This window comes from Pseudodesulfovibrio nedwellii, assembly GCF_027923765.1.
Lineage (GTDB): Bacteria > Desulfobacterota > Desulfovibrionia > Desulfovibrionales > Desulfovibrionaceae > Pseudodesulfovibrio > Pseudodesulfovibrio nedwellii.
Window position 1 is genome coordinate 3,142,844 of record NZ_AP026709.1, and the last position, 115,343, is coordinate 3,258,186.

Annotated in this window: 98 protein-coding genes, 4 tRNA genes and 1 pseudogene (2 of these 103 running past the window's edge); 46 read left to right on the forward strand and 57 right to left on the reverse strand. The window is 49.4% G+C overall.

From position 1 onward, the window contains the following. On the reverse strand, positions 1 to 451 hold the start of the coding sequence (locus SYK_RS14690) for a hypothetical protein (RefSeq protein ID WP_281761021.1). The gene continues 665 nt to the left of window position 1, outside the view; only the first 451 of its 1,116 coding nucleotides appear in the window; it begins with the start codon at positions 449 to 451; the stop codon falls past the left edge of the window. 379 nt (positions 452 to 830) lie between these two features. On the opposite strand from SYK_RS14690, the gene SYK_RS14695 reads away from it, so the two are divergent. Further along, on the forward strand, positions 831 to 1,742 hold the full coding sequence (locus SYK_RS14695) for a hypothetical protein (RefSeq protein ID WP_281761022.1): 912 nt from the start codon (positions 831 to 833) through the stop codon (positions 1,740 to 1,742). Positions 1,743 to 1,923: 181 nt separating this feature from the next. On the opposite strand, the gene SYK_RS14700 is transcribed toward SYK_RS14695, so the two are convergent. Beyond that, positions 1,924 to 2,727, reverse strand: coding sequence for an MlaA family lipoprotein (locus tag SYK_RS14700; RefSeq protein WP_281761023.1), 804 nt, complete (start codon positions 2,725 to 2,727; stop codon positions 1,924 to 1,926). Then, the gene (locus SYK_RS14705) at positions 2,724 to 3,992 is read right to left on the reverse strand and encodes an alpha/beta hydrolase (RefSeq protein WP_281761024.1); all 1,269 of its coding nucleotides are present in this window, start codon (positions 3,990 to 3,992) and stop codon (positions 2,724 to 2,726) included. The genes SYK_RS14700 and SYK_RS14705 overlap by 4 nt, the downstream gene beginning before the upstream one ends. 221 nt (positions 3,993 to 4,213) lie before the next feature. Between SYK_RS14705 and SYK_RS14710 the strand changes: the two genes are divergently transcribed. The 4 genes from SYK_RS14710 (at position 4,214) to SYK_RS14725 (ending at position 9,403) form a co-directional block, all read left to right on the forward strand. After that, positions 4,214 to 5,503 (forward strand): DHH family phosphoesterase, encoded by a 1,290-nt coding sequence (locus SYK_RS14710; protein WP_281761025.1) that lies wholly within the window; start codon positions 4,214 to 4,216, stop codon positions 5,501 to 5,503. Positions 5,504 to 5,639: 136 nt separating this feature from the next. Then, the gene (locus SYK_RS14715) at positions 5,640 to 5,978 is read left to right on the forward strand and encodes a zinc ribbon domain-containing protein YjdM (protein WP_281761026.1); all 339 of its coding nucleotides are present in this window, start codon (positions 5,640 to 5,642) and stop codon (positions 5,976 to 5,978) included. 321 nt (positions 5,979 to 6,299) lie between these two features. Next, positions 6,300 to 6,785, forward strand: a complete 486-nt coding sequence (locus SYK_RS14720) for a bacteriohemerythrin (protein ID WP_281761027.1) — start codon at positions 6,300 to 6,302, stop codon at positions 6,783 to 6,785. 17 nt (positions 6,786 to 6,802) lie between these two features. Next, complete coding sequence (locus SYK_RS14725; RefSeq protein ID WP_281761028.1) at positions 6,803 to 9,403, forward strand: PAS domain-containing sensor histidine kinase; 2,601 nt, start codon at positions 6,803 to 6,805, stop codon at positions 9,401 to 9,403. Here SYK_RS14725 and SYK_RS14730 read toward each other — a convergent pair. Genes SYK_RS14730 through SYK_RS14750 form a run of 5 tightly spaced genes read right to left on the reverse strand, consistent with a single transcriptional unit; the run spans position 9,400 to position 16,076 of the window. Next, positions 9,400 to 10,407 (reverse strand): HD domain-containing phosphohydrolase, encoded by a 1,008-nt coding sequence (locus SYK_RS14730; RefSeq protein ID WP_281761029.1) that lies wholly within the window; start codon positions 10,405 to 10,407, stop codon positions 9,400 to 9,402. The two genes, SYK_RS14725 and SYK_RS14730, sit on opposite strands and share 4 nt — an antisense overlap. Further along, on the reverse strand, positions 10,408 to 11,556 hold the full coding sequence (locus tag SYK_RS14735) for an HD domain-containing phosphohydrolase (protein WP_281761030.1): 1,149 nt from the start codon (positions 11,554 to 11,556) through the stop codon (positions 10,408 to 10,410). It abuts the gene before it with no gap. A gap of 9 nt (positions 11,557 to 11,565) precedes the next feature. Beyond that, positions 11,566 to 12,819 (reverse strand): response regulator, encoded by a 1,254-nt coding sequence (locus SYK_RS14740; RefSeq protein WP_281761031.1) that lies wholly within the window; start codon positions 12,817 to 12,819, stop codon positions 11,566 to 11,568. After that, positions 12,812 to 14,965 carry an ATP-binding protein gene (locus SYK_RS14745; RefSeq protein WP_281761032.1) on the reverse strand — a complete coding sequence of 718 codons (2,154 nt, stop codon included), beginning with the start codon at positions 14,963 to 14,965 and terminating at the stop codon, positions 12,812 to 12,814. Before SYK_RS14745 ends, SYK_RS14740 begins: the two co-directional genes overlap by 8 nt. Before the next feature lies 1 nt (position 14,966). Further along, on the reverse strand, positions 14,967 to 16,076 hold the full coding sequence (locus SYK_RS14750) for an ABC transporter substrate-binding protein (RefSeq protein ID WP_281761033.1): 1,110 nt from the start codon (positions 16,074 to 16,076) through the stop codon (positions 14,967 to 14,969). A 468-nt stretch (positions 16,077 to 16,544) separates the two neighbouring features. Between SYK_RS14750 and SYK_RS14755 the strand changes: the two genes are divergently transcribed. The 6 genes from SYK_RS14755 (at position 16,545) to SYK_RS14780 (ending at position 24,368) form a co-directional block, all read left to right on the forward strand. After that, entirely contained in the window at positions 16,545 to 18,209 is a 1,665-nt protein-coding gene (locus SYK_RS14755; RefSeq protein ID WP_281761034.1) for an FmdE family protein, read from the forward strand. A 3-nt stretch (positions 18,210 to 18,212) separates the two neighbouring features. After that, a complete protein-coding gene (locus tag SYK_RS14760; RefSeq protein ID WP_281761035.1) occupies positions 18,213 to 18,632 on the forward strand; it encodes a winged helix-turn-helix domain-containing protein in 420 nt (139 codons plus the stop codon). A 146-nt stretch (positions 18,633 to 18,778) separates the two neighbouring features. Next, on the forward strand, positions 18,779 to 21,820 hold the full coding sequence (gene fdnG, locus SYK_RS14765; protein ID WP_281761036.1) for a formate dehydrogenase-N subunit alpha: 3,042 nt from the start codon (positions 18,779 to 18,781) through the stop codon (positions 21,818 to 21,820). Positions 21,821 to 21,831: 11 nt separating this feature from the next. After that, the gene (locus SYK_RS14770; protein WP_281761037.1) at positions 21,832 to 22,566 is read left to right on the forward strand and encodes a 4Fe-4S dicluster domain-containing protein; all 735 of its coding nucleotides are present in this window, start codon (positions 21,832 to 21,834) and stop codon (positions 22,564 to 22,566) included. An 84-nt stretch (positions 22,567 to 22,650) separates the two neighbouring features. Beyond that, positions 22,651 to 23,565: a formate dehydrogenase accessory protein FdhE gene (locus tag SYK_RS14775; protein ID WP_281761038.1), complete on the forward strand. Its 915-nt coding sequence runs from the start codon at positions 22,651 to 22,653 to the stop codon at positions 23,563 to 23,565. 17 nt (positions 23,566 to 23,582) lie between these two features. Continuing rightward, complete coding sequence (locus SYK_RS14780; RefSeq protein ID WP_281761039.1) at positions 23,583 to 24,368, forward strand: formate dehydrogenase accessory sulfurtransferase FdhD; 786 nt, start codon at positions 23,583 to 23,585, stop codon at positions 24,366 to 24,368. 222 nt (positions 24,369 to 24,590) lie between these two features. Here the strand turns inward: SYK_RS14780 and SYK_RS14785 are convergent, their stop codons facing one another. The 3 genes from SYK_RS14785 to glnH form a co-directional block, all read right to left on the reverse strand. Then, complete coding sequence (locus SYK_RS14785; RefSeq protein WP_281761040.1) at positions 24,591 to 25,322, reverse strand: amino acid ABC transporter ATP-binding protein; 732 nt, start codon at positions 25,320 to 25,322, stop codon at positions 24,591 to 24,593. Between the two features lie 9 nt (positions 25,323 to 25,331). Further along, positions 25,332 to 26,000, reverse strand: coding sequence for an amino acid ABC transporter permease (locus SYK_RS14790; RefSeq protein ID WP_281761041.1), 669 nt, complete (start codon positions 25,998 to 26,000; stop codon positions 25,332 to 25,334). A gap of 76 nt (positions 26,001 to 26,076) precedes the next feature. After that, the gene (gene glnH, locus SYK_RS14795; RefSeq protein ID WP_281761042.1) at positions 26,077 to 26,823 is read right to left on the reverse strand and encodes a glutamine ABC transporter substrate-binding protein GlnH; all 747 of its coding nucleotides are present in this window, start codon (positions 26,821 to 26,823) and stop codon (positions 26,077 to 26,079) included. Between the two features lie 675 nt (positions 26,824 to 27,498). On the opposite strand from glnH, the gene torT reads away from it, so the two are divergent. Both torT and SYK_RS14805 read left to right on the forward strand, forming a co-directional pair. Continuing rightward, entirely contained in the window at positions 27,499 to 28,662 is a 1,164-nt protein-coding gene (gene torT, locus SYK_RS14800) for a TMAO reductase system periplasmic protein TorT (RefSeq protein ID WP_281761043.1), read from the forward strand. A gap of 15 nt (positions 28,663 to 28,677) precedes the next feature. Further along, on the forward strand, positions 28,678 to 30,612 hold the full coding sequence (locus SYK_RS14805) for a cache domain-containing protein (protein WP_281761044.1): 1,935 nt from the start codon (positions 28,678 to 28,680) through the stop codon (positions 30,610 to 30,612). A 19-nt stretch (positions 30,613 to 30,631) separates the two neighbouring features. On the opposite strand, the gene SYK_RS14810 is transcribed toward SYK_RS14805, so the two are convergent. From SYK_RS14810 to SYK_RS14830, 5 genes are all read right to left on the reverse strand, one after another. Continuing rightward, positions 30,632 to 31,807 carry an ATP-binding response regulator gene (locus SYK_RS14810; RefSeq protein WP_281761045.1) on the reverse strand — a complete coding sequence of 392 codons (1,176 nt, stop codon included), beginning with the start codon at positions 31,805 to 31,807 and terminating at the stop codon, positions 30,632 to 30,634. Between the two features lie 86 nt (positions 31,808 to 31,893). After that, the gene (locus SYK_RS14815; RefSeq protein WP_281761046.1) at positions 31,894 to 32,877 is read right to left on the reverse strand and encodes an ABC transporter permease; all 984 of its coding nucleotides are present in this window, start codon (positions 32,875 to 32,877) and stop codon (positions 31,894 to 31,896) included. Continuing rightward, positions 32,878 to 33,918: an ABC transporter permease gene (locus SYK_RS14820; protein WP_281761047.1), complete on the reverse strand. Its 1,041-nt coding sequence runs from the start codon at positions 33,916 to 33,918 to the stop codon at positions 32,878 to 32,880. Then, positions 33,915 to 35,393, reverse strand: a complete 1,479-nt coding sequence (locus SYK_RS14825; RefSeq protein ID WP_281761048.1) for an ATP-binding cassette domain-containing protein — start codon at positions 35,391 to 35,393, stop codon at positions 33,915 to 33,917. Before SYK_RS14825 ends, SYK_RS14820 begins: the two co-directional genes overlap by 4 nt. Before the next feature lie 24 nt (positions 35,394 to 35,417). Further along, positions 35,418 to 36,593: a BMP family lipoprotein gene (locus SYK_RS14830; protein ID WP_281761049.1), complete on the reverse strand. Its 1,176-nt coding sequence runs from the start codon at positions 36,591 to 36,593 to the stop codon at positions 35,418 to 35,420. A 403-nt stretch (positions 36,594 to 36,996) separates the two neighbouring features. Between SYK_RS14830 and greA the strand changes: the two genes are divergently transcribed. The 6 genes from greA to SYK_RS14860 all read left to right on the forward strand — a co-directional run bounded on the left by greA (position 36,997) and on the right by SYK_RS14860 (position 46,179). Then, the gene (gene greA, locus SYK_RS14835) at positions 36,997 to 37,488 is read left to right on the forward strand and encodes a transcription elongation factor GreA (protein WP_281761050.1); all 492 of its coding nucleotides are present in this window, start codon (positions 36,997 to 36,999) and stop codon (positions 37,486 to 37,488) included. Between the two features lie 103 nt (positions 37,489 to 37,591). Then, complete coding sequence (locus tag SYK_RS14840) at positions 37,592 to 38,374, forward strand: hypothetical protein (RefSeq protein WP_281761051.1); 783 nt, start codon at positions 37,592 to 37,594, stop codon at positions 38,372 to 38,374. After that, positions 38,374 to 39,018, forward strand: a complete 645-nt coding sequence (locus tag SYK_RS14845) for an RluA family pseudouridine synthase (RefSeq protein ID WP_281761052.1) — start codon at positions 38,374 to 38,376, stop codon at positions 39,016 to 39,018. The genes SYK_RS14840 and SYK_RS14845 overlap by 1 nt, the downstream gene beginning before the upstream one ends. A 335-nt stretch (positions 39,019 to 39,353) precedes the next feature. Beyond that, a complete protein-coding gene (locus SYK_RS14850) occupies positions 39,354 to 41,537 on the forward strand; it encodes a glutamine synthetase III family protein (RefSeq protein WP_281761053.1) in 2,184 nt (727 codons plus the stop codon). A gap of 407 nt (positions 41,538 to 41,944) precedes the next feature. Further along, positions 41,945 to 43,672: a bifunctional metallophosphatase/5'-nucleotidase gene (locus SYK_RS14855; RefSeq protein ID WP_281761054.1), complete on the forward strand. Its 1,728-nt coding sequence runs from the start codon at positions 41,945 to 41,947 to the stop codon at positions 43,670 to 43,672. 215 nt (positions 43,673 to 43,887) lie between these two features. Then, positions 43,888 to 46,179 carry a PAS domain-containing hybrid sensor histidine kinase/response regulator gene (locus SYK_RS14860; RefSeq protein ID WP_281761055.1) on the forward strand — a complete coding sequence of 764 codons (2,292 nt, stop codon included), beginning with the start codon at positions 43,888 to 43,890 and terminating at the stop codon, positions 46,177 to 46,179. Positions 46,180 to 46,183: 4 nt separating this feature from the next. On the opposite strand, the gene SYK_RS14865 is transcribed toward SYK_RS14860, so the two are convergent. Further along, positions 46,184 to 47,185, reverse strand: a complete 1,002-nt coding sequence (locus SYK_RS14865; RefSeq protein ID WP_281761056.1) for a Gfo/Idh/MocA family protein — start codon at positions 47,183 to 47,185, stop codon at positions 46,184 to 46,186. A 316-nt stretch (positions 47,186 to 47,501) separates the two neighbouring features. On the opposite strand from SYK_RS14865, the gene SYK_RS14870 reads away from it, so the two are divergent. The 9 genes from SYK_RS14870 (at position 47,502) to SYK_RS14910 (ending at position 57,483) form a co-directional block, all read left to right on the forward strand. Beyond that, entirely contained in the window at positions 47,502 to 48,221 is a 720-nt protein-coding gene (locus SYK_RS14870; protein ID WP_431194115.1) for a substrate-binding periplasmic protein, read from the forward strand. Between the two features lie 281 nt (positions 48,222 to 48,502). Continuing rightward, positions 48,503 to 49,612 (forward strand): UDP-glucose--hexose-1-phosphate uridylyltransferase, encoded by a 1,110-nt coding sequence (locus tag SYK_RS14875; RefSeq protein ID WP_281761058.1) that lies wholly within the window; start codon positions 48,503 to 48,505, stop codon positions 49,610 to 49,612. Beyond that, positions 49,612 to 50,922 (forward strand): galactokinase, encoded by a 1,311-nt coding sequence (locus SYK_RS14880; protein ID WP_281761059.1) that lies wholly within the window; start codon positions 49,612 to 49,614, stop codon positions 50,920 to 50,922. The genes SYK_RS14875 and SYK_RS14880 overlap by 1 nt, the downstream gene beginning before the upstream one ends. After that, entirely contained in the window at positions 50,919 to 51,941 is a 1,023-nt protein-coding gene (locus SYK_RS14885; RefSeq protein ID WP_281761060.1) for a LacI family DNA-binding transcriptional regulator, read from the forward strand. The genes SYK_RS14880 and SYK_RS14885 overlap by 4 nt, the downstream gene beginning before the upstream one ends. Then, a complete protein-coding gene (locus SYK_RS14890; RefSeq protein WP_281761061.1) occupies positions 51,938 to 52,981 on the forward strand; it encodes an aldose epimerase family protein in 1,044 nt (347 codons plus the stop codon). Before SYK_RS14885 ends, SYK_RS14890 begins: the two co-directional genes overlap by 4 nt. Before the next feature lie 35 nt (positions 52,982 to 53,016). After that, positions 53,017 to 54,114 carry an ABC transporter ATP-binding protein gene (locus SYK_RS14895; protein WP_281761062.1) on the forward strand — a complete coding sequence of 366 codons (1,098 nt, stop codon included), beginning with the start codon at positions 53,017 to 53,019 and terminating at the stop codon, positions 54,112 to 54,114. A gap of 76 nt (positions 54,115 to 54,190) precedes the next feature. After that, on the forward strand, positions 54,191 to 55,444 hold the full coding sequence (locus SYK_RS14900; RefSeq protein ID WP_281761063.1) for an ABC transporter substrate-binding protein: 1,254 nt from the start codon (positions 54,191 to 54,193) through the stop codon (positions 55,442 to 55,444). Positions 55,445 to 55,535: 91 nt separating this feature from the next. Beyond that, positions 55,536 to 56,654 (forward strand): carbohydrate ABC transporter permease, encoded by a 1,119-nt coding sequence (locus SYK_RS14905; RefSeq protein ID WP_281761064.1) that lies wholly within the window; start codon positions 55,536 to 55,538, stop codon positions 56,652 to 56,654. 1 nt (position 56,655) lies between these two features. After that, positions 56,656 to 57,483 (forward strand): carbohydrate ABC transporter permease, encoded by an 828-nt coding sequence (locus SYK_RS14910; protein ID WP_281761065.1) that lies wholly within the window; start codon positions 56,656 to 56,658, stop codon positions 57,481 to 57,483. 78 nt (positions 57,484 to 57,561) lie between these two features. Here the strand turns inward: SYK_RS14910 and SYK_RS14915 are convergent, their stop codons facing one another. The 4 genes from SYK_RS14915 to SYK_RS14930 form a co-directional block, all read right to left on the reverse strand. Next, entirely contained in the window at positions 57,562 to 58,305 is a 744-nt protein-coding gene (locus SYK_RS14915; RefSeq protein WP_281761066.1) for a tetratricopeptide repeat protein, read from the reverse strand. Positions 58,306 to 58,467: 162 nt separating this feature from the next. Further along, positions 58,468 to 58,935: a TadE/TadG family type IV pilus assembly protein gene (locus SYK_RS14920; protein ID WP_281761067.1), complete on the reverse strand. Its 468-nt coding sequence runs from the start codon at positions 58,933 to 58,935 to the stop codon at positions 58,468 to 58,470. 13 nt (positions 58,936 to 58,948) lie between these two features. Beyond that, positions 58,949 to 60,226 carry a vWA domain-containing protein gene (locus SYK_RS14925; RefSeq protein WP_281761068.1) on the reverse strand — a complete coding sequence of 426 codons (1,278 nt, stop codon included), beginning with the start codon at positions 60,224 to 60,226 and terminating at the stop codon, positions 58,949 to 58,951. Further along, positions 60,177 to 60,572 carry a TadE/TadG family type IV pilus assembly protein gene (locus SYK_RS14930; protein WP_281761069.1) on the reverse strand — a complete coding sequence of 132 codons (396 nt, stop codon included), beginning with the start codon at positions 60,570 to 60,572 and terminating at the stop codon, positions 60,177 to 60,179. The genes SYK_RS14925 and SYK_RS14930 overlap by 50 nt, the downstream gene beginning before the upstream one ends. Before the next feature lie 258 nt (positions 60,573 to 60,830). Between SYK_RS14930 and SYK_RS14935 the strand changes: the two genes are divergently transcribed. From SYK_RS14935 to SYK_RS14990, 12 genes are all read left to right on the forward strand, one after another. Next, a complete protein-coding gene (locus tag SYK_RS14935; protein ID WP_281761070.1) occupies positions 60,831 to 62,216 on the forward strand; it encodes a sigma-54-dependent transcriptional regulator in 1,386 nt (461 codons plus the stop codon). A 464-nt stretch (positions 62,217 to 62,680) separates the two neighbouring features. Continuing rightward, positions 62,681 to 62,860 (forward strand): Flp family type IVb pilin, encoded by a 180-nt coding sequence (locus tag SYK_RS14940; RefSeq protein ID WP_281761071.1) that lies wholly within the window; start codon positions 62,681 to 62,683, stop codon positions 62,858 to 62,860. Between the two features lie 144 nt (positions 62,861 to 63,004). Continuing rightward, the gene (locus SYK_RS14945) at positions 63,005 to 63,553 is read left to right on the forward strand and encodes an A24 family peptidase (protein ID WP_281761072.1); all 549 of its coding nucleotides are present in this window, start codon (positions 63,005 to 63,007) and stop codon (positions 63,551 to 63,553) included. A 12-nt stretch (positions 63,554 to 63,565) separates the two neighbouring features. Then, positions 63,566 to 64,384, forward strand: a complete 819-nt coding sequence (gene cpaB, locus SYK_RS14950; protein ID WP_281761073.1) for a Flp pilus assembly protein CpaB — start codon at positions 63,566 to 63,568, stop codon at positions 64,382 to 64,384. 9 nt (positions 64,385 to 64,393) lie between these two features. Beyond that, a complete protein-coding gene (locus SYK_RS14955; protein ID WP_281761074.1) occupies positions 64,394 to 65,806 on the forward strand; it encodes a type II and III secretion system protein family protein in 1,413 nt (470 codons plus the stop codon). An 18-nt stretch (positions 65,807 to 65,824) separates the two neighbouring features. Then, complete coding sequence (locus SYK_RS14960) at positions 65,825 to 66,106, forward strand: hypothetical protein (RefSeq protein ID WP_281761075.1); 282 nt, start codon at positions 65,825 to 65,827, stop codon at positions 66,104 to 66,106. Positions 66,107 to 66,283: 177 nt separating this feature from the next. Next, positions 66,284 to 67,468, forward strand: a complete 1,185-nt coding sequence (locus SYK_RS14965; RefSeq protein WP_281761076.1) for a CpaE/TadZ family protein — start codon at positions 66,284 to 66,286, stop codon at positions 67,466 to 67,468. Then, a complete protein-coding gene (locus tag SYK_RS14970; RefSeq protein WP_281761077.1) occupies positions 67,465 to 68,868 on the forward strand; it encodes a TadA family conjugal transfer-associated ATPase in 1,404 nt (467 codons plus the stop codon). Before SYK_RS14965 ends, SYK_RS14970 begins: the two co-directional genes overlap by 4 nt. A 3-nt stretch (positions 68,869 to 68,871) precedes the next feature. Beyond that, the gene (locus SYK_RS14975) at positions 68,872 to 69,843 is read left to right on the forward strand and encodes a type II secretion system F family protein (RefSeq protein WP_281761078.1); all 972 of its coding nucleotides are present in this window, start codon (positions 68,872 to 68,874) and stop codon (positions 69,841 to 69,843) included. A gap of 9 nt (positions 69,844 to 69,852) precedes the next feature. Next, positions 69,853 to 70,809, forward strand: coding sequence for a type II secretion system F family protein (locus tag SYK_RS14980; protein ID WP_281761079.1), 957 nt, complete (start codon positions 69,853 to 69,855; stop codon positions 70,807 to 70,809). Positions 70,810 to 70,834: 25 nt separating this feature from the next. Beyond that, a complete protein-coding gene (locus SYK_RS14985; protein WP_281761080.1) occupies positions 70,835 to 72,187 on the forward strand; it encodes an SPOR domain-containing protein in 1,353 nt (450 codons plus the stop codon). A gap of 167 nt (positions 72,188 to 72,354) precedes the next feature. Then, positions 72,355 to 74,544, forward strand: coding sequence for a hybrid sensor histidine kinase/response regulator (locus SYK_RS14990; protein ID WP_281761081.1), 2,190 nt, complete (start codon positions 72,355 to 72,357; stop codon positions 74,542 to 74,544). An 872-nt stretch (positions 74,545 to 75,416) separates the two neighbouring features. Here SYK_RS14990 and SYK_RS14995 read toward each other — a convergent pair. The 18 genes and pseudogenes from SYK_RS14995 to SYK_RS15080 form a co-directional block, all read right to left on the reverse strand. Then, on the reverse strand, positions 75,417 to 76,730 hold the full coding sequence (locus SYK_RS14995) for a TRAP transporter large permease (RefSeq protein WP_281761082.1): 1,314 nt from the start codon (positions 76,728 to 76,730) through the stop codon (positions 75,417 to 75,419). A 2-nt stretch (positions 76,731 to 76,732) separates the two neighbouring features. After that, the gene (locus SYK_RS15000; RefSeq protein WP_281761083.1) at positions 76,733 to 77,218 is read right to left on the reverse strand and encodes a TRAP transporter small permease; all 486 of its coding nucleotides are present in this window, start codon (positions 77,216 to 77,218) and stop codon (positions 76,733 to 76,735) included. A gap of 67 nt (positions 77,219 to 77,285) precedes the next feature. Next, complete coding sequence (locus SYK_RS15005) at positions 77,286 to 78,284, reverse strand: TRAP transporter substrate-binding protein (protein ID WP_281761084.1); 999 nt, start codon at positions 78,282 to 78,284, stop codon at positions 77,286 to 77,288. A 102-nt stretch (positions 78,285 to 78,386) separates the two neighbouring features. After that, complete coding sequence (locus SYK_RS15010; protein WP_281761085.1) at positions 78,387 to 79,394, reverse strand: TRAP transporter substrate-binding protein; 1,008 nt, start codon at positions 79,392 to 79,394, stop codon at positions 78,387 to 78,389. A gap of 42 nt (positions 79,395 to 79,436) precedes the next feature. Then, complete coding sequence (locus SYK_RS15015) at positions 79,437 to 80,039, reverse strand: TetR/AcrR family transcriptional regulator (RefSeq protein WP_281761086.1); 603 nt, start codon at positions 80,037 to 80,039, stop codon at positions 79,437 to 79,439. A 194-nt stretch (positions 80,040 to 80,233) separates the two neighbouring features. Continuing rightward, positions 80,234 to 81,157, reverse strand: a complete 924-nt coding sequence (locus SYK_RS15020) for an ArsA family ATPase (RefSeq protein WP_281761087.1) — start codon at positions 81,155 to 81,157, stop codon at positions 80,234 to 80,236. Between the two features lie 12 nt (positions 81,158 to 81,169). Continuing rightward, entirely contained in the window at positions 81,170 to 81,460 is a 291-nt protein-coding gene (locus SYK_RS15025; RefSeq protein ID WP_281761088.1) for a DUF7990 family protein, read from the reverse strand. Between the two features lie 7 nt (positions 81,461 to 81,467). Further along, positions 81,468 to 81,935: a hypothetical protein gene (locus SYK_RS15030; RefSeq protein WP_281761089.1), complete on the reverse strand. Its 468-nt coding sequence runs from the start codon at positions 81,933 to 81,935 to the stop codon at positions 81,468 to 81,470. A 56-nt stretch (positions 81,936 to 81,991) separates the two neighbouring features. Beyond that, positions 81,992 to 83,728, reverse strand: coding sequence for a carbon starvation CstA family protein (locus tag SYK_RS15035; protein ID WP_281761090.1), 1,737 nt, complete (start codon positions 83,726 to 83,728; stop codon positions 81,992 to 81,994). A 192-nt stretch (positions 83,729 to 83,920) separates the two neighbouring features. Then, a complete protein-coding gene (locus SYK_RS15040; protein ID WP_281761091.1) occupies positions 83,921 to 85,639 on the reverse strand; it encodes a LytS/YhcK type 5TM receptor domain-containing protein in 1,719 nt (572 codons plus the stop codon). Positions 85,640 to 85,660: 21 nt separating this feature from the next. Further along, a complete protein-coding gene (locus SYK_RS15045) occupies positions 85,661 to 86,434 on the reverse strand; it encodes a LytR/AlgR family response regulator transcription factor (protein WP_281761092.1) in 774 nt (257 codons plus the stop codon). A gap of 98 nt (positions 86,435 to 86,532) precedes the next feature. Then, positions 86,533 to 87,567 (reverse strand): NAD(P)/FAD-dependent oxidoreductase, encoded by a 1,035-nt coding sequence (locus tag SYK_RS15050; protein WP_353618307.1) that lies wholly within the window; start codon positions 87,565 to 87,567, stop codon positions 86,533 to 86,535. Positions 87,568 to 87,573: 6 nt separating this feature from the next. Then, positions 87,574 to 87,756: pseudogene (locus tag SYK_RS15055) on the reverse strand (thioredoxin family protein); the annotation flags it as partial. Positions 87,757 to 87,768: 12 nt separating this feature from the next. After that, positions 87,769 to 88,221 carry a hypothetical protein gene (locus SYK_RS15060; RefSeq protein ID WP_281761093.1) on the reverse strand — a complete coding sequence of 151 codons (453 nt, stop codon included), beginning with the start codon at positions 88,219 to 88,221 and terminating at the stop codon, positions 87,769 to 87,771. A gap of 97 nt (positions 88,222 to 88,318) precedes the next feature. Continuing rightward, positions 88,319 to 90,664, reverse strand: coding sequence for a diguanylate cyclase (locus SYK_RS15065; protein WP_281761094.1), 2,346 nt, complete (start codon positions 90,662 to 90,664; stop codon positions 88,319 to 88,321). A gap of 185 nt (positions 90,665 to 90,849) precedes the next feature. Next, complete coding sequence (locus tag SYK_RS15070) at positions 90,850 to 91,842, reverse strand: sensor histidine kinase (RefSeq protein ID WP_281761095.1); 993 nt, start codon at positions 91,840 to 91,842, stop codon at positions 90,850 to 90,852. A 177-nt stretch (positions 91,843 to 92,019) separates the two neighbouring features. Further along, entirely contained in the window at positions 92,020 to 93,405 is a 1,386-nt protein-coding gene (locus SYK_RS15075; protein WP_281761096.1) for a multiheme c-type cytochrome, read from the reverse strand. 13 nt (positions 93,406 to 93,418) lie between these two features. Then, positions 93,419 to 93,991, reverse strand: coding sequence for a NapC/NirT family cytochrome c (locus SYK_RS15080; RefSeq protein ID WP_281761097.1), 573 nt, complete (start codon positions 93,989 to 93,991; stop codon positions 93,419 to 93,421). 390 nt (positions 93,992 to 94,381) lie between these two features. Between SYK_RS15080 and SYK_RS15085 the strand changes: the two genes are divergently transcribed. Further along, on the forward strand, positions 94,382 to 96,406 hold the full coding sequence (locus tag SYK_RS15085; protein ID WP_281761098.1) for a methyl-accepting chemotaxis protein: 2,025 nt from the start codon (positions 94,382 to 94,384) through the stop codon (positions 96,404 to 96,406). 158 nt (positions 96,407 to 96,564) lie between these two features. Then, positions 96,565 to 97,296, forward strand: coding sequence for a substrate-binding periplasmic protein (locus tag SYK_RS15090; RefSeq protein ID WP_281761099.1), 732 nt, complete (start codon positions 96,565 to 96,567; stop codon positions 97,294 to 97,296). A 75-nt stretch (positions 97,297 to 97,371) separates the two neighbouring features. On the opposite strand, the gene SYK_RS15095 is transcribed toward SYK_RS15090, so the two are convergent. Continuing rightward, positions 97,372 to 99,000: a glutamate synthase-related protein gene (locus tag SYK_RS15095; protein WP_281761100.1), complete on the reverse strand. Its 1,629-nt coding sequence runs from the start codon at positions 98,998 to 99,000 to the stop codon at positions 97,372 to 97,374. 515 nt (positions 99,001 to 99,515) lie between these two features. Then, complete coding sequence (locus SYK_RS15100; RefSeq protein WP_281761101.1) at positions 99,516 to 99,857, reverse strand: winged helix-turn-helix transcriptional regulator; 342 nt, start codon at positions 99,855 to 99,857, stop codon at positions 99,516 to 99,518. A 145-nt stretch (positions 99,858 to 100,002) separates the two neighbouring features. Between SYK_RS15100 and SYK_RS15105 the strand changes: the two genes are divergently transcribed. Beyond that, complete coding sequence (locus SYK_RS15105) at positions 100,003 to 100,500, forward strand: lactoylglutathione lyase family protein (protein ID WP_281761102.1); 498 nt, start codon at positions 100,003 to 100,005, stop codon at positions 100,498 to 100,500. Positions 100,501 to 100,667: 167 nt separating this feature from the next. Here SYK_RS15105 and SYK_RS15110 read toward each other — a convergent pair. The 5 genes from SYK_RS15110 to SYK_RS15130 all read right to left on the reverse strand — a co-directional run bounded on the left by SYK_RS15110 (position 100,668) and on the right by SYK_RS15130 (position 103,267). Continuing rightward, positions 100,668 to 100,761, reverse strand: a tRNA-Sec gene (locus SYK_RS15110). Positions 100,762 to 100,889: 128 nt separating this feature from the next. Beyond that, complete coding sequence (locus tag SYK_RS15115) at positions 100,890 to 101,702, reverse strand: DUF169 domain-containing protein (RefSeq protein WP_281761103.1); 813 nt, start codon at positions 101,700 to 101,702, stop codon at positions 100,890 to 100,892. A gap of 250 nt (positions 101,703 to 101,952) precedes the next feature. Continuing rightward, positions 101,953 to 102,369 (reverse strand): hypothetical protein, encoded by a 417-nt coding sequence (locus tag SYK_RS15120; RefSeq protein ID WP_281761104.1) that lies wholly within the window; start codon positions 102,367 to 102,369, stop codon positions 101,953 to 101,955. A gap of 9 nt (positions 102,370 to 102,378) precedes the next feature. Beyond that, on the reverse strand, positions 102,379 to 102,678 hold the full coding sequence (locus SYK_RS15125; RefSeq protein ID WP_281761105.1) for a hypothetical protein: 300 nt from the start codon (positions 102,676 to 102,678) through the stop codon (positions 102,379 to 102,381). Beyond that, positions 102,668 to 103,267, reverse strand: coding sequence for an RNA polymerase sigma factor (locus SYK_RS15130; RefSeq protein ID WP_281761106.1), 600 nt, complete (start codon positions 103,265 to 103,267; stop codon positions 102,668 to 102,670). Before SYK_RS15130 ends, SYK_RS15125 begins: the two co-directional genes overlap by 11 nt. Before the next feature lie 331 nt (positions 103,268 to 103,598). On the opposite strand from SYK_RS15130, the gene SYK_RS15135 reads away from it, so the two are divergent. Next, positions 103,599 to 103,898 (forward strand): putative quinol monooxygenase, encoded by a 300-nt coding sequence (locus SYK_RS15135; protein ID WP_281761107.1) that lies wholly within the window; start codon positions 103,599 to 103,601, stop codon positions 103,896 to 103,898. A gap of 162 nt (positions 103,899 to 104,060) precedes the next feature. Here SYK_RS15135 and SYK_RS15140 read toward each other — a convergent pair whose 3' ends face one another. Both SYK_RS15140 and SYK_RS15145 read right to left on the reverse strand, forming a co-directional pair. Then, complete coding sequence (locus SYK_RS15140) at positions 104,061 to 104,999, reverse strand: carbon-nitrogen hydrolase family protein (protein WP_281761108.1); 939 nt, start codon at positions 104,997 to 104,999, stop codon at positions 104,061 to 104,063. A 124-nt stretch (positions 105,000 to 105,123) separates the two neighbouring features. Beyond that, a tRNA-Glu gene (locus SYK_RS15145) sits at positions 105,124 to 105,201 on the reverse strand. 209 nt (positions 105,202 to 105,410) lie between these two features. On the opposite strand from SYK_RS15145, the gene SYK_RS15150 reads away from it, so the two are divergent. Further along, positions 105,411 to 106,400 (forward strand): HAD family hydrolase, encoded by a 990-nt coding sequence (locus SYK_RS15150; protein ID WP_281761109.1) that lies wholly within the window; start codon positions 105,411 to 105,413, stop codon positions 106,398 to 106,400. A 70-nt stretch (positions 106,401 to 106,470) separates the two neighbouring features. On the opposite strand, the gene SYK_RS15155 is transcribed toward SYK_RS15150, so the two are convergent. The 9 genes from SYK_RS15155 to SYK_RS15195 all read right to left on the reverse strand — a co-directional run bounded on the left by SYK_RS15155 (position 106,471) and on the right by SYK_RS15195 (position 114,375). Further along, positions 106,471 to 108,792 carry a tetratricopeptide repeat protein gene (locus tag SYK_RS15155; protein ID WP_281761110.1) on the reverse strand — a complete coding sequence of 774 codons (2,322 nt, stop codon included), beginning with the start codon at positions 108,790 to 108,792 and terminating at the stop codon, positions 106,471 to 106,473. Positions 108,793 to 108,882: 90 nt separating this feature from the next. Next, positions 108,883 to 110,577, reverse strand: a complete 1,695-nt coding sequence (locus SYK_RS15160) for an arylsulfatase (RefSeq protein ID WP_281761111.1) — start codon at positions 110,575 to 110,577, stop codon at positions 108,883 to 108,885. A gap of 260 nt (positions 110,578 to 110,837) precedes the next feature. Then, a tRNA-Glu gene (locus SYK_RS15165) sits at positions 110,838 to 110,915 on the reverse strand. An 11-nt stretch (positions 110,916 to 110,926) separates the two neighbouring features. Further along, positions 110,927 to 111,001, reverse strand: a tRNA-Gln gene (locus tag SYK_RS15170). 60 nt (positions 111,002 to 111,061) lie between these two features. Beyond that, entirely contained in the window at positions 111,062 to 111,412 is a 351-nt protein-coding gene (locus tag SYK_RS15175) for a hypothetical protein (RefSeq protein WP_281761112.1), read from the reverse strand. Positions 111,413 to 111,445: 33 nt separating this feature from the next. Further along, the gene (locus SYK_RS15180) at positions 111,446 to 111,949 is read right to left on the reverse strand and encodes a DciA family protein (RefSeq protein ID WP_281761113.1); all 504 of its coding nucleotides are present in this window, start codon (positions 111,947 to 111,949) and stop codon (positions 111,446 to 111,448) included. A 148-nt stretch (positions 111,950 to 112,097) separates the two neighbouring features. Then, the gene (locus SYK_RS15185; protein WP_281761114.1) at positions 112,098 to 112,502 is read right to left on the reverse strand and encodes a PEGA domain-containing protein; all 405 of its coding nucleotides are present in this window, start codon (positions 112,500 to 112,502) and stop codon (positions 112,098 to 112,100) included. 13 nt (positions 112,503 to 112,515) lie between these two features. Beyond that, the gene (locus tag SYK_RS15190; RefSeq protein ID WP_281761115.1) at positions 112,516 to 113,406 is read right to left on the reverse strand and encodes a universal stress protein; all 891 of its coding nucleotides are present in this window, start codon (positions 113,404 to 113,406) and stop codon (positions 112,516 to 112,518) included. A gap of 195 nt (positions 113,407 to 113,601) precedes the next feature. Next, complete coding sequence (locus SYK_RS15195; RefSeq protein ID WP_281761116.1) at positions 113,602 to 114,375, reverse strand: PEGA domain-containing protein; 774 nt, start codon at positions 114,373 to 114,375, stop codon at positions 113,602 to 113,604. A 151-nt stretch (positions 114,376 to 114,526) separates the two neighbouring features. Between SYK_RS15195 and SYK_RS15200 the strand changes: the two genes are divergently transcribed. After that, positions 114,527 to 115,343 carry the 5' portion of an ArsR/SmtB family transcription factor gene (locus SYK_RS15200; RefSeq protein ID WP_281761117.1) on the forward strand. The gene runs 95 nt beyond the window's last position, so the window shows 817 of its 912 coding nt (coding positions 1-817); the start codon lies at positions 114,527 to 114,529; the stop codon falls past the right edge of the window.

Sequence of the window (115,343 nt, forward strand, 5' to 3'; positions counted from 1 at the left end):
TAATTGCGGTAGAAGCTGCTTCTGCGTACATGCAGCGATTTCGTAAGGCACCCGCCATGGTGATAGTTCCGTAATTGTATCCAGTTGACGCCACCTTCATGTGCATCCCATCTGCTTCCTCACCATAAATATTAATGCTGCCTCTATTGGTGAGTACGGAATTCGTATGGAGCGCGGCCATACCAGTTTGCAAAACACCTTTCGACTTAATATAGCCCTCAGCTGTATTGACTAAATCTTGCCCTACCCCATCAGTATACATGGCCCCCGGTACCGTAACGGCCCTCAGTATGATATTTCCAGAGTTGATCCAATTGCCGACGAGTGGAGTTACCGTAGTGCCCGTGTGTTCAGCGGCTCTTGCTGGTGATGGGATCAGATAGAGAGTGCACAGAATCACTGCTGCAAAACACAAGAATGCAAGTGAACGATGGGGTTTCAGACATTTCATGGAAAACTCCTCTCGAGGGTAAAGTAGCGGGGGCGGCTGCAATGCAACAGGTCTAGATTTACGGTCATAGATGGTCTGATTGTTTATTAAAAACTCAAACCATTGTTTCGTTATCCTATTTCGAGGAATGTGTGTGGCTTTGCAAAAAAAGAGAGTTAATTGTGTTTTTGTGCACCAGAAAACACAGTTTTATATCAAGTATGTATAGAATTATTAAGAAATGCAGAGAGGCAGGAGCTACCAAGAGGCCTGCGAGTGGTTTACTTGGAAGAGAATTTCAATTAAATAGTTCAAAATTTCATCGTTGTAGACGGATTATTTGTGTCGTTTGACTGTTGTTTATAAGAAGAAAAGACCGTTGTCGCAGGGCCTAGTATTTATGAAAGAAAATTTACGTTTTGGTAGGCCTCCAGTCAATCGTAATACTGTAGCTGGTGACCATTTACGATTTGCCTTGAAGGCACTTGGCAAAAAATGGCGCAGAGATATTGAAGACAGTAACCATGTGCTTAATTGGGATAACTGGGTTACCAATGATTTGCCGCGAAGTGCAACGACCATAGACAAGGATATGCATTTAGGCATCCCGGAGGCCCGCCTTTCTGCGTATGCTCATTGTTTGAGGATATCGCCCGAAGCCTTTGTTTCGCCTCTTACGGATATGGTCAAGGTGTTGGCTGACTCCGTATCCGAATCTAACGCTCAAATTCCTTCGGTGGTCATGGGATACAAGGATTTTTTCCCTAAACGGTACGTGGAGCACAACAGAGATTCATACATGCAGGAGCTTTTTTCGCTCATGCAGGGAGTTTATCGGATGTCCTACGTATTGCAGGGCATAGAAATACTTCATCGATGTACGGTGTGGGCATATGGCGTTGAGTCGTTCCGTTTATTGATGCGTGGCAGGTTCAACATGTTCGGGAACGAAAATGAGTTTGATGCCAATATCTTTCGTTGGCATAACAACCTGCACGTCCACTATCTGTGTCAAAATGGCATGGAGTTGGGGTATACTATGACAGTGGACCCTCTTCGCCATAATCTGGTAAGGCAGCGCACCCCTTTCTGGCTTAAAGGACAGGGTCTTACAGATCGCGGTCTGGCTGATAATGTCCCTATTACGTTTACCTATCGTATGGAAAAGCTTTCGCTGCCAGCGGACATGCAGTACGAAGAGCTCTGGGAACAAGAATGCGGCGAAGTCATCAATCGACCTTTTATCGCCCCCGGAGAACCCGAATACGAATCCTTATACACAGAAGTCTTGGCTCCAGAGGAGATGGTGTAGTTCAAAAGAGCTGATTAAATAGAGGGTTGAGAGCTTTCAATGCTTTTATAGTTTTTGAGCCTGCGAGCTTTGAACCTTATAAAATTTGAGTCTCTGCGGCTCCGCCACGAATAAAGAAGTCTTTACATTAAAGCGTAAGAGCTTGTTTTTTTATATCTCATTATGTTGAATAATGGGGCTATCAGTGCTGGATATCCAGCTCGCGTTTCTTAGTGTAAATAAAACGGATCATTTCATATTCGAAGGGCGAGCCTGTTTCGTGGTAGCGGAAAGCCGTGTTTGATCGTCTGTTCAAAGCGCGAATAGCGAGTTCTGCATATCCGACGGTTTGGGGGTTGTTCACCCCGAGCAGTCTATACATATGTTTCATCTGTATCAGTACGAGCATGAAATCTCCGCCGAAACCGACTGTGTCACGCACGTTGGACGGGCCGAATATCGGCATGACGAAATATGGTCCGTCACCGAAGCCCCATACACCAAGTGTTTGCCCGAAATCTTCTTTTTGCAGCGCGTAATTCGGGTTCTCAGAGGCCAGGTCCATGATTCCGGCGATACCGAGTGTCGAGTTGATGAGGAATCGTGACGAGGTGATGGCGCTTTTTTCGATTTTACCTTGCAACATGCAGTTCACAAGCGTTGGCAATTCATTCACATTCTGTATGAAGTTGGAAACACCTGAACGGACGGGAGAAGGCAATACGGCTTCGTACCCGGAGGTGACAGGGAGCATGAAATGCTCATCGAACCCTGCGTTGAAATTGTAGAGATGGCGGTTCATGGGTTCCCATGGATCGTATACCTCCATGAATTTCAGATCGTGTTGACGGGCTTCCGGCCAATGGTTGGCAGTTGTTTGGAATTTCGAAACGGGAAGATCGAGAGCCGGTTCAATATGAGTTGTCGTGGCTGCGCCACATGCGCCGAGAAACGACAGCAAGGCGAATACGAGGATGCATTGAAGGACTGCTGTGGGTCGCATCATGACTTCACCATCTCAAGCATGGACTCGACAAACGGACCAAACATTATGTTGCCGCAATGTCCGCCACTATAAAATAATTTCGCGCGGTTGCCGAAGACATTTTTGATGAAAGAGAGATCTTGCTCATTAAGTATGACGTCGTCACGATTGCCGATAAGGACGATTTTGTCCGTTTCTTTGAGATAGGTACGGATGTCATACAGGCTGCATTTCTTGAGCATGTCGTAGCGATCCATCGTTGGATATAAATACTGCAAATAGGGCAGAAGAAATTCTGTCATGTACTCTTCAAAGCTGATGTCGAAGGCTTCTTCGGCATACGGCATGAGCGATGTGCCTGTTGCGAGAGGGTAGGCATTGGGGGGAACTATATATCCGGCCTGCAAGCAGACATCGGAAGAAAATATCATGGATGATGACGAGACCCGGAAGTCCACGGCGATCAGCGCACGCAAATCTTCGTCTTTCAGGTCTACATGCGTAATCATTTCATACATGAAATCGTCGTCGAGGTCAGTGACGTCCGCACGTTCATAGTAGTTGGAGAAAATATTGACGAGTCGTTCGATCTCTTCGTGTTCCGTCCTGTCTCCAAGATTTTCGGGGGTGAGCCATGAATCAAGTCGGCCAACGGAGTGATAGAGGCTGACGGGCGGGTTGATCATGAGTGCTTTTCGGAAATTGAAGTCGCCGAGTTCTGAATCCTTGTGGGTAAGAAAGGCTGCATGCATTGCGCCGAGACTGTACCCCGTGATGAAATAGTCGGTTACTTCCCTCTCCTCTTCAATCTCTTTCTTGATCCAGAGCATTACCCTGTAAAGATCGTCCACATCGTGAGGCACATAACCCGGTGCGGCGAATTCAGAAATACTGACAATGAAATTCATATGCGTTGGCGAAGAAAGGGCCACGACATGGTACCCGGCCTGATAAAAGGCTTGAGTCAGAAATTTCATTTTCGAGGAATTGTGCTCGGCGCCTGTGCCCGCGATGATGAAAATAAGCGGAGCCTCGTCGTCTTGCAAAGCGGTACTGTAGTACATCTCATCGCTGTAGGAGAAGACGCTCGGCACTTGTCTATTCTTGATACGGAGCGAACGCAGTTTTGGTTTAACGGGGTCTTTTATTGCGTGGATAAGTTCCGGCGGAGTACCATACACGGTGGCCTGAAAGGGGTCGTCATAAGGGTACGCAACGCCGTCCGCAGCCAGAAGGTTTGCGGGAAATGTTAAGAGAGCAATAAACAGAAGTACAATTGTGCGCATAGAGGTATAAAATTAAAGTTATCAATAAAAGCCAGTTATTCATCATAGCGATATATTGATTATAATTTTTAAGCAAATGATGAGTATGTTTGTGCTGTGGTTTTTTCTGCGGTTTTGGATTTCCTTACTCTGGGGTGGATTGCAGTGTCCGGCAACTGTGCTACATGGTGGGGGCGAAATACAATAACGTCCATGATGCGTACCTCTGGAGAGTCAACACGATGCAATTTGTCACCACACATACTCGGACTGATTTTGATGCTTTGGCTTCAGTTGTGGCCTGTACATTTCTTTATCCGGGCGCCGTTGGAGTGCTCCCCAGTATGGTCAATCCAGAAGTGAAGCAGTTCTTGGCAATTCATCAAAATATTTTGAGAATTGTCCCCAGAAAAGGGTTTGATCTTGATGAAGTGACTTCTCTTATTGTGGTCGATGCAAACAACTGGAAGCGTTTGGACAAAATGGATTCTCTTGCTGAAAGAGAGGATCTTGAAGTCATTTGTTGGGATCATCACATGGAAGGCGTGACCATTGACAGCAGTGAAACCCATCGTGAAGAAGTCGGCGCAGCAGTGACCCTGCTTCTGGAAAAGATGCAAGAACGCGACACTCCGATGTCCCCCATGCATGCAACACTTTTTCTTCTCGGTATTTACTCCGATACAGGGTGCCTTCGCTATCCTTGTGTAACGGGCAGGGATGCGGCCATGGTGAGTTATCTCATCGAAAATGGTGCCGACCTCAACGTGGTATCAGCCTACTTGGATGACGCTATGGACGATGCTCACACCGAACTTTTTGGGAGAATTCTCGAAGAGTCGGAAATCATCAATGTTGGTACCGTGAGCGTGGGTATTTGTGCTTTGACAATTAATAATGGTATGACATCTCTCTCCTCGCTTGTTAATAAGTTCAGAGAATTCAGAGGGGTAGATGCCGCCTTTGGCATATTCCAGTCAGACTCGCAAAAGTGCATGATTATTGGACGGGGTAAGCCTCAGTTCATCGACATCGGACAAGTAATGCGGACATTGGGAGGAGGCGGCCATCCGGGTGCCGGTTCTGCAATCATCAAAGATGCCAGTCCGGCAGAAGCTGCCATGCAGGTTCAATCTCTTATAGATCGTGCTTGTAATAATGCAACCGAGGTCCGTGCGGTTATGTCCGATCCAGCCAAATTTATCGTGGAAGCCGACGCAACCATGGCTCAGGCTTCCGAAAAGCTTTCTGTTAAAAAGATTTCAGGGCTTATGATTTGCGAAAAGACGACTCTGATTGGCGGGTTGTCGGTGGTGGATTGCGCAAAAGCGGAAAAAAGCGGTCGGGCCGATGTGCCGGTCAAGGGATACGCCAGACGCAATATTTCGAAACTTGCCCCAAGTACTTGCTGTCGAGAGGCCGTGCTTCTTATGACCAAGGCAAAGGAAGGATTACTCGCTGTGGTTGACGGGGACGAGTTAGTCGGAGTTGTCACGCAAACAGATTTACTTTTGCAGGTATACGATTTCTAAGTGATATAGCGTAATAAATTTGGTGGATCTATATACGCCAAGGCTGTCAGCCGTTTTTTAGGATTTGATGAGCATCCCCTTTTAATGTATTGCGCCCCTTTAAGAAAAATGGATAACAACAACCAGTTGGGAAATTATGGAAAATATACCGAATTGTCCGAAGTGTCAGTGTGAGTATGTGTATTTCGACGGCAGCATTCTTGTTTGCCCGGAATGCAGTTTTGAGTTTCAAGCTGAAGACGTTGCAGAAAAAGTCTACAAAGATGCCAATGGCAATGTTCTGGTCGATGGGGACACTGTTGTCGTTATTCAGACTTTAAAGATTAAAGGCGCATCCTCTGATATTAAGAAGGGGACAAAGGTTAAGAATATCAGATTAGTAGAGCCAGATGATGGCGTTCATGATATTTCCTGTAAAATCCCGGGATTCGGCTCAATGATGCTCAAGACATCAGTCGTTAAAAAAAGTTCATGACTCTGAGGCGGTGAATAGAGCCGCTGGAAGACTGACGGAATTAGGCAGTTTATCGCTATTGAAAAAGCCCTTACATAATGTGTAAGGGCTTTTTCAATAGCCTTCTTTACAGGGCTTCTGGGATACAGCCATCTTATTGATTTTTTTTCTGGGGTGGATATGTGTTTTCGTTTTCTTTACACAACCACTTGGGGTTTGTGTCTTTAAGTGATCTTGATCAGTTAAGGAACAGAAGGCTCCATCGAAAAAATTGTCTTTTTGAGTCGTTTTACGTATTGTATAAATAGTGGAAAAAATTTCAAGCAGGGCATGGGAAATCAAGTGAATAAACTGGAATGGAGTCCTGAATTGAGTGTGGGGCAGAAGGATGTTGATGAACAACACAAAGAGCTTATCAGAATCGCGAATGGCCTGATTAATGCCGTGTCTATTGGGCGTGGAAAACGAACGATTCAGAATGTCGTGCAGAAGCTGCGGGAGTATACTGTTTTTCATTTCTCGAACGAAGAAGGAATGATGGAACAGATGCGGTTTCCTGAACGCGGGCAGCATGCGGCCGAACATTTGCGACTGAAACTTTTGGTGAAAAATTATCAGCGAAAATTGTATAAAAATGAAAATGTGAATGCTGAAGAAGTTCTCGATTTCATGAAAGACTGGTTGCTAGGTCATATCCTTACTTTTGATCGAGGTTTTGCAACGTATATTGTCGCTTTCAATGAAGCAGAGAAAGCCAAGGAATTTGATGCGCCAGAAGTTGTTGATGACGTGGACGGAAGTTCTTCCGATTTGTCTGAAGATGAATAACCAAGTGTGAGGGCTGGATGTTGAGAAGAAAAAAACGGTTCCTGCTGCTTGCCGCTTTGATGGTGTTGCTTGTGGGAGTGGTTTCCGTTTTTAGTTCTTATTCTCTTTATATGACTTCATTGCGAGAGCAGCGAATTCGACTTTATGAGCAGGTGACCAGCCAAGCCAGTCTAGCTACAGAATTGGGGTGGGTTGCACTCCGTCTTCAAGCAGAAGGAGGCGGGGCGACAGCAAGAGATGTCTTGTTGGAACATTTAAGCCGTGCCCACAAGAATGTTAAGGTCGAAAGTAGTTCTGGGGAATTCACGCTCGGCAAAAGAACAAAAGACCATCTCGAATTTCTTGTTGTGAACGGCCAGATTGTGGAAGAGGGCGCTTCTATAAAACAGCTTCCGATGCGTACTGCGTATGCTGAACCAATGAAAAGGGCTCTTGAAGGAGAGTCGGGTACGATTATCGGTTTGGACTATTCGGGTGTGGAAGTCTTGGCTGCATATACACCTCTCTCATTGCAATTTGGCATTATCGGTATGGTTATCAAAATTGATATCGAGGAAATTCGGGCTCCATTTATACGGGCTAACTTCATCGTTTTTGGAGTCGGCCTTGCTTTAACGATTGTTTTTCTTTTTATCTTTTTTAGATTGAGTGAACCTCTCATCAAGGAAATCGAGCAAAGCGAGAAGTCCTATCGAGATGTGGTTGAGGGTGCTCGCAATCTTATCCTCAGAGTCCGGGAAGACGGAATCGTCACTTTTGCCAACAATTATGCGAATGTGATGTTTCTTCAAGGCCAGGAGAGTCTCGTCGATCAAGATTTTTTACAATATATAGTTAAAGATGTTTCTGTGAGGGGGCAGGATGTTTTGATGGGGATGGTGAAGAGTCAAAAATTTCAATATGAAACGGAAGTTCGTCTTTCTGATGGAACTCAGAAATGGATATCCTGGGGGGCTCGTATTATTTCCGAAGCGGGGCAACCTGTCGAGTTTCTCTGCATAGGCAACGATAGTACCTCCGAACATCTCGCCAATGATGCCCGGAGAGAAGTGGAAGAGCGTTTCAGGGGGATTGCCAAAGCGTCGCCTGTCGGAATTGTTATTACAAACATGGAAGGGCATTTGCTCTATGCCAATGAACAAATGCATCGGTTGACGGGGGCGAGTTCTGTTGAATTGGCTGGACGGGGATGGATACAACGTATTCATCCTGATGAGCGTATCTCTATTCTTGATAGTTGGTTTTCTTCGTCGCGGGTGAGCAAACGGCGAAGAGAATTGAGGATGCTTTCAAACAAGAGGGATATATTTTGGGTTCTCGGTCAAATTGTCGAATTGAAAAATTCTAATAATGATATCGTCGGCAATGTTCTTACCTTTACTGACATAACGCAGATCAAAGAGGCCGAGCTTGCCAAAAGTCGTTTGTCCGCAGCGATTGAACAGGCCGGCGAAATGGTCATCATCACTGATTTAAGAGCGAATATAACGTATGTAAATCCAGCTTTTGAAGAAATGACAGGGTACAAACGTGAAGAGGTCGTCGGTAAAAATCCTCGAATTTTGAACAGTGGAGAACAGGACGCCGCCTTTTATGAAGATTTATGGGAAACTGTGACAAGTGGGAATGTTTGGAGTGGGCGCTCTTTGAATCTTAAGAAGAATGGGCAAAGGTATACGCAGGAGTTTAGCATTGGGCCTATTCGGGATGACCAGGGCAGTATTATCGGTTACGTCGGTGTTGCCAGGGATATTTCTGATCAACTTATTATAGAAGCGCAGTTGAGACAGTCGCAAAAACTGGAATCCATCGGTGAACTTGCTGCCGGAATAGCGCATGAAATCAATACGCCAACACAGTATGTTTCCAGTAATATACAATTTCTCAAGGATTCATTCGTCACATATGAAAAAATGCTCGATCATTGTCGAAAGCTTATCGAAAAAGTCTTGACGATGGAGGACGGGGCTTCGTGTGCGCTTCTTCATGATTTTGCGGAGAATCTTCTTGATGAAAAAGAACTGCAATATCTCAAAGAAGATATCCCTCAAGCGCTCAGCGAATCGGAATCAGGGCTCAAGCGGGTTGCGGAAATTGTTCGGTCTGTGAAGCAGTTGGCGCATCCGGGAGAGATGAATAAAAGTTATCATCGTTTAAATGAGATCGCCAAGGATGCGGTGACGGTTTCCGCCAATGAATGGAAGTATGTAGCTGAGATCAGTGCCGAATATGACGAGGATCTTCCTGCTGTTTATTGTCTCAAAGGAGAAGTGGGACAGGTCGTCCTCAATCTTATTATTAATGGCGCACATGCCATCGAGAAAAAGAAGGAAACCAGTGAGGAACAGGGCGTAATCTCCATAAAAACCTATCAATCTGGAAATATGGCTGTTTTGGAAGTCTCAGATACGGGAATTGGCATTCCTCAGGATGTCATTGATAAGATCTTTGATCCGTTTTTTACCACGAAGGAAGTTGGTAAAGGAACGGGGCAGGGGTTGGCTATCGCGCATAATGTCGTGGTTAATATGCATGGCGGCAATATCGATGTGCTGACGGAGCCGGGTGAGGGTACTACCTTTGTTGTCCGTTTGCCGTTTGGCCCAGAAGAAAACTAACTGTCCAGAACCCAGTCGTTTTCAAGCATGTCGACAGCAATTGTAACCACTTCTGGTGCGAATTCTACACCGCTGTTTTTTTTGAGAAAATCGATTGCCTTTTGACGGCCAAGGCTTTGCCGATATGGCCTGTGTGTCGTGATTGCATCAACGACATCGGCTACAGACAGAATCATTGATTCCAGCAACATTTGATCACCGAGCAGCCCATTCGGATACCCCGATCCATCAATGCGTTCGTGATGTTCGAGTATGATCCTCGATATGGGCCAATCCGTATCGAGTGTTTCAAAAATTTCCGCTCCAACCAGAGGATGTGCCTTTATCAAGGCGAATTCTGCATCATTGAGCTCTCCCGGTTTGTTTAGTATCCCGGCTGGGACGGCAATTTTGCCAATGTCGTGGACGAGGGAGGCAAGCCTGATAGCTTCGACTCGATCCCTTTCAAGCTCCAGGCGTTTGGCAATATTCGTTGCAATTTTGGCGACTCTGTCCATGTGCCCGGCTGTATATGGGTCCCTGAATTCAACCAGTCGAGTGAAAGCCCGTAAGGTCCCTTCAAGGCCTTTTTGGAGACGTTTGACCACAGCATATTCCTGGGTCGTTTTTGTCATATGGAATTGCTTGGCCCCTTCGGAAATGGCGGCAATGAGATCGTCTTTGCCACAAGGTTTGGTCATGAATCGAAATATGTCACCACGGTTGACTGCATTGATGGCGAGTTCAAGGTTAGCATATCCCGTCAGGACTATCCTGATGGTATCCGGGTATTTTTCTCGCACGATTGAAAGGAGCTCGACACCTGTCATGGACGGCATTTTGATGTCGGAAACGATAACCGCGAATGGACCTTCGTTTTCAAGGATTTCCAGAGCGGCCTTTCCCCCCGAGGCCGTGTGAATTTGAAAGTGTGTTCTGAGCGACCGACGATGGCTTTGCAGGATGTTCTCTTCATCATCAACCAACAATATTTTCATATGACTGTAATCTTTTTCTGTCTGCATTTATGCTCCAAGCTCTGGGACAAGGACTGTAATGGTTGTATTGATGCCTACTTCCTTTGCAAACATGTGTATTCGATCAATTTTCCCTTTGTCGAGTTCTAGGCTCTTTCGTAACAGCATGGCGCCTTGAGTTGAAATGATATCCTCGTGCAGGATCATACCGGGGCGTAATTCGTTGAAAGGCACTGTTTGAATTTCATATCGCGCTTCCACGCCGAGCATGCTTTCCAGATAATAAAGGAGTTCCGGGTCATAGACATCGACATTTTTTTCAAGCTGAAGAAAGGCTTTTTGCGAGTTCTCTGCACTTTGCAAGGCGAGGTCGTAATCAAGCGAAAGTCGGAGTATGCGTCCTCCAAGCGGAATATCTTCACCTTTCACAGGATCACGCGGCGTTCCTGATCCGTCAAATCCCTTAAGCTGGTACGCAATCATATCACCAATAGATTTGAGCCTTGGCAGTTTGGTGATCAGATTTTGGGCGATGACCGGGTGCATTTCAAACAGCTGCACCTGTTCTGGCGAGAGTTCTTTACCCTCACAGAGGGCTTCGATGGTCCCCGGAGGCAGAATGAGCGTGCCGAGTTGAGACAACATGGTTGCGATGTCATATCGCCAATTATCCTTAACACCCTTTTGTTTCGTCAAATAACGGACATACCGTCTGACTCGGTTGATACGTTCTCCGGCTTCTGGGTTAACCAGTGCTGTTATTTCGCTCAGCAATTCGACGCTGCCTTTGAGCGTTCGTTCAAGCAGCACTTTTTTTGCTGTGACCAGTTCATATTGTTTTACAGCATCTTTGACGTTGTTAACGAATGTATCGTTGTCACAGGGTTTTGTTAGAAACCTGAACACATTGCCGTCATTGACAGCTCTGATGGCGTTTTCTAAATCCGCATATCCCGTCAACATGAGGCGGGTTGTGTCTGGACTTTCTTTTTTGAATTCATTTAGGAATTCAATGCCGTTCATTTTGGGCATTCTGAAGTCGGAAACAACGGCTGCAAACGGTTTCTTCTTGTTGATATTAAGGAGGGCCATGGTCGGGTCGGTTTCCACCTCAATTTCATAGAGATCGCGCAGTTGGCGACGTAAGGCAGACAGGACGTTTGGCTCGTCATCCACGAGAAGGATTCGTACTGGCATTCTTGACTCCTATGCGATCAGTTCGTTGAGAATTTCAGGAGAAAAAGCGATGAGAGGAGGTTCACCTGGCCAATTGTCGTTGATGTGGGGCACCCATAAGGCCAATTTGTTTTGATCCAGAATTATAGGGGCAAGTTCTTTTTCAAATTTAATGCGTTCATACTGGTCGTTGAAGACGACGAAGTTGTGGTCAATGGTGTTTGCAATTGAGAGATACATGGCGACACTGTTGTCGACTTTGTTGAAGCCGTGATGATGCCCGATGGCATGCACCACGTTGCTGGACATACCCCAGAGTCCCATTAGGTACGCCCCTACTTCGGCGTGGGTTGTTCCGAAGATTTCTTTTTCTGCTGAGTAGATAGACAGGCCGTCGGGGACTGAAACGCGTGCAAGAACTTCTGAATATTTTTCAGGGAAAGAGTTGACCATAACCAATTTGCCAACGTCGTGGAGGAGACCTGCCATACGGCATTGAATGATGATGTTTTGGGGGGCCTCTTCATAGCCGGCAATGAGCCGAGCGATATTGGAGACTCTGAAGCTGTGCTCCCAAAGCAGGGAGAGCGAAAAGGCTGGGAGTGTCTTCTTTTCATACATGGTGAACAAGTGTGTCGAGAGAATGAGTGCTCGTATGGTGTCGAGCCCCAGCATGGTGATGGCTTTCTCGACTGAGTCAACTTGAGTGGGTAGCCCGAAGTATGGAGAGTTGATCAGTTTGATAATCTTGGTCACAAGTCCGACATCCTGCGTGATGTGCCCGGCGATGATGTCTATGGACGGTTCTTTTTTTCGTAGCTCAGCTTCGGTATTTTGGAAAACTTCAGGGATTACCGGCAAGGCGTCGACTTCAGTAACCAGTTGTAACATGCGTTCATCGGTCAATACTGCTTGAGAATGGAGTGCCCCTTCTATTCTGTTGATCAGGTAATCTGCTTCACAGGGTTTTGAAATATATTGGTGTACGGCTCTGATGCTTTGCATCACTTCATTCATATCGACTTGTCCTGAGAGCGCTATCCTGATCGTTTTTGGCGATAGATCCTTTACTCGATTCAGTAACTCTCCTCCATCGATTCCAGGCATGCGAATGTCCGAAACGATTATGTCGAATGTCTGCTGGTTCATGAGCGAGAGAGCGTCGGCGCCGTTCTCTACAAAGTGCATATCCCATTCTTTGTGTTTGTTTCTGAGCATGCGTTTGAGCGCGGCGAGAACATTGGGTTCATCGTCCACGAAGAGTATGCGAATCCGGTCATCCATCGGAGTCTCCTTGTGCTTTTATCGGTAATCGAAGGGTGAATTTGGTACCTATGCCCTCGTCGCTGTCGACGGTAATTGTTCCGTCGTGTCCTTCTTTGATGATGGAATAACTGATAGCCAATCCTTGTCCTGTTCCCGTGCCCACCTCTTTGGTGGTGAAAAATGGATCAAAGATTCGATCAAGAAGAGGAGCGGGTATTCCCGTTCCAGTGTCCTTGACGGCTATGATGACATCATCGTTTTCTTGTAAAGTCGTCAGTGTTATCGTGCCTTTTCCTTTAGTCCCCTTGAGTTTTGTAGAGACAGCGTGTGCCGCATTGACAATGAGATTGAGAAATACCTGGTTGATGTCATTAATTCTGCATTCAACCATAGGCAGAGTTTCATCAAGATCATAGACCAGTTCTGCATGATATTTCCACTCGTTTCGGCACACTATGCTGGTTTTTTTGAGAGATTCGTTGATATCAGCCATCATTTTTTTACGGTTGCCTGGGTGGGCAAAGCGTTTCATGGCTTGGACGATGTCTGTGATGTTTTGGATTCCTTCAAGAGATTGAGACAAGGCTTGAGGGACTTCTTCAAGGAGATAGTCCATGTCGGTGTTTTCCCCGTGTCTTTTGAGCTGTTCGACTATTTCAGCGTGTGCCAAGTCTCCTTCTTTCAGGCTGAATCGTTGAAATATATCGTAAAAGTGTCTTAAAGAGTTCATTGCAGTATTGATGAACCTGAGGTTTTCAGAAATGTATTGTGAAGGCGTATTGATTTCATGTGCGATACCCGCAGCCAAGTTGCCGACACTCTCAAGTTTTTGCGCCTGTACAAGTTGTCGTTCGACGGTTTTTCTCCGAGTGATGTCGAATATTATGGCAATATAATGAGGTCGGTCATTTATTTGGGCGTTGAGTACGGTCTTCATTATGGGGATGATCGTGTGGTTTCTCTTTTGTAGCGTGAATTCGGTGTGCAATGTCTTTTTGTCACCTGCAGGGCACTCATGCTCCTGTTTGCTTTTTTCGCAATGGCAGATGTATTTATAACATTTTTCGCCGACTATTTCTTCTGCGGGGATTCCGAGAAGTTCATTGCTCATGGAATTTGCCCATGTGATCGTGTGTGTTTTTTTATCGACGAATATGACAAGGGCTTCGATGCCGGTGAGAATGCTCTGAAGAAGTTTTTCATTTTTTACGAGAGCTGAGGCGTTCGCTTCTCGGATGGTGATGTTTCTAACAAGAATGAAGAACACAGCAGCGATCAAAATTAAGGCAAAGGCTCCTACACCAATCCATATGCGTAGTTGTAAGACTGGTTGGAAAAGAGTGTTGTAATCAAGGTAAAGGAGCAGAACCTTGTCGAATTTTTCTGAGGACAAATGAGAATGAGGCAGGGCGATGATTAATTCCTTGATCCCGTTGGCATTTGTTCGAACGAACGTCCGTTCTCCTCGTAATATCTTTTCCAATAACAGACGGTCCGGGAACTGCATAAATGGAGTGTGCAATGCCGTTGAATAAAGCATTGTTCCATTTTGGGTGAGGAGGTCGATTTGTCGAGCGTTCATGTTTTTGAGGTTCATGCCACCTCCCCTGACAAGGGATGCTACAGAACATACGGCCTGTATGACACCGACAACATCTTTGTGCGCGTTGCGAATTTTGATGGCAAGGCTCAGTTTTTGTTGCCCGTTGATATTTTGCATAAGGGTGAGGCCGGTTTCTTCATCAATCTTTTCTTGCAACTTGATTTTCTGAGATATGCCGTCGGTCGTTTCATCTGTGGAAACAATGACATTTCCCATGTTGTCGAAGATCGTAACTTTTTCGTAGAGGCGGTATCCGTATTCCGTTTCGAAAAATTGGATGAAACGACGCGTGAGAAGACTTTTGGTGAAGATCTCTTTCAATGGTTGAGAATACATGGGCGTATCCTTTATCGTAGAGATCAAAAAGAGCTTCAGGTCTTCTTCAATGAACGTGAAGTTGTTATGAATGTTGTTTGATATGAAATTTGCCACCAGCATCCCGTCATGCTCGACACGGTCTTTGAGAGTTTTATGGCTTTGCTGGTAAACCATGGCAGTTAGGCTGAACAGCATGAGGACAAAAACGACAATTCCTGTGATAAATCGGGTGGACAGGTACATACTAACGCCTTTGGTATTTCAGCTTTTGATTTTTTATTTTTGCTGGGATGAGCTGGTACGTCATATGATGCGACCCTTGGGCATTGACCACATCACCGAAGAGTCCAGGGAAAACAAATCCCGCTTCAAAGGTGTTCTTGATGGCGTCAGGAGACGCTCCATTTTTGCCGATAATCTGTGTGAGCAATGTGATAATATCGTAGCCGATGGCAGAGTATTGGCTCAGAGGGAGTCCGTATGTTTCTTCAAATCTTGTTCCAACATTTCCGAGGTAGGGAGAGGCTGGGTTATAGACGAGTGGCGCTGCAACATAGATCCCGTCAAAAATGGGATTTTTGAGATAGTGAGAGCTTGAAATACTGTTTGGACCGATAAGGGGCATATTGGGGTACTCTTCACGTATGGCCTTGGCCAACGGTTCAATATCACTTGGGAAGCACGTGAAACTGATGGCGTCGCAGTCGACAAAGGCTTTAAGCCGTTCGTGTAATGAAGGATTTATTTTGTTGTAGACAATCTTTTGTGTTGTCACTTCTTTTGTGGTCAGCAGCCTTGAGAGTTCGTTTGAAACAGAGTTTCCATATGCATTGTCGATGTTGATTAGTCCGAGTTTTCGGACCCTGAGTTTATCGACCAGAGGTAAAATGGCCCGGCCTTCATCCGAAGATTGAGGCCAATATCTGAATGAGTACGGTGCATTGTCCGTGATGCCTTCGCCTGTTGCCATGGTTGCTAATTGAATGGTTTTTAATTCTGTGGCGAGAGGAACAAGGGCTGCGGTTATATGAGTGTATATGGTGATGACAGCAGCGGGAGATTGCGCAGCGATTTCTCGAAATTGTTTTTTGGCCAGTTCCGGGTCCCCTTGGCAATCTTTATGTATCAATTCAATTTTTGTACCGAGGATACCCCCTTCTTCATTGATTTCTTTAATTGCCATCTGCATGCCGTTGAGCATTTCTACTTCTACTGAAAGCCGTTCGCCATTTTGATCTGTCAGGATCAAAATGGTACCAATTCGGAGAGATTCGGGTTGCGAACATCCTGTGATATTCAGGCCGAAGAATGCGGCCAGTAGTATTGTACATATAAATATCATGGACCGATTCATTCTGTTTCTCCTGTCTGACGTTCTTGTCAGAATGGCACAGGAGAGTCGGTTCGCAATTATTATTTCACTATAAACAACGGGCAATTCTATTTTGTGTTTGAAGAACCGTTGTGGCTGTCGTTTTCTTTGGGAAAATATTTTTTTCTTTTGCAAAACCGCAGTGGCCTGAATAAAAATATGAAGGCTTTTTCGGACTTAGCAACGGTTTGGCACCATTATTTTTCTTTTGTGTCCTTTTTCTCTCTGGGTGAATAATGCACTGATATTATGAGATTATTTTATTTGACCGCAAAAGTATGATGTTAATAGGCGGGGGGTTTGCTGCTCTCTATAGCCCACAAATATAAAGTTTTTTTGTGCTTTTTTGTGCCATACCTTGAGTAAGTCCGTGCGTGTTGTGTCTACTCTCATATTACCTCTAGGGGGTAATTGTGCCCATGTGGGCATAATAACATCTGTGGGAGAATGATGCATACTCAAATGACTGAGACAACGCCCCCAGCACTGTCTGCCGGACAGGCTTTTACCTTTGACGGGTTTGTGGAACTCGCAACTTGGTTTCATAATTATCCTGCCCCTGGGTTATTACTGGGCGGGTATATGGTTGAAGAGGCCAAGCGACATATCCCTGAAGGTGTGTTGTTTGATGCCATTTCCGAAACTTCCTGGTGTTTGCCGGATGCCGTGCAGTTGTTGACACCCTGTACCATCGGCAACGGCTGGCTGCGGGTTCGGAATACCGGCGTGTATGCAGTTTCATTATTTGATAAGTTCACTGGCGAAGGCGTTAGGGTACGACTTGACCCGAGTAAGCTGACATGTTTCCCACACACCTTGTGCTGGTTGATGAAAACCAAGCCCAAGCAGGACCAGAATTCCAAGGAATTGCGGCGGGAAATTCGTGATCATGGTCTAGAGATGTTGTCGGTCGAAAACGTGTTGATCAAGCCGGACGTTGTTGCCAAACGGAGCAAGGGTACCATTGTCCTTTGTCCGATTTGTGGTGATGCCTATCCTGAATTTCATGGTGCGATTTGTCGTTCCTGCTCCGGGGATTCTCCGTATGTTGGTGACAGAAGTCTGCCGGTTGCCACTGACATCGAAACAGCCATTCCTTCAACTCCGCTTGAAGAAAGCGTTGGCAAGACTATCGCGCACGATATGACGCGCATTGTCCCCGGCGAATCCAAGGGTGTTGAATTTTCCCGTGGCCATGTGGTCACTGCTGGGGATGTCTGCCGGTTGCAGCAGATGGGGCGTTTTAATTTGTATGTGGATCAGGAGGCGCCGACAGGTTTTATTCATGAAGATGATGCGGCCAGGGCCTTTGCAAAGGCAATGTGCGGCGATGGTGTCGTGGCCGAAGGTGATCCCCGTGAAGGGCGGGTGAACCTGCTGGCTAAACGGGACGGAATGCTCGTGGTGAACGAACCCTTGCTGACAGCTTTCAATTCGTTGGGCAGTGTTATGGCCGCCAGTCGTCACGGTTACAGTTTGGTCCGCAAGGGCAGAAGGGCTGCCGCCACCAGAGCTATCCCTCTTTTTCTCGAACAATCGATTTTTGGGCGGGCACTCGCCATCCTTAATGATGCTCCGCTGTTTTCTGTTGCCCCGTTGAAGAAAACCAAGGTCGGTTTACTCGTTACCGGTAACGAAATTTTCAAGGGATTGATCAAAGATCGGTTCGCCGAGGTCCTGGAAGCCAAGGTCGTCAATCTTGGTGGTTCTATTATCGAGACATTGATTCGGCCTGATGACGCCAGTGAAATAGCTGGCGCGGTCCGTGGTTTGGAAAGGCTCGGATGTGATTTGATTATCACCACCGCCGGTCTGTCCGTGGACCCGGATGATGTTACACGACAGGGACTGATTGCTGCCGGATTGACAGACATGGTGCACGGAATGCCGGTTTTGCCTGGTGCCATGACCTTGGTCGGGAGTATCGGCAATGCCCGTGTGCTTGGCGTTCCGGCCTGCGCCCTTTTCCACAAGACAACCAGTCTGGACATATTGTTGCCCAGGCTTATGGCTGATTTGCCCATCGCTCGTGCTGATTTCGCGAAGTTGGGCAACGGAGGAATGTGTATGGAGTGTACCGCCTGCACGTTCCCCAAATGTCCTTTTGGGAGGTAAGCTATGCTGAAATCCGAAATGATCGAATCCGCCAGTGCCGCTACAGGCGTTGGTCCAACTATCGCTCCCACGCTCGGTCCCATCATGCGGATGCATTTGTGGGTCGAAACTAAAGAAGGTGTTTTGTTCGGCCTTGGACGTTTGCAATTGCTTCGTCAGGTCGAACGTTGCGGGTCCCTCAAAGCCGCCGCCGAATCTTTGGGAATGTCCTATCGTGGAGCTTGGGGAAAGATCAAAACCACCGAAGAATTGATCGGTCGAAAACTTATTGAAAGGGCCACGAGCAGACGGGCCGGATACCACCTTACGCAGTTCGGATGTGGTATCGCGAAGGAGTTCGATAAATGGTACCAGGATGTCGAATCTTATGCCCTCTCCAAGGGGCAGGAATGTTTTCCTTTTTCTCTTGAAAAGTATGAGTGAAAAATGTCCTGCGTCTTTTAATATGTTAAATATAACATATTGATTTAATTGAATTTTGTGCTACGGTAATTGCACTTGAACATCCCGTTTGAGAACAACACTGCCGAGCGCAACGGAGCGCGGCAATTATCAAGGAGGCCATAGGTATGAAACTCGACCGCCGAAGCTTTATTAAGCTCGCAGGAACCAGCGCGGCGTGTCTCACCCTCGGGCAGCTCGGAGTGAGTCTCACTCCGGTCAAGGCCTACGCCGGAACGTTAAAAATTTCGGGTGCTAAAGAGGTTGTGACTGTTTGTCCGTTCTGTTCGGTGAGTTGTCACGTTATCGGGCATGTCAAGAATGGCAAGCTCGTCAACGCGGAAGGTGATCCGGATTATCCGATCAATGAAGGCGCACTCTGTGCCAAGGGCGCGGCCATGTTCAGCATGACCACCAGCCATCATCGTCTGCAAAAGCCCCTGTATCGCGCTCCTTATAGCGACAAATGGGAAGAGAAGAGCTGGGACTGGATGCTGGACCGCATTGCGCGCCGCATCAAGGACACTCGTGACAAGGATTTGATTTTAAAGAACAAGAAGGGTGACACCGTCAACCGACTTGAATCCATGTTCCTGCTGGGCACGTCCCATGCGGGTAACGAAGAATGTGCACTTGCCCATCAGGCAATGCGCGGCCTGGGTGTTGTCCACATGGACCACCAGGCAAGGATCTGACACAGCGCAACTGTTGCGGCTCTGGGAGAGTCGTTCGGACGCGGTGCGATGACCAACCACTGGATCGACATCAAGAATGCCGATTCAATCCTTATAATGGGCAGTAATGCTGCCGAACATCATCCGATCTCATTCAAATGGGTGTTACAAGCCAAGGACAAGGGCGCCACTGTTATGCATGTGGACCCGAAATTCTCGCGCACATCTGCCAGATCGGATTTCCATGTTCCCTTGCGGTCCGGTACGGACATCGCTTTCCTCGGGGGCATGATCAAGTACATTGTCGAGAACAAGAAATTCTTCCATGAATACATCACCGAATACACCAACGCGTCATTGATCGTTGGCAAGGATTTCGGTTTTGAGAACGGCTTATTCACCGGTTACGATGAAAAGACCCGTACGTATGACAAGTCCAAATGGGGCTTTGAGATGGATGCTAATGGTGTTCCCAAGCGCGACAAGAGCTTGAAGAATCCCCGTTGCGTATTCCAATTGCTCAAGAAGCATTACTCTCGTTATGACGTCAAGACGGTTTCCGAGACCACCGGTGTGTCGGCTGACGACCTGATGAAGGTTTATGAGAACTTTGCTGCGACCGGTCGCCCGGACAAGGCCGGTACCGTCATGTACGCTTTGGGTTGGACCCAGCATACTGTCGGCGTGCAGAACATTCGTTCCGCAGGTATCATCCAGCTTCTGCTCGGTAACATCGGCGTTGCTGGCGGCGGTATCAACGCTCTGCGCGGCGAACCCAATGTTCAGGGTTCCACTGACCACACCCTGCTGTATCACATCATTCCCGGTTATATGGCCATGCCGCACAACGGCTGGCAGACCTATGATGAATACATCAAGGGCAACACGCCTGTGTCCAATGATCCGCAGTCTGCCAACTGGTGGCAGCACAAGCCCAAGTACTTTGCCAGCCTGCTCAAGGCTTGGTACGGCGATAACGCCACCAAGGAAAACGGCTTCTGTTATGAGTATTTGCCCAAGATCGAGAAGGGTGAAGATTACTCGTACATGTATCTGTTTGATCGCATGTATCACAACAAGATTCGTGGCGGTATCATCATTGGTTTGAACCCCATGAACAGTGTGCCTAATACCAATAAGGTCAGAAAAGCACTGGACAATCTCGACTGGCTTGTGACTTCCGAGTTGCACCATTCCGAGACCACGGATAACTGGAAGCGTCCCGGCGTTGATCCTAAGAAGGTCAAGACCGAAGTCTTCCTGTTGCCTTCCGCTCACAGGTTGGAGAAAGACGGTTCTGTCACCAACTCGGGTCGTTGGTTGCTCTGGCATTACGCCGCAACCAAGCCCGCGTTTGAAGCCAAGCCTTTCGGGGACATGTTCTGTGGCATTATGAAACGTGTGCAGAAGCTTTACGGGAAAGAAGGCGGCAAGCTGCCTGAAGCCCTGACCAAGCTCGATTATCCTGAAAAGTATGATCCTGAAGAGCTGTGTGCACGCATCAATGGTCGTTTTACTCGCGATGTTGAGTTCAAGGGAACGAAGTACAAGAAGGGCCAACAGGTTCCGACTTTTACTGCTCTGGCCGACGATGGTTCCACCAGCAGTTTGAACTGGTTGTACGCTGGCAGTTACACTGAAAAAGATGGCAATAAGGCCAAACGTCGCAGCACTGAACAGACCGCTATGCAGAAGAACATTGGTCTGTTCCCCAAATGGGCATGGTGTTGGCCGGTTAATCGTCGCATCCTATACAACCGTGCTTCTGTCGATCTTAACGGCAAGCCTTACAACAAGGCCAAGGCTGTTATCGAATGGAAAGATGGCAAGTGGATCGGTGATGTGCCTGATGGCGGCTGGCCGCCGATGGCTACCGGCAAGGGCAAGAATCCGTTCATTATGTCCAAGCATGGTTTTGGTCAGATATTCGGTCCCGGCCGTATGGACGGTCCGTTCTCCGAACACTACGAACCGGTTGAAACACCTGTGAAGACGAATATGTTCTCCAAGCAGCTCAGCAGTCCGGTTTACAAGTTCGTTGACTCCGAGATGGATAAACTGGCTGCTCCGGCAGATCCCAAGTATCCCGTCGTGCTGACGACTTACAGCGTAACCGAACATTGGTGTGGTGGCGGTGAAACCCGTAACATTCCGAATCTGCTTGAAGCCGAGCCGCAGCTCTACGTTGAGATGAGCCCGGAACTGGCGCAGGAAAAGGGCATCAAGAATGGTGATGGTGTGATCGTCGAGTCCATTCGCGGTCGTGTCGAGGCTTTTGCCATGGTCACGATCCGCATGCGGCCTCTCAAGATTCATGGACGGACTATCCATGAAATCGGCATGCCGTTCTGCTTTGGCTGGACGACCCCGGGAACCGGTGATTCCACGAACAGGTTGACACCGTTTGTTGGTGATCCGAATACGACCATTCCCGAATTCAAAGCCTGCTGCGTAAACATTCGCAAGGCCAACAAGCTCACCGAGCTGGCAACCTAAAGGAGTACGCCATGCCCAAGACGATATTAGTCGATACGTCCCGCTGCACAGCGTGCCGCGGTTGTCAAATAGCCTGCAAGGAGTGGCATGAGCTGCCTGCCAACAAGACCACGCAGTATAAGTGGGGCAGCCATCAGAATCCGCAGGATCTGAATGCCAATAACTATAAGCTCGTTCGTTTCAACGAGCACCTCGAAGATGGTAAGGTCCGGTGGAACTTTTTCCCTGACCAGTGCCGCCATTGTGACCTGGCTCCCTGCAAGGAAATGGGTGACATGTATATTGAGGAAGCCATCGTCAAGGATGAGGAGACCGGAGCGGTCATCTTTACCGATAAGACCAAGGGCTTCACCAAGGAACAGTACGAGGAAATCAAGGAAGCCTGTCCGTACAACATTCCGCGTCGCAATGAAAAGACCGGGGTCATGGCAAAATGTACCATGTGTAATGACAGGATTCATAACGGAATGCCGCCGGCATGCGTCAAGGTGTGTCCCACCGGCGCTATGCAGTTCGGAGAGCGGAGCGATATGCTCAAGCTCGCGAATGCCCGGTTGGCAACATTGAAAAAGGAATACCCCAAGGCGCGCCTTGCTGATCCTGACGAAGTGAACGTCATCTACCTGCTTATTGACGACCCCGAGAACTATCATGAGTTCTCCGTTGCTCAGGCAAAGGTCGGTCCCATGAGCAAGAAGCAGTTCCTCGCAACATTGGCCAGACCCTTCAGGGCGATGAAAGCGTAACAATTAATCCTCTCCACTTGATGGGGCGGGATGCCGATGCACGGAGCATTCCGCCCCTATCAGGTAGGGTGCATGGAGCACTTCATGAGCAATGTATCTGCCAGCAAGGCGGTTGAAACGACCCTTGAGTCCATTCGTAAACGTACTCCGGCCTATGGTCAGCTCGCTGATCGGTTTGGGCAGGTTTTTCTAGCTGTCGCCGGATTGCGTGACGACCTGATGAAAAAAGGGGTAAGTGTACCTGACATCGATCCTGGCAGGATTGCTGCCGGGGCGCCTGTTTTGGCGGGAATAGATATGACCAAGTGGGGCGTGAATTTGACCGATTCGGCCAAGGTCTTGCTTCCCATCTTGTCAGAAGTGCTTGAACTGGATGAAAAAACGCAGAAATCTCTGACGGGCCATCTGGCAACCCCCGATATTGTTTCGGGACTTGCCCAGGCTCGAATTGAGGGCGATTGGAAGCACTTTGAGAACACCTCCGTATGTCCAGAAATCGTGTCGTCTGACACGCTCTTGTATATTTCAGAGATTGTTTCCGCACCTGTCCTTTGTGCTATAGTCGAAACTCTGGGTGAGTCCCTTTCTTCCCTGACTTGGGAGCACGGGCATTGTCCCGTGTGCGGTTCCTCGCCTTCCATTTCTCACCTTTCCCCTAAAGAGGTCACAGATCTTGATCAGTTGGTGGGGGGTGGCGGCAAGAAGTTCCTTCATTGCTCCTTATGTGGTCATGACTGGCGTTTTCAGCGGAATGCGTGTCCATCTTGCGGCAATGATGACAATGAAACCCGTGAAGTTTTTTATGTTGATAACACGAAATATGAACGCATCGAAGCGTGTCATAAATGTGGCAAGTACCTGTTGAATATTGATCTGCGCGAATGTGAACCGCGTCCGAATTTGGATGCCATTCAACTGGGACTTATCCATCTTGATATCTATGCCCATGAGAACAAATTGAGTCCTATTACTTCGACTTTGTGGAATACGCTTGAATAACGGATCGGAGACAGGTCATGCCGCATGTTAAATTGTATGCATTGAAGAATGAAGCCGAAGACTGGCGGCAAGAGGATATTGAGCCTGTCCAATCGGTACAATTGGCCTGCCCGGTTACTCTTCAGCAATTTGCCGGTGGCAAGCTCTCCTTCAAGGAGGGGCTTGTCGCCGTGGAGTCGGATATCAGTGTCGTCGTGAATGGCCGGGAGTTTGGTCTGCTGACACGGACCCCGGGCGATGATTTGCCTTTGATCGTGGGGCACCTCTTTACGTGTTCCATGATTCGAGAAAGTGCGGACGTGCTGGATTGTTCTTTCCATTATAGGTCTTCTTCCCGTGCGGAAGTAACGCTTAAAACCTCTGATGGTATTCATCGTATATTCCCGTCGCCGAGGCCTGCGCATATCACGCCAGAACGGCTTTTTGATCTGAAGCAAACTTTTGAGCGACGGCAGAATTTGTACAAGAATACCCGTTCGACCCATGCCGCAGCGTTGTTTTCCATAGATGGCGAGTTGATTGCTTTTGGTGAAGACGTGGGGCGTCACAACGCTTTTGATAAGGCTATCGGGCGGGCTATTCTGGAAGGGACTCTGGATCGGGTGAATATTGCCATGTTGTCATCACGGCTGGCACTTGAGTTGACCCTTAAGGCTGCAACTGCCAATATTCCCATTCTTTGTGGATTTTCTGCGGCGACCAGCTCTTCCATCAATTACGCTGAACGGAATAATATCACTTTGGCCGGACGTATTAGAAAGGATACATTTGACGTGTATTCCAATGGTTGGCGTTTTCAATAGTTTTTTTGAGTAGTTGAGGTGCCTGATAAATGTCCCAAAAGCCTGTACACGGCTTCACTGCCTGACAGGATTGCCGGTGATATAGATTCGGTCGGGCACGTTACGCCACGCTGGACAGGCTCTAAAGTCCGTTCTCAATGACTCTCGCCGAAGGCGCACCTTTCCAATAAAAAGGGCCGTCCCAAGACGGCCCTTCCTTCTTTAATCAAAAGCAATAAAAAACTAAATATGCGACACAACCTTCCCCAGAAAGTCTTTGAGGCGAGGGTTGTCAGAATGAGCAAAAAATGTCTCCGGGTCTGTATCAACCTGGACTTTACCCTCATCAATAAAGATAACACGATCAGCCACTTCTTTGGCAAAACCCATCTCATGCGTTACAACTATCATGGTCATACCTTCGCGTGCCAGTTGTTTCATGACCTCAAGCACCTCTCCAACCAATTCCGGGTCAAGAGCAGAAGTCGGTTCGTCAAACAGGATCGCTTTGGGCTGAAGAGCAAGAGAACGAGCGATGGCGACACGTTGTTTCTGTCCGCCGGAGAGCTGTTCCGGGTAGTTCCCGGCTTTGTCTCCCAATCCGACTTTTTTCAGAAGGTCCATGCCGAGCCTCATGGCATCAGTTTTGGACATGCCACGGACCTTGATCGGTCCGAGTGTAACATTGTCTAATACGGACATGTGCGGGAACAGGTTGAACTGCTGGAAAACCATGGTGGCTTCCGTTCGGACCATGTTGATATCTGTTTTGGGGTCCATGATGTCGAACCCATCCACGATGATGGTGCCGGAAGTCGGTTCTTCCAACTTGTTGATGCAGCGAAGTACTGTGGATTTACCGGAACCGGATGGACCGATAATGACCACGACCTGTCCTGCTTCAACGTTTATGTCCACGCCTTTAAGGACTTTGAGATCGCCAAAACTTTTGTGAAGATTTTTTATTTGGATCATATGATTTCTCTATTTGCCCACGGCTGCCAAACGATTTTCAACAATTCTAAGTGCTTTGGCAATACTCATGGTCATGACAAGATAGACTAGGCCGCAGGTGAGGTAGACCTCAAATGAACGGAAGTTGACGGCCACGATTTCGTCTCCGGTGCGAAGCAGTTCGCCTACACCGATGATCATCAGCAGGGAGGTGTCCTTGAGGCTGATGATGAACTGGTTGCCAAGGGGCGGGATCATGCGGCGGAGGGCCTGGGGCCAAATTACGTAGCGCATGGTCTGGAAGCGATTCAAGCCGATGGAACGACCTGCTTCACCTTGCCCCGGATTGATAGATTGGACCGCGCCTCGCACAATTTCAGCAATGTATGCGCCGGAGTTGATGGCGATGATGATAATGCCCGCAACAACAGCCGGTATGCGTATACCCAGAGCCATGGGGATACCGAAGTAGAGAAACATTGCCTGAACGAGCATGGGAGTGCCACGTATGGTTTCGACATAAATGCCGGCCAGTTTACGCACAAAAATATTTCGGGATAGTTTCATCATGCCAGCTGCGACACCGAGGATGAAACCGAAAAACAGACCGCCCACGGTCAGGATAACGGTCATCTTCGCGCCCCCCATGAGCAGGGGCAGAGATTCTATCATTACGGACGGTTCGAATTCAAAAGCCATAATATCACCCTGTGTAAGAAAAAACAGTGGGGGCGGCTTATGCCGCCCCCAGGGATAAAACAAGTATTGTTAGAGACTAACGGGGATCAACACCAAACCATTTCTTGTAAAGAGTGCCGTATGTGCCGTTGGCCTTGAGTGTTTTCAAAGCAGCGTTAACCTTGGCAACCAGTTCGGACCCCTTGGGGAAGCCGATGCCGTAAGGCTGACCTGCGTACAGATCGCCGACGATTTTGACTTCGTCCTTGCCGCGTTTGGATACGAAAGATTCGACAACAGGCTTGTCAAACATGACTGCATCCACGCCGCCAGTCAGCAGTTCCATGAACATGGCATTGTCATTGGGGAACAGTTTTACTTCTTTGGGGTTGGCGTTTTCCTTGAGGAACTCAACACTGGTGGTTCCCTGCTTGGTTGCGACAACTTTACCATCCAGGGTCTTGATGTCCTTGATGGTTTCATCGTCGGACTTCACGAGAAGGAGGAGACCTGAATCATAGTAACCGTCAGAAAAATCGATGACTTCTTTGCGTTTGTCGGTGATTGACATACCGGCAATACCAGCGTCGAGCTGTGCGGATTGCAGGCCGGGAACGATACCTTTGAAAGCCATGGGCTGCAGATCATATTGTACGCCGATTTCCTTGGCAATGGCAGCCCAGATTTCAACGTCGAAGCCGGTGTGTTCGCCGGTTTTGGGGTCTTTGAATTCAAACGGGGGGAAGTTGGTGTCTGTGGCAACAGTGAGATTGCCTGCAAAAGCTGTGGTGATCATGGACAGGGCGATCGCCAAAGCAATGAAGAGAGTCATAGTCCGTTTCATAATTTCCTCCTAAATGGGTATGTCCGTCCGACATGATCTGTCGGGCGAGAGAGTCCGGAATGGGCATAGACCCAATCTTGGATTGAGCAGAGTCCTTGTGCCCTGAATATCGGAAAAAATCAAGTAAACGTTGTTTTGAAGTGCTTTTTGGGCGCAGTTTATTCCGAGGAAAAATGCAAAATATGAATATTCATCGGAACGTTTTTGACTAAAAGTTCCATTGAAAAACAGAAAAAAGTTGTTTTCTTTGTGAAACAAACTGAAATATTTGATCCAATTAGAATGAATATCCGGTTACCCCGTAGCAGGAAATAAGCCACAGACAGACGATTCTTCTCCCTTGATTGCGCGTTATCCCTTTTGTGTCAGAGTTTGGTATACTTGTAACTTTTCTACCAAAACACTTTTTCAAATGGAGTTTTTTTTCGAGGATGGAGGGAAATATGACGACATCACGAGCTTTGATAGAGTAATTCATCGTTTTGGGTGAAATTGATTTATTATATCGGCAAGATACATTCTTGGCTATGTAGTTGGTGGACAAGATACGACTCAAAGAGATGCTGATTTCTAAAGGGATTGTTCTTTTGCCATTTCATTTGTTAATATTCTTTATTCGTGGCGTGTCCCTTTTTTATATTTATAAAACGAAAGTGCGTGTTCATGCTCAGTGCCTTGAAGCGATCAAACCATGTAGTAGCAATCTTCACAGCCTTTGTGAGTGTCCTTTTTTGGATGTTTGCGAGCTTTCCTGCCATGGCAAGTGGCGAAGAAATTCCATGGTGGCCCATTCAGGTTAAGAGTTTTTATGGTGCGTATGATGTTACTGCAAAGAAAGCCGGACGGGCCTCGACAAGTCTTAACCGTCCTAAACTTGAAGAGTGGCTTTCTCCAGCCCTAGCCGATTCTCCTTACGTCATTGGCGTTTGTCTTCCTCATTTTAAAGACCATTATTGGACTGCCGTAAGTTACGGCATCATCGACGAAGCTAAAAGGCTTGGTGTTTCCATTAGACTGGTGGAAGCTGGGGGGTATGGAGAACTAGAGAGACAGCAATCCCAGATGCGGAAATTTGTCAAAGAGCATGTCGATGGCATTGTCTTGGGAGCCATCAGCTACACCGGGAATGACTGTGATATTGCGCAGGCTAGAAACGCTGGTGTGCCTGTCGTGGAAGTGGTCAATGATGTCCATTCGGCAGATGTCTCGGCCAAGGCATTGGTTTCATTTTATGAAATGGGCTATTTTGCGGGTGAGTATGTCGCTGAACATGCAGAAAACGCTGGGTTGGATACCGTCTCAATTGCTTTTTTCCCCGGCCCCAAAAAATCAGGATGGGCGCCTGAAACCTTAGCCGGTTTTGAGGATGCTTTACGGTATTATCCTGGGAAAGTGGATATACTGGATGTGCGTTATGGAGATACGGGCCATGATGAACAACGTGCTTTGATTGAGGCGAGTCTCAAAGCTGTCGGTCCCGCCCATTACCTTGTAGGTAATGCCGTGGCTGCCGAAGTGGCCCCAGAAGTCTTTGCGCGGTTAAAAATGGGACAAGAGACGACTGTCGTCGGGACATATCTGACCCAGGATCTTTATGAGCAGATTCGTCAGGGTGACGTGGCTGGCGCTCCTTCTGACCTGATGGTGTTTCAGGGACGTATGGCCGTGGATATGATGATTCGTTTGCTCAATGGTGAGAAAGCCGGCCAAGATTTTCCATTTCGATCCGGGCCGTTTATTCCCATGGTGACGTCGGCCAATATCGACAATTTCCCTTTTGAAGGGTTGTTTGGTCCGCGTGGTTTTACCCCCGCTCTTTCTCTGGAAAAAGGGCAGTGACGCATGATTCGAAACATGAAGATTCGTAATAAGATGTTTGTAGCGTATGCCTGCGCTTTTTTGCTCATTTTCAGTGTGGTCGGAATTGTTATTTATGCCTTGGTGACCAATATTATTCAGGAGTCCATTGAGAGTGAGTTGAGTCGTACTACCGAGATGATCCAGAACATGGTGCATACGACAGCCGATGTTTCCATCAAAAATTATATGCGGGCGGTGGCTGAAAAAAATCTCGAAGAGGCGAAACAACTTTACCGCCAAGTGCGGCGTGGGCGGATAACCGAGCAAGAGGCAAAACAGCGTGCCCGAGAAAGTTTTTTGAGTCAGACCATTGGCACGACCGGTCGGATCTACTGCCTCGACAGTGATGGCATTATGGTTGTTCATCACAAACACAGTCTTCTTGACGTGGATTTGTCGGGTCTGCCTTTTGTCAAAGAACAGATACGGCGCAAAACTGGATATATTGAATATGACTGGAAGGAACCTTTTGAAAAAAAGGTGAGGCCCAAAGCTGTGTTTATGGCTTATTTCGAACCGTGGGACTGGATTATCTCAGTGTCGAGTTATCGTGATGAGTTCATTCAGCTGATTAATGTTGAAGATTTGAATAAAAGATTGTTTTCGTTAGGTTTTGGCAAGTCTGGGTACCCTTTTGTTCTTGATTATGACGGTAAAATGCTTCTTCATCCCTATTTGGAAGGGAAGCATTATGGAGAATACGGCGACCCAAAGTTGAGCGCTATAGCCCGTCGTATAGTTGAAGAAAAAAATGGTCATTTTGACTACCTTTGGAAAAATCCGGGTGATACAGAACTCAAGGAAAAAGTTGTGTATTTCATGGATATCCCGGAAATGGGATGGGTTGTTGCCTCGTCGAGTTACTATGAGGATTTTCAGGCTCCGCTTGAAGCCGTCAAATTCATCTTCATCGGTGCACTGCTGGTGGGGTTGTTGTTCATGGTGCCTATTTCCATGGGCATCGGTTCATTGATTACCCGCCCCTTGAATGAGCTGCAGATTGATCTGGCTCGGGCAGCTGATGGTGATTTTTCCGTACGTATGCGTCAATTTTCCAATGATGAACTTGGCATTCTGGTTCAGTATTTCAATACGTTTATGGAAAAACTCGAAGAGTATAGCAGTTCGCGTGAGAAAGAAATTGCGGTTCGTAGAGATGCAGAACAGAAACTCATTGCCATGGATAGGGCGAAAACGTTGTTTTTGGCTTCGGCTTCCCACGAACTGAGAACGCCACTGACATCAATACTCGGTTTTCTTAAGCTTATGGAAAAGAGTTTTCAAAAACAGTTTCGTTCTCATATTGAAACTTTGGCGAATGGCGAAGTGCAGGCAGAGAGGTTTGCTAGGAATTTGTCTATCGTTCGTATTGAAGCGGAGCGACTTGGGCGACTCGTCAATGATTTGCTTGATATGAGCAAGATAGAAGCCGGGAAGATGGAGTGGCGCGATCAGACTTTGTTGGTTCAGGATATCATTGTTCGCGCGGCAGAGTCGGTCGCTGGAAGGGCTGAGGCAACTCCGAAGGTGGATTTTGTCGTCAGAACTCCTGAGAGTGATGCGGCTGTAAATGTGGATGCCGACAGACTTCATCAAGTATTAATCAATCTTCTGGATAATGCCTTTAAATATACAGAATTAGGCAGTGTTACGCTGTCTGCAGTTGAGGCCGAAGGTGTTAGCCATTTTTCTGTGTGCGACACAGGTCGAGGAATTTCCGAAGATGATCGGGAAAAAATCTTTGATATTTTTTATCAGGCGCACGATGTAAATAAGCGTTCAAGCCAAGTTCTTGGAACCGGTCTCGGGCTGGCTATCTGTCAGCAGATCGTGGAACATTATGGCGGGAAGTTGAAAATGATACCCGCTGAGAGTGGTGGGAGCTGTTTTATCTTTTCAATACCGCTTTCAGACAAGGAAATCGTGTAACCTGCGTTGGTTTTGGCAATCAATCCATGAGCGTGAACGGGATGGAAATGGTGAAGGTGCTTCCTTCTCCTTCGGTGCTTTCGACACGAATTAATCCCCCCAGTTTTTCGGTGAGATATTTGGAGATGGTCAGGCCAACGCCGGAGCCACTCAGTCGTTTTGTCATGACACGTTCGCCAATTTCAAAGGATTTAAAAATGCTTTGTAGCCGGTCTGCCGGAATACCTACCCCTGTGTCTGAAATTGTGAACCTGAGCATGATTTTATTCGATGCTGTCCCGGCGAAGTTTTCCGGGTCGATGCGAACATCTAAAGAAATCTTCCCTTTTTCCGTGTATCGAAAGGCGTTGAGCAGTACGTTGCTGAGAGCCTGAGCGGTCTCAATGGGGGCGCCATGAATCGTTTTTGGGATATCTGCATGAATCGTGAATTCAAATTCAAGATTCTTTTTTTTGGCGTACGAGGAAAAAATAGCAGCCTGCTGGGAAAGAGCCTTTTTTATGTCGAATGTCTTGAAGGTGATGTCGACAGCATCTGACTCAAGCGTAGTTAGATTCAAAAGTTGATCGAAGAGATCGGTCAAGTGGACTGCGCCGTCGTTGATAGGTCCGAGCAGTTCCAGATGTTCCGGGTCCTCGTCCATTTCCAGCAGGAGACTGGACAATCCCATGATGTGGTTGAGAGGTGTACGCAGTTCGTGGCTGATATTTGCCAGGAATGCAGATTTTGCTTTGCTTGCTTCGTCCGCCTTTTCTTTGCTGAACTTTAATTCCTTGGTGCGTTGGCGGACCTTGTCTTCGAGTTCCCGATTTTGATTATATAAAGCGAGATGTGTTTTTATCCTGGCCTGAACAATGGCCGGATTCACTGGTTTGGTGATATAATCTACAGCCCCAAGAGCCAGTCCGTTTGCTTCATCTTCCGTCTGTGTCTTAGCTGTAATGAAAATGATGGGAATTCTGGCTGTACGTTCATCGCTCTTGAGTCTTTTGCAGACCTCATAACCGTCCATTTCCGGCATCATGATATCCAGAAGAATGATGTCCGGCAGGGCATCCTGAATAAGTTCTAGCGCAGTGATTCCGTTGAGCGCGACAAGCAATTTGTAGTCGTCTTCAAGAATGTCGACCAATAGGTCGATATTGAGTCTGTTGTCGTCGACAATCAGGACTGTCGGTTGGTCTGCTGTACTCATTGTCCCCTCGGCAAAGTTTATATTCACTTACTAGATAGTTAGCTAATTTTGTGCTTATGGGCAACAGGTTCAGTGAATTGATTGCTCTACAAACCCTTTTTGGGGTCAAAATCTTGTCCGAGAGCGGCAGGAGCATCGATGGACCAGCCTTTGGAAAAGGTTTTGAGGAATGGATGGCGACGGACGATGTCCTGCATCCACCCCATGCGACCGATGTTTACGGCCAGCAAGGTGAGGATCATCATGGGGAACGGGGCGACCTGAAATACCGGGGCCGGAATTGACGGAAAGACTTCTTGCAAATAGATACCGGACACCTGCAATCCTGCGAAGAAGAATGCGCCAAGCGCGGCTCGAACAGGATGCCAGCCACCAAAGATGACGATGGCAAGGGCAATCCAGCCCGCACCTTCGCATCCTTGGGGACGACCCCATCCTGGTTTGACGGCCAGTGAGTATGCCGCACCGGCCATGCCGACAAGTGCGCCACCCGCCAGACAGTAATAGAGTCTGACCAGACGAACACGAATGCCGCGTCCGAAAGCTGCACGCGGAGATTCCCCGACAGCCCGAAGGCGCATGCCGCCTTCGGTTCTATACATCCACCACCAACAGACAAAAATTGCCACCAGGCCGAGGTAGACTACCGGAGATTGGGTGCTGAATATCGGGCCAATTAACGGAATGTTGCCGATCCCGGGAATAGACCACAGGCCGAGGTCTGGTCCGGGTTGGCGGGAGTAATTGTGTCCGAGGAAATATGCCAAATCGCGGCAGAGCAGGGTCAGAATGAACCCGATGGCGAGTTGTGATTGACCGAGGTAGATGCCGACGACACCGAGGACACCTGCTATGGCTGCACCCACGGCCATGCCTGCCAACAAGCCGAGCCATGGGTTGTCGAATGTTACGGATACAACGAAGGCGGCCATGGCGGACAGCAGAATGGAACCGTCCAGCGACAGGTTGATGATGCCTGCTTTTTCAGTGAGCGTTTCTCCGAGTGTCGCGAGAACAAGCGGTGCGCCAGCTACTAGAATTGCGGCAAGAGTCAGTCCAAAAGTTTCCATTTAATCTGCCTCCTTCCTTTGTCTAAGCCAGAGTCTCAACCCTTGGACAATGAATAGGGAGAGGACCATGACGCCCTGAATGACGCCAGACAGGGAAGAGTCAAGTCCCAACTGGAGTGGTAACTGGATTGAGCCGACGTTCAGGATGGCAAAGAACAGGCAGATGAACGGGACCAGTGGCAGTCGGAATGAAGCCATCATTCCGACCAACAGAGCTGTATACCCGTAGTTGGAGGAAATGGCGGGGAGCAGTCGATGGTAGACGCCGAGGACCTGAGTGGCTCCGGCCAGTCCGGCCAAGGCTCCGCAGATCATGAAGGCCTGAAGCAACCGGCGGCGTGGTCCCAGCGAGAACAAGGTGGCAGCCTTGGGATTTTCGCCCACGGCGCGCATTTTGAGTCCCCATTTGGTGCGGTAAAGCAGGATATAGACAAAAATGGTGGCGGCAATAGCCAAGGCCAGTCCAACCCAGCTTACTGAAAGTTTGCCAAGCCGTGGCAGCCACAGGGACATGTCCAACGGTTGGGTGCCGGACATTGACGCTACGCCCGGACGTTTCCATGGGCCGAAGATGAGCCAGAGCGTGACGCCTAGAGCCACGAAGTTCAGTCCGAGGCCGGAGAATATTTCATGGACTCTGCCAAAGACGCGCAAACACCCTGCAAGGAGTGCCCAGAGTGCGCCGCCGAGCATGGCCGCGCCAATGGCGAGGGCTATCTGAAGAGCGCCGCCGTCGTCGAAAGGACGCAGAGCCGCAGTACAGAAGATGGCTCCCATGATGACCTGTCCTTCAACGCCGATGTTCCACAGTCGTGCTGTGAATGGGACGAGCAATCCTACGGCGCACAGCGTGAGTGGTACCCAACCAGCCAGAACCCGGCCAATCTTGGACATGGAACTGACGCCGCCTTTGAACAGGACATAAATGGTTTCAAAAGGCGGTGCACCAGCAGGCCACGCCACGAGGATGGTCAGGAATAACGCCAGACCGAAGGCCGCGCAGATCCACCCGAATTGAGTTAGGAGAGAATCACGGTTCATGAGTTGCTCTCCTTGATATCTTCCATGCTTTTACCGGCCATGAGCGCACCGATTACTTCCATGGAGATGTCGTCACCTTCCACCACAGCGGCAATAGCTCTGTCATAGAAAACAATGACCCGGTGGCTGTGTTCCAGCACCTCGTCGAGGTCTGGTGAAAAGAAAATTAGTGTGGAGCCGTTGGCACAACGGGTTTTGAGGTGGTTCCACACCTGTCGTGCAGAACCGGCATCAAGGCCGCGTGTGGGATGCTCCATGAGCAACAGCTTGGTGTTATTGGGGATGAGTGAAAGCAGGAGCCGTTGCTGGTTGCCGCCGGACAGTTCGTTGGCTTGAGTTTCGGGGTGGGCACGGAGGTTGAATCCGTCAACACATTGGGATTGATAGAAATCTGTCAGGTCGCCTTTTTTGTCCGGGAAAGCGAGGGTGATGTGTTCCATGAGATTCAGCGCCGGGAACAGAGCCATTTGCAACCGGTCCGCAGGAACAAATTGGACTCCAGCCTTGCGCAATGTTGCAAAGTCGTTGGACCGGTATGTGGAGTTGTCCAGATCAAAAGCGCCGTCAGGCATACGGTCCAAACCGCACAGGCCGCGCAGGAAGAGTTCCTGCCCTGATCCGTCCAAACCCGCCAGCCCGATACATTCACCGGGACGGGCCGTAAAATTTAAGTTGCCCATGGAATATTTGGGACCCGCGAACAAGGTGTCACGCATTGTAAGCCGAGGGGTCGTGTCTTTAGACGGAAGTTCGGGCAAAGCCTCAACTTCACCGTCAGCGGCGTCGCCAAACATGAGGTGAACAAGTTCTTTTTCATCGTAGGGCGGTTCAAGGGTCGACACTAATGCCCCTTGGCGCATGATGAAGATGGAGTCCGCCATCTCGAAAGCCTCGGAAAGCTTGTGCGTCACCAGAATAATGGTGTGCCCCTCTTCCCGAGCAAGTTTCATCAGCAGATCGAAAAGGTCCTGTTTCTGTTCCGGGGTGATGCCGGTGGTCGGTTCGTCCAGAATCAGAGTGGTCGCTCCGAGGTCGAGCAAGCGCAGAAGCTCCAATAACTGCCGTTCGCCCACAGTCAGAGACGAGACAGGCTCGTCCGGCAGGAAACAGGCGTCCAGTCGGTAAGACAGCTCGCCGATGACATCGACCACTTCCTGCTTGGAACGCTTGGGCGCACCGAGTTGGAAGTTCTCCCATACAGGCATGGCCGGGAAATCGAGCGGGTCCTGATAGAGCATGCCGACGCCCTTTTTGCGTGCCAGTGTAGGGGTGAGGTGGGAGATGGTCTCCTCGCCGATTTCCAGCGTACCGGATGTGGGGCGGGTATGTCCTGCCAACACGCGCATGAGCGTGGACTTTCCAGCCCCATTCTCACCCACGAGGGCGTAAATGCGGCCGGGTTCGAGGGTCAGGCTTATGCCGTCGTTGGCCCGAACCCGGCCGTAGTGTTTGTGTATGTCGTTGAGGACTATCATTGTGTCCAGAGCCGTTTGGAACGGCTATTTGGCGGAGGAGATTCCTTCCATACCTTGGAGCAACTGGTGCATGTACCAGATTTGCTTGTCAGAACCCTTTTCGCCAGCTTTCAGGAAGGGAGTGCCGTCCTGATAGTTGAGCGGGCCAGTGAAGAGTTCGAGCTTGCCGGAGCCGAGTTCGGCGACAAATGCGTCCAGAGCCTTTTGGGTGTCGGCGGACATGCCTTCACCGGGCATGAAGCCAACCGGGGATTTGTCGTGATTGTTGATGTCAGCCCAGTAGGGGGATTCCCATACGAAGCCGGGTTTGTATGTGCCTTCAGCAACCTCTTTGGAAACGCGCAGGAAGCCGGGGCCCCAGTTGAAATAGGGAACGCCGAGACAGATGTCGCCCTGTCCTTCGCAGCCCTTTTCGTAGTCGTAAGGCAATGCCCAGACGTTTTTGCCTGCGGCTTTGCGTTGTTTGGCAACAGTGACGACTTCGGGAGTGTCGATGCCGGAAATGAGAACGTCATAGCCAGCGTCGAACAGGGAGCCTGCTACCTGAGTCGGGTCAGAGGTGACGCCGGGAATGTTGAACCAGAAACCGATCCATTTGACGTTGAAGGAAAGGTCTTTCAGGTCTTTACCACGGACTTTGGTCCATGCGTAGGTAGCGCCAAGGTAGGCTGAAGACATGAGGCGGCGGGTTTCTTCGTTGACCAGCGGGCCAACTACACCGATTTTTCCGGTCTGGGTGGTCATGGCGGCAGTGAAGCCGGCCATCATCTTGGAATATTCCATCTTGCTGAACAGGTTGCCGAGATTCTCGGGAGCCTTGCCGTCCCAAGCGGAGTCGCCGGAAACATGGAGGAAAGTTTTGTCGGGATGCATGGAGGCGGCTTCAAGAATACCGTCTTTCATGTCGTCGGAACCGGCGATGATCAGGTCTGCGCCTTTTTCGACGAGGTCATCAACGATTTGCGGGATGGTCAGACCGGGGCGATCTGCCGGATTGACTTTGTCGAGATAGATTAATTTTGCGCCGTCCATGTGGGCTTCGACGTATTTGCCGCCTTCATATTGAGCCTGGCTGTACCCTTTATCATTATAAGGACCGACCAGAATCATTCCGATGGTGAAATCTTTTGCAAAGGCCTGCCCGGGCATGATAGTCAATGCCAAAAGGGCCGCACATAGCAGCAGGGTAAATCGTTTCATCCTCTCCTCCATGTTCAATGTCTGCCGGTCGAGATGCGATGACATGCGCGGCAGGCGGTTCTGTTATTTGAGGCGTTCCTCTCCAACCCAATAGGGAATCGCAGGAGTGGCCGTATGGCCAATCCCGTAAAAAAATATTCTTGAACCGGAAAACGGGGTTGTGTCAACAGATTCGTGTTGTCTGAGAATGATAATTCCCTTGCGTGAGAAGAGAGGAGGCTGCACTGAAGTTCATGAAAAAGTATACACTTCGCCCCTTGACCGCAGCTTCATGATGTTTTAACGAGAGGATTGTCAGGAGTAAATGACGTTTTTGCAGGGGCGCGATTCTATTTTTAGGGAAACCGCGCGATCTGCATCTTTTTTTTATATATTGACGTTTGAATTGAGAGAGGTTTCAAAAATGGATCGTATTCCCATTTCAAAAGAAGGGCACGAGAAGATTACCCAGGAGTTGGCCGATTTGAAGGCTCAGCGTCCGGCCATTATTCAGGCCATCAAGGAAGCGCGCGAAGAGGGAGACCTCAGCGAAAACGCCGGTTATGATGCCGCGCGTGAACGCCAGGGCATGCTTGAAGCTCGCATCATGTACATCAACTCACGCATGCCGTTGTTTGATGCACTTGACCTGAATACTCTTGGTGGAGATCGTGCCATCTTCGGTTCTACTGTGGAAATTGAAGATATCGATACCGAAGAAGTGCGTACCTTTACTTTGCTTGGGCCGGACGATGCGGATCATAAAAATGGTTCCATTTCCGTGCTGTCCCCCATGGGGCAGGCTATCCTCGGCAAGGAAGTGGGGGATGAAGCCATCGTTGACGCTCCTCGTGGTCGTATCGAGTACGAGATTTTGTCTGTTAAGTTTCTTGGCTCCGCTGGATTGGTCAAGTAACGGGCATACCCCTTTGTCTTCGGACAAAGACCGTGTACATTCGCCCCATCGCACACGCGGTGGGGCTTTTTCTGTGAGATGAATAATTCAGCGATACTCTTATATGATACTGGAACCAATCAAACTGACGGGTGAGCACGACCATTTGACTTCATGCCGAGGCATGTGTGTTCGGTGTGGGCGAGAGCATCTGTTGCCTGTCGGCCCTTCTCATAGTCCTGCCTTGTCTCTTTTCCGTCGTCTGGAACAGGAAGGGCGTCTTGATTTCAACGTACCGGATAACGAAATCGATCCGCGACTGTCCACTGAATATCTTTATGGTCCCGCTCGGGGGCAGATGTTTGGTGTGTTGGTTGTGCGAGATCAGGCTGGGGATACATTTGTACTCAAGGCTTTTTCCGGTCAGTATAATTCCATCTGGCAGGTGGACGGTTGGGTTGATCCTTTGCTGGATGTGCTACGATTCAAGCGAGATACGTTTGAAGAAGAGAGGCACATCAAACAGATGGGGCGTGAGATAGCTGGACTTCCAAGTGATTCTCCAGCTCGGCAACAGCTTATCCATAAACGGAAGAAAGCATCACAGGTGTTGATGCAGGAAATTCACGCAATGTTCAGGGTGTCCAATTTCCGTGGGGAATGTGTGCCGTTGCCTCTGGCGGTTTTTGGCAAGGAAGGTATTCCCACTGGAACCGGAGACTGTTGTGCACCCAAGCTGCTTGGTTATGCTGCCGCAAATGGTCTGACGCCGTTGGGGCTGACTGAGTTCTATTTTGGAAAAACCAATCGGTCCGAGACCAAACAGCATGGCGAATTTTATCCGTCCTGCCTGCACAAATGTGGCCGCATTCTTGGATATATGCTGTGCGGTCTGGAGGAACAATAATGGCGATTGAATTTGGTTTGGAAGTTTTGCATGCAGATAAACATATCGTGGTGGTGAACAAAGCGAGTGGGCTGCTGTCCGTCCCAGGCAAGGGCGAGGCTAATCAGGATTGTGTTGTTTCACGTGTGCGAGAGATGTATCCTGGCTGTATTGAACAGCCGTCCGTCCATCGACTTGATCAAGACACTTCTGGTTTGCTTGTTCTGGCTCTTACTGCCGATGCCCACCGGACGCTTTCCAAACAGTTTATGGACCGACTGGTGGGCAAGCGATACATTGCGCTTCTTGATGGTGTGGTGGAAGAACAGGGTGGGGTCATTGAATTGAAATTTCGTTTGGATCCCGATAATCGACCGTATCAGGTTTATGATCCCGTGAATGGTAAAAATGGTATTACGCGTTGGCGTAAAATTGGTGTGGAAGACGGGCGAACTCGTGTAGAGTTCAAGCCGCATACCGGGCGCACCCATCAGTTACGCCTCCATTCCTCTCATGAAAAAGGACTGGGATTACCGATTGTGGGAGATCGCCTTTACGGTACAGGAACCGGGCCGGGACAACTTAAGCTTCACGCATCCACCCTGCGTTTTAGACATCCGGTCAGTAAAAAGCCCATGGAGTTTATCACTGTCGCGCCTTTCTGATCTCTGGTTTTTCTGGGTTTTCTTAAAAACAGCTTTTCCGTATCTATTCATGATGGTATCTCGTGTCCGCGAAATACCAATATGGAAATATGATTTTTGTATTTTCAAAATTGTTATATAGCTTGCTTTGAAATGGCGTAAAAACTACAATTTTGTATTATCTTTTTGAGGCAAAATTAAAGATAAAAAGCTATCATATTGTTTATTAAGTACTTTTACGAGTTGGCATGATCCTTGTTAGGAGGAGCCACGAAGAGAAATATTTGAGGGGCAGGCGCCCTTATGTCCGACCTGAGTTGGAAAACCCATATTTATTTGCCTGAAGGAGAATTGAGATGAGCGGATACCAGACCCGTCAAAATGCTATAGCCGCAGTGACCAACTATACTCCCACTGTTGAGCCATTGAATTTTTCCGAAACCTCTCCAACCGAGGTTTTCGGTTCCAACGTCTTCAATGATAAGGTCATGAAGAACATGTTGCCTAAGGATATCTATAAGTCCTTGATGGCGACCAAGCAGAGCGGTGAAGAGATGGATCCGGCCATTGCCGGTCCGATTGCTGCCGCAATGAAAGAGTGGGCTATCTCCAAGGGTGCAACTCATTACACTCATGTTTTTTACCCGCTGACCGGTTTGACCGCAGAGAAGCATGATGGCTTCCTGTCTCCAGACGGTGAGGGTGGAGCTTTTGCCGAGTTTGACGCCAAGCTGCTCATTCAGGGTGAACCTGATGCCTCTTCGTTTCCTTCCGGTGGATTGCGTGCCACTTTTGAAGCGCGTGGCTACACTGCCTGGGACGTAACCAACCCGGCATACATTCTGGAAAATCCCAACGGTACTTTCCTGTGTATCCCTACTGCGTTCATTTCCTGGAAAGGACACGCGTTGGACAAGAAAACGCCGTTGCTTCGTGCAAACCAGGCTATTAATAAAGCCGGTCGTCGTTTTCTTGGTCTGTTTGGTAATGACGATGGTGAAATGGTCGTATCCAATGCTGGTCCCGAGCAGGAATATTTCCTTCTGGATCGTAATTTTTATTTTGCTCGTCCTGACCTGATGGTGTGCGGACGCACATTGTTCGGTGCCAAACCCGCCAAGGGGCAGGAGCTGGACGATCACTATTTCGGCGCTATTCCACGCCGCGTACTTGCTTTTATGCTGGAAGTTGAGCGTGAGCTGTACAAGCTCGGTGTGCCGGTCAAGACCCGTCATAACGAGGTGGCTCCCGGTCAGTTCGAAATTGCTCCGGTCTTTGAGCAGGCCAACCTTGCCACGGATCATAACCAGATGATCATGACCACCCTGAAAGCCGTTGGCAAGCGATACGGCATGGCCTGCCTGCTACACGAAAAGCCGTTCGCAGGCATCAACGGTTCGGGTAAGCATTTGAACTATTCGTTGTCTACGCCGACGCAAGGTTCTCTGTATTCTCCAGGTGCCACTCCGCACGAGAATATGCAGTTCCTGGCTATCACCGCAGCGACAATTCGCGCTGTTGAAAAATTTGGCAAACTTTTGCGTGCTACCGTTGCCACAGCTGGCAATGACCATCGCCTCGGTGCTAACGAAGCTCCGCCTGCTATCATTTCCATTTTCTTGGGCGGTGAACTAGCCGAAATCTTCAACCAGATTGAAATGGGTGATCTCAAAGGAACCAAAGCCAAAGGCAAGCTGCGTGTTGGCGTTGACACTTTGCCTCCGCTGCCCATGGATTCCGGGGATCGTAACCGTACGTCTCCATTTGCCTTTACCGGCAATCGTTTTGAGTTCCGTGCTGTTGGTTCCAATCAGTCCATCGCTGGTTCTCAGGTTGCTTTGAATACCATTATGTCTGAGTCTCTGGACTTCATGTGCGACGAGATCGAAAAGATCACCAAGGGTGATCCCAAGAAGCTCAGTTCCGCTTGTCAGAAAGTTATCAAAGGCATTATGGAAAAGCACGGACACGTTATCTTCAACGGTGACGGGTATGCCGATGCATGGCAGAAAGAAGCCGAAAAACGTGGTCTGCCTAACTTGAAGACTACTGTAGATGCTCTGCCGAATCTCATTGATGAAGAAGTCGTCAAGGTGTTCAGTGACTACGGAGTATTGTCCAAGGACGAGATGTACTCGCGTCATGAAATATTCTTTGAGCAGTACAATCAGCATGTCCAGACCGAGTCTGCTCTGGTCGTCAAGATTGCCAAGACCATTATCCTGCCTTCGGCCATCCGGTATCAGGGTGAACTGGCTGCCACCGCTGCCAGTCTTAAGGCTGCGGGTATCGAGCCGACGCTTGGTACTTTGAGTGAACTTACCGACAAGCTGCGTCAATTGCAGAAGACCACCGAGGCCTTGGAAGAGTTGATGGCGCAGAATTCCTTTAAATCTGTCGAGGAAGAAGCCAAGTTCAAGACCGATAAGATTTTGCCTGCCATGCTTGACGTTCGTGAAGTCGCGGACGCACTTGAAGGTATGGTCGCCGATGACCTCTGGCCGCTTCCCAGCTACCAGGAAATGCTCTTTATTAAGTAGTCCGAATCCAATCCATAAAAAAAGGGTCCTGCGCTGTGGCGCGGGACCCTTTTTTTATGGATTGGATTCGGAGACACGGCTTGTGAGAGCTGCGCATCTGCACATTTTATGGGCTTCGTTTCATCCTCACCGTAGCGCTGCTACGCCTCCGGTGAAACTGCGCCCGAGAAAATGTACATCTGCATCACTCTCACAAGCCTCACGTGGTCGGGGATGGAGAGCCGCTGTTGGAGTGCTTTGCACCCCACGGTACTCCATATGGAGAGGAAATAATTTGGTGAATAAGGGATGGAGAGACGTTGTTGGGGGTGCTTTGCGCCTTAAGGTACTTCATTTGAAGAAAGAGGAGTGCGGTTTTCTTTTCAAGGAGGGCTTGGTATTGAGTGGAGATAGTGAGGAGATTTAGAATGGTGAGAAAATGGAGTTTTGTGGCTGTTCTTATGGCCGTGATAGCGTGTGCCGGCACTGCGTGGAGTTTTGATCTGACAGTGCTGCACGTCAATGATTCCCATTCGTATCTGGATGCGACCAAGGATACATTGAAGCCGGAGGGGAAGTCTACATCTGTCAAAATAGGAGCTTGGGCGCGGTTGCAGACTGCTGTTTCTCGTGTGCGTGGTCAGGCGCAGAATGTAGCCTTGCTGCATGCCGGAGATGCGGTGCAGGGCGATCTCTATTTTATGAAATATGGCGGCAGGCCGGAAATGGAGTTTTTGAACAGGCTTGATTTTACGGCCATGACTTTAGGAAATCATGAGTTTGACAAGGGGCCTGACTTTTTGGCGGGGTTCCTCAAATATACAAAGGTTCCCGTGGTCAGTGCGAATATTGATGCTTCGGCTATTCCGATTTTGGCGAGTAAAATTATGCCATATTTCATCACTTCGTACGGAGGGGAGAAGGTTGGCATTATCGGGTTGACCACCAAGGAGACGGCAATCATCTCCAGCCCAGGCAACATTGTTTTTGCTGATGAAGCCGAAACCGCTCGGCAGTATATCAAGGAGTTGGAGGCGCAGGGGATTAACAAGATTATTTTGCTGACACACGTTGGACTGGATGCGGACAAGCGGCTTGCGGCCACGGTGTCGGGGGTGGATATCATTGTTGGAGGTCATTCCCATTCGTTGCTGGGTGATTCCGTTGCCATGGAAGAGTTGGGTGAGGAACCCGATGGTACGTATCCGGTGGTCGTCAAAGGCGTTGATGGAAATGATGTCTATGTTGTCACGGCCTGGAAGTGGGGGCGTGTTCTTGGCCGTCTGGATGTGACTTTTGACGATATCGGACGGGTGACAGCAGTGAAAGGCAATCCCGTGATGCTGCTGGCGGATACTTTCAAGCGTAAGAATAAAGACAAGAAAAAAGTGGAGCTTGAAGGAGTTGAGCGAGAAGAAATGTTGGCGCTTGTTAAAAAGAGTCCAGTCGCAAGAGTGGTTTCTAAAGACAATGCGTCGGAAGCGTTTCTTGAGCCGTTCAGAGAAGGCGTCAATGCAATGCGTACTGATGTTATCGGTATTGCGGCTCAAACTTTGTCGCACATTAGAGTGCCGGGGGTTGATGAATCTGGGCTTTCTTTGCCTCACGGCAGTTTGATCGCTCCGATAGTCTGCCAGAGTATGCTCGCCAAGATGGCTTCTACTGGTGAAGATGTGGACATTGCCTTGCTGAATGGCGGCGGAGTGCGTGATTCCATTCCTCGGGGTAACATAACCGTGGGCACGGCTTATACGCTTATGCCGTTCAGCAATACTCTCAACGTCATGGATATGACTGGTGCTCAAGTGAAAAGAGCGCTGGAAATCGGCGTGACCCGTGGTGCCGGAGCTTTTCCGTATGTGGGAGGTGCTCGATATACCGCAGATATGAACAAGTCCGAAGGTAATCGTATCACGAGACTGGAGGTCAAGGGGGGGGGTGATCAATGGAAACTGCTTGATGTCGAACGTACATATCGAGTGGTTACAAATTCTTATCTCGCAGGTGGTGGCGATGGTTATGTTGTCATGAAGGACGTTTTAAAAAGATATGACACTGGCTTTGTTGATGCTGTGGCGTTCATTGAATACGTTAAAGCCATGAAGACCCTTTTGCCCATTGAATCTGCGGACGTGAATTTTATTCCGACAAAATAGACGAAATAGAGAGAAGCCTTTCGACAAGACCTCCCTGGCACTGTTGAGTGTCGGGGAGGTCTTGTTTGTGGGCAGGCGTTCGGTCTGGATTTTATGGAGTGATTTTTCTTTTCAGCTTCAACTAAAACTTGCGATTTATTGGTGATAGCGTATCGTGATATGAGTGAAATTTGTTTCTGAAAAACCATCAATCATGTGGCACTGAGAGGCTCGTAATGGACTTTCGCGGGGTGCAGGAAGTATTTGATCAACTCCATGATGTCATCGGCTTCGTTGATAAAGAATTATACTACGTTGCGGTGAATCGGGAATATTGTCGTTATTGGGCTATTTCTCAAGAGGATGTCATAGGGATACATGTTTCGTGTGTGATAGGAGAAGAGGTCTTTAATTCGACCATAAAGGCGTATCTTGAGCAATGTCTTGCGGGCGAAGATGTTCATTTCGAAGGGTGGATCGATTTTCCTGGTATGGGCGGGCGCCATATGGATGTCAGGTATACCCCGTGTCGTGGAGAGGATGGGCAGATACTTGGTGTCTATCTCATTGGTCGGGATATCACTGAAGTGAAGAACATGTATTCAAGGGCCGTGATCGAGCGGGATCGGTTTGATAGTATCCTTAATTCACTCAATGTCGGGTTGGTGTTGTGTTATCCGGATTTGACCGTTGCATGGCACAACAGGCAGATGCAGGACCTTTTTCCTGATGTCGATATTCGGGGGATGAAATGTCATCAGATTATTGAAAGGGACAGTGGGGAATGTAAAGATTGTCCGGCCTTGAAAACTTTGCGAACCGGTCGGTCTCATAGTGAAGAATTTTTTCATGGGGCGACTGGGCGTTGGTATGTCATGACCACGGTATTGACGCAGGATAGGGGGAGGGATCAGGTTTTGATTCTGGGGCGTCTTGAGGATGTTACGGATCAGAAGCTTGCTCGGGAGGCTGTTCTGGAAAGTGAACAGCGTTTCAGGGAAATATTTGAGAATGTGAACATGATCGCGGTGCAGGGGTATGACCATGATCGTCGGGTTATGTATTGGAATCCCGCCAGTGAGCAATTGTATGGGTACAGTCGGGAAGAAGCCATGGGGGAGTTGCTGGAAGATCTGATTATTCCTGATTCCATGCATGAGACGTTGAAGGCGGGACATAAGATGTGGTTGTCCGATGGTGTGCCGATTCCGGCGGGAGAATTGGAATTGGTTCACAAGGATGGCAGTTTCGTGCCGGTATATTCTTCGCACGTTATGCAGCAAACCACCTTGGGCGAGAAATTTATGTATTGTCTGGATGTAGGTCTGGCCGAGATCAAGCGTATTCATACTCAATTGATTGAGGCCAAGGAACAGGCAGAGGCTGCCAATGAGACAAAATCCGAATTTTTGGCAAACATGAGCCATGAGATTCGGACTCCGCTCAATGGTATTCAGGGGATGCTGTCGCTTTTGCTGGGTACTGAACTTGGTGATGAGCAAAATGAATATGCTCAGGCGGGATTGGATTCCGCCGTAAGGCTCAACCGGTTGCTTTCCGACATTCTTGATCTGTCTCGCGTGGAAGCCGGGATGATGGAAGTGGAAAAAGCCCCGTTCAACCTTTCTGATTTAATAAAACAGGTTCTCGATCTGTTTCATCTTTCATTTAATGCGGACAGCGTCGAACTGCGTTGTATTGTGGGTGATGACGTGCCGCACTTTGTGGTCGGTGATGGCGCGCGTCTTCAACAGGTGCTTATCAACCTCGTGGGAAACGCCCTCAAGTATACTGATGTCGGGGAAGTCTGTGTAGAGGTCGCAGCCCTTTCCCCCGTAAGGCCGGGAGAGCATCGAGTGTATTTTTCTGTCGCGGACACTGGCATTGGTATAAGTAAGGATAAAATTGATTCCCTTTTCGAACCATTTGTTCAAGGGAGTCAAGGTTTTACTCGAAAGTATCAAGGGGCTGGGCTTGGGCTGTCCATTTGTAGGCGTTTGGTGACTCTTATGGGTGGTAATATGTCCGTGGAAAGTGAAGTAGGCGCGGGGAGTGCTATCCATTTGGTGCTGCCGTTCGGGGAATCTTCATCACAGGAGCCGATAAAGTCTGTTGAACTGGTGGGGGAGGCTGGTGAAAAGTTTGGACTTAATATCCTGTTGGCCGAAGATGATCGTGTTAATAGTATTGTCGGCAAGCGTTTTCTGCAAGAGACTGGATGTACGGTACAGGTTGTTCCCAACGGGTTGAAAGCTGTTGAGATGCTGCGTGAACAAAAGTTCGACGCGGTTTTTATGGATGTGCAAATGCCGGTTATGGATGGCGTTGCGGCCACCAAGAGTATCAGAAAGGGAGAGGCCGGCGAGTCGCGGCGTAATGTTCCTATTTATGCTTTGACAGCCTTTACCATGGCTGGAGATCGGGAAAAACTTCTTGATGCGGGGATGGATGGATACATCCCCAAACCCATTGAAACGGAAGACCTCCTGAAATCATTACGCCATGCCGTTCAGAAAAAAGAGAAGTAGACGTTTAGCTTCGTTCCCATTGACCTGTTTGTGCGCTTTTTATCAGAGCGTCGATGACGTGCATGTTATCGAATGCGTCCATGAGTGTGGTCGGCAGTCGCGTGTCATCAAGAATGGCCTTGGCAAAAGCATCGCCTTGCAGGGTATATTGATCGCAAGGATCAAAGGAAAGGGGCTGCACCGTTATTTCCTTTTGGGTTCCCTGCTGGAGCATTATTGTGCATGGCTCATCCGGTGGGGCATTGAACGGAATGAGTATTTCGATCCGTCCCGTTGTGCCCAGGATGTTGACCCGTTGGTAGTCGGCCATTTGAGTGGAGCATGTGAATGTCGAAATTCTTCCGTTGAAATCCAGCATGCCTGAGAAGACTCGATCCGTGCCGAATTCGGGGTCTTGATTCATGAAGCTCATAGCTCGACGAGGTTGAGCGTTGAAGATGAATCGGGACAGGGACACGGGGTAGCATCCGATGTCCATGAGGGCTCCACCGCCGAGGTCCGCTTTGTTTCGGATGTTGTTTGGGTCTGCATTGAAGTAGGAAAAAAAGGATTGGATGGTAACCAAATCACCGATCAGTCCTTCGTCTACCAGTCGTTTTGCTTCAATCCATTGCGGGTGAAATTGATACATGAATCCTTCCATCACCTTGGCATCCGGGGCTGTAACCGTGGCATTGATAAGTCTGTTGACTTCGCCACTAGTTAGTCCCATGGGTTTTTCACACAGGACGTGTTTCCCTTTGTCCATGGCCTTGAGAGTCCACTCGACATGGAAATGGTTTGGCAGGGGGATGTAAACAGCATCAATCTGTTTGTCGGCCAGCAATTTTTCGTAGCTTCCATACGCTTTGGCAATCCCTAGTTCCTCGGCGACTTTTTGTGCGTTTTCCAGCGAACGTGAGGCTATGGCCGTGACTTCTGTGTGTTTTCCCTTTTGCATGGCGGGAATGACTTTTGTCCGGGCTATTTTGGCTGTTGAAAGGATGCCGAAACGTATTTTTTTCATGAAGAGCCTCTTCATCGGTTTGACGGTGAACGGTTGGCCTCAATATATCGCGAATGGTGTGATCTGCAAGCGGGAAGTTGCTTTTTTATCTTGTGAGGTCCAAGTCATCGCCGGCAGTTTGACTGCAAAACATTTTTCATCTTTTTGGGCCACATGTTTTGTAGTTGAAACGGTTTACTTATAATCGCCAAGCTGGTTTTGTGATGGTATCTTTATAGTAAGCCTCCCTTCTCTTGATCCGTTAATTGATTATAAAGGAGTCTTTAGGTTGAAGTGTCGTATTCAATTTGCGGTTTGTTTTATACTGTTTTTCATGATGGTTGCCATACCTTCTTTGGCTGCCGAGACAGTGGTTTTGACGTATGGGGAATGGCCTCCCTATCATTCTTCAAAGCTTCCGGGAAAAGGAGTGGCTTCAATTGTATATGAAGAAGCCTTTGGCTTTTCGGGTGTTAAGGTCGTGTATGAGTGCCTGCCGTGGAAACGAGCATATGAGAAGGCCCGTCATGGCGAGGCAACCGGATCTGTCGGGTGGTTGAAGAGTGGTGAAAGGGAAAAGTTTTTTTTCTACAGTGACCCAGTTATGGAGTCAGAAACAGTCTTTTTCTATAATCGATACAATGGATTTGAATGGAATGAGGTAGAGGACGCTAAGGATATGCGTATAGCTATTCCATTGGGTGACCTTGCGCAGGAGACGTTTACCACTGTGGTCAAGAGCGGTTCGGGAGAAATCCACACGACAAGAGGATATGTGCAAGGCATGAGAATGCTTGTGGCTGGGAGGGTCGACCTGTTCGTTTGCAACAGGGAAGTCGGCCTGCATATTTTGAAAAATCGGTTTCCTGACGCGACGCATGTTGTTGTGCACCCACGTCCAATACGGAAGGGGGCTTCTCATCTTATTATTTCTAGGCGAATACCATTCGGGCTTGAACTGGTGAAGAAGTTTAATAAAGGTCTTCATTGGCTGAAGGAAAGTGGACGGTATCAGCAAATTTTGACGGAATATTTTGAGGAAAAATCCGGGCTGTAAATTTTGAATGTTGTGACTGACTTTGCCATGGAGAAAGTTCTTTTGACTATCGGGGAATGGCCTTCATATTGTTCATTTTTATACGGTCTGGTCGTAGGGACAGTTCTCTCTTAATATTCTGTTATTCCAGTTTAAATAAAAAACAATTGAGTTGCAGTATCTTTGCTGGGTTGGCTGAAAAGTCAGGCCGGTATATTGACAATGTGACGATTTCATGTTTTTTTTCTAATGTTCTGCAAACGTTTGCGGTAACGTTTGCGAAAAGTCTTTGAAGATATGAGATGTTGGTTAATTCTGGCTTTTCGACAGATGCGTTGGATATTCTGGTTGCGGGGAAAATAATGAATTTTGAAGACAATCCGCACAGGCGGCTGAATCAGCTTACAGGTGAATGGGTGCTTGTTTCACCCCATAGAACCAAACGTCCTTGGCAGGGACAGCAGGAGGAACCTGATCTGGCCATTCTGCCTGAGTACGAGGACAATTGTTACCTGTGCCCCGGCAATGTCCGAGCGGGTGGCGCGGTCAACCCTGTCTACGAAGAAACCTTTGTCTTCACGAATGATTTTGCAGCTCTTTTGCCGGATATGCCAGAAGATGCCGAAGTTTTTTCCGATAATGATCCCCTTTTGGTTGCTGAATCAGAGACAGGCGTGTGCCGTGTTCTCTGTTACTCTCCTCGCCATGATTTGACGTTGGCACGACTTGGCGCTGCTCAGGCTCGAAAGGTTGTGGATATCTGGTGTGATGAATTTCAAACATTGGGTGCCCGTGATGATATCGGGTATGTTCAGATATTTGAGAATCGTGGGTCTGTCATGGGCTGCTCCAACCCGCATCCTCATGGTCAGATATGGGCCACCCGGAATGTGCCTATGTACCCGGCGACAGAAGGACTACGGCAGTCTGCGTATTTTCAGGAGCACAATTCCTGCCTGTTGTGTTCATATCTTGAGACAGAATTGAAACGGGGCGAGCGGATCATTTTTGAGAATGATTCTTTTGTCGTTCTGGTGCCGTTTTGGGCGACTTGGCCCTTTGAGACAATGATTCTACCCAAGAAGCACATGACGTCTATCCTTGAAATGGATGCATCCATTCGGGATGATCTGGCCGATGCCATGGTCAGGTTGAATATTCGCTACGATAATCTTTTTCAGACATCATTTCCTTATTCCATGGGCATTCATCAGGCTCCATCAGACGGTAGCGATCATTCCCCTTGGCATTTCCATATCCATTATTATCCACCTCTCTTGCGGTCCAAATTGGTCAAGAAGTTCATGGTTGGATACGAGATGATGGCCATGCCCCAGCGAGACCTGACAGCCGAAGCCGCTGCCATCCGTATTCGGGAGCAGGCTGAAGTGCATTATTTGGAGACGCAGTAATGGATTCAATTCGTACCTATTTGCATGCGCTCGATGCTGGCGCGTTGAATGCGACATTAATTGAGTTGTATGGAGGATCAGCTTTGTCGGTCCAACGTCAACGGTATAACAACCTATTGTCTCGGTTAGAAAAATGGAGTGGATGCAGCAAGGCTGTTTTGGTGATTGCGCCGGGACGAACCGAACTTGGTGGCAATCATACGGATCATAATAACGGCGTGGTTTTGGCTGCAGGCGTGCATTCCGATTGTTTAGCCGTGGCGTGTCCTGTGGACGAGGCTGTCATCCGCGTGCGTTCAGAAGGATTTCCCGACAGTATTGAGGTGGACTGTACAGACCTTGCTCCTCGTGTTGAAGAAGAAGGGACATCTATTGCTTTGGTTCGTGGTGTTGTCGCTGGGTTCGTGAGCCGTGGTTGGGCTGTTGGCGGTTTTGATGCCTGTATTTCCGGTGATGTCCCAGTGGGAGCCGGGCTGAGTTCTTCGGCTGCTTTTGAAGTTTGTATAGGCCAGATTCTTAACCAGTTGTACTGTGAGGGCAAACGGACATCGCTGGAATTGGCCACGGTAGGTCGTGAGGCCGAGAATACATATTTTGGCAAACCGTGCGGCTTCATGGATCAATTGGCCTGTGCGACTCAGGGAATTTTGTCTATTGACTTCATGACTCCGGAAACCCCGGGAGTTATGGAAATAGATTTTGATTTTGAGGCTACCGGTTATCAGCTTGTAGTGGTGGATACCGGTGGGAGCCACGCTGATTTGACCCCTGAATACGCAGCTATTCCTGAGGAAATGGGGCGTGCGGCTCGTGTTATGGGGCAGGATGTGGCTCGTGGTCTGACTGTGCAACAGGTGCTGGACAACGTGGTTGCGATCCGTAAGGGAGCCGGTGACAGAGGCGTACTTCGTCTGATCCATTTTATTGAGGAAAGCGAAAGAGCGCAACAGCAGGTGGTTGCGTTACAGACAAACGATATGGATGGTTTTCTCCGGCTGGTGAATCAGTCTGGTGATTCGTCATGGCGATTGCTTCAAAATTGTATCAGTACGACCAACGCGTTGGAACAGGGCATACCTCTGGCTTTGACGTTGACCGAACGCTTTCTTGGTGACAAAGGCGCGTGGCGTATTCAGGGCGGCGGTTTCGCTGGAACCATACAGGCGTATGTGCCCAATGAACTGGTGCAGCAATACAGTAATTTTATGAATGGAGTGTTCAAGCCCGGAGCGGTTTTGCCGTTGAGAATTCGGAAGCCGGGTATGGATTGTATCCGGTTGAAGGAACTTCGTGGAGTGTCCTCGTCATGAGTTCTTTTACTATTAAGGATCTTGCCAAGAAGCTCGGAGTTTCTCCGTCAACGGTATCTCGTGCCTTGCGAGATCACCCGGATATTAGCTTGGCTACCAAGCGCAAGGTGACTGAGGCCGCTGAGAAATATCACTATCAGCCAAACCAGCTTGCCCAGTCCCTACAAAAAAAGCGGAGCAATACCATTGGCGTTATTGTTCCCGAGATTCGTCATGATTTTTTTTCTAGTGTCATCAGCGGTATAGAAGAGGTCGCCTACGAGCACGGCTATATCATTATGGTCTGTCAGAGTAACGAAACTTTAGCCCGTGAAATGATTAATACCCAAGCTTTGGTCGCCAATCAGGTCGCAGGATTGCTTATCGCCATTTCTTCGGAAACCACGAATTATGAACACCTTTCCGGTGTCATTCGTCAGAATGTACCGTTGGTTCAGTTCGATAGGGTTGTGGAAGGATTGGATACGAGCAAGGTCGTGGTGGATGACTATCGCGCGGCGTATGGTGCCGTGATTCATCTTATAGAATCCGGTTATCGCCGTATCGGACATCTTGCCGGACAGGACGGTATCGCCTTGAACCAACATCGGTTTGAGGGATATCGTGATGCTATGCATGACAATGATCTGGTCGTGGAAGATAAATTCCATTTGCATGGCGGGTACAGGGAAGAGGACGGCAGAGCCGGTGCTGAAAAGTATCTCGCCATGGACGAAATGCCCGAGGCTATTCTCGCCATCAATGATCCTGTGGCCGTTGGATTGTTTACACGATTCAAGGAAGCGGGGGTGCGAATTCCTGATGACGTGGCCCTTGTCGGTTTTTCTGATACACCGGCTGCGGCGCTCATCGAACCTGCATTGACCACTGTTTTTCAGCCCGCATTCGAGATAGGTCGTATGGCTGTGACGTTGTTGCTCAAACAGTTTGAAGCTGGTGAAGATTTTGTGCCTGAGACCGTGACCTTGGAAACCCAATTGTTGGTCCGTGGTTCGTCTTCGGCGAGGGGGCGGTCATGAGTATTCAACGCACACGATGGGGTACTTTGGACGATGGAACCCCGGTGGATTTGTTTACCCTGACCAATTCTGGTGGCATGGAGGCATCTATTGCCACATATGGCGGTATCCTCACTCGACTGACTGCGCCGGATCGGGATGGGAATTTGGCGGACGTGACACTCGGTTTTGATTCGCTGGAAGAATACGTTGCAGACCCTTGGTATTTCGGCAGTCTGATCGGACGGGTTGCCAACCGGGTAAGTCATGCCTGTTTCGCATTGAATGGGAAGTTCTTCGAACTTGAGGAAAATTGTGGTGAGCATCACCTGCATGGTGGCAGCGGTGGTTTTCACAAGCAGGTTTGGGATGGTGAGTCGGTGGAGACTGACGATGGTCCCGGTGTGCTTTTGCGATACGTCAGCCCGGATCAGGAGATGGGATACCCTGGCAGGCTGGAATGTTCGGCGATGTATGTTTTGACTGCGGATGGACTGCGTCTTGATTTTAAGGCCACAACAGATAATCCCACCGTAGTGAACTCGACTCTTCATAGTTATTTCAATCTGTCTGCCAACCCGGATGAGAATTGCCTGGGACATGAATTGTGTATCCCGGCCAGTCGTATTTTGGAGACGGATGCCTCATTGATTCCCACTGGACGGATCACGGATGTGGCCAGCACACCGTTTGATTTTATGCATCCGGCGACTATTGGCAGTCGGATCGCTAATAACAACGATGGTCGAGGGTACGATCATTATTTCGTGTTGGATAACTCCGCGACGACATTGCGACCGGCAGCCACTGTGTTTGAGCCGGTTTCAGGACGGGGGATGGAGGTTTGGACGACCAGTCCCGGAGTGCAGTTTTATTCGGGGGATTACATCCCGGATTTATTGCCGGGCAAAGGTCGTTTGGTGTATGGTTCTCATTCCGGTTTTTGTCTGGAAGCACAAGGGTTCGTGGATGCTCCTAACCAGCCAGGATTCCCGGAAGTGTCCCTTGAAACGGGGCAGGAGTTTGTCCAGACAATATTGTTCAAGTTTTTTGTGAAATAGCTTATTGCATCAGGAAACCTAAAGAGACGGCAGATATGGCAAATGTTGAGTTGAAAAAAGTGGTCAAGCGGTACGGCGACGTGGAAGTGGTTCACGGCATCGACCTTGATATCAAGGACAATGAATTTATCGTCCTTGTCGGGCCTTCCGGTTGTGGCAAATCTACTGTTTTGCGTATGGTCGCTGGACTGGAAGCCATATCCGGTGGTGAAGTCCTCATTGGCGATCGTGTGGTCAATCAGGTGTCTCCCAAGGACCGTAACGTGGCCATGGTTTTTCAGAATTATGCATTGTATCCGCATATGTCCGTGCGTGATAATATGGGTTTTTCCCTGAAGATGCGTAACAAGTCCAAGGCGGATGTCGAAGCCAAGGTTAATGAGGCCGCTCAAGTCCTTGAACTCGGTCCTTACCTTGATCGTAAACCCTCAGAACTTTCCGGTGGGCAGCGTCAGCGTGTCGCCATGGGCCGCGCCATGGTTCGTAAGCCAGATGTCTTCTTGTTCGACGAACCTCTTTCTAATCTTGACGCTCAGCTCAGAACCCAGATGCGTATGGAACTTCGCAAGATGCACCTGCGCATGGCAACGACCACAATTTACGTTACCCACGACCAAATTGAGGCCATGACACTGGCCGACCGAATCGTTATTTTGAAGGATGGGGACATCCAGCAGATCGGGACGCCCATCGAAGTTTTTGAAGACCCGGATAATGTTTTTGTTGCGCAATTCATTGGCAATCCGCCCATGAATATTTTGTCTGGAACCTGCCGTATAGAGGAAGGGAAACGACAGGTGATCGTTGGTAATTCCATCTTCCCCGTGGTTGATGGCAAAGCTGAATCTTTGCAGGACGGTGCTCCGGTGAAAGTCGGTCTGCGTCCTGACTCCATCAAGATGGGAGACAATATCGAAAAACTCCCCAAGGAATGGTGGTGCCAGGGAGAGGTTGTGGTTTCCGAGATTCTCGGCGGCCAGTCTCATCTTGAAATTGTTATTGACGGCGAAAATGAACTTCTTGCTGAAGTGGAAGGCCGTGTGGTGGCCCATCCCGGCGAGGTGGTTCCCATTGGTTTTGAATTTGATCGCATGGTGCTTTTTGACCCGGAGACAACCAACGCACTTCGTTGATTTTATATCTATTGAAGTGGTTGTTTTAATAGTTAATTGATTGGTTATGGATATTTCGACAACCTTAGGAGGTATTATGAAGGGTTTTGCTAAATTGCTCCTCGTTTTTGCCGCTGTCCTGCTGCTTGGTGCACCGCAGGTCTCACAGGCAAAAGACCTGACCGGCGATCTGGAGATCTTCTCCTGGTGGGCTGGTGATGAAGGCCCGGCTCTGGCCGCTCTGATTGAAATTTACAAGAAACAGAATCCCAATGTGAACGTAATTAATGCTACGGTTACTGGTGGCTCCGGCGTTAACGCCAAGGCCGTTCTCAAAACCCGTATGCTCGGTGGTGAGCCGCCGGATTCTTTCCAGGTTCACGCAGGCCAGGAATTGATCGGTACCTGGGTCAAGGCTGACCGCATGGAAGACCTCACTCCGCTGTTCAAGGAACAGGGTTGGATGGACGTTTTCCCCGAAGGGTTGATCAAACTCATCGGTACTGACAAGGGTATCTGGTCCGTGCCTGTGAATATCCATCGCTCCAACGTGATGTGGTATGTGCCTGCCAATTTGAAGAAATGGGGCATCGAAGCTCCCAAGACCTGGGATGAGTTTTTCGCCGCAGCTGAAAAGCTGAAGGCCGCAGGCGTCACTCCTTTGGCTCTGGCTCAGAACTGGACCGCCAACCATCTGTGGGAATCCGTTGCTCTGGCCTCTCTGGGCGCTGACAACTGGGATGCTCTGTGGTCCGGCAAGCTCGCTTTTGATTCTCCCGAAGGCATCAAGGCATGGGAATTGTTTGGTCGCGTTCTGGAATACACCAATGCAGACGCTTCTTCCCTGTCCTGGCAGCAGGCAACCGACATGGTCATCGACGGCCGTGCCGCTTTCAACATCATGGGTGACTGGGCTGCCGGTTACATGACCACCACCAAGAAATTGGCTCCGGGCACTGGATACGGCTGGGCCGCTTCCCCCGGTACCGGTGGCGAATTCATGTTCCTGGCTGACTCCTTTTGTCTGCCCATGGGCTCTCCTCATCGTGATAACGCCATTGCATGGCTCAAGATCCTTGGTTCCAAGGAAGGCAGTGACACTTTCAACCCGCTCAAGGGTTCCATCTCTGCCCGTACTGACTCTGATTTGAGCAAGTATAACGACTACCTCAAGTCCGCTGCTGCCGATTTCGGCAAGGACCGCGTGGTTGGTTCCCTGGCTCACGGCGTTGCAGCCAATGAGACTTTCATGGGTGGATTCGCGTCCGTCATGGAAATGTTCCTCAAGTCCAAGAATGCAACAGCCGCTGGCAAGGCTTGCCAGCAGCTCGCCAAGAAGTCCGGCATATAAACGAATAAACGGGTATGTTTGTGTGCCGGGAGCACTGTCGCTCTCGGCACACCCCACCCTTTCTTAGATTTTTACGTATTTCGAGTTACGCATGCGAGAAGCATCACTGGATAGATTGAAAGCGTTTTTGACGTTGTTGCCGTCGATGATCCTTATCGGAGTGTTCGTCTACGGATTCATTGGCAACACCATCTGGACCTCCATGACTGACTGGGGTGGGTCAGGGGCTCTTGCACTGGAACCTGAGAAAAATTTTGTTGGTTTGGCGAATTATATCGACCTATTTACTGGATTCCTTGGCGGTGGATTTCGTCAGGATTTGGTGAATGCTGTCTATTATTCCATCATGCTGCTGGTGGGAGCAGTGGGACTCGGCATGTTCATTGCCATTCTGCTCGATCAGAAGCCTAAGGGTGAAGACCTCTTGAGGACAATCTTCCTCTATCCCATGTCTTTGTCATTCATCGTATCCGGTACTATCTGGCGGTGGTTGCTTGCTCCTCAGGGTGGCGTGAATATCCTGCCTACCTATGTAGGCATGGAACCCATGACCTTTGGTTGGCTTTCCAGTCAGGCGGCGATTCTTGTCTTTAACTGGCAGGATATCCTTCGAATTTTGTTATATCTTGTGTCTTTCGTTCTCATTCTCGTCGGTCTTTTCGCGATGCGGAAGGATACCAGCCGCGCCATGAAACGGTGGCTCATTCCGGGTATCATTCTTGGGGCGTTTGTTTGGCTGTTCGGCGGACTTATCCCTGATGCCTACATGATGGAAGAAGAGCATGGCTTTAACCTTGCCACGCTCGGTATCATTATGGCGACTATCTGGCAGTATTCCGGCTATACCATGGCTCTGTATCTTGCCGGTTTCAACGGTATTTCGCAGGATTTGCGCGATGCGGCCATGCTCGATGGCGCTTCGGAAGTCGGGTATTATCGCTACATCGCCATCCCCATGCTTAAGCCGATTACTATCTCAGCGGTTATCATCCTGTCGCATATATCTCTTAAGATGTTTGACCTTGTGTTCGCCATGACCGGCCCGGATAATGCCGAAACAGGCCACCCTGCCTTGAACATGTATTTGACCACCTTCCGTGCCAATGACTTTGCGCAAGGCGCGGCTATTGCCCTTGTCCTTTTCCTGATCGCGGCCATGTTCATCGTGCCCTATTTGGTCAGTCAATATCGCCAGAGAGGGAGACGCTAATATGTCCACCAAGAAAATTACACCGGGTTCTGTTTTCCTTTATGGGACATTGACCGTTCTGGCTTTATTCTTTCTGATGCCTGCCTATATGGCGGCTGTGACCGCGTTGAAAATGCCTGCGGATATCAGCCTTCCGTCGTCGTGGGAGCTTCCGCCTACCTTCAATTGGGGCAGTTTTTCTGAGGCCATCGATCTGCTTAAGCCGAACTTTGTGAATTCCATGATCCTCACCATTTGTGCCACCATTGGCTCCACGGTGCTCGGGTCTCTCAATGGGTATGTGTTTTCCAAGTGGAAGTTCAAGGGTTCAGAAATTGTGTTTACCCTGTTTCTGTTCGGAATGTTCATACCGTATCAAGTTATTTTGATTCCGTTGTTCCAGACTCTCAGGGCTATGAATCTTTATGGCGGTTTGCCCGGTCTTATTCTGGCGCATATCGTTTACGGTTTGCCCATCACATCGCTTATTTTCCGTAATTTTTATTCGCAGATTCCTACGGCACTCATTGAGTCCGGGCGACTGGACGGAGCAGGGTTCTTTTCAATCTACCTGCGCATCGTGTTTCCTTTGTCTATTCCCGGATTTGTAGTCACGTCATTGTGGCAGTTCACACAGATTTGGAATGAGTTTCTTTGGGGTATTTGTCTGACTAGACATGCGGACAACCCCATTACAGTTGGGCTGGCGAATCTCGCCGGGGGGCAGGCTGTCAGTTGGAACTTGCCCATGGCCGGGTCTATCATGGCTGCGGTACCCGTGTTGTGTATCTATATATTCCTTGGTCGGTACTTTATTCGAGGTTTGCTGGCTGGATCGGTCAAGGAATAGACTTCAACCGTAATTGTAATAAGAAAGCCCGAACGTGAGTTCGGGCTTTCTTATCGATGAAGAGACGAAGAGGAAAGGCTATGCCTTTTTTTTCTGTTTTTTACAGTAGTTGAGAAATTTTTGTGCTTCAATGAAGTCAGGATTTATAGCCAAAGCCTGTTCGAGACTGGAGATACAGCGGTCATTGAGTCCTTTTTCAAAAAAGACACGAGCCAGATTGAAATAGACGTTTTCGTCGCTTTCGACGATTTCCAGAGATTTCTCGTAGTAGCGGATTGATTCGTCGTAATGGCCATTTTTACGAAGTGAAATGCCGAATTTATTGAATTTTTGTCGGTGTTCGTATGTGAAGGCCTCGTCCAGTTCAAGCAGGGTATTTAGTATTTTTTTGAGTTTCTCAAATTCTTTTTTTTCGGAATAGACTTCTCCCAAACCATAGTTGGCATCGATGTTTTTGTCATCGATCATAAGCGCCTTGATGAACTGCTGCTCTGCTTCGTCCAGATTGCCATCGGCAAAAGCCTGCTCACCCATTTTGATTTTTTTGACCAGAGTATCGAGTGCAGGGACTGTATGAATTTTGTAGTAATTTGGCTCGGGGGTATACTGTTTGAGGAAGTCCAGTTCCTTCATGGTGCTGCGTACTCCGGACGGTACGTGGTGCGCATTGAGGGGCTGTATTTCAAATTCTTTGTCTGAAAGTTGGCGGGCGTACCAGTATGTGACGTTGTCATGTGCCACGCTGGTTCCGCCGGTGCCTATTTCTGCGTCAATCTGAAGAGAATAGACACCGAGTACTTCTGGGTATTCGCTCAAGGTCATGGGCTCCCTGTCTTTTGTCTGAAAAAACATTGCACGTAATTTGTGATTATAAAATATACCCCACGTGAGGGTGGAAATCAATAAATCTTCACACTTTCTGTATTCGTCTTTCATAAAAAAAGCCCCATGAGGGGCTTTTTTTAGGGGGAATGTGCAGGTGCATCAATCACATGGTTTCCATGGTTCGTTTACTTTTCGGTCATATCCATACAGCGGGATTGAATCCGGTAATATTGCGCCAACTATCGGAGTAAAAGGCTTATAAGTATACAAAACAGACACCTCGGCAAGTTGACATGGGGCACCGGGATCGTTGTCGATGCCATCGCCTGAGGCTCCGAGATCCGGCCACGAGCGTACGTTGATCTCGTAGGATTCACTCTCCAGCGTCGTCAGAGCGGCTTCTGTTGCAGTGATGATCTGGGAAAGACGCGTGCCTTCCTCGTCTCCCCGGCCGGTGGAGGCGAATCGAGCACCAATTTGGGCGGCCTTTTGTACGGTCAACCAAGAGTATGCGGCGTTGCCGCCTTCGACAACGCCCATTATCAGCATGAACAGGATAGGAAGGACGAGGGCCATTTCAACGGCAGCTATTCCTCTGTTGCGGGAGTTGTTTGTGTGTTTGCGCATAACCTTTATCTCCCTACAGCAGGCGCCAGCCGAGCTGCTTGCCTATTTGCTTGAATATCTCGGGGATGTCGTACACGGACGGTGCATCGAAGTAGTGGTCGTTTGTTCCAGGTTTGCTGGATGCGATTTCTTTCATGAGCGCAATGTCCGTATAGTCTGAACTGCCAAATCGGATGGCGAATATTTCTACACCCGCATCCTTGGCCAATTGAGCCTCGGAGAGCATGTCATCATTAAGGACGCCGCTGTTTTCGCAGTGCGCGTCATCCCGTCCGCTGCCAAAATAGGCATTGGTCCAGTAGTTATTGGGCCGATAAGAAGCCCGGTAGCCGCCGCCGCATTCGCCGTCTTCCGTATCGCCGTCAGTGAGTACGATCATGATTTTTCGGAAATCTTCTTTATCACCAGCCTGAGTGTATGGGGCTTCCGGTGTCAGGATGTGACGTGCCCACTTGATGCCTTCGGGGATGACAGTGCCGGACCATGCGCCCGTAGCGGTCTGGGTGTTGATGGAGTTGATGACGAGATCCTTGTTTTTGCTCAGGGGTAATGCCTTGGGCAGATCAGAGCATGTATCAAGGGTAACTTTTCGTCTGTAATAAGAGGAGAGACGCCAGTAGTCGTCCATGAAATCTTCGTGGATGCCTTCGTTGAGACTTCCATCAGCATTGTAGCAACCGGCATCAAGCCCGGATTCTTCGCCTATGCGGACTTTCCCTCTGAATGGAACAAGGCCAACCTTGGTGTCCGGTGTTGCACCATCAGGAATCAGGAGTTCGGTTAATTCAATAGAGGCCTGCTTGACCATATTGATTGGTGTACCTTTCATTGAACCGGAATTGTCGATGACAAAGACGACTTCCAGCTTGTTGAATCCAGCTGTTGCCCGTGCTTCAACCGTGGAGTCGGACATGCCGAGGACAGACATGAGCAGGAGGTTGACTTCCGCTTGTGCCATTACTTCAACGCTTCGAATTTCGGTCCCGGCAACAACGGACTTCACTTCAGCACTTTCCATGTTTTTGTCCACCATTGACTCAACAGCTTGTTGCACGATGCCTTTGGAAAGGTCTGGGTCGTAAGGAAGTTCGAGGCTTCCGGCCAAAGCACCCGCGTCCACCGCGGCTTGAAGCCGTGTGTGCGTCATGTACGTGTTCCCCATATCGATGGCGATGCCCGTAACTCCCAGAAGAAAGGGGAGCAGCATGGCAATCATGGCCGTTGTTGATCCCTTGCGGGATTTAGGGCATCGGCATGGTTGTCTGCGCGACGAACTGGAATGAATTGTCATTGCTTTCCCCTATAGGTGTGGTGCTGCTGGCATTGCCGAACAGTTCATATTGATACGACACTTCGACGGTGACCGTTTGGCTCACCGTGTCTGTTGTCACGTTGGTATTGAGGTCGGCACTGTCGATGTCTGTAACCAGTGCAGCGACAAGGGCTTCTACGTCAGCATCACTTCCTTCCAGAAGCACATGCCGTGCGCCTTCACGGCTGGCTTCGATCAACGAGGAATATGTGTGTATGGCATTGGCCCCTTCAACCAAAAGCATGAGCAGAAGGGCTAGCACGGGAAGCATCAAGGCGAGTTCGACCGCTGCGAGTCCTTGGCGTTTAGTGTCTTTATTTTTCATCCCCGTTCTCCTTGGGTTCCATTTTTATGCTTTGGTGTTGTCTATGGGAATATATACGCAATGGCTGTGCCAACCAGAATGAAGGTTGGCAATGGTGTGATATATGATCTTGGATTTATATAATAAAAAAAATTGTGACCAAAGAGCTTTAGGATTCGTATTGATAAGTAACGGTGCGAATATCTATTTTTTGTGGATAAGATTTTACGTTTCATGTAAAATCCAAATGTGGGTAGAAAGACATTCAGGAGTAAGCCTGTGGCAGAACGAATATTGATTGTAGATGATGACCGAGCTTTTCAGGGAATGCTTGTCGAAGCATTGATCGACAAGGGATATGACGTGGATACCGCTTCGACAGCCGAAGATGGTATTAAAAAAGCTGTGGCTGGAAAATTTGATCTTATTCTTCACGATATAAAGCTTCCCGGTATGTCCGGGCTGGATGCTTTGCCACATTTGGCAGAGGCCGCACCTGGCGTGGATATCATTGTCATGACCGGTTATTCGTCCAAGGATTCTGGCGTAAAAGCCATGCAGCGCGGTGCGTATGACTATTTCACCAAGCCGTTTTCATTGGGAGAGATGGAAGTGGTGGTCCGCCGTGCATTGGAAAAGCGGCGGATGCAGAAAGAGCTATCCGAACTGAAACGGAAGGGCGGCACCAGCCCGTTGCATTCCATCATCGGTCAATCAGCTCCCATGATGGCGGTCAAGGAGCGGATTGCGCGTGTGGCTGAACTCAATGCCGATGTTTTGGTTATGGGTGAAACCGGCACAGGTAAGGAACTTGTTTCAGATGTTATTCATGCCTTGAGTGCACGGGCTAAAGAGCCATTTGTCAAGATCAACTGTGCTGCCATTCCTGAAAATCTTATAGAATCCGAATTGTTTGGACATGAGAAGGGGGCTTTTACCGGCGCGACTTCCATGAAGCAGGGTAAGTTTGAGCAGGCCAAGGGTGGCTCCCTTCTGCTTGATGAAATTGGTGATATGCCACTGCATCTGCAACCCAAACTGCTGCGGGCGGTGGAGCAAAAACAGGCTGAACGCGTGGGGGGCTCCAAATCCGTTATCTATGATGTGCGTATCATCGCGGCAACTAATCAGGAGTTGGAGCAGCGTGTTGAAGAGGGTAAATTCCGTAGTGATCTCTATTATAGATTGAATGTGGCAACGCTCGTGTTGCCTCCGTTGAGAGATCGCAAGTCGGATCTTCCTCAATTAGCTGAATTCTTTTTGGATAGAGCGAACCGAAGACTTGGTACAGACATCAGTTCCGTATCCAGTGCGGCCATGGAGATATTCTTCAATTACGATTGGCCGGGTAATGTGCGCCAGTTCGCCAATGCTGTGGAACGTGCTGCCATTTTTTGCAAATCCACGACTATTACTCCCGCTGAGGTTGATCAGGCCTTTACCAATACATCCCCTGTGGCAGATGTCGGCATGCATTTGCCCGTGAGCGAAGGAATTCCTTTGAAGCAAGCACTTATCGGTTATGAAAAAGTGCTTATTGAGAATGCCCTGCGTGCGTGCGGGGGAACCCAGACAGAAGCGGCAAGTGTACTCGGTGTGTCTGCGAAGAATCTTTGGAATAAATTGAAAAAGCACGATATTAACCCGATATTATTCAGAAATTAGTCACAGATCTTTCCTTTCCCCTTCCTTTCTCCTGCCTTTTTGTCCGACATCTGAGTCGGTGTATCCATCTTTTGTGGTTATTCTGGACTAATAAACTCAAGATTTGGGTGTGAAAGTACCTAATTCTTGAGTTTGGAGTCTTGAATGTGAATTTTTATACGTGAGTCCATTTTTTATGGACACTGTTAATCTTATGAAATTTAAGCGGATTTTATGAGAATAGAGGAGAATATGTTTTTATTTGAATCTATAAAAAATAGATCCGTCTAAAAGGGGGGTGCAGTTAAAACAGATGTTTACGAATGGAATATTTTTTTTTCTCCTTATATTTTAAACTCTTGAGTTTTAAAAAATAAAGTTTTTTTTTGTATGGCACACGGGTTGCTTTATCGAAATCGTGGCTGGTGCTTAACAGCAAAAAAACAAATTTCGATTTTTCACGAAACAAACCAAGGAGAATGACAATGACCAAGCTTATGAACCTTATCCTCGACGAAGAAGGCGCAACCGCTATTGAATACGGCCTTATCGCCGCCCTTATCGCTGCCGGTATCGTTGGTGCAACTACTTCTCTCGGTGGCCAGGTCGTTTCGACTTTCCAGTACATCACCGGGCAGATGAGTGCAGCTACCGCAACTCCCTAGTATTTAGTCGAAACAGCTAACCGTTTAACGGAAGCAGCCAGAGCAGCCGAACCGGGGCTAGCGGGAAAGGCCCGCCAGCCCCGGTTTTGTCTTTGAGGGAAAGCGAAGACAACCAGATCGGCTCAGAAGACCATCGGGGGAACCATGAATTTACTTATCAGTATAGTGCTCGCAGTGGCACTGCTCATTGCAACCATCACCGACATCAAAAACCAGCGTATATATAACTGGCTCACCTTTCCGGTCATTCTGGCCGGGTTCGCCACACATACCGTGTTCGGCGGGGTCGAAGGGCTGCAGTTCGCCGCAGGCGGATTCGCTCTCGGATTTATCGCCATGGCGTTTCCATATTTTTTAGGTGTGATGGGTGCGGGTGATGTGAAGTTGATGGCTGGAGTTGGAGCATGGCTCGGTTTCTCCAGCACCTTGACTGCTTTTTTATTCACCTGCATTGCTGGCGGCATTTATGGCCTCGGCGTGCTTGCCTTTGACAGAAAGGCCTTCAAGGCCGTCATGGGCAATCTTGTGAATACCTTCTCTGTCTTCGTGGCGACCCGAAAGTTCAATTTTGCCCTTACCAATACAGAAAAGGTCCTGCCTCGGCTTTGCTACGGCGTGGCCATTGCCGTGGGCACCGCAACTGCCATGATTTTACATGCATGGCAGACCGGTGCTGTCCATGGCAGTTATTAAAGGAGGGACGTCATGAGTAAGTCCAAGAGAGCCCTGATACAAATTACCTTGTCATTGATTCTGGCAATCGTAGCCGGTGTGCTGATCTTTCAGTGGTCTAGCAATGTGACTCGAAAAGGACCTGTTCAGCAGGTTGCCGAAACGGTTCCTGTGGTCGTGGCCAAGGTGGATATTAATCGCGGTCTCAAGCTGACCGAAGAAATGATGGAAGTTCGCAAGTACACCAAGGATTCTCGTCCTTCAGGTGCATTTTCAGATCCCGGCCAGCTTCTTGGTCGTGTAGTCAATCAATCAGTTGGTGCTAATGAAGCCGTAACAACCATGCGGTTGGCTGATGAATCCGTTATTGGCGGTGGTGTCAGTGCCCTTATTGAACCTGGCATGCGTGCCATGGGCGTCAAGGGTAACGAGGTTATGGGGTTGTCCGGGTTCGTTCGTCCCGGCGATAAAGTGGACGTCATCGTCACGTTGGTCGTCGGTCGAGAAGAAATTCCTGTCACCAAGCTCGTGCTTGAAAATATCAAGGTTATCGCCACCGGCATACAACTGACTCCGCCTGACGAAGAAGGTAAGGCCGCGAGTGTGGATGTCTACACTTTGGAATTGAGCCCGCCGCAAAGCGAACGTCTGGCATTGGCTGCAACTCAAGGCACCTTGAATTTCGCTCTTCGTAATGAGCAGGATGAAAAGATGGTTCGAACGACCGGTTCCAATATTCCCAAGACTCTTGCAGCTCTGCGTCCCAGTGCGCCAACTCGCCATATTAAACGAAAGAAGACCGACAAGGTCGAAGTCATTACCGGCGCCATGCGCTCGTCGGTTAAGTTTTAGGGGGACGTCATGATACGTATCCAATCTATACGAAACCTCTTGGTCGTATTGGCCTATGTTATGGTGTTGTTTATTCCTTCACCGATGCATGCCAAGACAACTGACGTGATTAAGTTAACGCTTGGCAAGTCCCTTGTCATCGACACCGATTTTAAGGTGAGTCGGGTCTCACTGGCTTCCGATACTCTGGTTTCCATAGTGGTCCTTTCCCCTCGGCAGATATATCTGACCGGTAATGAACTTGGTTCTACGACTCTGACATTGTGGTCCAACGGCAATGTAGCGGATGTGTTCGACGTTACAGTGACCCCGAACATGACACATCTCAAGCGGATGATTCATGAGGTTATGCCCAATGAAAAGAATATCAAGGTCCTGACTTCGGGCGAATCCGTTACTTTGGCCGGACATGTGTCCAATACTTCGAATTTGTCGTCCGTCCTTGCTTTGGCCGAAGCTGCGGCTCCTGACAAGGTTGTTAATCTACTGACTGTGGACGGTATCCAACAGGTTATGTTGGAAGTTCGTGTGGCCGAAATGTCCCGTTCCGTGACCAAACGTCTGGGCGTGAATTTTGCGGCTATCGGTTCCAATTTTTCCATCTATTCCATTATTAATAATCTGACGAAGTTCAACGCTGAAGATAGCGTCTTCGAATTGACTGACAATATCACATTCGACGGAGCATACCGCACCGGGAGCACAACCATTTTTGGCATGATCGACGCTCTTAAGGCCAATGGTTTGGTCCGAATGCTGGCTGAGCCGAATTTGACCTGTGTGTCGGGCGAGTCTGCTGAATTTTTGGTTGGCGGCGAAGTCCCTATTCCCATGCCCGGACCTTTGGGCAATGTCGCCATTGATTACAAACCGTTTGGTATTGGTCTCAAGTTTACGGCTACGGTCATGAGCTCCGGTTTGATTAATTTACAAGTCAACCCGGAAGTCTCTGAACTGGATTATTCCAAGAGCGTTTCCGTGTCTGGATATGAAATCCCGACAATATCCACTCGTCGCGCCAATACCGTGGTGGAATTGGGAGACGGCCAATCCTTTGTTATCGCTGGTTTGATTAGCGATTCCCTTAAGGAAAATTCAAATAAGTTCCCTGGGCTGGGTGAAGTCCCGGTGCTTGGCATGCTGTTCAGTTCCAAGGATTTCACGAGCAACAAAACCGAGTTGGTGGTTCTGGTAACAGCCCATTTGGCAAAGCCGGTGGACATGGCCTCTCAGACCCTTCCCACGGATGGGTTCAAGGAGCCGAGCGATAGTGAATTTTATCTTTTCGGTCTCATGGAAGGAATGGGCGGGTCAGACACGACCAAGGTTGCAGGAGCCAGTTCTGGTGCTGCGGAGCCTGGAACAGTCGTCCGGCCTGAAAGTGGATTTGACGGTGAGTTCGGCCACGCTTGGCCGCAATAGGAACGTGCGGAGGATATCATGCAGAATTTTCTGATTTATCTAGCCATCGTGGGAATCATGCTCCAAGCCGGCTGCGGTTCAATGTATGAAGTGGACCACACCACGCCGCCTTTTGGCAGTTCTGTCCACATGGCTCTGAAGAGCCAGACCGCCAACCCTGAAGCTGGCTCCGACGCACCGGTCGTTGGAATCGACGGCAAGTATGCTGCCAAAGCTGCTGAAAAGTATCAGGCTGGTCCCAAGGAAAAGAAGGAGCGGGCATCTGGTTCGACTTTTGGCGTCGTCGAGGTCCAGAACTGATGCGTGGTTCAGGACACTTCGAGTATTGGCCCGAGCTTGTTCTCCTTGTGCTGATGTTGAGTGTTCTTATCCTGAATTTTACAGTGTTTGAAAATTAGTGGTTGTACGGGGAAGACGGCGGGCGGCTTGCTCAGACCGTTGTACAGCCTAAAGAGGACTTTAGGGAGAGGGGGAACCATGAATAGCAGAATTATACCGATCTCGTTGGCAATCAGCGACAAGGAACAGCGTAAGCTCTTTGAGCAGATGATCGCTGGCAATCCCATGGTTCGCCTTGTTGAAGACGACGCCGAAGAAATGGGAGTTCTCATTTACGAACCCGGTGACTCTGTTGAAGAAGACATGCCGCATGTCATTCAGGCTCTTGAAACCGGACAGGCCGAGGACGTTTATCTGGTCGGTAACAATGCTGACCCAGAGATCCTTATCCGCGCCATGCGGAGTGGTATTCGTGAATTCATAAAGTACCCGGTGGATGAAAATGATTTTCGCGCTGCCATCATTCGGACGGCCATGCGTTCCAGCCTGGGTGCAGATGAAGGTGAGAAGGGCAAAATATTTACAGTGCTCGGCAGTAAGTCCGGCATGGGAGTGACGTCTCTGGCTGTGAATTTGGCCTCGATTTTGAACGCGCGTAATCCCGGTAGCACCATTCTTGTCGATTTGCGTCGTCCTGGTGGAGAGACCCCGTATTTTCTGGATCTGAAGTATGAATACACTTGGGGTGAATTGGTCGAAGACATTTCCCGTCTGGATGGGATCTACCTTCGTAGCGTGGTGGCCGAACATGAATCTGGCCTGCACGTATTGCCCGGTCCTTCCGGTTTTGAGCGTCCTGATCCTCATTCTCTGTTCCTTATTCTGGAGCAGCTTCGTAGTAATTATGAGCATGTGATCGTTGATACTGCATATCCCCATGACGAAGTGCTTCCCAAGGAAGTGGAACAGGCCGATTCCATTCTCATCGCTTTGCAATTGAGCTTGCCGTGTCTCGCCCGGACTTCTCGTTTGATGGATTCCATTCGTAGTCAGGATCCGGACAGTGAACGGCGTATGAAGCTTGTTGCCAATCGCGTGGCAAAGAACTCGACCATTGGTGTGAGCGAAGCCATGGAAGTGTTGGACCGCGAAATTGTCTGGGTGATTCCCGAAGACAGTGATTCCTCTTTGTCTGCTATTAATCAAGGCACACCTCTGGTTTTGGCTTACCCCAAGTCTCCTGCCACCAAGGCCATTCAGGGCATGGTGACAACTTTGGTTCCCGTACCCAAGAAGGCCAAGAAAGGATTTTCTCTGCCGTTCGCTTCTTTCTTTAAAAAGAAGAACAAGGATGATGATCATCTTGCAGGAGCGTCCTTATGAACCTCGCAGATCGATTGAATAGAAATGCCGCCAAGCGTGGCTCTGTTGTCGTAGATAAAGGCAAGGCTCGCGGTAAGGCTGTCTCTTCGTCTATTTCCAAAACTGAGGCGCAGGAACATTATTTTGATATCAAGACTCGCATTCATGATCGTCTTATCGACATGATCGATCTGTCGTTGTTGGATTCCCTGAGCGAAATGGAAATGCGGTCGGAAATCGCCAAGGTTACCGAAGGGTTGCTTTGGGAAGAATTTCAGAATGCGCCGTTGAATCTGGCTGAACGCAAGCGGATGCTGGCTGAAATTCAGGATGAGGTTATTGGTCTCGGTCCTCTGGAGCCTTTTGTTCAGGATCCTACGGTTAACGATATTTTGGTCAACGGCTACAAACAGATTTATGTTGAGCGTTCGGGCAAGTTGGAACTGACTCCGGCTCGCTTCAAGGATGACGATCACCTGCGTAAGATTATTGACCGTATCGTGTCTTTGGTAGGACGCCGTATTGATGAATCCCAACCTTTGTGTGACGCCCGTCTGCTGGATGGCTCACGTGTCAACGCAGTTATTCCGCCGTTGGCTATCGACGGCCCTTCGCTGTCCATTCGTAAGTTTTCCAAGGATCCATTGGAAATTGCTGATTTGATCGGGTTCAACTCTCTGACCCAGCAAATGGCTCAACTCATGGAAGGCATAGTCGAGGCCCAGCTTAACGTGCTTATTTCAGGCGGTACCGGTTCCGGCAAGACCACGCTCCTCAACTGCATGTCACGTAACGTGCCCGAAGATGAACGAGTCGTCACCATTGAGGACGCCGCAGAATTGCAACTCAAGCAGGCTCATGTCGTCCGGCTGGAAACCCGACCGGCCAATATCGAAGGCAAGGGCGAAATCACCATGCGTGATTTGGTCAAGAACTGTCTGCGTATGCGCCCTGATCGCATCATCGTAGGTGAGGTTCGTTCCTCCGAGGCTTTGGATATGCTCCAAGCCATGAACACCGGTCATGATGGCTCCCTGACGACTATTCACGCCAATACGCCGCGTGACGCCTTGATGCGTCTGGAAACCATGATTTCCATGGCCGGATTGAGTCTTTCACCTATATCAATGAAGCGGTATATTTCTTCGGCCATCGACGTCATCATTCAGGCAACTCGTTTGGTGGACGGTACCAGAAAGGTCATCTCCATTCAGGAGGTCACAGGCATGGAAGGTGAAATGATCACCATGCAGGAAATTTTCGCCTATGATCAGACCGGCGTCAGCAAGGATGGCAAGGTGGAAGGGCGTTTTACTGCTCGCGGTATTCGTCCCAAGTTTGCGGACAAGCTGGAACGTATGGGATTTTCTTTCCCCACGGATATGTTCCATGTGGCTCCCAAGCCCATGAGGAAGGAGTAAACCATGCAGTTGACTCTTATCATTAGCGGCGTGGCCGTACTTATTATTTTTTTGCTTGTCATGGGTGTAAGTTCTCTCATGCAATCGGGGGCGGACAAGGCTGATCAGAAGATTAAGAGCCGACTCAAAGCTCTGGCCCTGACCGATGCGAATGCAGAAAATATTGATCTGGTCCTTCGTGAAGCGGCCATGAGTGAGGTTCCCTGGTTTAACCGTTTGCTCGAAAAGATGCGTTGGGCGTCCAGCCTCGAAAGTCTCATTTATCAGGCGGACGCAAAGGGAACGGCTGGTATTTATTTGTTGGTCTGCGCTTTGCTTGCTGTGATCGGGGTTTATGCTGGCAGTTTCTCCGGTAGATGGTTGGTCAGCATTGCAGCTGGTTCTTTGCTTGGATATTTCCCGATCATGCGGCTGAAGGGCATGAAGAGAAAGCGCATGAATCGTTTTCAGAAGCAACTGCCAGAAGCTCTCGATCTCATGGCTCGTGCGCTCAAGGCCGGACATACTTTCGGCGGTGGCATGCGCATGGTCGCGGATGAGTTTGATGCACCTATCGGCCCCGAGTTCGGTCAGACTTTGGACGAGATTAACTACGGCATGGACGTGGATAGAGCTTTGCTCAGTCTTCAGAGTCGGGTGGACTGCACTGATCTCAAGTTTTTCATTGTTTCCGTGAATATCCAGCGTGAAACCGGTGGAAATCTCGCCGAAATCATAGCCAAGATCGCGGAACTGGTGCGGGAGCGATTTGCCTTGTTCGGCAAGATTAAGGTGCTTTCCGCGGAAGGGCGAGTGTCTGCATATATTCTGACTTCGTTACCTTTTCTTCTGACCGGTATTCTGTTCTTGATCAACCCCGATTACGTCAGCCTTTTGTGGAAGCGTGAACTCGGCCAAAACATGGTTTGGACCGCATCTATTTCTGTTGTTATGGGTATCCTCGTTATCCGCAAGATCATTAAGATTAAGGTCTAGGAGGTCGTCATGAGTGAAGCACAATTGATTCCTCTGTTTGCGGCAGGCCTTGCCTTTGTTTCTGTCCTCTTGGGCGGTTACGGTCTTATCGGTTATTTGAGTGGAGCCAATGATACGGCCAAGCTTAAGGAGCGTGTCTCTGGGACTACGATCAAACGGTCTGAAGCCTTGGCCGCACCCTTGACCTCCATGGTCAAGAATTCCCTGAAGTTCTTTGGCCGTATGGGGTCCAAGATTGGTCCGACCGAAGTCGATGAAATCGACAAGAATCGTATGCGACTGATTCAGGCTGGATTGCGTACGGCTGACTCTTATAAAATCTTTCAGGGCATTAAGGGCTGTTTGGCTATCGGGCTGTCTGGCGGATTCTTGCTTTTCCGTTTTCTTTTTTCACCGGACATAAGTGTGGCGATCTCTGCGTTTAGCGCAGTGTTTCTTGCTACTATTGGTGTATATGGGCCTGAATATTGGCTGACCAAGAAGATTGCCAGGCGCAAGCTGACAGTGTCCGACGAATTGCCAGATGCTCTGGATCTTCTTGTGGTTTGTGTCGAATCCGGCATGGGGCTTGATCAGGCTATTGATCGGGTCTGTCATGAACTCAGACGATCTGGTCCTGTCATCAGTTCGGAATTTAAACTCCTGACTTTGGAGTTGCGGGCAGGCAAGTCCCGTTCCGAGGCTCTGCGCTCTTTGGCGGAGCGGGTCGGGATGGATGATCTGAACAGTTTGACTTCATTACTTATCCAGGCGGACGCTTTTGGCATCAGCGTTGGTCGTACCCTGCGAGTCTACTCGGACGCCATGCGCATCAAGCGCTCCCAGCGCGCCGAGGAAAAGGCCGCCAAGATGCCGGTGTTGCTGCTTCTTCCCCTGATTGCGTTCATCCTTCCCGCTCTGTTCGTGACGATCCTCGGACCTGCGGTAATTATGAGCATGGATATGTTCTCAGCGATGAACCATTAGGCGTAACAAGCCAAGGAGAATTCCTATGTATAAGATCACTATCATTGCCATGACACTTATTGCCGGATTGATATTTTCCGGTTGCGCGGTCAAGTCCCAAGACGACATGACTTTTGACGAACTGGCTTACGGCGAGGAAAGTTCGGTCAAGTTGTCCAGCGAACAACATGAGCAGGTGGGCGATGGATATATCCGTCGTGCCAAGCCGGAAATGGCACTCATGCATTACAACAAGGCCATCGAATTGGACGAGAACAATCTCGACGTTCGCGTGAAGCGAGGCCACATGTTGGTGACGGAAGGATTGGATGAGCAGGCTTTGGCCGAGTTTAACAACGTATTGGAACGAAACAGCGACCATGCCATTGCTAATGAGGCTGCTGGCGGTGTCTACTTCCGTGCCGGGTTGTTTGACGAAGCTCAGACCTATCTGGAAAAAGCCGTGAAACTTAATCCTATGCTTTGGAAGGCGCATAACTATCTGGGCATTCTTATGGATCGGGACGCAGAGTATGACATGGCTGCCAAATATTTTGCCCGCGCTCTTGAACTGCATCAGGGCAATGGGACCGATGAAATTTACAACAATCTTGGTGTGGTTCATATCGCTCGCAAACAGTATGGGCAGGCAATCGAGTCTTTCCGTCTGGCCTTGAAGTCCGGTGGTGTTTCGGTGCGTACCTATAACAATCTCGGGTTGGCATTGACCCGCCTCGGGCGACTGGATGAAGCTTTGGAATCCTTCAAGTATGCAGGTGGAGAGGCCAAGGCTTACAATAACCTTGGGTATGTTCTTTTGACCGATAATGAGCCGGGTAAGGCTGTTCCTTATTTCGAGATGGCTCTTGAGCTTTCTCCCACATATTACGTCAAGGCTGCCGACAACCTGAAGCGTGCCCGCCTCGCGGCTCGTTTTCAGAAGAATGGCACCAAGACACAATTAAGCGGTTCCACCCCGAACCCGCTGCTTCGTCAGTCTTTCCCCGACACGAAGCAGCTCCCCGGCGGGCCTGCGGCATCTCCCGCGTCCGCAGGCTCGCCACTTCCTACCACTGATATTCAGAATGTATCACTGGAGGAGACGAGTGCCGGGGTTAACGATATACGAAGTGCGTCATACGGCCTGCATGTTAGTTCCTGGCGTGATGACACCAGTGCTTTTGAACACTGTGCGACGCTGCGCAAGCAGGGGTTCGACACTTGGATTAACCAAGTGGACCTCGGTGAAAAGGGCATATGGTATCGTGTTTTGGTGGGTAATTTCGCTTCCATCAAAGACGCCAAAAATGAACGGTCTGACGTACTTGCCATTCTGAATCTCAAAAGAGCACCTGTATTTGAAAGGGTTACTCCCAAGCCGGATGGATCACATTTGTAAGAAGAAAGAATTGTGTAAATGAGATCGGATATGATGTGATAACCGTGAAAAAAAGTGAAATACACAGCACCCCGGTCGGGCAGGAGTATCCTGACCGGTCCGGGGTGTATCCTTTTAATCGTAACCTTTCTTTTTCAAGCGGATTTCACTATATTCCTTTTAGAAATATGGCATCAATCAGGGACCTGAGCCAATTGGGGAGATACGACTTGGCAACAGAGAATACTACCCGTTTTCGCGTTCTCGCCGTGGATCACGACGAATCCATGCTCACGCTTTACCGCGATGTCCTTTGCTATGAAAGCGAGGAGCCATCGGCGTTGGAAGCCTTGTTCAGTGATGATGTCCAACTCCCGTCACGCGAAGAGATAGACGCGGAAGCGATCAAGCCCGTGTTTGATGTCGAGCAGGCTTCCACCCCCAGAGAAGGGCTGACCGCTATGATGCATGCTCAGGAGCGGGGAGAGCCTTTTACCATTGCCCTTATTGATATCCATTTGTCAGTAGAAGAAGATTGTTTGGCTGGCCTGGACCTGGCTGCCCATATCCGTGCCATGGACCCTAATTTAGAGATAGTTCTGTTGTCGGCCAAGCATCATATTCCTTTGAAGGAAATTAATAGGCGTGTCCCTCCGCCAGAGAAATTGCTTTTTGTTCAAAAACCTTTTCGTTCGCCGGAGCTCAAACAGATTGCCATGTCTCTGTGTTCCAAGTGGGACGTGGAAAATCGGTTGCGTGATCTGAATGAGACGTTGGCTGTAAAAGTTGAGGCCAGGACCTCGGAATTGAATGCGGCCAACCGCCGGTTGAGATTGGATATTTCTAAACGTGCCGCCGTGCTCCGGCAATTGCAAGCCAGTGAAAAGCGATACCGTTTGCTGTTTGAGAAAGACATTACTGGTAACTTTGCCGCAGATAGTGATGGTTTGATTCTTGATTGTAATGTCGCATTTGCAGACCTCTTTGATTTTACTTCACCGCAGGATGCGCATGGTACGAATATCTTCAACGTGTGGGAGCGCGTGGGGGCTTCGGAGTCCTTACGTGATTTGCTTGCAGGGCTGGGGAGACTCTCCAATCATGAAGTTGTTTTCCGTCATGGCGTTTTGCGAAGACACCTTCTTGTCAGTTGCGATACGGTTTTGGATGCTGAGGGGAACACTCTGGAGTACAGGGGGTATATCTTCGATATTTCCGAGCCGAAGCGATTGGAAGAACAGCTTCGTCAATCGCAGAAGATGGAAGCTCTCGGGACATTGGCAGGTGGTATTGCACATGATTTTAACAATATTCTTGGCGTGATTCTTGGCTACGCGGAGATTATTGAATCAAGTGCCGAACCGGAGTCCGGTCTGGATAGGCGAATCAAGGAAGTTTCTCGCGCAGGCAGGCGTGCCAGAGACCTTGTTACTCAGATTCTTAATTTTTCTCGTCAAGGTCCGCAGGAGCGTCACGCCATGATGCTTGCGCCGCTTATCAAGGAAGCCCTCAAGCTTCTTCGTTCCTCGGTTCCTACCAATGTTGAGATTATTTCTCGTATGGAGGCTGCTCAGGATAATGTTATGGCGGACCCGACGCAGATACATCAGATTATGCTTAATCTGTGCGGTAATGCAGCTTTTGCCATGCAAGGGACTGGTGGGACGTTGACCGTTACCATGGCAGATGTTTCAGGCGCAGATGAAGTCGTGCCGCCGGAAGATTTGGGTAAACCGGAGCGTTTTTTACGATTGACTGTGGCTGATACTGGGCCTGGGATTGATCCGGCTGTGATTGATCGGGTCTTTGATCCTTTCTTTACTACCAAGAAGCAGGGCGAAGGGACTGGAATGGGGTTGGCCATGGTGCATGGCATTGTTAAACGACATGATGGATACCTTGAATTGGAAAATAGGCCGGGCCATGGTGCCACTTTTCATGTCTTTCTGCCTAAGAATTCTGAAATTGGTCGTACGGACGTTGATACTCCTGCTGATCTCGTGTTTCGCGAGGGGCGTATTTTGTTTGTGGATGACGAGAAGCCGCTAGTTGATATCGGGCGGGAGATGCTTGAGTCTTGTGGTTTTGAAGTTGTTACTCGTACATCGAGTATTGAGGCTTTGGAGGCCTTTAAGTATAAAGCAAACGACTTTGATTTAGTGATAACCGATCAAACCATGCCGAATATGACAGGTATGGAGTTTGCTCGGGAAGTGCTTAAGTTGCGGCCGAATATTCCTATTATTTTGTGTACAGGTTTTTCAGATGCTGTTTCGTATGATCGGTTGCGGGATGTGGGGATTGGGGATTTCATTATGAAGCCGATATTGAAGCATGACCTTATGGCGGCGATTAGTCGTTTGTTGGCGAAAGAATAAAGACAGAAATAAGGAAGGGCCGCTTTGGAAGCGGCCTTTTTATTTGAAATATGAGCCTTCGGCGAGAGTCATTGTTGGGGTGCTGGAGCACCCAACGTTTTCCATGCCCTGCGCGGGCGGCGGATCTTTTTGGCTGAGCCGCCCCAAAAAGAACCAAAAAACTCGGCTCACGAGCTTGGCCGCCCCCATGATTGGCGGTAAGAATCTGATCCAATCGAGTCGGCTCCACCTGATTAAAAGTATAAGCCCTGCCTCTCCCGTAATCCCTCAGTTTAAGATAAGTTTCCTTATCCCCTGATTAGAGCCGCCTTCTTCGATTGGTCAGCTTCTAAGCCGCCGATCAAGGGCTGGGTCCCGTCTTCGTCTGGCTGGGAGGAAGAAAAAAGAAATTGTCTTCGGAGGGAGAGCGGTGTTGGGGTGTTGGAGCACCCCAAGGCCCTTTATGGATAACGAAGAGCCTAAAATCAAAAACGTTCACCTACACCGAAACTACCTTACAACGACGAACAATTGATAGCGAACCTTAGAGCCTGTCCAGCGCGGCGAAACGTAGCCCGACCGAGTCTGTACCACAGACAATCCTGTCGGGCAGTAAAGCCGCGTACAGGCTCTTAGGTTCGCTATCAGGCTCACATCGAAAAGGCGTTTTTTGCCTCCTTTTTTTCGCCTCAAAAAAAGCAGGTCGCCGTAAAGGCGAAACCTTTGAAACAATACCGTTTGCACTTTCACTGCGGATGCACGCAACGCCCTCCAAAAAGATAAGCCCCTCTCTTCTTCACGGCATTTTCATTGCGGATACACGCAACGCCCATCAAAAAAGCCAGTGAGTAATCTCACTGGCTTTCCTTTTTTCATTAAACCGCCGTCAGTATTTAATACATCAACCCCGGCAGGAACAGAATAATCTGCGGGAAGATGAACAACAAGGCGATGCCGAGAATAATAGCCGCCATGAAAGGTAGAATTCCTTTGAATATTTCTTCCAGTGTGACGGATGGCGCGATCTTCTGACACATTCCATACACGACATACACATTAATCCCTACAGGCGGCGTGATAACCCCCATCTCGGTGACAAGCACTATAATGATGCCGAACCAGATAGGGTCATATCCCATTTCAGTGACCACCGGGAAAAACACCGGGATGGTTAGCATGATCAACGCGAGTGAGTCCATGAAACACCCACCGATGAAGTAGATCAGAATGATCGCTCCCATAATGGCGAACGGCGGCATGTCGAATGCAGACACCCAGTTGGCGATGTCAAACGGGATGCGTGTAACAGCAAGGAATTTGCCGAATACGACAGCCCCCGCGATGAGGACCAGTACCATGCAAGAGGTCCGTAGTGTTTCATTGAGTGAATTGACGAATGCCTTCCATGAAAGCTGACGTTTGATGACAGCCAGCGCGAGTACGCCGATAACTCCGATGGATGCGGCCTCGGTGGGCGTGAAAAGCCCCCAGAACAAGCCGCCGATAACCAGCGCGAAGATGAGCAAGGTATCAATGAGATTGAGAAGTGACTTGAACTTTTCGCTCCAAGTGAAGGGGGTACCCTTGGGGCCGAGGTCCGGGTTGATTTTACACTGAAGGTAAATGCCGACCACAAACAGTGCCGTGAGTAAAATGGCCGGTAAAATGCCGGACACGAACAATGCGCCGATAGATTGTTCGGTCAGGACACCATAGATGATAAGCACGACAGAAGGCGGCATAATCATGCCCAGTCCGCCACCGGACGCTACGGATGCGGTCGCCAGAGAGTTGGCGTACCCATAACGTTTCATCTCGGGGATGCCGACAGTGGACATGGTGGCTGCTGTAGCCGGACTTGAACCGCAGACTGCGCCGAATGCGGTGCAGGCCGAGACCGTGGCCATGGCGAGGCCGCCACGAGTGTTGCCGAGGAATCTGTATGCGGTGTCGTACAGTCGTTTCGAAATACCGCAGTTAAAGGCTATTTGGCCCATGAGGATGAAGAGCGGGATAGTCGAGAGTTCATAGGACGCGAATGCGTCGTACACATTACGGCTCATGAGGTTCAGGCCGCCTTTCCACGAGGTGAGGAGCGAGAACCCGATAAAACCTACGAGCATCATGACAAAAGCGACGGGCATACGGGTCATGAACAGGAATACCATGACGATGATGCCGATGATTCCGGCAGTGGTCGGATCCATAATTATCCCTCGCTCTTCTTGAAAAATGAGAGAACGTCTGCGGCCAGACAGAGGGCGTAGATAAAGAAGCCGAAGGACAGGACGTAGACCACGTAGTATTCGGGCAGTTCCAGATTCATGGAAACTTCGCCCGATTCAGCCAGAGTCCCGGCATACATGAACATGCGCCAGGAGATGATGGATACCAAGGCCAACGTGGCGAGAGTGGTGATGAATTTGACGCGATCACGAATTTTTTTGGAAAAGCGACGGATCAGGATTTCAACCCCGATGTGGCTCTTTTGATAATGCGTATATGGCAGGGCGAATCCCACGGCAATGACGCCGAGTATGGAGACAATTTCCTCGCACCCGAAAATTGGGGTGTTGAATGCGCCGCGCAGGAACACGTCTGTTCCTGTCATGACAGCCATGCCTGCCAGACAGATCGCGGCGATGGTCCGCATGATCTTTTCTGTCAGGCCGAGCGGCCCTCGTGCTTCTTCCATTTCATAGTCCTTTGCGTCGAAAGCGCACGACAGAGCGGCCTTGAGGACCGCTCTGTCGTGGTAATGACTATTTCAGTGTTGATTGGGTAAATTCCAGGATGGTCTTGCCATCAAGACCTTTCTTCGTTGTTTCGGCGACATAGCCGTCGAGAACAGGCTTGGCTGCTATGACCCATGCCTCGGATTCTTCGACGGATAGCTCCATGATTTCGCCACCCTTATCCATGAAGAACTGGCGTCCGGCTGCGTCTGCTTCATCCCAAGCTGTCGCGTGCTTGACCGCCCATTCCTCGTTGATTTTGCGAATGATCTGCTGGGATTCGGTATCAATGGCCGTCCACTTGTCTTTGTTCATAACAATGAAGAACACTGTGGTGTAGGCCACGCTGAATGAGTCCGTGCCGTACTTGCAGACTTCGCCGAGCTTGAAAGATTTATTGGACTCGATGGGGTGCATGCTTCCGTCAACAACGCCTTTTTGCAGGAGTTGGTAGTTTTCGGGCATGGGTTTAGCCACAGGCGTACCGCCCAGAGCCTTGACCAGCTTGGCGGAGTTGCCGGTGGCGCGAATCTTTTCGCCCTTGATGTCGGCCAGTGTTTTGACTGGTTTTTGGACCGTGAACAGCAGACCGGGGCCGTGGCCGTTGAAGTACATGACTTCCACGTCACTGAGTTCGGCTGGGTTGAATTTCTTATAGACAGCATTGGCCGTGGCAGTGGCCTGTGCTGCGGAGGTGTATCCCAGAGGAAGATCAACGGCTGCCATGACCGGGAAGCGACCGCGTGAGTAGGCGAGACAGGATAACCCGACATCGGACATGCCTTCCACGACGCCATCGTAGCATTGTTTGGCTTTGGTCAGGGTGCCGCCGGGGTAATATTCGATAACCACTTTGCCGTTGGTCCTTTTCTCCACTTCCAGACACCACGCTTCAGCCAGTTTCGATTGATGGTTAGTGGTCGGGAAGAAATTGGAGTAGGTCAACTTTGTTTCGGCCTGACCTATGGTCGGCAGGGCAACGCACAGCACAGCTACGGCCATGAATGTTGTCAGCAGTTTTTTCATTGTTTCCTCCGGGAATTTGCTCGGTTCCGAGGAAGGGCTTTCGCCCCACCTTTGTATAATGAGCCTGCGGTCACGCCATATGACACGCAGGCCTGAAGCCCCCTATGGACTTTTTGTCATTTCGGTCTGGATGAATTCGACGACGGCATCGCCATGGACTTTTTTGCCTTGCTTGGAGTCGATATAGCCGTCGATGACAGGTTTGGCTGCTGCGACCCACTTGGCCGCTTCGGCTGTGTCGAGTTCCGTGAACACGCCGCCTTTTTCAGTGAAGAACGCTTTGCCTGCGGCATCAGCATCATCCCAGGCCTGACCGTGTTTGAGGGACCATTCAGCATTGATCTCCTGAATGATTTTTTGGGTCGTGGGATCGAGTTCGGACCATTTGTATTTGTTCATGACCACGAAGAAGGTAGTGGTGTAGGCCACGGGAATGGACACAGTGCAATGTTTGACCACTTCAGCGAGTTTCCAGCCCTTGTTGGACTCAATGGGGTTCATGGAACCATCGACAACGCCTTTTTGCAGGGACTGGTATGCTGTGGGCATGGGCTGAGCCACAGGGCTTCCGCCAAGGGCTTTGACCAGTTTGGCCGAGTTGCCGGTGGAACGGATTTTTTCACCTTTGATGTCATCCAGCGTGGCAACGGTCTTTTCGGTGGTGAAGAGCAGGCCCGGACCATGGGCATGGAAATACATGGGCTGCACATCACGGAATTCTCGGGGAGTGAACTGAGTGTACACTGCGTTGGCGATGGCCGTGGCCTGTGTGCCGGTCTCGTAGCCGAGCGGTAGGTCCACGGCAGCCATGACCGGGAAGCGGCCGCGGGAGTATGCCAGTACGGACATACCGATGTCGGAGATGCCTTCAACGGTGCCGTCGTAACACTGCTTGGCTTTGGAGAGAGTGCCGCCGGGATAGTAGTCGATGACGACCGCGCCGTTGGTGCGGGCTTCAACTTCCTTGCACCATTGTTCGGCCAGCTTGGACTGGACATGGGTGGGCGGGAAGAAGTTGGAGTAGCTCAACCGGACGGTTTCGGCGCAGGCCATGGAGGCCAGCCCGAAGGTCAACAGAAAGAGAGCGGTCAGAGTCAGCAGTTTTTTCATGATGTGTCTCGTTTGTATAAAATGATATTTGAACAGGAACGACTACCCGAGGTGTCCCTGTCTGGTTCCGTTTCTCAAGGCCATGGCAATGGCGTTTTCCCGGATATCTTCAAGGGAAAGTTCTTCTGCGCCGAGTGCATGGTGAATAAGATATCCTTCGAAAAGGGCTGTGTTGAGTGCGCCGAGTTTTTCCGGTGGGAAATCGGTCTCCACATGGTCACGTACCAAATCGGCGAAGACCTTGTTGGAGAGCCGGTAGTCGGATTTATTCATGAGTTTGCGCACAGGCTCGTTGGTCGCGGAGTAGACCGTGAATTCCAAGAAAATGGCTGACCAGTCCTTGTCACGGATGATGGTTTCCAAAAAATCCCAGATGATATTCATGGCCTGTTCGAGGTTTTTTGCTTCGCGCACCTTGCCATGGCGGGTGGCGCGGTATTGTTTGAATTTCCGTTCCACGATCTGCAGAAACAGTTCGTCCTTGGAATTCCAGTGACGGTAAAAGCTCCCCTTGGCATATCCCGCATTGTCGGTAATCTCTGCCACAGAGGTTGATGCGAACCCTTTGGATCCGAACAGTTCAATGGCTGAGTCCATCAGCTCCTGCATGGTCTGTTGAGATTTTTCCTGCTGTTTTTTTGCCATGTCCGTATCGTTTGTTTGTCGATATTATTGACGATAAAAAGTGACTTTCGGTCAAATTGTGACCTTTGGTCGAAAAGTGACCATTGGTCACTTTTCGTGAAAAACAGCTAGCATGCGTGTTTTTAAGTGTCAAGACGGGAGTGGCGTTTGGTCAGGAAATTACGAACAAGTTGGGGTAATTTTTACGTAGGCCATCAACACTCGTGCGCTTCCTTGTTCAGAAAGTCGAAGCTTTGGTCGTGATCGACAAGATAGGTGTCAAGCGCGGGTTGGCCGATGAGTTGCGTCGGTGAAAGCGGAATCGGACAGACATCGTGTCGCTTCATGAGTGGTGATGAGGTGTCCCATTCACTGTTTTCAACAACTTTGTTCATGATGATGTGGGACAGGCCCATGCCCATTTCCTCAAGGGTGGTGTCAATGCGTTCGGCCTCGGCAAAGGAAAGACGGTCCGGATTGACCACGAGATTAATCGAGCAACGCGACGAGTCTTGAAAGACATTACGTAATTCAGTGAAGTGTTTTTGTTGTTGGTCGAGTTTGGTTGTGATTTTGTCACACTCGATTTCCTTAGTGCCGAGTTGGATTTTGGTGATGATTTTTTTCTTTTCCAGGATCTCGCATCGCAGGGCCAGAAGTTGTTCCAGCCAGACCAGCGACAGGGATGGCAGATTGAAAAATTTGGTGGTCAAAGCAGTTGGAGGCATGTCGAATACAATGACATCCGTGTCCGTGAATGTCTTGCGATAATGCTGGAAGGCGAGCAGAAGCGCGTATTCTTCAATGCCGGGGGAATGTTTAACCACATTGAGGTGCTTTTCGAGATTAAAGGCCGTCTGGTACGCGTAATTGGCCCGAATTTGGTCTTCTATACCTTTGAGATATTGTTTGATCCATTTGTCGATGTCGGCCTGTGCAACACGCAGGTTTGGTGCGATTTTTATTGGTTTGCCTGTAAATTTGGTGTCGAAGATGTCAGCCTGATTATGGGCGGGATCAAGTGAAACCAGCAGGACTTTCTTACCGGTGCGGGCCAGATGCAGGGCGGACAGGGAAGAGGTGGTGGATTTGCCTACGCCGCCCTTGCCTGCGTGGAAATAATAATGCTGATTCGACATTGGTGGCTCCGGCTAAAAGGCGTCAAACATGGAAAAGAGATCGGCCAGCGGGTCGTTGGCCGTGCATACGCGATTGGTCATGATGGTTAGTTCCTGTTCCATTTCCGGCAGGAGTTCCAGTGAGATATGCATGGGTGGTGCCTGCATGCCCACAAATGCGCCAAGGGTGAGCAAACTGAAAATATTTTCCAGTTCACGTGTTTCCCATTCAAGCCGTTCCGTGGCCTTGCAGCGGTGTACTTCATCCGCGAAGCGGTAGGCCTTTTTTATGGCCTCAATGGCTTTTTTGCAGTGGCTCTTCATGTTTTTTTTATGCGTCACTGGTTACACGGAACAGACGCATTTCCTGCGTAATTCGTTTTTCTGACGGGAAATAATAATATACGGCGTACAATGAAGCCAGAAATGCTCCAGCGAAATGGAAGATGGTGACTCCTGTTATATAGCCGATGGCTGCGGCAAAGGGTGCTGCCAGCGCAATGGTCATGAGGTTCAACTGAAAAGTGCGGAAGCACGCAGCCTCGACGTTTTTTTGTCCTTCGACCGAGCGGACGAAACGGACTCTGTAGAGCAGGGGAAGTGCTACGGCCAGAATGATTGCCGCGATGAAGATGATGGGACCGATGATCGCCGCTGTACCGTTAGGCATTTGTGGGGTCAGTCCGACCTGTCGGCAGACAGCCCAAATACCGAAGATGATGAGTGCAGGAACAAGCATCGTCAGGTAACGGCGAAAAAGTGTTTTTCGCAGGGGAGTGAAATCCGGTGCGTAAGCCATTGTAAATCCTCATGAACCCTGGCCGAACGTGTGTCCGGCCAGGGAGGTTTGTTTTTTTACGGCGTGTCAGTAGTCGGGGTGGAAGCGTCGGTCTTGAAGAACTTGATCAGTCCTTCGCCAACGACCCAGATGGAGACTACCAGCACGAGCAGGTTCAGGGACTGCAACAGAATGCTGCCTTTGTCCATGTACATGCCCTGGTTGATGAGGATAGCCCATACGGTCATTACGCCGAGGAATACGGCGGGAATACCGGAGATGAGCCAGCTCAGGCCTCCACGACCCTTGAGGTACACAGTGACCGTAGTCAGTACGAGTGCGGCCAGAATCTGGTTGATGCAACCGAACAGGGGCCACAGAGCCAGAGCGCCCTTGCCGTTACCACCGGACGAGAATGCCAGACAACCGGCCAGGAATACGGCCACGGCGGTGGCCACGTACTTGTTGTTGAAGATCTTGATGGGCGTGCCGCTGAACAGTTCCGTCAGAGCATAGCGCTCGATACGGGTGGCGGTGTCCATGGTGGTACCCGCAAAAGAGGCCACGAATACACCCATGACGGCCAGGGCGACGCTGTGGGGAATGCCGGCTGCTTCGATCATGTTGGCTGCGCCGTAAACAAAGGCTGCAACCTTGGAACCCAATCCCTTGGCTGCTGCCCAGGAGGAGTAATGGGATGACCATGCGTCGATGCCTGTCAGAGTCGCACCATCGGCGGTGTTGTAACCGAGACCGATGCCTGCTGCCACGGCCACGATGACCAGTGTGGACAAAGTGGCTTCTGTCAGCATGGAACCATAGCCGACGAACAGGGCGTCTTCTTCATTGGAGACCTGTTTAGCTGTGGTGCCTGATGAAACCAGAGAATGGAAACCGGAGATGGCACCGCAGGCAATGGTGATGAACAGGAAGGGCAGCATGGGCGGAGCACCTTCAGGGGAGGCTTGGATAGCTGGGGCAATGATGTGAAGCTGGGAACCTGAGAAGGTCGCGGCAAATACGCCGACAACCATCAGGGCCAGAGCCACGATGAGCTGGTGAGAGTTGATGAAGTCACGCGGCTGCAGCAGCGTGGTTACAGGCAGCGTGGATGCGATGAAGGCATAGATGAGCAGCAGGATGGTCCATGTGCCGGTAGGCGGCATGCTGCCGATCATTGGCATTTTTATTGGAGCGTACACGCCAATGACAACAGTGATATACATGGCAATCAAAGCGATGATTGACCAAGTCATGGCGTTGCCGCCGCGTTTGTAAATGATGTAACCGAGCACCATGGCGATGGGCACTTCCAACCATACAGGCAGGACTGATGCCGGGAACATGTTGAAGATAACCGCGATGACCAGACCGAAAATGGCTGTGATGATGAGCAGGTCAAGGAATACGACGATGAAGAAGAACAACTTGGTGCGCGGGTTGATGTATTTAGCAGTGATTTCGGAAACGGATTTGCCCTGGTTACGCATGGACAGGATCAGTGCGCCGAAGTCATGCACTGCACCCATCATGATGGAACCGACAAAAATCCAGATCATGGCCGGGACCCAGCCCCAGATGACCGCGATGGCTGGGCCGACAATGGGACCGGTGCCTGCGATGGATGTGAAGTGGTGGCCGAAGATGATTTCTTTTTTGGTTGGGACGTAGTCGACCCCATCTTCCATTTCTACGGAAGGTACCGGATTGGCACCCGACAGAGCGAAAATTTTCTTTCCGATGTAGCGACCATACAGGCGATACATTATGATGTATCCGCCAAAGGCCACCAGCATCATGAGCATGGCATCCATAAACCTCTCCTTGTGAATCTGTTGAGCTGTTTCCCGAACCCCCCAGTCCGGGATTTGGCGCGTTGAAACACGCCCCCATTATGACAATGGGGTTCAGATACTATAGGAGAAGAAGGGCTGTCCTGAGTGTGGATGGTAATTGCACTTTTCAAGCGTGAATGGTCAAAATGAACGCCTGAGGTGCTTTGGTGATCAGGCTGGGGCAGTCTCGACGTGAGGAATGGTGAAGGAGACGCGGGTCCCTTTGCCGGGATGACTAATGATGGAGAGCATATGTGACGGGCCGTAAATCTGCTCCAGTCGCTGGTTGCAATTGCGCACGCCAATGTGGTCTTCCCCGGAGAATTCGTTTTCGCTGTTCAGGACGCTCCAAAGCGTGGCTTCGTTCATGCCGACACCGTCATCTTCGATGTGGACATGTACCAAATTGTTGTCCCGTCCGATGCGGATGCGAATGGTCCCGCCGTCATCGCGGCCCAGAATGCCGTGTTTGACGCTGTTTTCTACCAGAGGTTGGATAATCAGGGTCGGAACTTCGATGTTTTCCACGCCGTCGTCCAGATTCCATTCACTTTTTACTCGGTCACCGAATCGGGCCTGTTCGATTTCCAGATAGGAACGGACCTGTTCCAGTTCTGAACCGATGGGCGCGAAGCCGTCTCCCGCATCGAGATTGCGGCGCATATACATTGCCAGTTCGGATAGGAGCGAGCGTGCCCGTTCCGGTTTGGTACGACAGAATGCGCCGATAGTATTCAGGGCATTGAACAGGAAATGCGGGTTGATCTGGGTCTGCAAACGTCGAATTTCCGCTTTGGCGAGCAATTGATTTTTTGTCTGGATATCCTGTAATTCAAGCTGTGTTGAGAAGAGTCCTGCAAGGCCTTTAGCCAGTTCAAAATGGGTGGTGTGCAACGGGATACCGTCGGTTCCGTAGAATTTAAGACACCCTACGATGCGGTTGCCTTTACGCATGGGGACGATGACGGCCGATGTAAGCGGACAGTTCGGATCATCACATCCAATGGCCTCTTTGGAACGAAGAAAGGCTGGTTTTCCTGACAGGAGGACTTTCTTGGTGGCTGTGGTTCGTAAAGGTTCGCCGGGGAGATGGTGGTCGTCGCCAATTCCCAGATGCGTCAGGACTTTGGTGTTGCTGGCGATGTCAACGGCGGCGACAGGGACGCGTTCCCAGATGATTCGGGCGGTTTCCAGTGCAGAGGCTTCATCCAGACCGGATCGAAGGTGGGCCACGGTCTTGTTGGCGATGGCCATAATCTGACTGATGCGGCTGGAATCGCGTTTGCTCCGGTATTCAAAAAGCAGGTGCAGGGTCTGCACGAACAACACCGCGCCGAACGTGTTCACCGCGATCATTGGCAATGCGATGACTTTGACCAGATCTACGGCTTGATCAAAAGGTTTGGCCATGGTCAAAACCATCAACTGGTGCATGGTTTCACCCCCCAAACCAACAAAGAGTGCGGCTCGCCAGTTGAGATTGTTACCCTTGAGGTGAATGGAAACATAGCCAGCTATGATACCTTCAAGGAAGGTCGCCAGCCCACAGGGGAGGGAGCTGAACCCGCCGATATCGATAAGCAATCGATGGCCGCCAGCGATAAGACCTGCTCCAAAGCCTACAAGGGGGCCGCCGAGCAGTCCGCCAGTGATGACATAGACACCGCGCAAGTTGGCGTACGAATCAAAGACAATGTCGCCGCTGTAGGTGCCCATGATGCCAAGCATGCCAAACAGCACAGCTAACAAGATTCTGTATTTCTTTTCAGGGCGGCGATTTACGCCGAGTTTGCCCAGCGGAGACAGCGTCAGCACGAACAGGCCGATGGCCATCATGGCACCGAATCGGCCAATCAGTGTGACCAGAAGATCGAGAATGTGTTCAAACATGATGTCCCGGAGGTCAGCGGCTTATAAGCCGAGTCGTTTCTTGAATTCTTTGACGCGGCCTCGGGTCAAGGTGACTTCAGTGGAGCCGTCGTCGTCAAGGATAAGGCAGTACTTACCGCTGGTCCACGGGGTGAATTCGCGGACGTGGTTCAGGTTGACCACGGTGCTGCGGTTGATGCGCAGAAAAGGTTGTGAAGCAACCCGGTCTTCTACTTCGTCAAGGGATGTCAGGGCGTGGCAAAGGAGGCTCTCGTCAAGCGTGTTAACCATGATTTTGCGGTCCTGCAATTCAAAGTAGACGATGTCTCTAAAGTCGATGAATTGAATGCGACCATTTCGTTCCACCGTGAAGCGAGGTAGAGGCCGGTCGCTGGAAACCGTTTTGAGCAGGTCACCCAACTCCGGTTGGGGATCGTTTGTTTTGTCCTGTTTGTCGAGTATTTCGCGGACTCGTTCCACGCTTTTTTTGAGTCGTTTGGATGAAACCGGTTTGAGGAGATAATCCACGGCATTTTTTTCAAAGGCCCGGACCGCGTATTGGTCGTAGGCGGTCACGAAAATGAACAGGGGAGGATTTGGTAGGTATCGGGCTTCGCGTAGTACGTCGAATCCATCCTGACCCGGCATCTGAATATCCATGAATACGAGGTCCGGTGATTCGTTGCGGATGGCTGTCAGAGCCTCGCCAGCGGTTTGCGCTTCCTGAATGTCGAGATCGGGAAAGCTGGCCAGCAGGTAGGCTAACTCGTTGCGGGCCGGGGCCTCGTCGTCGACTATCAGAGTACGTATTTGCATGGCGGCAACAATGATCCTGAAGTTTTCATTTTTAACGGTGAAAACCCTATTCCAGCCCATGCCTCCCTGTCAATTCCGCCTTTTGTTGGCGGTATTGGTCATTTTTTCCAGTACGGGTGACTTATATCTTCAAAAGCTGACATGGCCGCGATGGACCCTTCGCCGATGGCCGTGACGATTTGTTGCAGGCCTCCCGTCAGGTCTCCGGCGGCATAGACACGTGGCAGATTGGTGCGCATATCAGATTCGACTTTGACGAAGCCATCTTCCTTGAGTTTCACGCCAAGCGATTTTGCCAGCCCGGTAGAGGCTTCCTGACCGATAGCGACGAATGCACCGTCCACCGGCATGTCCGTCACGGCGCGGGTCATGAGGTTCCGAATCTTGAGGTTGTTTACCCGTCGCCCGTCACCTTCGATTTCTTCAACAATGGTATTCCAGAGAATGGGAATTTGTTCGTGGTTTACGGAATCCTGAAGAGGTTTCTGTGCACGGAAGGTGTCGCCTCGATGGATGATGCTGACGTTGACCCCGAGGTTTTTGAGATGCAGGGCATCGGTCAAGGCTGTGTTGCCGCCTCCGATGATGGCCACTGACTTCCCTTTGTAGAGATACCCGTCACAGGAAGCGCAATAATTGATGCCGCGACCGAAATACGTGTCCTCACCTACAGCACCGAGTTTGCGGTATGTCGCGCCGGTCGTCAGAATGAGGGCCTTGGCGGAATAGACACCTCGACTGGTCGTTACGATGATGGTTTCGCCTTCTTTCATATTACCCATTTGAATGGCGTCGACGCTTTCTCCTTCATGTACAGGGAGATATTCGCGAGCATGTTCGCTCATGATGTCCATGAGTTGTTTACCGGGAACAGAAACAAATCCCGGATAATTTTCGACAATCGGTGTCAATGCCACCTGACCGCCGACGATATGCTTTTCCAGTACTACGGCCTTGAGACCTGCCCGGACCGCGTAGATGCCTGCGGTCAATCCCGCGGGGCCTGCCCCAACGATGACGAGGTCGACTTCGCCGGGTTCAATGGTTCCGTAGCCGGAGGGCGTTTTGCCTTCTTCCATGCCGGGAAGACTGCCTTCGGCGAGCATGTCCTCTGCGGATTTGAGATAAACCATTTCCACAACAAATCGTTCTTCGGGTAAGAGCCCCATGACATCATGGGCTCCCTCATTGAAGATGGTATGTGGAACAGAACCGACGCCGTAGCGTTCCGTTAATTCAGGGTTTTCACTCATTTCGATACATTCGGCCTTGATTTGGCCGGGTTTTGCGATTGCGCATTTGATAGCGGACATGACCTGTCCGGGACAGTATGGTCAGGTTGGCGCGACAAAAACTTGAACCAATCGTTCGTCTTTGAGTTGTTCAAGGAGGGGAGTGGACATGTCAGACAGTCCGCTCTTGCCCAGCGAGACGAGCATGATGGCAGTGATGAAGGATTTTCCTTCTTCACCGATAGGCGCACCCAGAAAGCGGATATGGTAATCGTCGGGATTGACGCACAAGGTGGGCGAGGCTGTCACTTCCAGTTCTTTGGCGCGGTCGGAATCAATTTCATAACCGGTCACCAATATCTTGTCGGTCAGTCGAGCAAGATCCCAGCAGAATTTGGCTGTGTAGTCAGAGAATTCATCATTGACACCGGGCTGGGTGAAAACTTCCAGTGACACAGAGCCTTGGAGCGTCTTGAAGGTTTCGGTCAATTGCTTGCGAACATCGGCAGGCAGGAACCAGTCGTCCTTTGTATCGTCTTTGAACAGGGGAGCCATGGATCACCTCGTATTGTCTGTGCTGGATGAAATTCCTCTATTTATAAAAATATGTGAGCTGGGTGCACGAGTCAAGTTGGTATAAGAATCGGATTTGTCAAATCACTACGCATCGATTTCGGCCACTGTTTTTGGCTTTGTAGAGGGCATCATCGGCTCGCTTGAGTAACGTTTCGATAGTTTCATCTTTTTCGTGAATTTCCGTTATTCCGATGCTGATGGTGTAAGAGATGGAATGGCCATGTGTCTTTACACTTTCCTGCTCGATAAGTTGACGGAGTCTTTCAGCGGTCTTTTCTCCGGCAACGATGTTTGTTTGAGTCAGGGCGGCCATGAATTCTTCTCCACCAACTCTGCCGAAGACATCCGTGGTACGCAAAGTGATTTTACACAGGGTTACCAAAGCCTTTAGGATCTCATCGCCTGCCGGGTGCCCGTAGGTGTCGTTGATCCTTTTAAAATGATCGATATCCAAGGAGAGCAGGACCATTGAGGTATTGTACCGTTTGCATCGTTCGAACTCAGCAGTCAGGCGTTCCATGAAATAACGTCGGTTGTGCGCTTCGGTCAGTGGGTCTGTAGAGGCCAGTCTGCGCAATTCGTTTTCCATTTGGCGCTGTTTGGTGATATCTCTGTTTACCCCGATCATGCGCTGAGGAATACCCTGACTATCGGTTTGGATAAGGCCAGCAGTTTGGATGACATGGATACTGTTGTCGGGGTGAATTATTCTGAATTCAAAGTCGATATGCCCCTTCTGTTCTATGCAAGTGGCGAGTTGACGTTCTACTTCTACGAGATCCTCGGGATGAACACGCGATTTCCACGCTTCGTACATCCCGCTGAATTCATCAGGGCCGACGTTGTATAATTCCTTCATCTTTTGGTCCCAATGCAGGTCATCAGTGGCGAGGTCCCATTCCCAGATGCCGATGTTGCCGGCATTTGTGGCCAAAGCCAGTCTGTCGGCTACAACCCGGAGAGCCTCTTCGTTGGATTTGAGATCTGTCATGTCGCGGGCTTCGACGGAAATGTAGTCGATTTTATTTCCGTCCATGGACACCGGGTGATAGGTCACGGCCATGTATCGTTTGCCTGCTGCCGGTAAATCGAGCCAGGATTCTACCCGAGCAGTTTCTCCTGCTAATGCTTTGTCCATATTGGCTTTGGATACTTGTTCATAAACTTCAGGGCCGACTAACTCCTTGATGCTTTTGCCGATGATATCTTTCCGTTCTTTTTTGAACATTTTCAGATATGAATTATTGACGATCTTATACACGCCATTGCGATCAACAAGGGAGATGAGGTCGGGTGTGGTCGCGACGATGCGTTCATAGCGAATCAAGGCTGTCTTTGCCTGTTCCCGCTCCCTGTCTTTTTTGACGAGATTGATGTTCAGGATTGCGAGTTCCTGATTGACCTCTTCCAGTTTGGCTGTACGCCGTTTGACCTTTTCTTCCAGTTCTTCGTGAGCCGCTTGGAGCTCCGCGTTAGACCTATGGCGTTGGATGATACCCCAGATTCCGTCCATGACGAGTTGCACCTGACGGATGTCTTCCTCTTCATAGTCAGAGTCCTTGTTGCCGACCCCGGCAAGCATGACGATGCGGTCATCATCAAATATTGGGACATTTGCGTGGTTCCGTATGTATATATGTCCTTCAGGGTATCCTTTTTTTTCAGGATGATTTTGATAATCGTTGACGATGACAGCCTTGCGCTGTCTGACTGCATCAGCCCACATGCCAACCCCGTCCACGGACTGCCCCTGCAGATTCCGTTCGATTGCACATTGCTTCATGACGGATGTTGACCATGCATGGAGTGTCAGCTCTGTCTCGCCGCGATTCAGGAAATAGATGTACCCGATGTCACTTGCGGACACTTTGGTGATCGCTTCCAGTGCAAAATTGAGGATTTCTTTTTCAGACCGATTGGTCATCTCGGAAATGGTGTACAGTGCTTCAAAGCGGATCTCGGCAAGTTCAATTTCCTTAAGAGCCCGGCGGTGTTCCGTTATGTCGAAAAAAGAAGCTAGTGCCGCTGGTTTTCCATTGTATTCAATCGGTCGAGCATTGACACTGACCCATATAGTACTTCCGTCCATACGGGTGAGCGAAAGATGATGGTCTCTGATGGGCTGATCATTTTTGATACGGCTTCTCAGGTGCTCTCTGTCTGCCGGGTTGTTATAGAAGGAACCTGTATCACTTCCTTGAAGATCGGAGGGCGTACATCCCATTATCATGGCGGCTTCGCTGTTGCATGCGATGATGTCGCCCGTCAGGGAAATAACGGCCATGCCACCGGGCGTCTTTTCAAAAATCAGCCGATGAATAGTGCCGTCCAATTCATTCTTCATGAGTCCCAGATGTTTTTCCAGTTCGGCGACACGCTCTTGGGCAGCATCATATTTTTGTTGTAAATTCTTATTGGCCATACATACGTCCGGTTGAGCTGTTGGTGTGCGTCGGGCTATATCTTTTGGGACACAGGAAGGAGTATGGTGAACGATGTCTTTCCATCACCGGATACGAAATGCACCTCTCCTTGAAGATATTTTTCAGTGAGTAGTTTTGTGACATAGTTTCCCAATCCTCTGTCTCGGGATTTTGTGGAAATGTATCATTTGAACATCTGCTCGCGGATAATGGAAGGGATCTCTCCAGAGTTAGTCATTGAGATGGAAGGCCTTCCGTCATCCAGATAATTGCATTCCAGGGTGATTGTATCCGGGGAGCCTTCACTCGCCTCCAATGCATTGGACAACATATTGCGAATGACGTGCCCTAGCAGTCGTTTATCGCTTGTGAGCGTTTTGGTTTTAATGAGAATGTCGACACCATTGTCCTGCATGTTCCTGAGAGCACATTCTTTGGCTATTATTTTATTGAAAAAAGGTTCTGCCGCGAAAGTCTCAAAATCCGGTTCCAGTTTTCCTTCTTCGGCTGCGGCTACATCTCTGGAATAGAGGACGTCCCTGAGTGTTCGTTGTGAGGATTCTATGAGTAGTTGAAACAGACCTGAGTCTTGAGGGTCGGCTTCTATCAGCTCAGAGAGAGTGGCGATACCACCTACGCCGTTGATAAGCCCGTGATGAAATGTACGGTTGAGGTAACGGAGTTTGAGTTCATGACTTATATCGATGGTAAAGGCCAAGGTCATTGGCTTTCCCTCAAACTCAATGGGCTTGGTGTAAACTTGGAGGTCCAGTGGTTCTTCAGAGCCATGAGCGAGACGGACCATACGACATTCCTTGCAGTCGCTCGTCCCTTCCAGACTTTTGATGATTGCCTGTGCGGCTCCGCATATGTGGCAGAATTCCGAGCAACCGCAACCGGCTTTGACCAATTGTGAGTTGACACAGTTCAATGCCTCGCCGGGGCGTAAGCCGATGACATCTTCTCGTCGCTGCTTGAGCGCGAGTTTTTGGAATGCTTTGTTGCAGTGTACTATTTGCCTGTGTTTGTTGATGACGGTCATGCCCATGGGAACAGCATCAAACCAGGAAAGCATTGGTTCTTGCGTAAGTTTATCAGAAATATGACGGATGGTTTCTTGGGAGTCTCGTTGAGGGGTGGCATAGTGAGTGAAGAGTTCTGCCCCTATAGTCGTCATTATTCTGTCCTTGTTTGGAAACTTCGGCAAGGTGTGTCGTCCTCTTTGACTCTTTAATCAAATAGTACGGGATTTATTAGTCAGGTCAACACTCTCAGAGTGATTATATTGTAAAGGGCACAAAAATAAAGAGAGGGCGACATAGCGCCCTCTCTTTAGATTATGAGTGTATTCGGATTACTTTTTGCCGAAGATCTCCACAGGTCTCGTGGTATCACCGCCCGTATTCGGGAAGTCGGGATACTTATAGGCCTTGGTGTTGGTCTCGATTAGATGACGCGCTTCTTCCATGAATTTGTTGTAGCGATGTTTGCATTCATAGAATCCGTGCCACCATGCGTAGTCCGGGGCCATCATGGCAGAACCCATGCGAGCACGACGGCCTTCATGATGCCAGAGTTCGTAGTACTCGACTTCCAGCCCTTCATCGAAGAACTTGGACTTATCAAGCAGACCCTTTTCGTACAATTCGTCGAGGACCTTCTTGGCTGGTTTGAAGTATGCTTCGTTGTATTCTTCAACAGCCTTGTCGGTTTGGGCGTAATGGTCATCGATCCATGCCGTACCATGGCATTGCCTGCAGATGTCTTTCATCTTGTCGCGTTCAACTTTCCAATCGGTTCCCGATGGGAACGGTTTGAAGTCCTGCGGACGAACGGTCAGCGGGGCTTGAAGTTCCCAGGAGAGACGTTCAGTCACATCATGGGTGGTCGGCTGTTTGCCTGCACCTGACATATGACAGGACGCACAGGTCGGAGCACGGTAATCCACACCGGGGGTCCATGCGCCGGGAGCAGAGTCAAAGTTATACTCGTGCTTGAAGGCTTGATAGATGTCGCCGTGTTTTGATTCGTTGTAGATTTCGATTTGTGGATGGTCTGGGCCGAGATGGCATTGGCCGCAGGTTTCTGGTTTGCGAGCTTCCATAACCGAGAAACGATGGCGAGTATGACAGCTGGTACAGCTACCAAGGCTTCCATCGAGGTTCAGGCGACCGACACCTACGTTGGGCCAAGTTGTCGGATCGAGTTTGCCGTCCTTCATTTTGAGCACGGTGCCGTGACAGTAGTAACAACCTGTCTTGCGTTCGTTGTCGGAATTCATGCCTTTGTTCAGCCATGGGTCAAGCTTCCACATGATCTCAATGGTGTTGGCGTGTTTGCTCTTGGCGTATTGTTTGGCTTCATCAGGATGACAGCGAGAGCAGTCTTTAGGTGTGACGGGAGAGGCGATAGGGACGAAATACTGTTTTTCACCCATGGGCATATCACCCTTGGAGTAGTATTTTTCATGGTCTACCGCGATGTCCTGATCGCCGGGTTCGGCCTGGTGGCAGTCCAGGCAGGTAATCCCAGCCGATGCATGACGGCTCATTGCCCAGTCTGCAAAGATGCCGGGAGTTTCCTGTTTATGACATTCGATGCAAGCTGTGCCCTGAGGCGGTATGGCTCGGTCCATGCGGAATTCCCGTACTTTGGGGAAATTCTGTGCCCCGGCCACAGCAATGGACAGGAGCATGACCGCCATGATCATGGCGAGAAAGAGACTCAGTCGTCTATGCATTCCAAACCCTCCTTTAGATACCCAAGTTCGGCAGCCCTGTCGCCCGGTAAGGAGCGGCGAACTGCTTGTAGTCGTAGAATTGCCTGTCTTTGTGCACGAGGTCTCGATGGCAGTCGGTGCAGCGGTACTCTTCGCCTCCATTGGCATAGAGAACCCTGCGATGTGCCAGCATGGCCCCTCGCTTGTCAGGCATGTGCAGCAGGTTGCGATGGCATTTCATGCATTGGTCATTTTTCATTGTTGACCAGATGCGCTTCTTCATGACGGTTCGATCATAGCTTTCGGCTCCGCCCGTAAAGTGGGCGAAAACGTCTTTTAGTCCGTGAGCTGTCTTGGCAAAGAAGAAATCGTATGTGTCCTGTGGTGCAGGCAAGTGGCAGTCCATACAGTCGGCCACGAAGCCTTGCTCATTGTTGACATGGGTCGATGTCTTCCAGGCCATGACCGCCGGGCGGATTTCATGACAAGAGCCGCAGAACTCCGGGGTCGAAGTCCTGACCATGGTGTAGTAAGTCATACTGAAGAGCGGAAATGCGATCAGAATGCCGCACAAAACCAACAGAATCGACTTGGTTTTTCGCTCCATACCTCCTCCTGGTTGCAGTACATCCTTTCAGGACCAAATGCCCCCGGTCCAGAAAAGAGGGATACGACCAAACTAACAAATTCAGAGGGAAAAGCCATTACATTTTTGTGTTTTTCGCATGAACATTGATTCATGTGATTTCTCATTGATTTCACAACAGGATGTTTTGACAAAACACTCATCGTAAAAAGAACGAGTTCTGTACATGAATGGCCGTTTTTGAATCAGGGGAAAATAATTATTTGTCCATTTGTCTCCATGTGCATGAAGGGCGTTTATAGTGAGAGCATGTTGTTGTCCTTTTGTGACATTATAATAGGTAACAATTACAACCTATGCCATGAATGGAGAGTCTGTGCAGGCCTAATGTAAGGAAATGGGGAGAGAGGTATGAAGAATATTAAATTGAGTGTGAAATTGATTGGTGGGTTTATCGCGACAGCTCTTATTACTCTAGTTGTCGGTGTTATCGGGTATGTTGAGCTTGATTCTATGGAAGAACATGTCGTTACCCTTGGTGAAAAAAGCATGCCGAAAGTAGAAGCCCTTCTACAGATGGAATCCCATTTGAATTCAGCGATGGTAGGTATGCGTACTTTGATGTCTCCGGGGCTTGATGAGGCGATGCGGAAGTCTCAGTATGAAGTACTTGCCACAAATCGGGCTGCCTATGGTGAAAATTTCAAAGTTTATTCCACACTGGACCGCTCCCCTCAAGAGGAGCAGTTGAGTAAGGCGTTTCTTGCCGAAGTTGGTGCGTGGTCTAAGAGTAACAATCAAGCGGTTGAGACATCAAAGAAGTTATTGGCACTCGATATTCTTAATCCTGAACAGTACATGAAGAATCTATGGTTATTTACGAGTGATCATTACCAGTTGGCTGCCAAGGTCGGTGAATTGCTTGCTGCCGGAAGTTCGTTTGAGGGAGGGGATGACCCTGCTCAATGTCGTTTTGGTCAATGGCTGGCTTCATATACAACAACAAATCCTGAAATTGCCAAGATATTGAAAGAGGTGCGTAAGCCTCATGATCATTTCCATCAGGCTGTCGCCAGAATCAAAGAAGCGAGCAGACAAGGGCAAAATGGTGAAGCTTTTGAAGCGTATGAAGGGCAGATGATGCCGGCTGCTGAAGACGTTTTCGGGTATTTCGATAAGCTTCGCGAATCAGCGCAACTGTCTGTTACCACCTTCGATGAAATGACCAAAGTCCTTATGGGTGAGTCCGCTGTTGGTCAGGAAAAGACCATGAATGTGATGGACAAGCTGGTTAAATTCAATTTGGAAGAATCCGACCGATCTGTTCATGAAGCTGAAGCCGGAGCTGAATCTGCCAAATTGTTGGCCGTAGTAGGAGTGATTGTGGGTGTCGTCATAGCCTTGTTCCTCGGTATACTTTTGACGCGTGGCATCACCGGACCGATTTTCAAGGGCGTTACTTTTGCTCAGGAAATGGCGAATGGCAACTTTTCCGAAAAGCTTGATGTTGTTCAGAAGGATGAGATCGGTGATCTGGCTAATGCCTTGAATGAAATGGTCGATAAATTGCGGGGCGTGGTTCAGGAAGTTCAATCAGCCTCTGATAATGTAGCCTCAGGCAGTGAAGAAATGTCTTCTTCATCCCAGAGTCTGTCTCAGGGGGCTACCGAGCAGGCTGCCTCCATTGAGGAGGTGTCTTCCTCCATGGAAGAGATGGGGGCCAATGTTCGTCAGAGCGCGGACAATGCACAACAAACGGAAAAGATATCGAAACAAGCTGCTGTGGATGCCCGGAAGGGTGGTGATGCTGTCTTGCAGACCGTTCAGGCCATGAAGGATATTGCCGAAAAGATTTCCATTATTGAGGATATCGCCCGGCAGACCAATCTGCTTGCTTTGAACGCGGCGATTGAAGCAGCTCGAGCTGGTGAACATGGTAAAGGTTTTGCTGTTGTGGCCGCAGAAGTTAGAAAGCTTGCCGAGCGATCCGGGACTGCTGCCTCAGAAATTAGCGAACTTTCGTCCTCAAGTGTGCAGGTGGCTGAAGGGGCTGGTGAAATGTTGCAGAAAATTGTCCCTGATATTCAAAAAACGGCTGAATTGGTTCAAGAAATTACCGCCGCATCCAATGAACAGGATGCTGGAGTTGGTCAAATCAACACGGCTATTCAGCAGTTGGATCAGATCATTCAGCAGAATGCCGCGGCTTCCGAGGAGATGGCCTCGACTTCTGAGGAGTTATCTGGTCAGGCCACACAGATGCAGATGACCATGGGCTTTTTTAAAATAGGTCAAATCGGTGGAGCAGCTCCCCGTTCCACGGCCGTAGCTTCTGCTTCACGCAAGCCTCAGGCCTTGCCACAAACTTCTCCAAAGGTTTCTGCGAGTCGAGGCGTTGATATGAACATGGATGACGAGGATTTTGAGCGTTTTTAATAGTGTCTATTACGTCAAGAATTAGGCTTCTACCTTACGGTAGGGGCCTTTTCTTTTTTTTGTGGTCAGCGACAGAAAGTTTTCTTTTTTGAAGACTTGTCATACAGTATAAATTATTCGGTAGGAGAGAGGAGTGACAGTTATTTTGTGAGGCGTATATGCGTTTTATTTCTTTTATTCTCGCATTTTCCATTTTTGTAGTCCCTTCTTTTGCGGCAGACATATCACAGCCATATACGATTGCGTGTTACCATATCCCCTTACTTGTCGACGACGAAGAACATGGTGCTTTTATAGAGCTTTTTAAGGAAGCGGCTCAGAGAGCCGATATTCATTATACCATGCGTTTGGTCCCGGCAAAGCGGGCTATGCGGTATTTTGAAGATGGTGATGTCATAGGGATTATCCCGGCGTTACAGCCTACTCTCGCCCTTGATGCGGCATTGACTCGGCAGATTTTTTCCAAACAGGTGCACGCGTTTGTGAGAAGCGGCGATTCAATTCCCAAAAATGTTGATTCTTTGGAAGGGAAACGAATTGGTTTGACGCGAGGTTTTGCTTATCCACGTGCAATTTTGATGAATGAAAATATCGATATCGATTATGCCGATACGACAGAGGGCAGTTTGTTGAAGCTGTTTGAGGGGCGGATTGATGCTGTTGTTGCCGATGGGTACACGGCACTATATGCCATTGAGAAAGTGGGATTGTCCGGTTTTCATTATGATCTTTCCGTCATTCTTGACGAGCAACCTGTATATATCGCTTTTCAACCTTCAGATGAAGGGAGGGAGCTGGCTCGGAAAATTTCTCTCGCTCTTACATCAATGGAGTCGGATGGGACGATGGGGAAGATCCTCCCTGACATTACAGGGAATTATCGTAAATAGATTGTTGAAGAATATTTTTGTCAAAAAAAAGGCCCGCGCTTCTGCACGGGCCTTTTTATAGTTTGAATGACGGTATTACATATCCAGGATTTTCTTGGCGGTTTCATCCATGACGTCGGTGATGAACGGAATGCCAGTTTCCTTTTCTGTCTCACGGTTGCCTGAAGCGATATCATTACGGGTGATGTCGTCCAGATCGAATTTGCGTGCGCCAGCCATGAGCTGTTGCAGGCCAGCGGAGAGCTTGTCCACGAGACACCAGATGCCCAAGGCACCCAGAGGTACGCTTTTCATTTCTTCCTTGCCGACTTTCTTCTCCACATCCTGATAGCAGGCGAAGATCTTGTCGGCGGTATCGCCGTATTTGGCCACAGCTGCGGGGAGTTTGTCCCAGTTGCCGCAAACGGCTTCTTTACGTTCGGGGAAGAGGACACCTTCGATGTTGGAGCCGAGGAATCCGGGAATCATCATGGCGCGTCCCATGCAGATCAGTTTTGTGTAGGGAGCACCCATGGCAAGAGCCTTGAAGATGCTGCTTCCCTTGGCGAATCCGCCTGCGAAGGACATGTCGACGACATTCTTACCTTGAGCGGCCAGGTGGCTGGCGTATTCATGGGCCTTGGCATGCAGGAGGATGGAGGGGACGCCCCATGTTTCCATCATGTTCCAAGGGCTCATGCCGGTACCACCGCCGGAACCATCCATGGTCAGCAGGTCAAGCTCTGCTTCGGAAGCGAATTTGATGGCCATAGCCAGTGCTTCCATGCCGTAGGAGCCGGTCTTCAGGGAAATGCGTTTGAAGCCGAGCTTACGCAGATAGTTGACCGAAGTCATGAAATCGTCGTGCACCTGCTCGTAGGAGCTGAGGTTGGTGTATCCTAGGCGACTGTGACGGGCGAAATGGGTGATTGCGCCGCGTTTGTAGCCTTCTTTGACTTCGGGTTTTGCCGGGTCCGGGTCGACAAGGTAGCCGCGATCTTTCAGGAACTGGGCGTAATCAAGACTGGTGACTTCGATTTCGCCACCGATATTCTTTGCGCCCTGGCCCCATTTCAGTTCGATGATGACCTTGTCACCATACTTTTCAGCCACGTATTCGGCAACGCCGTTGCGAGTGTCCTCAACGTTCATTTGGACGATGATTGCACCGTAGCCATCATAGTATCGCATGTAGGTGTCAATGCGGCGTTCCAGTTCAGGAGCCTTGACGATACGTCCGTCCTTGATCTCGGACTCGCGGTCCACACCAACAACGTTTTCACCGACAACGATGGGAGCACCGACCAAGGCACAGCCTGCGGCAAATGCATCCCAGTATTTTGCGGCGATGAAAGTGGAGCCGAGTGCGCCGGTCATGAAGGGCACCTTGCACTTGGTTTTTTCCTTGGCTCCGAAAGATGTCTCAAGGTTGACGTCGGTGAACAGCAGATCCTGATCGGTATCTACAGAACCCGTGGCGCCGTAATTTAATCCTTGAATGCGCAGCGAGTTGTAGGAAACGCCTACGTGAGTCGTGTTGCCGCTGCCGGCGGTAACCAGTCCGAAATCTCTGGGATAGAGCATTTCACGGCCTCGCAGAGACGAGAGCCATGTCTCACATTTGCCCTGACAATCCGCTCTGCACAATGTGCACAATCCAGACTCAATGGCATTTCCACGGTTTACACTTCCAAGCACATCATTACTTTTTGACCAATTTGTCATAAACTCTCCCTTTATGCGTCTTTTGGTTTGAGGTTTTTGCCTATTATCAGCAGATTTTACCTTTGTCATCATTTATCGATAGTCAAAAATGACAAAGAAGCAGTATTTCTCTACAAAAATGTATTTTTATCGAAAAAGTTGACTGAATAAATATGGAATGGCGAATTTTCGTCGGGATTGCCGACTTTTGAAGTGTGGAACAAGGCATAGCCCTTTGAAAAAGGAAAAGCCCCAATTCTGCCATGCAGAATTGGGGCCTTAGGTGATAATACTACTGAATGTCAGTCAGGCTAATTTTGAAGTGCGATTGGCGGAATTTTATAAAAGTCAGTCGCTACCTGTGGTGTGGTTCATGCTTATTGGTTCGTAATCGTTGACGATTGGCCTAATCCTTTGGTTATGTCGTCAATGCGACTTTGACCAAAAATCGTCCGCTTTTCAAGTGCGTCATAGTTTTTTGGACGATAGAGTGTCGTAGTCTTTCTAATATGCAAAAATGAGAAGTTTAATTTTGCTCACGATTCTTCGGTCGGTTCAATTTTCAAATTATCCATTGCCCAGTTGTGCATCATTTCAAGTATCGGAAATACACTGTGCCCCAGTTCGGTCAATCCGTATTCGACTCGCGGCGGAACTTCCGGGAAGACAGTACGGGTCAACAGTTTGTCTTCTTCCATCTCTTTCAGCTGTTGGGTGAGCATCTTTTGGCTCACTCCAGGAACAATGCGTTCCAACTCTTTATATCGTATATTCCCATCATGCAGATGCCATAGAATTAGGCTCTTCCATTTTCCACTGATCAGCCCAACTGTAACTTCGACCGGGCAGCGAAATTGTTTGTTTTTGAATGTAATCATAATTTCCTTCAAAAAAGTTAATATGCAATCATGGCGAGATTACACTATTCTTACCAATTGGTTTGTCACGAAGGGGAAAGTGCCTTCTTGCGCAATAATTTTGAACGGTTATTGTTTATTGACCAAACACAACAAGGAGAAAATTATGACCTATCCAAGAACTTTTTCTCATATTGGAATCACCGTGACAAACCTTGAAGAGGCAGTCAATTTTTATACCAAGGTGTTAGGGTGGTATCTGATTATGGAACCTACCGAAATCAAACAGGACGATTCTGCAATTGGTGTGATGTGCAATGATGTTTTTGGCGAGGGGTGGGGAAGTTTCAAGATTGCCCATCTCTCAACAGGTGACAAGATCGGTGTCGAAATATTTGAGTTCCCCAACTCTGAACGCAGAGAAAATAATTTCGAATTCTGGAAGACCGGTGTTTTCCATTTCAGCGTGCAAGACCCGGATGTCGAAGGCCTTGCTGCCAAGATCGTCGCTAGCGGCGGTAGGCAACGTATGCCTGTGCGAGAATATTACCCCGGCGAGAAGCCATATCGCATGGTGTATTGTGAAGATCCATTTGGCAACATCATCGAAATCTATAGTCACAGCTATGAATTGACGTATTCTGCCGGAGCCTATCAAGACTAGTATGCTGGAGTTTTAGTTTATTTTAGACAAAAGCTATTTGTTCTAAAAGCCTCCCACTTGTTATACACAAGTGGGAGGCTTTTGATGTTTATTTAGGGTATGGTCCGAGTGGATCACTCCTAAGGGCAAAACAAATTGTTATATGCAGATGAATTTATTGATAACGATGGCGGAAGCGTACAGGAGTCGAACCTGCCCAGGACATCACTGCCCAACATTGGTTTTGAAGACCAAGCGCCACACCGGTGACGAAACGCTTCCATGCAACGAATAGGGGATAACTTCTATCAAGTTTGACGGGTGCCGACAAGCGGGAAGGATCAACCCATGGTTTGGCCCTGAATGAGACTATTTGTTTTATTAAATGTACAAGTTGTTGGTCGTTTTTATTATCCCACAAGGTTTTTCCATGCTGGTACGTGAAAGATGCAATCTTCAGCTTCTTTTTCCATTTGTAGGAAAAGCGGTATTGGCAGTGTGAGCGTTATTATATCATCTCGGAAGCGTTTGCGCATGACTTCCCGACCATCGGTGCCCATCATGCCCATCACGGCTCTGGGAGCATCCGATTCGGCTTCGGCATAGGCAAAGGCACTGATGCCACTGCAGTCTGTGCCTTGAGGGACTCGGACGGGGTCGGTTCCTTTCATGACAGAGCCTGCAAGTGTTACAAGTCCTGACAGTTCAAGTGGATTGACCGGAAAGATTATGGCGCGGATATTTTCATCATTTGAAGTCTCGTTCAGGGGCTTGAAAAGAACATATTTCTGTTTGATATCGTAGCGTGGCAATTCGTGGAGAATCCATTTTTTTGCAAGGTCCAGACTACAATGTCGACGTTCCCCATATTCAAACATGTCCTTCCAACTTTTAGGAACAGAGTCGATCCGTTTTTGATAAGCAGTTCTGTCCTGTGCGGACTTCAGTCCCTTGCTGAATAATGCAGCATGGGTTTCAAGCATTTCTTCCGACGCGTCAAAGCCTGAACCGAAACCCAAGGCGGCTCGACCGCCGGTACACAGGACGGTTTCGCGGCTTCCTCCAGCGACTTTGCCTTGTGTAGAGGCGTGGGCAAACAGATAGAGGACGCAGCCAAATTTATCTTTTTTGAATTGGAAAGTGTTTGTGGGGATGGTATCACTCCACACTACTGCTACCGGTGCAAATTCTGGCTTGAGGTTTTCGACGATGATGCTTTTCATGCTTACTCCCGTGACGATGATTTCATAGTAGAGAAGGTGTTTCCCATGGTGAATTAAGGGGCGGGGGCCGCAATTTTTTTTAAGGCATTGCAGTTATTGAAGGCGAAGTACAACAAATGATGTGTTTATTTTGTCCTATGCCTAAAAAAAAGTCCGCCATGGTGCTTGCATGGCGGACGGGATGGATGTGTTTTAAACAACATAAGTTTTTATTGAATAACTCATGGTTGGTGTCAGTTTTCGTGAGAGCCTAGGGGCCAGGCGGTGGCGGTGGAGGTAAACGAAATAGACTGAATTTACGATGACGATGGTTTTTGATCATCTCATCCAATTCTGTCTGCTTTTTCGGGGAAAGATGAACTTTTACCCTGCTGATTCCGTCATCGAGAATGGCCTTGAGTTTGGGGCCATTTTGCATACGGAATTCATACATTTTATCCATGGTCTTTTCCACTTCAATAATAATGGGAGGCATTTGGCTGTCAGGAAGATTGAGTTCATCCTGCAAGTGGCCTATAATTTTCCCTTTCAATTTTTCTCGAAATTCAGGGCCTCGACCAAAGGAATCGAAATGGTGTTTAATGACCATACCTGTCCCAAGGATCCCGGAGGCTGCCCCGGCCACGAATATGGCGATACATGCGGTCCAAATTTTCCAGTTTTTCATGAGTATCTCCTAGATCATCGATTCCATGATAGTTGGCAAAACGGCCTGGTTGCTGAGGGCTGTGTAGATTTCGCCAGAAACATCAACCATGGTCCATGTTGCAAAAACGCCGAGGACGATCGTCGCAGCAATGGCGGCAGCAGTGAGACGAAGTGCCAGTCGGTCGAATTCAAAAGTAATTCCGGTCTGACTTGTTCTACTGATCTCTGTCATGATGGAGTTACGCCATGCCGGGGTGGGGGTCCATTCCGGGCGGTTGGCATGGGCTTTTTTGAATAGCCGATGGAGATGTTCGTTTTTACGCTTCATGCGCCCCTCCTTGGATGTCACAGCGTTCCAGAAAAACTCTGAGTTTCCGTTTAGCTCGATAGGCGCGAATTTTGACGTTGGGGACGCTGATGTCAAGCATTTGAGCAGCCTCCTTGATCGTCCGTTCTTCCAGATAGGTCAAAGTGAGCACCATCCGGTCCATGGGCGACACATGTGCTAGCGCCATATCAAGAATTTCTCGGGCCTCGCGTTGCCTGGCTTGTGATTCAAATATTTCATTTGAACCGGGAGCCATTGCCGTTTCAAGCCATTGTTGACCGTTTTCACTCATGTCGCAGACCGGAGCTTCCCTGTTCCGGTATTGCTTGCGCCAGAAGTCGTGACAACTGCGCAGGGCAATGGTGGTTAACCAGTTACGAAAGGGTTTGACCGGTGTGTACCCGTTCAGACTTTTATAAGCCCGGATAAAGGTGTCATGAGCGACTTCAGCCACGTGCTGCCCCGGTACATGGGCCGCAACGATCCGTGAGACATGTCCCTCATGGCGTTCCAGCAGGAGCGCAAAGGCGTCGCGGTCGCCACCCAACACTTGGTCGATGACGAATGTGTCGTCCTGTTTTCCGGGCATCTGACCCTTTTCGCAATAAATTTATCTATCTTTAACAGGGGGCATTGCGTGGATACAAGTACTTGGTCGACTGCGTCCCTGTTTTTGTTGGCGTTTAAGCCTGTCAGGTTTGCCGCCGCTGTCCGAATACATCTAGACAACACTCTTATCTCCTGAAATCAGACAGCGGCGGTAAAACCTGCTTTCACGAGTATAATCGTTGGTGCGAAGGCAGAGGTTACATTAATGAATGTTTTTTTGAAAATCGATTGTAAAGCCTATGGTTGCACATTGTTGACGAAAGAGAATGGAAAACTTACGTGGGATTTTCATCATAAAAAAGGAGTTTTTAATGGCTTTGACATATGTATCCGCCACCGTGATGGCCAAGGACGGCTGCGAAGCCGCGCTGGAAGCGGAATTGGCGAAAGTTGTTTCAGTGGTTCGTACAGAAGACGGCTGCATCCGTTATGATCTGCATAAATCCGAATACGCCAATGTATTTCTGTTTTATGAAATTTGGGAAAGCCCGGCACATTTGGCGGCACATGGAAAGACTCCACATATGGCGGCCATGAGTCAGGCCACAGCGGACCTCGTGGCCGGTCCTTCTGAGGTCAATGTTTGGGAAGCCGTCGACGTCGCCAAGTAATCAGAACAATATACCCATATAAAAAGCCCTGAAGTAAATACACTCAGGGCTTTTTATATATGTATTTTCGCCGAAGGCGACACGGGATTCTCAAGGCCTTCGGCCTTGAGCCGTCGGAGACGAAATTATTTGAAAAATCCGCCAAAGGCGGCATCTTCAAAATTATTCAGTTGAATTGTCATTGGTAATACAAGAAATCGCAGGCCTGGGCCGTTCGTCCACTGTGAGTTTGAACACATCCGGGCGTGCGTAATGCCCTGCGATGTCCATGTCGTAACGTGCCCTGACAATGTCATCGAGATCAATCTCTGCGGAGATCAGGCCTTCTTCGCCGCGTAAAGGACCGGCCAGAATATCCCCCATGGGTGATATGATGATGGAGTTGCCGCGAATAAGAGGCTCGTCGGCAGGCCATGCCGGATCGAGATATGTTTTTCCGTTCGGCGGCCCTTGGTACTGACATGCACTGACGAGGAAATTTCGGCCTTCATAGGCTATGAACTGCATGCTCGCCACCCAGATGTCGCGAGCGTCCACGGTGGGCGCACACCAAATGTCCATGCCTTTGCCATACATAGTGGCGCGAAGCAAAGGCATGTAGTTCTCCCAACAGATGGCACCAGCCACGCGTCCGGCAGATGTTTCTACGACAGGCAGTGTGGAACCGTCGCCCTGTCCCCACACCAGTCGTTCTGTGGCTGTAGGCATGAGCTTGCGGTGTTTGCCCGCTATGGTGCCGTCCTCGGCAATGAACAGGGCGGTGCAGTATAAGGTGGAACCACCGCGTTCAATGATGCCGACGACCATGGTGGTTGTGCATCGTTTGGCCAATCCGCAGAGTTCGGCGACTTCTGGGCCATTAATGTCAACCGCTTCATTCCAATATTCGAGAAAGTCTTCGCGTCCTTCAGGGGTACGATAGCCGAGCTTGGTGCCGAAATCGGCCCCTTTTGGGTAGCCGCCCAGGATAGCTTCGGGCAACACCAGCAGGCTGCACCCGGATTCTCGAATTTGTGTTTCATACCCCAATATCTTTTCAACTGTGGCCGCAGTACCTTGATCCGAGCCGATCTGTAATGCAGCGACAATGGATTTCTTCATGATGAATCTCCAGTGGTTTGGTCGAAAAAGTACGGCAGGCTGGCTGGTTATGCAAGAGAAGAGAGAGGGGACGTCGGGCATAAAAAAAGAAGTAACTGCTTGTGCAATTACTTCTGTTTTTTCGTGGCGTCCCCAAGGGGATTTGAACCCCTGTTAACGGCGTGAAAGGCCGCCGTCCTGGACCAGGCTAGACGATGGGGACGCACTATTTTCAAACGGATTTGCTGGTCAGCTCCAATCCGTGAAGGGCGTGTTTTACATAAAACTGGAGGCTTGGCAAGCCCTAGCTGTATCTTTCTGCATTTTTTTTGAGAATGAATGATGGAGGTGTTTTTTTTCAATGTTTGATTATACGTTTTTTTAATGTATATCATTCAATAATTATTGGAATTACATATGCCGGAGGTGGCTATGAAACGGGTATTGTGGATTGGTGCTTTATTTATTGCTTTTGTACTGTTGATACCTGTGTTGGGTGTTGCGGGACAAGACAATTTGGACTTGTGGCAGAAAGGGGAGATCAAGACTTCTATAGTTCAATTTGTGGAAGAGATCGTGGATGAATCGGGTCCGTATTATCTGCCGCCGGAGGACAGGATTGCGACTTTTGATATGGATGGAACAATTTTGTTGGAAAAACCGCAGTATGTTGTTTTTGATTTTGCTGAACGTCAGTTACTCAAGCGCATAGAGGGCGATGCTTCTCTCAAGAACGTCCAGCCATATAAAGCTGTGGTTGAAAAGGATCTGTCGTACTTCAGTCACGATCCATATGCGGAGAACAGTTTGTATGCCATTTTGCTTTATGCCACGGACGGATTCACCGATGCGCAGTATAATGCTGCTCTTGCAAAGTATTTTGCACAGGTGAAGGATAAACGGTTTGGTTTGAGCTACGATAGGCTGGTGTATGCGCCCGTGGTGCAATTGATAGATTACCTCAAGGCGCATCAGTTTACCGTATATATTTGTTCCGGGTCTGATCCGCAGTTCACCCGCGGGTTCGCATTGGAGGCAGCACATATAACTCCGGAGAATGTTATCGGGACAACAGTGCTTACCACGTGGGACCGAGAGAGAAAGGACGCTGATTTTGTACGGCAGCATGAATTTGTGAAGCCAATCAACGATAAAGAGGGCAAACCTGTTAATATTCGGAACAAAATTGGCCGGGTTCCCGTGTTCGCATTGGGCAACTCCGGTGGCGATTTCCATATGCTTGAATACTCCAAGGCAGCGGCTCACAGTATTCAATTGATCGTCAATCACGATGATCCCGAGCGGGAGTATCAGTACAAGGATGAGGAAATGAGAACCATGTGCCGCGAAAATGGATGGCATGAAATCAGTATGAAAAAGGATTTCAAGGTGGTTTTTGCGGAAGTTGATGCAAAAAAATAACGTGTCGAAATAGATGAAAGGCCCCGGAGCATCGTGCACCGGGGCCTTTTTTTGATGTTTTTCAGGTTGGTTATTGGAAGGCCTGTTTCAATCTGGCCCTGCTCGTTTTTGAGAGAGTGTGTGAAGACAGGGCTGTACCGATTAGGGCCTTTGCCTCAGCCTTTTGTTTATCCGTTTCGGCGATGTTAAGAAGGTACAAATAGGCATCAGTGAATTCCGGCCATGTCTGTATGGATTTTTTCAATGTGCTTCTGGCTTGTTCTGTCTGTCCATACCGGTGTTGGGCAAAGGCGAGGTTGAATGTGTATCTGGGGTTCGCGGTCAGATCGGAAGCAGTTTGAGCAAAAGTAACCGATTCTTTGGGGGATTTCTCCCCGAGAATAACCGACAGATTATATGCGGCACGAGCGAGTTGCGGGTCTGCTTTCAGGCTGGCACGCAAAAACTTTTCGGCTCCTGCCGTGTCTCCCATTTCGCTTTTGAGTAAACCGAGATTGTAGAGAATGGCCGGATCTTCTGGCGCCAGTGGTAATGCTTTCATGAGCAGTACCTCAGCACCTTGAAGATCTCCGCCACGGGCGTGTGCCATGGCATTGTTCACCAGGGGCGGGACGGCTTGTGGGGCCAGTTCGTGCGCTTTTCCAAATGCCATACTTGCCTGTTTAAGATCCCGACCAAGCATGTAATAGTTCCCCAGATTGTAGTGTGATGTCCACATGTCAGGGCGTGCGGTCAGGGAAGTCAGATATTCCTTTTGGGCTTTATCCAGATTCGTTTTGTGTTTACCTTTGGTTATTTGCATTGGAACACCGTTTAGGGCTGCGGCAGCTCTGATACGAACCAGTCGGATTGGGTCGCCGGTTGCCACAACTAATGCCTGTGCCGCCTGAGGTGAAGGAGGTGGGCCGAGTGCGTCGGCTGCGGCAGAACGAACCAATGGTGAAGAATTCTCCAAGGCAGAGATAAGGGAAGGCCATTTTTTTGCATCTGGGCATGTTCGTAGCAAACGAATAAGCGATGTCACGAAGATGGGATCGCTTTTTTTGTTGGCAATATAAGTGGTCATTGCGGAGAGTTTGGTCCAGTCGCCCTTTCTAGCGGCGTCTACGAGCCCTGCCCGGTGAAGCACAGGGGCCTGGTAATCTCGTGTACGCCATTCTCTGACGGTTTTGTCCGCCCATTTGGCCTCCTTATCCGTATGGCAGCCGTTGCATGCGTTAGGCGAGCCGTAGGCAATGGTTGTTGCCGGAGTCGGCGGGAGCATTGAATGGTCGCTACGATCCATACGGGCGAAATGAGTTTTATGCATATGGCAGGATATGCAGGTAGGTGTATCCGGTCCGGTCGTATGCATGGTGTGTTTTTCAGGCTCTGCGACTTTATTGTCGTGGCAGGGGGAACAGGCCGAATTCGGATCGTTTTTTTGGCGGAAGCGGCCACTAGAAGTATGACAATGCACACATCCCAATTTGCCGGATTTGACACATGGGCTCAGGCTCCAGGTGGTGTGGGTATAGTTCTCGCCGAGGTCTCGGCCATCGGGATACCAGTCCGGGTCTTCCAGCGTGACAAGGTCGAAGTGGTCGTAAAATTCATCACCCGGCATGAATGCACCAGTGAGTGGGATCATCTGCGCATGACAGGGCGCGCAGGCGTCTGAGTTTTCTTTAGCTGTAAATTTCCCCTTGCCGCCGAGGATTTTTAAATCTTTGGGTACGTTTCCTTTACCGGCTTCGCGGCACACACGGTTGTGTTCCGAAGACGGGCCGTGGCAGGTTTCGCAATTGATGCCGGGTTCGGCCCAAGTGGTTTCGTAAATGCCGGTTTTCGGATCATAGTTGTTGCGCATCTGGCTGACATGGCAACCGTGGCAGGATGTGTTGAAGGTGTATGCGGCATCAGTCCATGATACGGATTCTCCGCCTGTGTGGCGGATGCCGCTTCCTGCCATGTCGAACCATTCCTTTTTGACGACATCATAGGCCAGAGGCAGCGTCTGCAGACGACCTTTGTCCATGGGGGTCAGGAAATAATAGACGTATTTGCCACCGAGAACGTGTTCAATGGTGAGTTTTTTTTGTCCCTGGTCTGTTTTCTCGATGATGTATCCTTGCCCTTTGCCTACATAAGCCTGGTAGTTGGCTTTCTCGATGGTCAGAGGGGTGGGATGTGGAGTGAGGTTCGTTTCGGCGAACACTTCGGTGTACGGTTGCATGGCGGTGCCATGGCGGGACGGTGCCCAAAGTTCGTAGAATCGTTCATGGCAGTCCCGACAGCTTTTGGACCCGGCAAAACTTTTGGCCCATGTTTGTGAAGGTGCAAGCAGCAAGATTGCGGTGATGATTGCTAACCATGTCAATGAGAAGTGTCGCTGGACTGTCGGGTATTTCATAATTGAATTCGTACGCTATTTGTGAGTGTTTGGTAAGAAAGAGTGTGCCCGCTCAGTTTGAGCGGGCACAGTGTGTCAGAGCGTGTTGTTTTATTGAGTAGGCGGTGTCAGCTTTTTCATGACCTGATCGATGGTGAAGCTGGCTGCCTTCATTCGAGGCGGGTATTCCTGGAATGTCTTCAGGAAATCCCCCACGGCGCTTTGTGCTGGGACCAGCAGGAAAGAGCGCTCAAGATACCAATCCCAATAGGAGTTGGAAGTAATTGGGGCCTGTTCATACGGGTCTGTACGAAGGTTGAACAACCAAGGGATTCTCGTGTTGACGAAAGGTTCGCTCCAGACTTTCAAAGTGCCGGGGGTGCGTTGCTGGGCAAAGACGATTTTCCAGTTGTCGTAACGCAAACCCAACAAATCGCCGTCATCCGAAAAGTAGAAGTACTCCTCGCGCGGAGGGGTTTCTATTTGATCCGTCAGATATGGCAGGAAGTTGTATCCATCCAGATGGACCTTGAAATCTTTGCCATTTGCTTTGTGTCCGGTCAGGAGTTTTTCCTTCACATCGGTTTCGCCTGCGGCGGCAAGAAGCGTGGGCATCCAGTCCATGTGCGATATGATCTCGTTGGAAATGCTTCCGGCCTTGATGTGGCCGGGCCAGCGGACCATTGCGGGGACGCGGAATGCTCCTTCCCAGTTGGAATTTTTTTCGTTGCGGAACGGGGAGGTGCCGGCATCGGGCCACGTGTTCTTATGCGGACCATTGTCGGTCGAATAGAAAACGATGGTGTTGTCGGCAATGTCTGCCGTGTCAATAGCATCAAGGACCATGCCCACGTTCTTGTCATGCTGGACCATGGCGTCGTGGTAGACTGATTGCCAGCGTCCGGCCTGCTCCTTGAGTTCTTCAGGGACATACGTTCTGAAATGCATGTGGGTAAAGTTGACCCAGACGAAGAATGGGGCGCCAGTCTTTGCCTGTTTCATGATGTAGTCGGCACTGCGCTTGGCAATGTCATCATCAATGGTTTCCATGCGCTTCTTGGTCAGCGGGCCAGTGTCTTCGATATCTTGACCATCTGCTGTTGCAAAGGAGTGGATTACGCCACGAGGACCGTAGTTCTTTTTGAAATTGGGGTATTCTTCGGGCTTTGGATAATCCGGGTGTTCCGGCTCTTCTTCGGCATTGAGATGGTAGAGGTTACCATAAAATTCATCGAAGCCATGGTTGGTAGGAAGGTGCTTGTCTTGATCACCCAAGTGGTTTTTACCAAATTGGGCCGTTGCATAACCGTGATTTTTAAGAAGTTCGGCAATGGTCGGGTCAGCTTCATCCATGCCGAGTTCTGCTCCGGGCATACCCACTTTGGACAGGCCTGTACGATATACGGATTGGCCTGTGATGAATGCGGAGCGACCGGCTGTGCAGCTTTGTTCTGCGTAGTAGTCAGTGAACATCATGCCTTCATTGGCCACACGGTCGATGTTGGGAGTCTGATAACCCATCATACCATGGGTATAAACGCTGAGGTTGCTTTGTCCGATATCATCACCCCAGATGACGACAATGTTCGGTTTGTCGGAGGAGGGCGTGACTGCTGTCGGGGCAGCTTCGGCAACAGGTTGTACCGAGTTGTCTGCCTCAGGTGTTTTGGGTTGCGTAGGAGCAGGGCTCGAAATAGTCGTTTCTGATGTTTTTTCTTCCTGCGTGTCGGAGTCAGATCCGCATGCGGTAAGCATCGTCAAAAAAAGCATAAGGCACAAAGAGGTGAGTAGCCATCGTTTCATCATATTGCCTCCCTTGTTTTTTCATTTTTAATCCGAAGTCGCCATTACGGCGGTCGGACGTCTGATATGGGATACTCTATGCTGTACACGTGTCAGCCGAATGAGTCCACTCTGTTTAGGAAAAAGGGAAAAGAATTTTTGGGGAGGGAGAGAAAGGCGTTTCGTGTGTGCGTCTTAGAAAGACAACCGGGCTGGTGCCTGGAAATGCGTAGGGCACAAAAAAAAGAAGCAACCACATTTGTGATTGCTTCTTATTCTGGTCTTGGCGTCCCCAAGGGGATTTGAACCCCTGTTAACGGCGTGAAAGGCCGCCGTCCTGGACCAGGCTAGACGATGGGGACGCATATTAAATTGGCTGGGCTGCAAGGACTCGAACCTTGATTAACGGAGCCAGAACCCGTCGTCCTGCCAATTGAACGACAGCCCAGCAGCGAGAAGATGATTTAAGAGCTAGGCCCCGTAATGTCAACTTCTTTTTTGCTTTTTTTTAGATTGCGCGGGCGAGCTTGCGGGTACGTTTCTTCAGTTTGTTGATTTTGCGGCGAATGTAGTCACGCTTGTTGCGATCTTCCAGGGCCTCTTTTTCAACACGCAGAGCTCGAATCTGCTTTTTGATTTCGCCAATCTGTTTCTTGTAAGGGGAAACCTGTTCTTCTTCGACGAAGCCGAAGACATCCTTAATTTCCTGAACCAGTGCGTCCTTGTCTTTACCGGATGCGCCGGAAATCATGGGAAGCTTGGCCACGCACATAGCACGCAGCTCTTTTGCGGTCATTTTTTCCAGGGGCTTGGTCAGGCCAAGTTCGTCAAAGGAAATTTCTTTTACGTCTTCACTCATGGTGTACTCCTTAAAATGTACTGAGGCGAAATGTTATTCCGAATCGTCAAACATTCGCCGGTAGGCCCGGTAACATCTCCCCACGGGGGAGTTCGGGTCTAGCTCATCTTTTAATCGACCTAAATTCTTAGGTCTTTTAAGTTTCCTCGGAGGCTTTGGAGCCTCCGGCCGAATATCTTCGTCCAAAGGAACTCTGCCGTTTAGCAGCTCGAATACGACTTTGTCAAAGACTTCTTCGCCCAGAAATGCGTTTATTTTTTGGAGCAACATCGGAGCCAAGTATTGGGCTTCCTGCATAATGATGGGATCTCCGGCCGCGAGGATGATTTTGGTACCCCGGTGTCCGAGAGGGCGGGCCATCGGCGCCATTTCACCCATGATATCATCCCATGCACGCCACAGCCTAACCAGAGCAGCTCCACCTGTGGTGTCCAGCTTGTCCAGAAAACGCGGCATCAGATCGCTTGTCTTTTTCGGACCAGCCTTGGGAGTGTACTCGTTGTATTTTCTCCGGTTGCGTCGCATTGTGGTGTTCACTTTTTGTTGAATATCGTGATCCGTTGGTGAGTCAATTCCATAGTATTACAAAAAGTGAGAAAACAAACAATGAGCGGAATAACCATTGATTTGATTACAGACTGTAGCAATTTCAGGTTGAACGGCTTTTCTGTGTTCGCATGAAAATTTATTTTTGATGCAAGTCGATGATGATAATAGACGGTTTCAACTCGTACGCTTCGCCGGATCGTTCCTGTTCGTCTATCTCTTTGGCTGTCTCTTCAGCCACATCTTTGGGGTCGCCGCCTTTGATAATGCCGGAGATGACACCGTCTCGTATGGCGCGATCCGGTTTAAATTGCCGACGGACGATGATCTCTTCTTGTGCATATCCTTCCTTGACGATGGTAATGAGATGATCCCCTTGTTTGTCGAGGCTGACTGAACAGGGGCTGGTGCATGTCTTTTTGCCATCGGCGTACACGTCAGCACCGATGGGGTCGGTGCTGACAGGTATTTTTTGTTTGGGCGGGCCGCAGGCTGCCAATATGCACAGGCAGGCCAAGGTCGAAATGATGCCAAGTGCTTTCACTTTTTTCTCCTCGCTACATGCATACTCTGGCGCGGTAATTGACGATAATGGCCGGGCATCCCGGGGACAGTGCGACTTGAATAGTTGTAGAACCAATTGAAGGCTGCGCTGGTTCCTCGCTGGAGGAATATTGCGCCATAATAATGATATCGGATTCATCCCATCGTGCCTGCTTGAGAATTTCCGTGTACGGGATGCCTTCCCAACAATGATATGTGTGGCTAATTCCGTCCAAGGCTTTTGCATACCGTTTTTTCATGCGTTCCATGGCTTTGTCGATGAATATGTCCATTTTCTGCATGTAGTATTTAGGATTGGGACGAGTTTGGCCCACGTCGAGCACATGGAAGATATCCAGATGCGCGCTGTTGGTGCGGGCGAGTTGTGTCGCATAGCAAAGAGCCGAATCCGAGGGTGTTGAGAAGTCGGTCGCCATGAGGACGCGCTTGATATCCGCCCCCTTGGGCATTTCATTGGTCACCACCATGACCGGACAGAAGACGTTAGCGCAAACTTTACGGATGGAGGTGTCCACCACCCCCCACATGCGATCAGGACGGTGCATGCCAGATGTGTGATGCCCCATGACGATCAGGTCTATGCCTTCCGAATGGATGATCTTGAGAAGTTGTTCGTCCACGGTGCCGGCAACTACTCTGATGGAGTGGTTGGGGATATCCTTGAGATCTTCGGCATAGTACTTGGCTATCTTGTTTCGAGTGGATTCGATGAGTTCCTTTTCCGGGATGGTCTCCTCAAAGGAACACCATGCGTCTTTGCCCAGAGGAAGGGCGTGGAACAGGATTAATTCGGCCCCGCGTTTTCGGGCAAGATCAAAGGCCGCTTTGGGCGCGGTTTGTGTATCGATCTGAGGGGTCACTGCCAGAAGTATTTTCTTGAACATATTGCCTCCATCGCGTCGCCGAGGTGTCGTTTCTACATACCGCCAATCGGCTTTGACGGTGTCCATTGTTACTGTCGCAATTCCATAGGAGTAGTACAAACATTATCAGATGATTGCGGCCAATGTCACCCACGATGCCTAAAAAAAAGAAAGCCCTGCCGAAGCAGGGCTTTCCCTTGATATTGATTAATTTTTTTATTGTGAGCTGTCAGTAGCCTCTTCTGCTTCGTGCTTCTTTTCAGCTCCTTCCAGAAATTCGAGAGCATCCAATCCGGCTGCAACGGGATTGACGTGCACACCCACGCTGGTGGAACTGGATGAGGAATGCTGCGACATGGACCCATCCTTGTTGTAATGAGTGGAAGTATGCGAATGGTGGCTCACTTCTTTTTCAGTACCAACGGTTGGTGCAGCAATGGCGGCTTCTTTGAGGACCTCTTCGCCAACACCTGCGGGGTCATCTTCAATGGCGGAGCCGATGGTGACCGGTTCAGTGGTTTTTACCGTCGCCTGTTGGGATTGTGTGGCGGCAGTGGCCGGAGCCGTTCCGTTTTCTGGGACCAGAGAGACGACGACAGAGCTTGGGGTCAGGACATATGCGTTGCCGCTTGCCTCATCCTGTTCCGCTGTAAGGAGTGCGTTGGTAATAGAGCCTTCGACAGAGCTGCCCATGGATGAACTGGACATGCCAGATTGGACGGCATCGCGTGTCACGCCGCCTGTGTCGTATTTCTGAGATATTTGAACATCGGCCTGTTTGTAACCGGATTTCTTTAAAGTAAGGATGTGTGCCTGGGTTTTTTCCAGTTCTACGGAACACGGAGTGGTGCACGTTTGCATACCGTCTGCGAAAACCTGAGCACCACTGGGGTTGCTGGACACTGGGATGTTTTGTGTTGCGACGCCACAACCCATAAGGGGAAGTGCTGCCAGAGTAAGGGACAGGGCAATTCGAGTGTATCTTTTCATCATTCCTCCGGTAGTAGTATAGAACCCCTATAGTCTATGCCACTGAACAGGGCAACGGAAAGTCTCTCATCAGGACTTGACCGGCTGCCGCTACTTGGGGTAGGTAGTTTTTATTCCGTATATCAAGATATCCTGATATAGAGCAAAAGACATGGAAATTATTAAATATTGCAAAGCATTATCTGACGACACTCGGGCGCGGCTGGTCAACGTTCTTTTAGAATATGAATTGAATGTTGGTGAAATCGTGCAGGTTATGGAGATGGGACAGTCCCGGATTTCCCGGCATCTTAAAATTTTGTCTGAGTCTGGCTTGGTGGACGTACGCCGTGATGGACTTTGGGCTTTTTACAGAGCCAGTGAAGAAGGTCAGGGGCGTATGTTTCTTGACGGTATCAGTCTCTTGATGGCTGAAGAATCCGACTTGCAGCGTGATCAAAATCGAGCTGACAAAGTTATTCGTGAGCGGACGGCCGCTACTCGTCAGTTCTTCGACGACATCGCTTCTGATTGGGACCGTATGACAGCCGAAGTCCTTGGCGACCTCAATTTGGGCAAGGAGATTCAGGCTCGATTGCCTCAGTGTTCCTGTGCAGCCGATATTGGCTGTGGACCGGGGGATATGCTCGAAATTTTGTCCAGAACATCGGATTCTGTTATCGGTGTTGATAACTCGCCCAAGATGTTGGAACTGGCTGAGGAACGGTTTTCGGAAGACGCGTCCATGTCCTTGCGTATTGGTGAGATGACCCATCTGCCTTTGCGTGATTGGGAAGCGGACTGTACTGTTGTATCTCTGGTGTTGCACCATTTGGCGCGGCCCATTGATGCTCTCAAGGAAGCCGGACGGGTTCTCAAGATTGGTGGACGACTGATCATTGCCGAATTTGATCAGCATGAGAATGAACTCATGCGGAGCGAATACGGCGATCGTCGACTCGGTATCCCCCGTGAGAAGATGGTCGGTT

Coding starts and splice junctions, on each gene's coding strand:
- SYK_RS14915 (WP_281761066.1), bottom strand. CDS start 58,305: ATGACCTTGAGCGAATACCCAGAAGTACTCGGTGTCTATTCTCTTCAG.
- SYK_RS15050 (WP_353618307.1), bottom strand. CDS start 87,567: ATGGTTTATCTCAAATCCGCAGAGGACATGCTCGCCGAAGGCAGTCTT.
- SYK_RS14895 (WP_281761062.1), top strand. CDS start 53,017: ATGGCAAATGTTGAGTTGAAAAAAGTGGTCAAGCGGTACGGCGACGTG.
- SYK_RS14925 (WP_281761068.1), bottom strand. CDS start 60,226: ATGACAATTCATTCCAGTTCGTCGCGCAGACAACCATGCCGATGCCCT.
- SYK_RS14790 (WP_281761041.1), bottom strand. CDS start 26,000: ATGGCTTTTGAATTCGAACCGTCCGTAATGATAGAATCTCTGCCCCTG.
- SYK_RS14730 (WP_281761029.1), bottom strand. CDS start 10,407: ATGCAGACAGAAAAAGATTACAGTCATATGAAAATATTGTTGGTTGAT.
- SYK_RS15175 (WP_281761112.1), bottom strand. CDS start 111,412: ATGAGTGAAGACGTAAAAGAAATTTCCTTTGACGAACTTGGCCTGACC.
- SYK_RS15135 (WP_281761107.1), top strand. CDS start 103,599: ATGGCTTTGACATATGTATCCGCCACCGTGATGGCCAAGGACGGCTGC.
- SYK_RS14910 (WP_281761065.1), top strand. CDS start 56,656: ATGTCCACCAAGAAAATTACACCGGGTTCTGTTTTCCTTTATGGGACA.
- SYK_RS14995 (WP_281761082.1), bottom strand. CDS start 76,730: ATGGATCCGACCACTGCCGGAATCATCGGCATCATCGTCATGGTATTC.
- SYK_RS15150 (WP_281761109.1), top strand. CDS start 105,411: ATGAAACGGGTATTGTGGATTGGTGCTTTATTTATTGCTTTTGTACTG.
- SYK_RS14840 (WP_281761051.1), top strand. CDS start 37,592: ATGATACTGGAACCAATCAAACTGACGGGTGAGCACGACCATTTGACT.
- SYK_RS15070 (WP_281761095.1), bottom strand. CDS start 91,842: ATGACGACTATAGGGGCAGAACTCTTCACTCACTATGCCACCCCTCAA.
- SYK_RS14735 (WP_281761030.1), bottom strand. CDS start 11,556: ATGCCAGTACGAATCCTTCTCGTGGATGACGAGCCAAACGTCCTGTCT.
- SYK_RS15060 (WP_281761093.1), bottom strand. CDS start 88,221: ATGGCTCCCCTGTTCAAAGACGATACAAAGGACGACTGGTTCCTGCCT.
- SYK_RS14940 (WP_281761071.1), top strand. CDS start 62,681: ATGACCAAGCTTATGAACCTTATCCTCGACGAAGAAGGCGCAACCGCT.
- SYK_RS15035 (WP_281761090.1), bottom strand. CDS start 83,728: ATGGATGCCATGCTCATGATGCTGGTGGCCTTTGGCGGATACATCATA.
- SYK_RS14810 (WP_281761045.1), bottom strand. CDS start 31,807: ATGAGTACAGCAGACCAACCGACAGTCCTGATTGTCGACGACAACAGA.
- SYK_RS14830 (WP_281761049.1), bottom strand. CDS start 36,593: ATGAAACGATTTACCCTGCTGCTATGTGCGGCCCTTTTGGCATTGACT.
- SYK_RS14865 (WP_281761056.1), bottom strand. CDS start 47,185: ATGAAAAAAATACGTTTCGGCATCCTTTCAACAGCCAAAATAGCCCGG.
- SYK_RS14920 (WP_281761067.1), bottom strand. CDS start 58,935: ATGCGCAAACACACAAACAACTCCCGCAACAGAGGAATAGCTGCCGTT.
- SYK_RS15195 (WP_281761116.1), bottom strand. CDS start 114,375: ATGAAAAGATACACTCGAATTGCCCTGTCCCTTACTCTGGCAGCACTT.
- SYK_RS15000 (WP_281761083.1), bottom strand. CDS start 77,218: ATGGAAGAAGCACGAGGGCCGCTCGGCCTGACAGAAAAGATCATGCGG.
- SYK_RS14770 (WP_281761037.1), top strand. CDS start 21,832: ATGCCCAAGACGATATTAGTCGATACGTCCCGCTGCACAGCGTGCCGC.
- SYK_RS14825 (WP_281761048.1), bottom strand. CDS start 35,393: ATGATAGTCCTCAACGACATACACAAACACTACGGCCGGGTTCGGGCC.
- glnH (WP_281761042.1), bottom strand. CDS start 26,823: ATGAAACGGACTATGACTCTCTTCATTGCTTTGGCGATCGCCCTGTCC.
- SYK_RS14845 (WP_281761052.1), top strand. CDS start 38,374: ATGGCGATTGAATTTGGTTTGGAAGTTTTGCATGCAGATAAACATATC.
- SYK_RS14775 (WP_281761038.1), top strand. CDS start 22,651: ATGAGCAATGTATCTGCCAGCAAGGCGGTTGAAACGACCCTTGAGTCC.
- SYK_RS15120 (WP_281761104.1), bottom strand. CDS start 102,369: ATGAAAAACTGGAAAATTTGGACCGCATGTATCGCCATATTCGTGGCC.
- SYK_RS15075 (WP_281761096.1), bottom strand. CDS start 93,405: ATGCATAGACGACTGAGTCTCTTTCTCGCCATGATCATGGCGGTCATG.
- SYK_RS14980 (WP_281761079.1), top strand. CDS start 69,853: ATGAGTGAAGCACAATTGATTCCTCTGTTTGCGGCAGGCCTTGCCTTT.
- SYK_RS15130 (WP_281761106.1), bottom strand. CDS start 103,267: ATGCCCGGAAAACAGGACGACACATTCGTCATCGACCAAGTGTTGGGT.
- SYK_RS14850 (WP_281761053.1), top strand. CDS start 39,354: ATGAGCGGATACCAGACCCGTCAAAATGCTATAGCCGCAGTGACCAAC.
- SYK_RS14970 (WP_281761077.1), top strand. CDS start 67,465: ATGAACCTCGCAGATCGATTGAATAGAAATGCCGCCAAGCGTGGCTCT.
- SYK_RS14700 (WP_281761023.1), bottom strand. CDS start 2,727: ATGATGCGACCCACAGCAGTCCTTCAATGCATCCTCGTATTCGCCTTG.
- SYK_RS15005 (WP_281761084.1), bottom strand. CDS start 78,284: ATGAAAAAACTGCTGACAACATTCATGGCCGTAGCTGTGCTGTGCGTT.
- SYK_RS14710 (WP_281761025.1), top strand. CDS start 4,214: ATGCAATTTGTCACCACACATACTCGGACTGATTTTGATGCTTTGGCT.
- SYK_RS15085 (WP_281761098.1), top strand. CDS start 94,382: ATGAAGAATATTAAATTGAGTGTGAAATTGATTGGTGGGTTTATCGCG.
- SYK_RS14805 (WP_281761044.1), top strand. CDS start 28,678: ATGAAGATTCGTAATAAGATGTTTGTAGCGTATGCCTGCGCTTTTTTG.
- SYK_RS15010 (WP_281761085.1), bottom strand. CDS start 79,394: ATGAAAAAACTGCTGACTCTGACCGCTCTCTTTCTGTTGACCTTCGGG.
- SYK_RS14745 (WP_281761032.1), bottom strand. CDS start 14,965: ATGTACCTGTCCACCCGATTTATCACAGGAATTGTCGTTTTTGTCCTC.
- SYK_RS14875 (WP_281761058.1), top strand. CDS start 48,503: ATGTTGGTTAATTCTGGCTTTTCGACAGATGCGTTGGATATTCTGGTT.
- SYK_RS15190 (WP_281761115.1), bottom strand. CDS start 113,406: ATGTTCAAGAAAATACTTCTGGCAGTGACCCCTCAGATCGATACACAA.
- SYK_RS14960 (WP_281761075.1), top strand. CDS start 65,825: ATGCAGAATTTTCTGATTTATCTAGCCATCGTGGGAATCATGCTCCAA.
- SYK_RS15025 (WP_281761088.1), bottom strand. CDS start 81,460: ATGAAGAGCCACTGCAAAAAAGCCATTGAGGCCATAAAAAAGGCCTAC.
- SYK_RS14860 (WP_281761055.1), top strand. CDS start 43,888: ATGGACTTTCGCGGGGTGCAGGAAGTATTTGATCAACTCCATGATGTC.
- SYK_RS14985 (WP_281761080.1), top strand. CDS start 70,835: ATGTATAAGATCACTATCATTGCCATGACACTTATTGCCGGATTGATA.
- SYK_RS14705 (WP_281761024.1), bottom strand. CDS start 3,992: ATGCGCACAATTGTACTTCTGTTTATTGCTCTCTTAACATTTCCCGCA.
- SYK_RS15045 (WP_281761092.1), bottom strand. CDS start 86,434: ATGCAAATACGTACTCTGATAGTCGACGACGAGGCCCCGGCCCGCAAC.
- SYK_RS15080 (WP_281761097.1), bottom strand. CDS start 93,991: ATGGAGCGAAAAACCAAGTCGATTCTGTTGGTTTTGTGCGGCATTCTG.
- SYK_RS14750 (WP_281761033.1), bottom strand. CDS start 16,076: ATGAATCGGTCCATGATATTTATATGTACAATACTACTGGCCGCATTC.
- SYK_RS15065 (WP_281761094.1), bottom strand. CDS start 90,664: ATGGCCAATAAGAATTTACAACAAAAATATGATGCTGCCCAAGAGCGT.
- SYK_RS14990 (WP_281761081.1), top strand. CDS start 72,355: ATGGCATCAATCAGGGACCTGAGCCAATTGGGGAGATACGACTTGGCA.
- SYK_RS14965 (WP_281761076.1), top strand. CDS start 66,284: ATGAATAGCAGAATTATACCGATCTCGTTGGCAATCAGCGACAAGGAA.
- greA (WP_281761050.1), top strand. CDS start 36,997: ATGGATCGTATTCCCATTTCAAAAGAAGGGCACGAGAAGATTACCCAG.
- SYK_RS15095 (WP_281761100.1), bottom strand. CDS start 99,000: ATGACAAATTGGTCAAAAAGTAATGATGTGCTTGGAAGTGTAAACCGT.
- SYK_RS15105 (WP_281761102.1), top strand. CDS start 100,003: ATGACCTATCCAAGAACTTTTTCTCATATTGGAATCACCGTGACAAAC.
- SYK_RS14760 (WP_281761035.1), top strand. CDS start 18,213: ATGCTGAAATCCGAAATGATCGAATCCGCCAGTGCCGCTACAGGCGTT.
- SYK_RS14890 (WP_281761061.1), top strand. CDS start 51,938: ATGAGTATTCAACGCACACGATGGGGTACTTTGGACGATGGAACCCCG.
- SYK_RS15100 (WP_281761101.1), bottom strand. CDS start 99,857: ATGATTACATTCAAAAACAAACAATTTCGCTGCCCGGTCGAAGTTACA.
- SYK_RS15090 (WP_281761099.1), top strand. CDS start 96,565: ATGCGTTTTATTTCTTTTATTCTCGCATTTTCCATTTTTGTAGTCCCT.
- SYK_RS14905 (WP_281761064.1), top strand. CDS start 55,536: ATGCGAGAAGCATCACTGGATAGATTGAAAGCGTTTTTGACGTTGTTG.
- SYK_RS15015 (WP_281761086.1), bottom strand. CDS start 80,039: ATGGCAAAAAAACAGCAGGAAAAATCTCAACAGACCATGCAGGAGCTG.
- SYK_RS15125 (WP_281761105.1), bottom strand. CDS start 102,678: ATGAAGCGTAAAAACGAACATCTCCATCGGCTATTCAAAAAAGCCCAT.
- SYK_RS14695 (WP_281761022.1), top strand. CDS start 831: ATGAAAGAAAATTTACGTTTTGGTAGGCCTCCAGTCAATCGTAATACT.
- SYK_RS14755 (WP_281761034.1), top strand. CDS start 16,545: ATGCATACTCAAATGACTGAGACAACGCCCCCAGCACTGTCTGCCGGA.
- SYK_RS14715 (WP_281761026.1), top strand. CDS start 5,640: ATGGAAAATATACCGAATTGTCCGAAGTGTCAGTGTGAGTATGTGTAT.
- SYK_RS15040 (WP_281761091.1), bottom strand. CDS start 85,639: ATGTTTGAACACATTCTCGATCTTCTGGTCACACTGATTGGCCGATTC.
- SYK_RS14855 (WP_281761054.1), top strand. CDS start 41,945: ATGGTGAGAAAATGGAGTTTTGTGGCTGTTCTTATGGCCGTGATAGCG.
- SYK_RS14780 (WP_281761039.1), top strand. CDS start 23,583: ATGCCGCATGTTAAATTGTATGCATTGAAGAATGAAGCCGAAGACTGG.
- SYK_RS15140 (WP_281761108.1), bottom strand. CDS start 104,999: ATGAAGAAATCCATTGTCGCTGCATTACAGATCGGCTCGGATCAAGGT.
- SYK_RS15115 (WP_281761103.1), bottom strand. CDS start 101,702: ATGAAAAGCATCATCGTCGAAAACCTCAAGCCAGAATTTGCACCGGTA.
- SYK_RS14900 (WP_281761063.1), top strand. CDS start 54,191: ATGAAGGGTTTTGCTAAATTGCTCCTCGTTTTTGCCGCTGTCCTGCTG.
- SYK_RS15155 (WP_281761110.1), bottom strand. CDS start 108,792: ATGAAATACCCGACAGTCCAGCGACACTTCTCATTGACATGGTTAGCA.
- SYK_RS14870 (WP_431194115.1), top strand. CDS start 47,502: ATGGTTGCCATACCTTCTTTGGCTGCCGAGACAGTGGTTTTGACGTAT.
- SYK_RS14815 (WP_281761046.1), bottom strand. CDS start 32,877: ATGGAAACTTTTGGACTGACTCTTGCCGCAATTCTAGTAGCTGGCGCA.
- SYK_RS15160 (WP_281761111.1), bottom strand. CDS start 110,577: ATGATGAAACGATGGCTACTCACCTCTTTGTGCCTTATGCTTTTTTTG.
- cpaB (WP_281761073.1), top strand. CDS start 63,566: ATGAGTAAGTCCAAGAGAGCCCTGATACAAATTACCTTGTCATTGATT.
- SYK_RS15020 (WP_281761087.1), bottom strand. CDS start 81,157: ATGTCGAATCAGCATTATTATTTCCACGCAGGCAAGGGCGGCGTAGGC.
- SYK_RS14975 (WP_281761078.1), top strand. CDS start 68,872: ATGCAGTTGACTCTTATCATTAGCGGCGTGGCCGTACTTATTATTTTT.
- SYK_RS14725 (WP_281761028.1), top strand. CDS start 6,803: ATGTTGAGAAGAAAAAAACGGTTCCTGCTGCTTGCCGCTTTGATGGTG.
- SYK_RS14740 (WP_281761031.1), bottom strand. CDS start 12,819: ATGGATGACCGGATTCGCATACTCTTCGTGGACGATGAACCCAATGTT.
- SYK_RS14880 (WP_281761059.1), top strand. CDS start 49,612: ATGGATTCAATTCGTACCTATTTGCATGCGCTCGATGCTGGCGCGTTG.
- SYK_RS14945 (WP_281761072.1), top strand. CDS start 63,005: ATGAATTTACTTATCAGTATAGTGCTCGCAGTGGCACTGCTCATTGCA.
- SYK_RS14785 (WP_281761040.1), bottom strand. CDS start 25,322: ATGATCCAAATAAAAAATCTTCACAAAAGTTTTGGCGATCTCAAAGTC.
- SYK_RS14885 (WP_281761060.1), top strand. CDS start 50,919: ATGAGTTCTTTTACTATTAAGGATCTTGCCAAGAAGCTCGGAGTTTCT.
- SYK_RS14930 (WP_281761069.1), bottom strand. CDS start 60,572: ATGAAAAATAAAGACACTAAACGCCAAGGACTCGCAGCGGTCGAACTC.
- SYK_RS14820 (WP_281761047.1), bottom strand. CDS start 33,918: ATGAACCGTGATTCTCTCCTAACTCAATTCGGGTGGATCTGCGCGGCC.
- SYK_RS15030 (WP_281761089.1), bottom strand. CDS start 81,935: ATGGCTTACGCACCGGATTTCACTCCCCTGCGAAAAACACTTTTTCGC.
- SYK_RS14955 (WP_281761074.1), top strand. CDS start 64,394: ATGATACGTATCCAATCTATACGAAACCTCTTGGTCGTATTGGCCTAT.